Source organism: Streptomyces hebeiensis (genome assembly GCF_052983195.1).
Genome location: NZ_CM129812.1, coordinates 6432368 through 6547710 on the forward strand (window position 1 = coordinate 6432368; position 115343 = coordinate 6547710).

Sequence of the window (115343 nt, forward strand, 5' to 3'; positions counted from 1 at the left end):
AGGCGGCGTGCGCGGGGCCGTCGCCGAGCCTGCCGAGCGCCAGGTCCCGCACCACGTCCACGGCCCGCGCCTCCCGCTCCACCGTGAACGCGGTCTTCGCCTGCCGGGCGGCGTCCTCCGGGACCGCCGCCTCCGCCGCCTTCGGGCAGGGCCCGCCCGCCGTCGTGTACGGACGGTAGACGGGCACCCGGACCAGCAGCTCCTGGATCGCCGTGCGCAGTGCCCAGGGCGCGTGGTCGCGCAGCGCCGGGTCGGCGGCGCAGATCCGCCGGGCCGTACGGACCAGGAAGTCGGTCTCGGCGGCGAGTTCGTGGATGACCACCTTGTACGCGGCCCTGCGGACCGTGCCCTCCCAGTAGCCGCCCCGGTCGCCGGGCGGCCCGGCCGTCTCCCGGTAGCGCCGCTCCAGCTCCGACGCGCCCGCCGGGTCGGTGAACACCCCGTCGATGTGGCGCAGCGCGTCGTAACCGGTCGTACCGGCGACGGGCCAGCCGGCGGGCAGGGGTTCGTCGTCGGCCAGGATCTTCTCCACGACGATCCAGCAGCCCCCGTCCGCCGGCGGGCGCGCCACGCTCGCGTCCGCCGCCGCGCCCTTCACCGCCCCGTCCGCCGCCGAACTCGCCGCCTCGTGCAGCCGCCGCAGGTACGCCTCCGGATCGGCGAGCCCGTCCGGATGGTCGACGCGCAGGCCCTGGACGACACCGTCCCCCACCAGTTCGAGGATCTTGGCATGGGTGGCGGCGAAGACGTCCGGCTCCTCCACCCGGACCGCGATCAGGTCGGAGATGGTGAAGAAGCGGCGGTAGTTGAGTTCCGTACGGGCGAGCCGCCACCAGGCCAGCCGGTAGTGCTGCGCGTCGAGCAGCGCGGGCAACGGCAGGTCCTCGGTGCCGGGGGCGAGCGGATAGGACTGGTCGCCGTGGTGGAGCAGGCCGTTCCCGACGCGCAACGCGCCCAGCTCGTCCCCGATGGGCGAGGGCAGGACCGGCAGCAGCAGCTTGCCGTCGCCGCCCGCCCAGTCGATGTCGAACCAGTGGGCGTACGGCGAGCCCGGGCCCTCGCGCAGCACCTCCCACAAGGCGTTGTTGTACCGGGGGGCGGCCGCCATGTGGTTGGGCACGATGTCGAGGACGAGCCCGAGCCCGTGCTCCCGGGCGGTCGCGGCCAGCCTGCGCAGTCCCTCCTCGCCGCCCAGCTCGGCCCGCACCCGGGAGTGGTCCGTGACGTCGTAGCCGTGCGTCGATCCGGGTACCGCCTCCAGGACCGGCGACAGGTGCAGGTGCGAGATCCCGAGGGCGGCGAGATACGGCACCACTTTCCCGGCGGCAGAGAACGGGAAGTCCGGCTGGAGCTGGAGCCTGTAGGTCGCGGTGGGCGTCATACGATCGTACGTACCCAGCCGGGCGCCGAGTGTGTCACCGGGTCCCGCGGCGGCCAGGGCGGCCGGACGGTGCCTGGTGCCGGCCGTCCCCGCCAGGGGCTACGCCGGGCGCATCAGTACCGTCATGCTGCGGCCGGTCATCTTCAGTCGCTCGCCCCCGTCCGCCTTCTCGCCCTGCCCCGGGGGGACCCCCTCCGGCCGGGCCGTGTCCACCACCACCTGCCACTCGTGGCCGATGTCCGCCGGGACCACGAACTCCAGCTCCTCCGCGCTCGCGTTGAACATCAGCAGGAAGGAGTCGTCCGAGATCCGCTCCCCGCGCGGCCCCGGCTCCGAGATCGCCTGGCCGTTCAGGAAGACCGTCATGGCGTTGGCGTGCGCGGCCTGCCAGTCCTGCTGTCTCATCACCTCGCCCTGCGGGGTGAACCACGAGATGTCCGACAGGTCGTCGTGCGTCCCCTCCACCGGACGCCCGTGGAAGAAGCGCCGCCGCCGGAAGACCGGATGGTCGCGCCGCAGCCAGACCATCGCCTGGGTGAAGGCCAGCATGCCGTGGTCGCTCCCCGAGCCCGGTTCGGGCCAGCGGACCCAGGAGACCTCGTTGTCCTGGCAGTACGCGTTGTTGTTGCCGCTCTGCGAGCGGGCGAACTCGTCCCCGTGGCTGATCATCGGCACGCCCTGGGAGAGCATCAGCGTCGCCATGAAGTTGCGCATCTGGCGATCGCGCAGCTCCAGGATCCCCGGATCCTCGGTCGGGCCCTCCACCCCGCAGTTCCAGGACCGGTTGTGGCTCTCACCGTCCCGGTTGCCCTCGCTGTTGGCGTCGTTGTGCTTGTCGTTGTACGAGACGAGGTCGTGCAGGGTGAAGCCGTCGTGGCAGGTGGTGAAGTTGATGGAGGCGAGCGGACGCCGCCCGTCGTCCTGGTACAGATCGGACGAGCCGGTCAGCCGGGACGCGAACTCCGCCAGGGTCCTGGGCTCGCCGCGCCACAGATCGCGCACGGTGTCGCGGTACTTGCCGTTCCACTCGGTCCACAGCGGCGGGAAGTTCCCCACCTGGTAGCCGCCCTCGCCCACGTCCCAGGGCTCCGCGATCAGCTTCACCTGGCTGACGACGGGGTCCTGCTGCACGAGGTCGAAGAACGACGACAGCCGGTCCACCTCGTGGAACTGGCGGGCCAGCGTCGCGGCGAGGTCGAAGCGGAAGCCGTCGACGTGCATCTCGGTCACCCAGTACCGCAGCGAGTCCATGATCAGCTGGAGGACGTGCGGGCTGCGCATCAGCAGCGAGTTGCCGGTCCCCGTCGTGTCCATGTAGTAGCGCGGATTCTCCGCCAGCCGGTAGTACTGCACGTTGTCCAGGCCCCGGAAGGAGAGCGTCGGACCGAGGTGATTGCCCTCGGCCGTGTGGTTGTAGACGACGTCGAGGATGACCTCGATGCCCGCCCGGTGCAGCGCCCGGACGGCTTGTTTGAACTCCAGGACCTGCTCGCCCCGGTCGCCCCAGGACGCGTACGCGTTGTGCGGGGCGAAGAACCCGATCGTGTTGTAGCCCCAGTAGTTGCCGAGTCCGGCGTCCACCAGCCGGTGGTCGTTGACGAACTGGTGTACGGGCATCAGCTCCAGGGCGGTGACGCCCAGCTCCGTCAGGTGTTCGATGACCGCCGGGTGGGCGAGCCCCGCGTACGTGCCGCGCAGCTCGTCGGGCAGGGCCGGATGGAGCATCGTCAGGCCCTTCACGTGCGCTTCGTAGAGCACCGTGCGGTGGTAGTCCGTACGCGGCAGCCGGTCGTCCCCCCAGTCGAAGTACGGATTGACGACGACCGACGTCATCGTATGAGGGGCCGAGTCGAGGTCGTTGCGGGAATCCGGCTTGCCGAAGTGATAGCCGTAGACCGACTCGCCCCACTCGATGGAGCCACTGATCGCACGGGCGTACGGATCGAGGAGCAGCTTGGCGGAGTTGCAGCGGTGGCCGCGCTCCGGCTCGTAGGGGCCGTGCACCCGGAAGCCGTACCGCTGGCCCGGCATGATGCCCGGCAGGTAGGCGTGGCGTACGAAGGCGTCCGTCTCGCGCAGCTCCACCGCCGTTTCTGAACCGTCGTCGTGCAGCAGGCACAACTCGATTCGGTGCGCGACCTCTGAATAGACCGCGAAGTTGGTGCCGGCGCCGTCGTAGGTGGCGCCGAGGGGATATCTCTGTCCCGGCCAGACCTGCATAGATACGACTCTTCCACTTCTGATCCGGGTGCTGCGGGGGTCTTGGCCCAGATCTTCCCCGAAAGTGGGGCGCGCACCTAGGAACCCGGTGGGGTTCTTGGCCGCTTCTCGGCCGTCCCGGGTGGATGGCGGGGGCCCGTCCGGCGTATAGGGTCAACCGTGGGGGTCAACGTCGCGCATCAGCGCGTCGCTCGGTCCAGGGAGCCGGGATGAGCGGTTCTGTACGGGTGTGAGGCTCGGGGCGTATCGGGCGCAACCTGTGCGAATCACCTCACTTCGGTGGAACTGGGCGCCAGGAACAAGCCTCTTGATCAAGGGAGTTGAGGAGGAAGCCGGTGCATGAGGCTGCACCTCCTCCGGTCGGCGGAGTACCCTTCCTTGATCGTTGAAGGGGTGGGAAGGCGGTGCGCGGGTGAGCTCGGGAGGGCTGGAGCTGCCCCCTGGTGACGCAGGTCATGCGGGGGAGGCCGGCGACATCCCGCCCGGAACGGTCTCCCTCGCGCGACCGATGGAGATCGGGGCGGAACTGGACTGGGGCGCGGACGCCTGGGCGGAGGTCCGTACGCGCGCGCAGCGGGCCGGACGGGCCTACATCTGGCTGAATCTGGTGGAACAGCGGCTGCGCGCGGTCGTCGCCGCCGTGCTGCGGCCGATCTACGAGCCGGTCAACGGCGAGGAGTGGGTGGTCGCCGCCGCCGGGCCCGCCGGGCAGGAGTGGGTCCAGCGCGCCGTCGCCGTCCGGGAGGTGTCGCGCCGCAAGGGCTATCTGCTCGACCCGGCGGACGACAACGTCCTCAGCTTCCTGACCCTCCCGCAGCTGCGGGAGCTGATGGTCCAGCACTGGCCCTGCTTCGAACCCTATTTCGACGACCGGCGGGACGTGGAGCTGGCGCTGGACGAACTCGAGGTCGCGCGCAACGTCGTCTCCCGCAACCGCGCGCTCTCCGAGACGGTCCTCGCCCAGGCGGAGCGGGCCGCCGCGCGGCTGCTGGAGATCCTCGGCGGCGGCAGCGGCGTACCGGCGGGCGCGCGGCTGAGCGTGGACGCGGTGGAGGACCTGGTCGGCGACCGGTACGCGGACGTCGTCTCCGTCCATCCCGACCGGGTCAGGCTGCAACGGCAGATCCCGGCGGAGGACCTCTTCGGCGGGGCGCGTCGGGTGGACGCCATCGGCATCGGGCTGAACCTGCTGGTGCAGAACTTCTCCGGGCGGCGGCTGATCCGGCTCGCGGAGTCCGGCTGCCGGATACGGCTGCTGTTCCTCAACCCGGCGAGCAGCGCGGTCCGCCGCCGGGAGCGGGAACTGGGGCTCAAGAAGGGCGAGCTGAGCCGAACGGTGGAGATGAACATCCTCCACATGCGGCGGGTTCGCTCCAGGCTGCGTGATCCGGGTGCCTTCGAGATCCATGTCTTCGACGAGACCCCGCGCTTCACCGCCTATCTCGTGGACGGCGACGGCGCGGACGGCCTCGCCGTCGTCCAGTCGTATCTGCGCCGGGCGCGCGGGATGGAGGCGCCCGTGCTGGTCCTGCGGGGCGGCGGGCGTGGTGTGGTGCGGTCGGGGCAGGAGCCGGAGAACGGACTCTTCCAGACGTACCGCGAGGAGTTCGACTCCGTCTGGACGGACTCCCGGCCGGTGTCCTGACACGGGAGCAGGGGCTCCTGACGACGATTCGGCGGACGGCGGCCCGTGCGGCGGCCGGGCGGCGTTGTCAGTGACGCGTGGCAGGGTTGTGTCCGTCGGGGGAAGCACCACCGCCGGGCCGTCGAGGCACCGGCGCACGAGGGGAGGGGTCATCATGACGTGGCACGGTGAACCGCTGGCCGGGTTCGACCTGGAGACGACCGGCACGGATCCGCTCGAGGCGCGGATCGTCTCGGCCGCGGTGATCGAGGTCCGGGGCGACGAGGTGATCCGGCGGCGGAGCTGGCTCGCCGATCCCGGGGTCCGCATCCCCGAGCAGGCGTCCGCGGTGCACGGCATCAGCAGCGAACGGGCGGCGGCTGAGGGGCGCCCGGCGCGGGAGGTGGCCGGCGAGATCGCCGGTGTCCTGGCCGGGTGCTGGGCGCGCGGGGTGCCGGTCGTGGCGTACAACGCGCCGTTCGACCTGACGCTGCTCGCCGCCGAGCTGCGGCGGCACGGCCTGCCGCCGCTCGACCGGGTCGGCCCGGTGATCGATCCGTACACGATCGACCGCGCCGTCGACCGCTACCGACGGGGCAAGCGCACCCTGGAAGCGGTCTGCGGCGAGTACGGCGTGGTGCTGGACGCGGCCCACGACGCCGCCGCGGACGCCCTGGCGGCGGTCCGGGTGGCCATGGCGATAGCCGGGCGCCATGCCTCGGTGGCCGCGCTGGCGCCGCCGGAGCTGCATGAGCGTCAGATCCGCTGGTACGCGGACTGGGCGGCGGACTTCCAGAGCTTCCTGCGCCGCAAGGGGAACGCGGACGCGGTGGTCGACGCGGTGTGGCCGCTCAGGGCGGTGGCGCCGGCGAACGCGTCGTGAGGCGAGGACCGGCGCGGTGACCGTCGCCGCGACCGCGTGGCCGATGGTGCCGGGGGCGGGTCAGAACGGGTGCCAGCGGACTTCCGGGTCCTCGGCACGCAGGGAGGCGACGCGGCGGCGGAACTCGGCGAGCGCCTTCGGGTTGACCGGTGCGTGCTGGGCGACCCAGGCGCAGCTGGCCGTCTCCCGCGCACCGCGCAGGACCGGGCAGCCCGGCCAGTCGCGCACGTCCCAGCCGTAGACCTCGGTGAAGGTGTCGTACGCCTCGGCGGGCAGCCCGTAGCGGTCGCGGGAGAGGGCCATGACGACCAGGTCGTGCTCGCGGAAGTCCACGGAGAAGGTCTCCAGGTCTACCAGGACGGGTCCGTCCGGTCCGACCTGGACGTTGCGCGGCAGCGCGTCGCCGTGGATCGGGCCCGGTGGCAGGTGCGGGGCGAGCGCGGTGGCGGCCTTCGCGAAGCCGTCCCGGCGCCCGCGCAGGTACTCCGCGTCGGCCGGGTCGATCGCGTCGCCGGCGATCCGCAGCCAGCGTTCGACCCCGCCCAGCAGTTCGCGGCGGGGCAGGTCGAACGAGGGGGCGGGCAGCGCGTGGACCAGCCGCAGCAGCGATGCCAGGTCCCGCGGCCCGGCGGGGCGTACGGCGTCCGGCAGCCGGTGCCAGAGTGTGACCGGATGCCCGGCCGCGATCCGTGCCCCGGGCTCCGCCGCGCGTACGGCCGGGACGCCGCACTCCGCGAGCCACGAGGCGACCGCGACCTCGCGCCGGGCGCGGTCCAGCAGTTCGGGGTGGTCCGTGGCGTCCCGGCCGACCTTGACGACCAGGCCGTCCGCCTGGAAGACGGCGTTCTCGCCGAGGGCCAGCAGTTCCGCCCCCGCCGGCAGCCCCGCCTCCGCCATGACCTGCCGCGCCCGTGCCTCGTCCATCGCCCGCCCGCTCTTGTCCTCCGACCGCCGCGCGTGTCCTCGGACAGACGCGCGGGACCCCGTACGGATCCGCACAGAGTGTCGCATCCGCCGGGAGGCCGCGCCGTGGCCCGTCCCGCTGCCGCCGGGGACGGGCCACCAAATAGGTTGTACGAGACGTCTCGTCTCGTCTACGGTCGGGGCCATGACCGCAGCCACCAAGCCCGCGCACATCGCCATGTTCTCCATCGCCGCCCACGGCCATGTGAACCCCAGCCTCGAAGTGATCCGGGAGCTGGTCGACCGGGGGCACCGCGTGAGCTACGCGATTCCCGCCGTCTTCGCCGAGAAGATCGCGGCCACCGGCGCCCGGCCGGTGACCTACACCTCCGTCCTGCCGACCCCCGACGACGACCCCTCCGCCTGGGGCACGGAACTCATCGACAACGTGGAGCCGTTCCTGACCGACGCGATCCAGGCCCTGCCGCAGCTCGCCGAGGCCTTCGAGAACGACCGTCCGGACCTCGTCCTCGGCGACACCACCTCCTTCCCGGCGCGGATCCTCGCCCACCGCTGGAACGTGCCGTTCATCCAGTTCTCGACGCACATGGTCGCCTGGGCGGGATACGAGGAGGAGGTCGGCGAACCGATGACGGCCCAGCTCATGTCGACCGAACGCGGACGCGCCTACCGGGCCCGATTCGCGCGCTGGCTGACGGAGAACGGAATGGACCACATGGACCAGGACCGGTTCACCGGCCGGCCCGACCACTCCCTCGTACTGATCCCGAAGGTCCTGCAGCACAAGGCGGACCAGGTGGACGAATCCGTGTACACCTTCGTCGGCGCCTGCCTGCCCCGACGCGAACGGCGGGCGGAGTGGCAACGGCCCGCCGGGGCGGAGAAGGTGCTGCTGGTCTCGCTCGGTTCCGCGTTCACCAAGCAGCCCGCGTTCTACCGGACCTGCGCCGAGGCGTTCGGCGACCTGCCGGGCTGGCACGTGGTGCTCCAGATCGGCGCCCATGTGGACGAGGCCGAACTCGGGCCCGTACCCGCCAACGTGGAGGTGCGTCACTGGGTGCCGCAGGTCTCCGTCCTCGAACAGGCCGACGCCTTCATCACCCACGCGGGCGCGGGCGGCAGCAAGGAGGGCCTGGCGACGGCCACCCCGATGGTCGCCGTCCCGCAGGCCGCCGACCAGTTCGGAAACGCGGACACGCTGGTCGGGCTGGGAGTGGCGCGGCGCGTCGACATGGCGGACGCGACCCCTGAGACGCTGCGTGCCGCGGTCCTGGCCCTGGCCGAGGATCCCGACGTGGCCCGCAGGCTCGCGGAGATCAGCGCCGGCATGGAACGGGAGGGCGGCACCCCGCGCGCGGCGGACCTGATCGAGGCGGCCCTGCCGGTGGCCTGACCGTGCCTGCCCCGGACCCGGACACCGCCAACGGGTTTCGGGAGCGACCGGCCCGGGGGACGATCGTTCATGAGGCGGCGGCCGCCGTGCTCGCCCCCACGGAGCGCGGCGGCCGTCGCCCCGTGCCTATCGTGGGCCCATGACCACGACGTATGCGGCGCTGCTGCGCGGAATCAATGTCGGCGGCCACAAACGCGTCCCGATGGCCGACCTCCGCACGCTGCTCACCGGACTCGGGCACGGCGATGTGCGTACGTACCTCCAGAGCGGCAACGCCGTCTTCACCAGTTCCGCGGACGACGAGGAGGAGCTGGCCGCGGGCCTGGAACGCGCCGTCGAGGAGCGGTTCGGCTTCTCAGTGGACTGCCTCGTGCGCGGCGGCCCCTACCTGCGGGCCGTGGCCGGCGCCTGTCCCTTTCCCGCGGTCGGGCTGGAGGGCCGACAGCTCCACCTCACGTTCCTGTCCGAACAGGTGACGCCCGAACGGCTGGCGGCACTCGCCCCGGAGACGTACCGCCCGGACGAGGTCCGGATCGGCGACCGCGTGCTCTACCTGTACACCCCCGGCGGAGTCGGCCGCTCCAAGCTCGCCGAGGCGCTGAACAGGCCCGCCCTGGTCAAGGGCGCCACGGCCACCAGCCGCAACTGGAACACCGTCGTCAAGCTGGTGGAGCTGACCCGTGGCCGACCGTAGGTCCGTGGTCTCCGCCGCCATCGAGGCCGAGCTGCGGCTGCTCGACCCCGCGGTCCGCTCGTCCCCGGAACTCCTGGCGGAACTGCTGCACCCGGACTTCCGGGAGTACGGAGTGTCCGGCCGGGAGTGGGACCGGGACGCGATCATCGCCCGGCTCACCGGCGAACCCCGCCCCGACGGTCGGCCGGTGACCACGTCCAGGATGAAGGGCGTCCAGCTCGCCCCGGACACCGTGCACCTGACCTTCGACACCGACGACCGCGGAAGCCGCGCCCACCGCAGCTCGCTGTGGCGACTGACACCGACGGGCTGGCGGCTCTACTTCCACCAGGGCACGCCGTTCGCCTGAGGCGGCCACGTCAGGCCGGGCGGGCCAGTTCCAGGGGGCTCGGGGCGGTGATCGCCTCGTCGTAGCGGTGGAGGAGGAGGCGCGCCAGTTCCGGGGCCGCGCCCAGGACCCCGGCCAGGACGTCCGCGTCGGCGCGCCGCGCGCCGCGGGCGATGCGGTCCGGGAGCAAGCCGGGGGCGATGACGTACGGGGCGACCGCCACGCGCGCCGCGCCCGCCGCGCGCAGCTCGCGCACGGCGTCCTCGGTGCGCGGAAGGGATGCGGAGGCGAACGCGGGCCGCACGGCGCACCAACCGGTGTGCCGCCACTCCCGCGCGATTTCAGCGATCACCGCGATCGCCTCCGGGTCGGAGGAGCCCGCCGAGGCCAGCACGACCCCGGTCGAGGCCCGGTCGCCGGGTGCCACCCCGGCCTCGTACAGCCGCCGCTCCAGAGCGGCCGTCAGCAGGGGCGCCGGGCCGAGGACCGCCGCCTGCCGGACCACCAGGCGCGGATGGCGGGCAGACGCCTCACGCAGGACCGCCGGGATGTCCGTCTTGGCGTGGAACGCCCGCGTCAGCAGCAGCGGCAGCGCGATCACCTCCCGTACGCCGGTCCGCGCCAGCCGGTCGAGCAGCCGCTCCACCGACGGGGCGTCGAAGTCCAGGAACCCCGTCTCCACGCGCACCCCGGGCCGCGACGACCGCAGCCGCCCGGCCAGGGCGTGCACGGTCGCCGCGTGGCGCGGGTCCCGGCTGCCGTGCGCGACGACCAGCAGGACCGGCGGCGGGGCGAGGGGGCCCGGGAGACGGACCGGACGGGGCAGCAGCACGCGGATCAGCTCTTCACCAGCAGACCGCGGCCGCGCAGGACCCGCCGCTCCAGCGGGCTGAAGATCAGCAGGTCGATGGCGATACCGACGACGAGGATCAGGAAGATGGCGAGGAACACCATCGACATGCTGCCGGCGGTCCGGCCGTTCTCCAGCAACTGACCGAGGCCCACCCCCAGTTCCGGCGACGACGCGATGATCTCCGCGGCCATCAGCGAACGCCACGAGAACGCCCAGCCCTGCTTGAGCCCCGACAGATAGCCGGGCAGCGCGGCGGGCAGCACGATGTGCCAGGTGCCCCGCAGCCCGGTCGCGCCCAGCGTGCGCCCGGCGCGCAGGAACAGCGGCGGCACCTGGTCCACGCCGGAGACCAGGCCGTTGGCGATCGACGGGACCGCGCCGAGCAGGATCACCGCGTACATCATCGAGTCGTTCAGGCCCAGCCAGATCACGGCGGGCGGCACCCAGGCCACCGACGGCAGCGACTGGAGACCGGACAGGATCGGGCCGATGGCCGCGCGGACGACCTTGACCCGGGCCACCAGCAGCCCCAGCGGGGTGCCGATCGCCAGCGCCAGCAGGAAGCCCAGCAGGCCGCGCGAGACGCTGGTCCAGATGTAGTCGAGCAGAGTGCCCTGGAGCCAGGCATCGGACACCTCGCCCCACACCGCGCCCGGCGACGGCAGCTTGTAGTTGTCGGTGACCTTCGCCCAGACCAGCAGCTGCCACACCACCAGCACCAGCACGACCGCGACGGCCGGGGGCAGCACCTTGTCGACGAGGGTCTGGCGCAGCGGGGCGCGCCGGGGGGTGACGCTGTCGAGCGCGTCGAGACCGGCGCCGAGTCCGGCCAGTTCGCGCTCCCGCGCCCCGTCGTCCGTTCCGGAGGACGCCCCCGGAGCCGCCAGGGAGGACGCTCCGGGCGCCGTCCCGGCGGCCGTCGCGGAGGTCGTGCCGGGATCCGCTCCGGGGCCCGTCCCGGCGGGCCCCGCCGGCTCCTTCTCCTTCTGCGACGTCGTGTCAGTGCTGGCCATGGCGGCGGATCTCCCCACGAAGTTCCTCGGTGATCTCGACGGACAGCTCCGCCACGGCGGCGTCCTCGATACGGCGCGGCTGCGGGATGTCCACCCGCCACTCACGGGCCACCCGCCCGGGCCGCGACGACAGCAGGACGACGCGCTCGGCGAGCCGTACCGCCTCCCGCACGTTGTGCGTGACGAACAGCACCGACACCTCGGTCTCCCGCCAGATCCGGGTCAGTTCCTCGTGCAGCACGTCCCGGGTGATGGCGTCGAGCGCCGCGAACGGCTCGTCCATCAGCAGCAGCCGGCTGTCCTGCGCCAGCGCGCGCGCCAGCGCGACCCGCTGGCGCATGCCGCCGGACAGTTCGTGCACCCGCTTGCCGTACGCGCCCTCCAGTCGGACGAGTTCCAGCAGCCGTTCCGCCTCGGGGCGCCGGTCCTGCTTGGGCACTCCGCGCAGCCGCAGCGCCAGTTCGACGTTCCTGCCCGCGGTCAGCCACGGGAAGAGCGCGTGCTCCTGGAACATCAGCGCGGGCCGGCCGTCGGTCTCGATGGATCCGGCGGACGGCGCGTCGAGCCCGGCCACCAGGTTCAGCAGCGTGGACTTGCCGCACCCGGACGCGCCCAGGAGCGTCACGAACTCGCCCGGCGCCACGTCGAGCGTGATGTCGTCCAGCACGAGCTGCTGTCCGGCGGGCGTGGGAAAGGACTTCGAGACATGGGCGATCCGGGCGGCGTGGTCCACCGCCGGAGCGCTCGCGGCGGCCTTGGCGAGGGTGGAAGCCATGGTCGTCACCTCCTGTTACTTCGCGCCGAGACCGGCGTCGGAGACCGCGGGCCTGCCCTCGTCCTCGAGGACCTTGTTCAGCGGCTTCAGGTCGTAGATCCCGTTCAGGTTCGGCTTCTCGAGCAGTCCCGCCTGCACCGCGTGGTCGGCCTCGGCCTGGAGTGTGGCGGCCAGCGGGTCGTCGGTGAACTGGATCGACTTCCAGGCCGGGTCGAGCACCTCCGGCGGCAGCGCCTTTCCGCTGAGCGTCTTCAGCGCCTTGTTGGCGGACTCCTTGGCCCGGTCCGGGTTGTCGTGGATGTAGGCGTTGGCCTTCAGCGAGCCGCGCAGCACGGCCTCGACCACGTCCGGGTGCTCCTTCAGGAACGTCTGCGACACGATGATGTTCGTGATCACGAACTTCTTGTCCGGCCACAGCGAGGACTCGTCCAGGATCTCCTTGGCGCCCTCCGCGACCAGCTTGGAGGCGGTCGGCTCCGGCACCCACGCGCCGTCGATGGACCCGGACTTGTAGGCATCCGGAGTGATCTTGTTGTCCGTGCGGACGACCGAGACATCGCCCTTGCCGGACTGCGCGTCGACCTTCCAGCCCTTCTCGGCGATCCAGTTGAGGAACGCCACGTCCTGCGTGTTGCCCAGCTGCGGGGTGGCGATCCTCTTGCCCTTGACGTCGTCCAGCGTCTTGATCTTCTTGGGGTTGACGACGAGTTTCACCCCGCCCGAGGCGGCCCCGCCGATGATGCGCAGGCTGTTGCCGTCCGTCTGCGTGTAGCCGTTGATGGCGGGGGAGGGGCCGATGAAACCGATGTCGATGCTGCGCCCGTTGAGGGCCTCGATCTCGGAGGGGCCGGCGTTGAAGGTCGTGGTGGACAGCTTCGTACCGCCCAGTTCCTTCTGGAAGATGCCCTGCTGCACACCGACCAGGGCGGTGGCGTGGGTGAGGTTCGGGAAGTAGCCGATCCTCACCGTGTCGGCCGAGAGCGCCTTGCCGGCCGCGGCGGGTGCTGGCCGGTCCTCGCTCTTGTCCGCCTGGGAGCCGTAGCCGCAGGAGGTCAGGACGACGGCGAGCAGGGGCAGCGCGGCGAGCGTGGCGCGGCGGCGGCGCGCGGTGGTGCGGATCGCAGACACGGGAGGGGGTCCTCTCGGTGACCCGGTGCTCACGCCCCGCGGGTACGGGGCGTGGCCGGGAGTTCGGCAGGTCTTCGCCGGTACGGGGCGTACCGGTCGTACGGATCGAACGGGTGGGGCCGGTGGGGCGCACGGGCGCGCATGCGGTGCGCGTACGTCAACGCGCACATCGCGCCACCCCGCCCGTCCCCGCGCCGAGGGCGCCGCTGCCCACCCGGCCGCCCTCCTTGGCGAAGGTCGCGTACACGTCGTCGTAGGCGTCGTACGCGTCGGCGCGCACGTCCGCGTTCGGCGCGGCGCACGGTTCGGCGGCCATCAGAAGTCCCAGCCCTCGTCGTCGGGCAGCCGCCGGGCGGCCTTGGTCGCGTCGGCCGCCGCCGCGAAGGCGTCGCCCGCCATGCCCGCGGCCAGTGTCGTCCCGTCCACGGGGTCGATGAGCAGGAAGGATCCGGTGCGGCGCGAGTCCGCGTACGGGTCCAGGGCGAGCGGCTCGGCCGTCCTGACCACCACCCGGCCGATGTCGTTGGCGACGAGTTCGCCGGGGGAGGGGTGCTGGGACAGGTCCGCCAGGGTCAGCCGGGACGGGATCTCCTTGACGATCGCCTTGACCGTGCGGGTGGTGTGCTTGAGCAGCACCCGCTGGCCCACGGTGAGCGGCTGGTCCGCGACATGGCAGACGGTCGCCTCGACGTCCCGCGTGGTGGCGGGCGCGTGCGCCGTGGGCGCGATCAGGTCGCCGCGCGAGACGTCGAGGTCGTCGGCGAGCCGTACGGTCACGGACTGCGGTGCCCAGGCGGCGTCCACGGAGGTGTCCGCGCCCAGCCCGGCGCCGAGCGCGTCGATGGCCTCGATCGTGCTCGTGCGGCCGGAGGGCAGGACGGTCACGGGATCGCCCACGCGCAGCACACCGGAGGCGATCTGTCCCGCGTAGCCCCGGTAGTCGGGGTGCTCGGCGGTCTGCGGGCGGATGACGTACTGGACGGGGAAGCGCGCCGGGCAGTCGGTCAGGTCGTGGCTGACCGGCACGGTCTCCAGGTGCTCCAGCACGGTCGGGCCGCCGTACCAGTCCATGTGCGCGGACGGCTCCACCACATTGTCACCGGCCAGCGCGGAGATCGGGACGGCCGTGATCTCCGGGACACCGAGAGAGGCCGCGTACGCGGTGAACTCCTCGGCGATGGAAGCGAACACGGGCTCGGCGTAGTCGACCAGGTCCATCTTGTTGACGGCGAGCACCACGTGCGGGACGCGCAGCAGGGCGGCGACCGCCGCGTGCCGACGGGTCTGCTCGACCACGCCGTTGCGGGCGTCCACCAGGACGACGGCCAGCTCGGCGGTGGAGGCGCCGGTGACCATGTTCCGGGTGTACTGCACATGGCCCGGGGTGTCGGCCAGGATGAACCGCCGCCGGGGCGTGGCGAAGTAGCGGTAGGCGACATCGATGGTGATGCCCTGCTCCCGCTCGGCACGCAGCCCGTCGGTGAGCAGTGCCAGGTCCGGCGCCTCCTGGCCCCGGCTGCGGGAGGCGTGCTCGACGGCCTCCAGCTGGTCGGCCAGCACGGACTTCGAGTCGTGCAGCAGCCGGCCCACCAGGGTCGACTTGCCGTCGTCGACGCTGCCGGCGGTCGCGAACCGGAGCAGGGTCGTTTCGGACAGCCGACCGGCGAACTCGGCGGCCCGGTCGGTGACCTGCTCGGTGGTCCGGCCGGCGGCCCGGGTCCGGTCCTGGTCCTGTCCCCGGACCCGGCCCGCCGCCGTTGCCGGTCCGGGTGCCGGGACGTGGGCCGTGGCCGCGTCGGCCGCGGCGTCCGCACCCGTGCGGGACGCGTGGGCCCCGTGCGCCCCGGAACTCGTACCTGTGCTCGTCATGGCTAGAAGTACCCCTCGCGCTTGCGGTCTTCCATCGCGGCCTCGGACAGCTTGTCGTCCGCGCGGGTCGCGCCCCGCTCCGTCAGCCGGGAGGCGGCGATCTCGGTGATCACCGCGTCGAGTGTGGTGGCGTCGGAGTCCACGGCGCCCGTGCAGGACATGTCGCCGACCGTGCGGTAGCGGACCAGGCGCTGCTCCACGGGCTCGGAATCCTTCGGCCCGCCCCAGTCGCCGGCCGTCAGCCACATCCCGTTCCGGCGGAACACCGCGCGCTCGTGCGCGAAGTAGATCTCCGGCAGGGTGATCCCCTCGCGGGCGATGTACTGCCACACGTCCAGCTCGGTCCAGTTGGAGAGCGGGAAGACCCGGACGTGCTCGCCGGGGGCGTGCCGGCCGTTGTAGAGCTGCCACAGCTCGGGCCGCTGCCGGCGCGGGTCCCACTGCGAGAACTCGTCCCGCAGCGAAAACACCCGCTCCTTGGCGCGCGCCTTCTCCTCGTCGCGCCGGCCGCCGCCGAAGACCGCGTCGAACCGCTCGGCCTGGATCTTCTCGGTCAGCGGAACCGTCTGCAGCGGGTTACGGGTGCCGTCGGGCCGCTCGCGCAGCTTCCCCGCGTCGATGTACTCCTGGACGGACGCGACGTGCAGCCGCAGGCCGTGCTCGGCCACGGTGCGGTCGCGGTACTCGATCACCTCGGGGAAGTTGTGCCCGGTGTCCACGTGCAGCAGCGAGAACGGCACCGGCGCGGGCGCGAACGCCTTCAGCGCCAGGTGCAGCATGACGATGGAGTCCTTGCCGCCGGAGAAGAGGATCACCGGCCGCTCGAACTCGCCCGCCACCTCGCGGAAGATGTGCACGGCCTCGGACTCCAGCGCGTCCAGGTGGCTCAGCGCCCAGGGCGCGTACGTGTCCCCGGCGCTCCCGGCGTTCCTGGTGTCGTCGGCGCCGCCGGTGACGGTGGTGACGGTCGTGGTCACGCGAGACCCCTTTCGATGAGCAGTGCGTGGAGTGCGGCGGCGGACTCCTGGACGGTCTGGGTGTGCGACTCGATCCGCAGGTCGGGGGAGTCCGGCTCCTCGTACGGGTCGTCCACCCCGGTGAGCCCGGTCAGCTCGCCCGCGGCCTGCTTCGCGTACAGCCCCTTCACGTCCCGTGCGGAGCACACCTCGACGGGCGTGGCCACGTGCACCTCCAGATAGCCGGTGCCCTTCTCCTGGTGGCGCTTGCGCACGGCTTCCCTGCTGTCCGCGTACGGCGCGATCACCGGCACCAGCGCCTTGACGCCGTTGGCCGCGAGCAGCTCGGCGACGAAGCCGACGCGCTGCACGTTGGTGTCCCGGTCGGCGCGGCCGAAGCCGAGGCCGGCGGAGAGGAACTCGCGGATCTCGTCGCCGTCGAGCACCTCCACCCGGTGCCCGTCGGCGCGGAGCCGGCCGGCCAGCTCCCCCGCGATGGTCGTCTTGCCCGCGCTGGGCAGCCCGGTGAGCCAGACCGTGGCGCCCAGCTCCGTCACGTCAGTCGTGCTCAACCGTTCCTCCTGGTCCCGTTCCTGATCGCCCGGCGGTCGCCCGTCGGCCGGCCGACGGGCGACCGCCGGGCGGCCGACAGCCGGTCCGCCGTCATCCGTGCAACCCGCACTCGGTTTTGGCCCGGCCCGCCCAGCGGCCGGCGCGGGCGTCCTCGCCCGCCAGGACCCTGCGGGTGCAGGGCGCGCAGCCGACCGAGGCGTAGCCGTCGTCGAGCAACGGATTGGTCAGCACGCCGTGCTCGGCCACGTAGGCGTCCACGTCGTCCTGAGTCCACCGGGCGATGGGGGAGACCTTGACCTTGCCGCGCCGCTCGTCCCAGCCCACGACGGGGGTGTTCGCCCGGGTCGGGGACTCGTCCCGGCGCAGGCCCGTGGCGTACGCCGTGTACCGGGTCAGGCCCTCTTCCAGGGGCTTGACCTTGCGCAGGGCGCAGCACAGGTCGGGGTCGCGGTCGTGCAGCTCGGGGCCGTACGCGGCGTCCTGTTCGGCGACGCTCTGCCGCGGGGTGAGCGTGATGACACGGACGTCCATCACGGCGTCCACGGCGTCGCGGGTGCCGATGGTCTCCGGGAAGTGGTAGCCGGTGTCGAGGAAGACCACGTCGACCCCGGGCATGGCCCGGGAGGCGAGGTGGGCGACCACCGCGTCCTCCATGGAGGAGGTGACGCAGAATCGTTTCCCGAAGGTCTCCGCGGCCCAGGCGAGGATCTCCAGGGCCGTGGCCTCCTCGAGCTCCCGGCCCATCCGCTCGGCGAGCGCCCGGGGATCGTCGGTTTCCGGCAGTGCCGTCATGTCTCTTCCCCTCCGTCAGGTCGCTGAAGTCCGCGGGTGAGGAGCCCGAGGAACGTCAACGTGAAGGCACGGTTGCACCCCGCGCATTCCCACGCGCCACGGCCCTGTTCGCCCGGCCGGAGGTCCTCGTCGCCGCAGTAGGGGCAGTAGAAGGGAGCCGCGCGCTCACTCACGACAGGGCCTCCTCGGACGCGCGGGCCGCCCAGGCGGCGAACCGCTCGCCCTCCTCGCGCTCCTTGCCGAAGCGGCCCAGCACCCGCTCGATGTAGTCGGGCAGCTCGTCGGCGGTGACCTTCAGGCCGCGGACCTTGCGTCCGAAACCGGCCTCGAGACCCAGCGCGCCGCCCAGGTGCACCTGGTAGCCCTCCACCTGCTCGCCGGCGGAGTTCATCATCAGCTGGCCCTTGAGACCGATGTCCGCCACCTGGATACGGGCGCAGGCGTTGGGGCAGCCGTTGATGTTGATGGTGATCGGCTCGTCGAAGTCGGGGATCCGGCGCTCCAGTTCGTCGATCAGCGTCGCGCCGCGCTGCTTGGTCTCCACGATCGCCAGCTTGCAGAACTCGATCCCGGTGCAGGCCATCGTGCCCCGCCGGAACGGCGACGGCGTGACCCGCAGGTCCAGCGCCTCCAGCCCCGCCACGAGCGAGTCGACCCGGTCCTCCGCCACATCGAGGACGATCATCTTCTGCTCGGCCGTGGTACGCAGCCGACCCGAGCCGTGCTCCTCGGCCAGCTCGGCGATCTTCGCCAGGGTCGCGCCGTCCACCCGGCCGACGCGCGGGGCGAAGCCCACGTAGAAACGGCCGTCCCGCTGCCGGTGCACGCCGACGTGGTCGCGCCAGCGCTCCACCGGCTGCTCCGGGGCGGGGCCGTCGATCAGCGGGCGCTTCAGGTACTCGTCCTCGAGGACCCGCCGGAACTTCTCCGGGCCCCAGTCGGCGAGCAGGAACTTCAGCCGGGCGCGGTTGCGCAGCCGGCGGTAGCCGTAGTCACGGAAGATCGAGATGACACCGGTGAAGACATCGGGCACCTCGTCCAGCGGCACCCAGGCTCCCAGACGCTGCCCGATCTTGGGGTTGGTGGACAGTCCGCCACCGACCCAGAGGTCGAAGCCGGGGCCGTGCTCGGGGTGGCGCACCCCCACGAACGCGACGTCGTTGATCTCGTGCGCCACGTCCAGCAGCGGCGATCCGGAGATCGCACTCTTGAACTTGCGCGGCAGGTTCGAGAACTCGGGACTGCCGATGATCCGGCGGTGGATCTCCTCGATCGCCGGTGTGCCGTCGATGATCTCGTCCTCGGCGACCCCGGCCACCGGGGAACCGAGGATCACGCGCGGGGTGTCACCGCACGCCTCGGTGGTGGACAGGCCCACGGCCTCCAGTCGCCGCCAGATCTCCGGCACGTCCTCGATCCGGATCCAGTGGTACTGGACGTTCTGCCGGTCGGTGATGTCGGCGGTGCCCCGCGCGAACTCCTGCGAGATCTCGCCGATGACGCGCAGCTGCTCCGTGGTCAGCCGGCCGCCGTCGACGCGTACCCGCAGCATGAAGAACTCGTCGTCCAGCTCCTCCGGCTCCAGGACCGCGGTCCTGCCACCGTCGATCCCGGGCTTGCGCTGCGTGTACAGGCCCCACCAGCGCATCCGTCCGCGCAGGTCGTTGGGGTCGATGGAGTCGAAGCCCGCCTTGGAGTAGATCGTCTCGATGCGTGTCCGCACATTGAGACCGTCGTCGTCCTTCTTGAACTGTTCATTGCCGTTGAGCGGAGTGAAGTGCCCCACGGCCCACTGGCCCTCGCCGCGGTGACGGCTCACTTTGCGGCGGGGCGTGGGGGTGGACGGCTTTTCCGGGGTGGCGGCCATGACGGTTACGTCCTTCGAGACATGCAGGAGGGCACTCTGAAACGCACACGCGCGCGGATGCGCGGCGGTGCGCGGAATCATGAGCGGAAAGAGGGGAAGAGCGGGGAAAAGAGCACGGGAGCGCGGCGGTGCTGGGACTCTCAGCCCGCCGGACAGATGGCGCTGGACATACGGCCGAGGTCGACGTGGCGTCGACTCACCAAGGCAATCCCAGCTCTGGACATGACGAAAGCGTGTCACGCGGATCTCGGGGCAGTCCACTGCTATCCAGAATATGGACTACATCGTCTTGCATTGCGGGATTTGTGGTCCTCGTCACGGGCTGTCGAGGTTTTATGCGCCAGCGGGCCGGTCGACCGCCCGGTTTCGTCATTTCGCGACGTCGGGACGTCAGGAATATAGGAGCTTTCCAGAGCGCCCCCCTATCTTCTTCCCCATGGCTGAACGCGACGACTTCACCACGGAAAGTGACGGGATGTCCCGGCGGGGCGTCATCAAGGCGGGTGTGACCGGCGCGGGCGCCGCCGCGCTCGTGCTGCCCGGCGGCCCGAGCGCCGCCTTGCCCCGGCCGGCCCGCGCCGCCGCGTCCCTCCTCGACGCGCCGGCGGGAACCCGCACCCTCACCTTCACCGCCGGCACCAACGCCTCCGTGTCCGCGTCCCCGGCCGGGGACAGGCTGGTCCTGGAGGTCCAGGGAGTGCTCTGGGCGCTGCCGCGCGAGGGCGGCACCGCGACCGCGCTGACCCGGCCCGGTCTGGAACCCGCCCGGGTGGCCTGGTCACCGGACAGGAGGCTGATCGCCGTCTGCGCCTACCAGGGCGGCGGATTCCACCTGTGGACGATGGCGCCCGACGGCTCCGGACTGCGCCAACTCACCTCGGGTCCGTGGGACGACCGAGGTGTGACCTGGTCCCCGGACGGCACCCGGCTCGCCTTCGCCTCCGAGCGGGGCGGGGATGCCGTGGCGGGGAGCGCGTACGGCATCTGGACGGTCGACGTGCGGTCCGGCGCGCTGACCCGGCTCACCGGGGCGCGGGGGACCGAGGACTACGACCCGGCCTGGCACCCCGACGGCCGGACCGTCTGGTTCGTACGGTCCACCGGCCAGGGCGGCCGCACCCTCGCCTCCGTACCCGCGCGCGGCGGCGCGGTCACCGTGCGGCGCACCCTGACCGAGGGCGCGCTGCTCTGCCCCGCGATCGCCGCCGACGGCCGCGTGGCGTACGTCCAGCTCCCCGACGTCGCCCCGCGCACCACCGCGGCGAGCTGCGTCCTCATGGTGGACGGCGAGCCGGTGACCGACGAGGGCGAGGAGGTCTCGCCGACGCCGCCGTCCTGGGCGGCCGACGGCGAGCTGTTCTACATCGCCGACGGGCGGCTACGGGCCCGGCGCCCCGGCCGGGCGTCCCACACCGCCGCGCCCACGGCCGGGAAGGAGACCACGACCCCGACGGGGCGTGCGGCGACCGGCCCGGTGGCCGCGCCGGTGACCGCGAGCGGCTCCGCCGCGCGGGAGATCCCCTTCACCGCCTCGCTGGACGTGCCCCGGCCCGCCTACCGGCGCAAGCGCCACGACTTCGACTCGACCGGGGCCCGCCCGGTCCGCGGCATCCATCTGCCCGCACTCTCGCCCGACGGCACGTCGGTCGCCTTCGCCGCGCTCAACGCGCTGTGGGTGATGCCGCTCGGCGGGCGCCCCCGCAAGCTGCGCCAGGCGGCCCCCGCCGGCTATGTCCAGATGCCGTCCTGGGCGCCGGACGGGCGCAGCGTGCTCTACGCCTACGAGGACCTCGGCCACGGCCACAGCCTGATCGGCGTGCGCCGGCACCGGCTCGACGACGGCACCGAGGAGGTCCTGTCGGCGGGCGGACGCGCCAACCCCGTGCTCTCGCCGGACGGCCGCCGGCTCGCCTGCCAGGACACCAACGGCGATCTCCTCGTCCGCGACCTCGCCACCGGCGCGGAGAAGGTACTGGTCACCCCGCTCGGCGCCAACGGCCTGCCGGGCGCGCCCAGCTGGTCGCCCGACGGGCGGTACCTCGCCTTCTGCGACCGCAACCGGCTCAACCAGCGCTTCCGTGAGGGTTACAACCTCATCCGGGTGGTCGACACCCGTACCGGCCGGTCGCGCGCGTACCAGCCCCAGCCGCACGCCTCGCTGTCCGACCGCCGCAACAGCGGCCCGGTCTGGTCCCCGGACGGAACGTCGATGGCCTTCGTCATGGAGTCCGCCCTGTGGGTGCTGCCGGTCCGGCCCGACGGCGCGCCCGCCGGGGAGCCGCGCCGCGTCACCGACGAGATGGCCGACCACCCCTCCTGGTCCGGCGACTCGCGCACCCTGCTGTACCTGTCCGGCGGCGAGCTCCGGCTGATCCGCGCGGACGGCACCGGGCGGCGCACCGTGCCCGTACCGCTGGAGTACGGCCGCCGGCCGGCGCCCCGGTCCCGGGTCCGGGTGCACGCGGGCCGGCTCTGGGACGGCACCGGCGAAACCGTCCACGAGGACGTCGACCTCGTCCTGGAAGGCAACCGGATCGCGGCCGTGGAGAACCACCGGCCGGGACCGGCGCGGCGGGGCGAGCGGCTGATCGACGCGTCCCGGTCCACCGTCCTGCCCGGCCTGTGGGACTCCCACATCCATCCCTACCAGGACATCTACGGCGGCCGTCAGACGAGCCTGATGCTCGCCTACGGCATCACCACCAATGTCTCCCTCGGCGGCTTCGCGTACGAGGCGGTCCGGATCAGGGAGTCCGTGACGGCCGGCCGGATGACCGGGCCCCGGCTCCTGATGACCGGCGAGCTGACCGACGGCGCCCGCGTCGCCTACAGCATGGGCCGGGCACACCGCACCCGCGACGGGGTACGGCGCACCCTGCGCCGGGCGGTCGCCCTCGACTACGACTTCGTCAAGACGTACGTGCGCGCGCCCGGCTGGACCATGCGGGAGGCGGCCCGTACCGCGCACGAGGAACTCGGCGTCGCGTGCGGGAGCCACCTGCTGTCACCGGGCGTCAACACCGGCCAGGACCTGACCACACACCTCCAGGCCACCCAGCGCTCGGAGTACGGACGCGCCCTCTCACCCACCGGACAGTCCTACCAGGACGTGCACGAGACCTACCGCGACGGTGACTTCCGGCTCATCATGACGCCGTTCGCCGCGCTCTCCCTGCTGGGCGCCGATCCCGCGCTCGCCGACGACGCCAGGGTGACCACGCTGATGCCGCCCTGGGACACGGCCGCCGTGCGCGACGCGGCCTCGGCCCCACCGCCCCCGGCTGTCGCGGCGGCCCTCGCGGAGGAGACCGCCCGGTACCGCGGCCTGCTCGCGGCGGGCGGCACGCTCGTCCTGGGCACCGACGCGCCGCTGGTCCCCGTCGGGCTCCACCTGCACCTGGCACTGCGCGCGCTGCACGACATCGGCAAGCTGTCGGTGGCCCGCACCCTGCGCACGGTGACGGCGGTCCCGGCCCAGGTGTTCGGTGTCGGCGACGACCTGGGGACGCTGGAGCCGGGCAAGCTCGCCGACCTGACCGTGGTCGACGGCAACCCGTTCGAGGACTTCGGCGATCTCGTCCGTACGGCCTGGGTGATGCGGGACGGGGTCGTCCACCGCCAGGAGGACCTGGTGGCGGCCTTCACCGACCGCGCGGCGGGTCGCGGCCGGGCGGCCGACCGGGAACACGACCAGGAACGTCAGGAGCGTCAGGAGCGTGACGACTGGCTCGACGTGGGCCGTCGGCTGCGTGCCGAGGGCTGCTGCGCGGAACCGCTCCTCACCTGAGTGGGGGGGAGCCGCGGCTCGGGGCCGTGCCGGCCCGAGGGGCTCCGGACACGGTTCCGTCGGCCCGGGGAGTCCTGGCGGCCGGGTGGGCTACGCCTTCCCCTCCTCCTCTTCGGTCTTCGTGTCGTAGAGCGTGAAGCCCCGGCTCAGGTAGTTGTCCATGGCGTGCGGCCCGTCCTTGGAGCAGGTGTGCAGCCAGACCCGCCTCGTAGGGATCCTGCCCGGCCACCGCCCGGCCAGGTCCCAGGCGCGGGCCGCGCCGTACGACAGCAGATGGCCGCCGATGCGGCGGCCGCGGAAGGAGGGGAGCAGGCCGAAGTACACGATCTCCACCGTGCCGTCGTCCTCGCCCGCCAGCTCGAGGTAACCGGCCGGAGTTCCCTTCTCGTACGCCACCCACGTCTCGGTGCCCGGCCGGGAGACGATGTCCCGCCACCGCTCGGCCGACAGCGGCAGCCGGTCGGTCCAGCCGACGTCGGCGCCGACGGCCGTGTACAGGAACCGGCTGAACTCGGGCGAGGGCACCTCGGCCCGTACGATCCGCACCTCGCCGTCGGGCCGCGCGGCGGGGCGCAGACCGTCTGGCGAGGTCTGTTCCAGGTACCAGGTGGTGACAGTGTTGCTCATGGGGCACAGCGAACCACAGCGGTCCCCGGCCCCCGAACGAGGGCCGGGCACCTCACCGGGGGCGCGAGTGCGGGGTGTGCCCGGAGCCGAGCCCCGCCAGGTCACCGGCCGTGCCCGGCGCCCCGCCAGGCCCCCGCTCCGTCAGGCCACCGGCCGTGCCCGGTCCACCACCGAGGCCAGGTCCAGGCTGTGCGGCAGCGTGCCGAAGGCCGCGCCCCAGTCCTTGCCGAGCCGCGACGCGCAGAACGCGTCCGCCACCTCCGCGGGGGCCCACCGCACCAGCAGCGAGCCCTGGAGCACCAGCGCCATCCGCTCCACCAGCCGGCGCGCCCGGGCCTCGATACCGTCCAGGTCGGCCAGTTCGGTCAGCAGGTCCTTGATCGCCGCGTCCAGCCGGTGATCGGCGCCGCGCGCGGCACCCACCTCCTGGAGGAACGCGTTCAGCGCCGCGGGTTCCCGCTGGAGCGCGCGCAGCACGTCCAGCGCCTGCACATTGCCCGCCCCCTCCCAGATCGAGTTCAGCGGCGACTCGCGCAGCAGCCTCGGCATGCCGGACTCCTCCACGTAGCCGTTGCCGCCCAGGCACTCCAGCGCCTCGACGGCCACCGGAGTGCACCGCTTCGTCACCCAGTACTTGGCGGCGGGCACCGCCAGTCGCAGGAACGCCCGCTCCTCCGCCGCGCCCTCGTCCCCGTTCTGGACGTGGTCGTACGCGGCGGCCAGTCGCAGGGCCAGCGTCGTCGCCGCCTCGGACTCCAGCGCCAGGTCCGCCAGAACGTTGCGCATCAGCGGCTTGTCGATCAGCTCGCCGCCGAACGCGCCGCGGTACGTGGCGTGGTGCACCGCCTGCGCCACCGACTGGCGCATCAGCGCGGCCGAGCCCGCCACGCAGTCCAGCCGGGTCGCCGCCACCATCTCGATGATCGTGCGCACCCCGCGGCCCTCCTCGCCGACCCGGCGTGCCCACGTGTCGTCGAACTCGATCTCGCCGGAGGCGTTGGACCGGTTGCCCAGCTTGTCCTTGAGTCGCTGGATCCGGAACACGTTGCGCGTTCCGTCCGCCAGCACGCGCGGCACGAGGAAGCACGTCAGCCCGCCCGGCGCCTGCGCCAGCACCAGGAAGCCGTCGCACATCGGCGCGGAGCAGAACCACTTGTGACCGGTCAGCAGGTACTCGCCCGCCGCGTCCAGCGGCCGGGCGCCGGTGGAGTTGGCGCGCACGTCGCTGCCGCCCTGCTTCTCCGTCATGCCCATCCCGAAGAGCACGCCGGTCTTCTCCGCGGCGGGCCGCAGCCCCGGCTCGTACCGGTGGGAGGTCAGCAGCGGTTCCCACTCGGCCGCCAGCCCCGGATCCGCGCGCAGCGCGGGCACCGCCGCGTGCGTCATCGAGACCGGACAGCCGTTCCCGGCCTCCGCCTGCGTCCAGATCATGAAGCCGGCCGCGCGGCGGAGGTGCCCCCCCGGGCGCCCCCAGGCGTCGGTCAGCCCCGCCGAGACCGCGCCGTCCAGCAGCCGGTGCCAGGCGGGATGGAAGGAGACCTCGTCGATCCGGTTGCCGTACCGGTCGTGCGTGCGCAGCTCGGGCGGATGCTCATTGGCCAGTGCGCCCCACTCCTGGACCTCGGCCGACCCGGCGGCCCGGCCGAGCGCCGTCAGCTCCGCCCGGGTCTCGTCGAGGAGGGCGGGCGCGCTGTGCCGCGCGACGCCTTCGGAGAGGGCCCGGTCGGTGGCGAAGATGTCGTACCCCACCAGGGGCGGAACCTGATTGGTCACTGTGTGGGTGCTCGCTGCCATGCCGATACGGTAAAGAGGTGCAGGCAGCAAAAGAAACACCCGAGCGGCCGTCCGGCCGCCTCCACCGGGCCCGAGTCCTCTACCGCAACGTCTCGAAGCGCGGGCTGGCCTGGCTGCTGCTCAAAGACACCGTCAACTCGTGCATCGAATACCGCATTCTGGGACTCGCCGCGGAGGCGGCGTTCTTCACCCTTTTGTCCCTGCCGCCTCTGCTGCTCGGTCTGATCGGGCTGCTCGGCTACGTGGACGAGTGGACGAGCACCACCACGGTCGCCTCCATCGAGAAGAACATCCTCGCGGCGTCCGGCACGGTCCTCTCCGCGCGCGGCGTCGACGAGATCGCCAAACCTCTGCTGACGTCCATCACCCAGGGCGGCCGGCCCGATGTGATCTCCCTCGGCTTCGCCATCGCGCTCTGGTCGGGCTCCCGGGCGGTCAACGTCTTCGTGGACACCATCACCGTCATGTACGGGCTCGACGGCCGGCGCGGCATCGTCGCGACCCGGCTGCTGGCCTTCTTCCTGTTCATCGTGGCGTTGCTGATCGGGGCCGTGGTGCTGCCGCTGGCGGTGGTGGGACCGGACCGGCTCGTGGCGGTGCTGCCCTGGGGCACCGAGGTCGCCTCCGTCCTGTACTGGCCGGTGGTGATCCTGCTGTCGGTGGCCTTCCTGACCACGCTCTACCACGTCTCCGTCCCCGTCAGGTCCCGCTGGATCGAGGACATGCCGGGCGCGCTGATCGCGCTGGCGATGTGGGTGCTGGGCAGCTTCCTGCTCCGCATCTACCTCACGAGCACCGTCGAGGGCCCCACCATCTACGGCTCCCTGGCCGCACCGATCGCCGTGTTGCTCTGGATCGGGGTCTCCGCGTTCGCCGTGCTGGTGGGCGCGGCGGTGAACGCGGCGATCGACCGGGTCTGGCCGTCGGTCGCCACGGCCGCCGCCCGCGCGGCCAACGAACGGCTGCGCGCGGCCCACGCGGCGGAACTGGTGGCGCGTGCCGTCGCCACGGCCGAGAACCAGGACGACGACGTGACGGACCCGGACATGCCGTCGGAGTTCCCGGAGCGGTGGTCCAACTTCCTGCCGCCGGACGACGTGGTGTCGAGAGTGCGCTCGCGGCTGCCGGGGATATGGGACAGCGGGGCGCACAAGGCGCTGAAGGAGCCGAAGGACCTGAAGAAACCGAAGGACGTGAAGGAACCGAAGGAGCCGGGGACGGGCAAGGGGGACGACGAGGGACGCGGGGGAACGGGCGAGGGGACGAACGCGTAGGCCCGCGGTCGGCCGGGCGGGAGTCAACTGGGCTCGGCCCGGCCGTTCGGACGGCCGCCCCATCCGAACAGGCGCCGCAGCCATGACGGGCCGGCACGGACGGTGGGCGGCGGCGCGTAGTCGACGGCCCGGTACCAGACGGTCCCGAAGGTCCCGGCCGACAGCTCCTTCTCATAGGGGTGGTAGCCCTCAGGTCGTCCGGCACGCCGGTACAGGTCGTCCGGCAGCCCCAGCACCATGTAGATCCGCCCGGACCAGAGGCCGCCCAGCTCGCTGAGCGCCGGAGCGGAGGTCTGCGCCGCGTGGAACTCCTCGTCGTCACCCGAGTGGAGGAAGACGTAGAGGGCCGAGGGCAACGGGAACAGAAACGCCGGCCACTCCTGCGCCACACGCTCGGCGAACGGCCCGGTCAGCAACTCCAGCACCTCGGCGAGATGCTGTTCCGGCCGGGGCGTGACCCTGAGGATCTCGAGGGCGTGGGGGGAGGTGGCCGGATCGCGGGTCCCGCCGTCGCCGAAGAACTCCTGGCACGCGGCCCGCAGCCGGGGGGCGAAGTACAGCGCGGCCTGAGCCCGGTTCGCCGGGCGGTCGACGCCGTGGAGCTCCGTGCCGCCGATGACGAGACGGAGATCGTCGCCACGGCCCGCCGGGGGCGTGATCGGCTCGCTCGCCGGCTCCCGCGCGCCTTCCGCCTCCTTCGCCTCCGCTGTTTCCCCTCCCTCCGCCTCTGTCTCCGCCGCTTCTCCGGCCTCTTTGGTTTCCGCCGCTTCCGCCGGCCTCGTGACGTCCGCCGGAGCGGGTGCGCTGGCCGCTCGCAGCCACGCACGGTCGCGGGCCACTTTCAGGTCGCGGCGCCAGTCCGTGAGTTCCCCGCGCCGCAGCTCGACCCAGGCACCGCCGTCGAGACCGTCCAGGGGCGCGCCGTACCAGAGGGCCAGAGCCTCGTCGTAGAGTTCCGCGGCGCGCGAGTGGTCCGCGATCTCGGCCGCTGCCGCGGCCTCCGAGGCCAGGCGTTCCGCGGTCAGCAGATCCACCTCCGTCTCGTCCGTCCGCAGCCGGTAGCGATCCGACGTCCCCTCGACGGGATGGCCCAGCTCTTGAAGGCGGCGTACGCCCTCGGGCACGAGGAACGTGTCCATCTCCCAAGGGTGGAGGCCGAGGGCCTCGGCCAGTTCCTCGAAGGACACGGCCCAGCCGCGCGCCATCAGCAACCTCGCCAGCAGCAGCCGCTCGTACGGGGCTCCCGGGGTGCGGTCCAGGGACCCGCGCCGTGCCCTGAGAGGCCCCAGGACGCCGTACTGCCAACGACCGTCCGGTGGCGCACCGGAGCGCAGCCGGTCGGCACCGAGCCAGCGTTCCTCCGGGTTCTTGGCGAGCAGGGCCACGAGGGCCGTCGCCAGCCACGCCGGCAATTCGGGCCGTAGTTCGCGCGGAGAGAGAGGAGGGACTTCGCGGTGAGCCCGCAGGGTCTCCCAGGTGTTCGGCAGCGCGAACGGGGGTGCCCCCGTGGCCAGTTCGTAGAGTACACAGCCGAGGGAGTAGAGGTCGCTGCGGTGGTCGACGCCGTCGCCGCCGATCTGCTCCGGGGACATGTACGCCGGGACCACGATGCTGCCGGCCCCGCGTGCGACCTGCGAGGTGCGCGAGCTGTCGAGGCCGACGCGCGCGACACCGAACCCGAGCACCTTCACCGTGCCGTCGGCAAGCCGGACGATGTCCTTGGGCGTCAGGTGCTGGTGCCAGATTCCCTGCTGATGGGCGTAGGAGAGCGCGTCGAGGACCTGCACCCCGATGTCGGCGATGTCGACGACCGGCAGTCCCCGACCTCCCGCACGGGTCAGCAGCGTCGCGAGGTCCTGGCCTTCCAGCAGTTCCATGACCACGTAGAAGGTGTCGCCGTCCACACCGAAGTCATGGACGCCGGTGATGCCGCGGTGGTGGAGCCGGGCGGTGGCCCTGGTGTCGCGGTACAGCCGCGCCTGGTGGCGCGTCGCCACCGCGTCGATCCGCCCTTCCGACACGTCGAGGCACCGGACCGCGACCAGCCGGTCCTCCGCAAGGTCCTGGGCCCGCCACACCGACCCCTGGGAGCCCTGCCCGATCATCTCCCGCAGCCGGTAGCGGCCTGCGAGAACCTGCTCGCCGGCCGCCGGCCCTGCTGCCGGGGCCGTCCTGCCGGGCCCCGGTGCGTACCCCGGCGCGGGCCCCGCCGTCGAGTCCGGCGAGGGCTCCACCTCCGGCCCCCGCAACAGCCGTACGCTCTCCCGGCTCACCAGTGCGAACGGCTCGCTGCCCGGCGCTCCCGCCGCACCGCCCGCGCCACCGCGCAGCAGCGCCCTGAACTCGCCCGGGGCCGCGCCCGCGCGGGACTCGATGACCGCGCCCACCTCGGTCAGGAGGCCGACCGTACGGACCAGTTCCGTGCGGGTCAGGGTGCCCAGCAGCAGCTCCCGCACTCCGGGCCGGAAATCGTACGAGCCCGGGGGGCCCGGCACCGTCGTCAGCATGCCGCTGAGCACCACCTCCGCCAGGTGCTGCGGCTCCGGGTGTTCCTCGACGGTCGCCTGGATCAGGCGCATCACGGGCACGTGCGGCGGACCGACGGCCAGATGCGCCGCTAGTCGGGCCGCTCGCGGGGAGGCGACCGCCCGGAATCTCAGGACCAGTTCCTCGGGCGGGACGTCCCGCGCGCGGACGCCGTCACCCGCGCCGCCCGGCCGGACCGCCGGGGCGGACCCGGCGGGCGGCCGGTCCCCCAGCAGCGCTGCCGCGCCCGGGAACTCCGTACCGCCGGACGAGGCCACCAGCGCCGCCCAGTTGCCGAGCCAGTCCGCCGTCGGTTCCAGGAACGGTACAGGGACGCCCGCCGCCGGCCGGTCGTACGGCGTGAAGCGCAGCGACGCGTTGGGCACACCGGGGCCCGGCGTGGAGAAGACTCCCGGGACGGGGGCCGGGGGCGTGTGCCGCCACATGCGCTCGGGCAGGGGCTGGAGCACCGCCACAGGCATCCTGCGGGCCCACCCGGACAGCGTCCGGTACCACGTGCGTCCCGCCGCTCCCGCGTACCACTGCGGCCCCATCGCATCGCTGATGACCAGCGTGACCGTGCGCCCGGCCGTCCACTGGCGCAGCGGTACGTTCCCGTCCGCGCCGAGCCGTACGACGTCCACCGTGCGGAACGCGCCGGTCTGCCCGAAGGCCGTGTGTAGATCGCGGGCGAGCGGTTCCCACATCGCCATCGTCGGCCCGCCGTCCACCACGAGATGCAGGTGCAGCCAGCGTTCGGGTACGGGCCTCAGCTCCGGAAACCAGTGGATCGGTCCGGCGCCCAGGGAAGCGATGCGGTGAGCCGTACCGGCCTCATCGAGCTGCCGTTCGCGTGGGGACGGCACGGTCGTGCGCAACGGGCGCAGCGCCCGCTGGACCGCCAGGGGGTGCGCGACCATCGGCGGGGCGGGGACGAGCACCCCGGAGGCGCCCGCCCCCGGCGGGTTCGCGTCCGGGTCCGGGGGCGGGGGTGCGGCCTCGGCGGGCACGGGCAGGTGCAGCGCGACCGGATCATCGGGGCCGGGGGAGACGCTCCTCGTGCGGTGCCGTTCCCGCTCGGTCCAGGCCCCGTGGGCCTCTCCATCGGCCTCCGGAGGGCCCGGCTCGGGCAGGACATGGGAGGCCAGCCACAGTACCTCAGCCAGCTCCCGCCCCGTCGGCTGCTCGCCGCCGGCCGCTGCCAGCACCGCGCGGAGCGCGGCCAGTTCATTGGCCAGGCCCGCGCGGCCCCGGTCAGAACTCATCGGTTTCCGGCGCTCGGCCCAGGTGGCGCATCAGGCGGTCCGCCAGCTCGTCCCGTGTCGCGGCGTCGAGCCCGGAGGCACGGGTCAGGTGGATCGCGTTGAGCAACTGGTCGGTCGCCAGCTCGCCGTCGCTGCCCCGGTCCAGGAATCTCCGGATCAACACCCTGGCCTGATCGTCCAGTTCACCCAGGTGCGCGCGCACGATGGCCTCCAGGTGCTCCGCCGTCGGCTGCTTCAGCTCCAGCGTCACACAGCGGCGCAGGAACGCGGGTGGGAATTCGCGTTCGCCGTTGCTGGTCAGCACGGTGAACGGGAACGCCCGGCAGCGCACGCGGCCCCGCTCCACCTCCGCCAGCCGGTCCGAGTCCGCCACCAGTACCTTCGCGCGCGCCCGCGTGCGCGCCGCGCGCACCAGCTCGGGGATCTCGTACTGCCCCTCCTCCAGAGCGTTCAGCAGGTCGTTGGGGAGATCGAGGTCGCTCTTGTCGATCTCGTCGATCAGCAGCACGCGGGGCCGCTCGTGGGGGAGCAGCGCCGTGCCCAGCGGCCCCAGCCGCAAATGGTCCTCGATATCGCTGCCCTCGGTGCGATTCCCCCGGACGTCATCCGGGCCCTCGACCGCGTCGCCGCGTGCCTCCTGGCGCGGACCCGCGGCGTACAGCCGGGAGAGCGGGTCGTACTGGTAGATCCCGTCGGCCAGGGTGGACCGGCTGGTGATGTTCCAGCGCAGGACGGGACCGAGCCGCAGCTCCCGGGCCACCGCGTAGGCGAGGCTCGACTTCCCACTGCCCGGCGGGCCCGTCACGAGCAGGGGCCGGCGCAGGTACAGTGCGGCGTTGACCAGCTGGACGCTCTCCTCGGTGGCCCGGTACGCGCGGGCGCGGTGCGCCCGGTCCGGCGAGGCGCCCCCGTCGTCCTCCGGCGGGTCCACCACGGGCCCGCCGTCGAAGGCGCGCCAAGGCGGCGGCGCGGGCAACTGGTCGATTCCGTCGTGCGGTTCGTCGGCTCCGGTGTAGACCGGCCACAGGGGCATAGCGGTGACTCCTGGGTCTTGGCGGCGCGGGTGGGGTACCCGGGGCCGCGGGGAGGGCGGGGCGTCGCCGGACGGGCGGTTCGACGGCCGTGACGGACGGGGCCGGGCCGGACCTAACCGACGGGTGACCCGCTCATGCGGGGCATCTCGGGGAACCATCGCGGGTCCTCCCAGACGAAGGACAGCTCAGCGGCCCAGTGCGGCTCGGGCCCGTTGTGCAGGAAGGCGCGTTTACGGAGGTCGAAGACCTGCTCGGGCAAATCGCCAGGCGGCAGGTGCGACAACTGCTCGGCCAGCGCGGTCAGGAACGCGTTGCCCTGGCAGGAGCCGGGACAACCGGTACCGCCCGAACAGCCAGTGCGCGGCCAGAGCACGATCGGCGCGGGCGCCGACAGCACGGCCTTGTGCAGTGCCCGGTCGCGGGTGGTCCGTGGCGGTCGCGCGAGCCCCACCGGACCCCGCACCCCCTGGAGCTCCACGGACAACAGTTCGGGCCTGACCGTCGGCCCGCAGGCGATTGGGCGTACGGCGGAACGCGGTTCGTGGTCCAACAGGTCCCACAGCCGCGTCAGCTCGTGCTGGAGCCGTGGGTTGCTCCGCCGGTCGTGGTCCATGACGACCAAGGGCGTCTTGCAGCCGAGCGGGACCGGATCCCCCTTGCGCACCCACTGGTCGACCGGCTGGTTGAGCGCGGAGCGCGGCAGGGCGAACCCGATCAGGGCCCTGCCGTCTTGGTCGATGTCGCCGAACGCCAGGTCGATCTGGTGCAGCACCCAGGCACGGACCTCCCGCTGGGCCAGCCGCCGCTCGGCTAGGAGCCGTCCGTGGCCGCCCCGGAACGTGGAGACGGACACCAGCCGCGCCGTGCCGTTCCCCGCCCCGCTGCGCCGGATCTCGACCAGGATCGGCGACCAGCGTGGGGCGGACGGGGCCGCAGCGGGACCGGGCCGGGTGGCGGCTGTGGTACGGGCGGACGCCACGGGTCCCACGGACCTCCCGCGGTCGGTCGCGGGGTGCGCCCCGGCCCCGGGGTGGGGTGTGAGGTGGCCATCGGCCGCGAGGCCGCGTTCCGGTGCGGGTGGCGAGGAAACGGCCGGGCGAGAGGTGGTCCATGTCTCCGGCGCGGTCCGAGTCTCCTGGGCGGCCGGTGCGGCCGAGGTGGCCGGGGCGGACTGCCCGCACGGAGGCGCGACGGCGGTGAAACCACCGTGACCGGTGCGGTCAGCCGGGGCCGGCCGCCATCGCCACTGTGCCGTTCCCCGGGCGTCGTGCCTTGCCCGGTGGGCCCGTGACCACGCGCGCAGTTCCTCGCCCAGCGCCTCGTCGTCGACTAGGCCCGCCACCCGCACCGCCAGCTCCGCGAGCGGCAGCGCGGCCGGCCTCGGTGGTGACTCCGACAGCAGGTACCAGACCGCCTCCCACAGACTGCCGGGCTCCACCGTCGGCGGATCGACCCCCAGCCTCCCCACCACCGTGCGCAGTAGCTGCCCCGGCGGCGGCCCGGGCAGCGCGGCGGAGCGGGCCACCAGCTCCCGCAGCCGCCGTTTCTCCTCCGTCGGATAGCCGGGTGTGGGGACGAGATCGGCCAGCGGGGCCCAGTGCCGGGCGAGGACCTGGGCGGGGATCATCCGGCCGTTCCGGTTCACCGGGTCGTACGAGACGACCATGCCGGTGACCGTGCCGGCGTCCGCCAGCACCACGGCGGCCCCGCTGAAGCCGTGGTCCGTCTTCTGCCCGTACTCCCGCCAGAACTCCAGTTGCGCCCACTCGTCGCGGATCAACTGCATTGAGGTGGCGCGCAGTTCGCTCTGGACGCCCTCCTCGCCGTACCCGAGAGGGAAGCCGTGGGCGACCAGCTTCGGGGACGGCGAGGCGTACGGGCCGTCCAGCGGCGCGAACGCGGCGGGCGCGATGCCGACGGGCCGGTCCAGCCGCAGCACGGCCAGGTCGCCGGGGTCGCGGTCGCCACCGGCCCACGCGCCGCGGGCGACGACTCCGGCCCCGAGCGGGCCGAGTCCCGGCGCACCGGGAAAGATGATCTCGGCCCGGTCGTGGTGACGCAGGACATGGGCGCAGGTGAGGACCGTGCGGTCGGCGACGAGGAAACCGGAGCCCTCCGCCGCACCGTCGATGTCGATACGGGCGTGCCAGGCGGGGGACCGCGTCACTGTCCGCACGCCCCGTCCTCGCCGGGATCCCCGCCGACTCCGGTGGCCGGGCTTGATCCGGCGCCACCGGTCGTCCCGCTGGCCGCGGTCCCTCCGGAGCGCGCGGCTCCGGTCCCGGCCGCTCCCGCCGAGGCACCCGGCTCCGAGCCGGCCCCGGCCCCCGTTCCCCCGGCCCGTGTCCCCGCGTCGTCGTCCGGCGTCCGTCCCCAGGAGAGCTTGACCGTCAGATGGCCCTCCGCCGAGGTCTTCGCGATCACCGCACCCGTCTCTGCGACGAGCTTGACACCGAACTCCAACTCCACGCCATCCGGCCGGAGGGAGCCGTCACGGAACACAGCGACGGCCGATTCCGCGGCCGCACGGATGCCCTGGAGCGCTTCGTCCAGCGTCCGGCCCGCCTGCGCGAGCGCGTTGCCGCCGCGCCCAACCGGTCTGGCACCGGGCATGTCGCGGTCGACCTCGACCATGACCTTCGCGCCGCTGTCGGTGGTGAACTCCATTAGTGCTGTCATCGTCGCCCCCGCGAAGTGAGGGGCCGGCCACGTGCCCGGCCCGAACGACCATTGTGGATCAACGGCCGGTCGGCGGGGAGGCGTTAGTCTCACTTCTGTGTACGAGGAACGGATCTCGCGGGTCGACGGCGCGGTCGTGTGGACGCGGACCGTGGAGCCGCGAACCCCGGGGGCGGCCCCGGCCGGTGGCGCGGGCGGCGGGGCCCCGGTCCATCCGGTGCTGCCCGACGGATGCATGGACCTGCTCTGGATCGGTGGCGGGCTCCTGGTCGCGGGCCCGGACACCCGGGCGTACGTGCCGCCGCGCGAACTGGCGGGCGCGCACTGCGCCGGCGTGCGGTTCGCGCCGGGGACCGCGCCCGCGTTCCTCGGCGTACCGGCCCACGAACTGCGCGACCGGCGGGTGGCACTCGCCGATCTGTGGTCCCCGGCCGAGGTGCGGCCGCTCGTCGCGCGGCTGGAGTCCGCGGCGGACCCGGCGACCGCGCTGGAGTCCGTGGCGCTGGCGGCGGCGAAGCGCCGGCGGCCGGCCGGGACCACCCCGCCCGACCGCGTGGTGCGGGCGGTGGTCGACTCGCTCGACGGGGGCCGTACGGTCGCGGCGACCGCCGACGCGGTCGGCCTGGGCGCCAGGCAGTTGCACCGCCGCTGCCTGGACGCGTTCGGCTACGGCCCCAAGACGCTGGCGCGGGTGCTGCGGCTGCAACGCGCGCTGGCGTTCGTACGCGCCGGTGAGCCCTTCGCGGTGGCCGCGCTCGCGGCGGGCTGCGCCGACCAGGCGCATCTGGCGCGCGAGACGCGCGACCTGGCCGGGCTCACGCTGACGGCCTACGCGGCGCTGGCGAAGAGCGAGACGGCGCAGCCGTCGGGGTCGAGCACCACCGCGTAGCGCTGGCCCCAGACGGCGTCCCACGGCTCCAGGTGCCCCCGGTACCCGGCGGCGGTCAGCCGCTCGTACGTGGCGTCCACGGCGGCGGGGCCGTCGCAGACGAAGGCGAGCCCGAGGCGTTCGCCGCCCGTGGGGCGGCTCCAGGAGGGATCGTAGGAGCGGACGGTCTCCTTCGTGTCCCACAGCACGCGCAGACCGCTGGGCAGGGTCGCCTCCGCGTGCGGCGCGGTGTCGGCGTCGGCCGGTACGTCCAGGCCGAGCAGCCGGTAGAAGGCGAGGGAGGCGGCCATGTCGGAGACGACGAGGCCGACGGCGTCGAGCCGGGGCGCGGCCGAGGCGGCCGAGGGGGCCGTGGGACGAGCGGAGTGGCTGGTCGTGTTCATGGGCCCACCGTACGAGCGGCGCGGCGGACGGGTCTTGAACGAATCGGACAACGGGCCGCCCCGTCCCCCGTTCCCCGTCCGGCGACGCACGCGACGGGCCACGCGCACTCGGTGCGTGGCCCGTCGGTGGTGTCCGGGCAGCGCTGCTGCCGGTCTTGCGGGTGCGGCCGTGTCGAGTGCGGCCGTGCGGAGTCGCTTAGAAGACGCTCACGCCGTACGCGTTGAGGGCCTCCACCACCGGCTGGAAGAACGTGGTGCCGCCGGAGGAGCAGTTGCCGCTGCCGCCCGAGGTCAGACCCAGCGCGGTGCTGCCCGAGAACAGGGGGCCGCCGCTGTCGCCCGGCTCGGCGCAGACGTTGGTCTGGATCAGGCCGGAGACGATGTCGCCGCCGCCGTAGTTGACCGTCGCGTTGAGGCCGGTGACCGTACCGCTGTGCAGGCCGGTGGTCGAGCCGCTGCGCCGCACGCTCTGGCCCACGGACGGGTTGGCGGCGGAGGTGATGTCCTGGTACGAGCCGTTGTAGAGGGAGACCCGGCCGTCCGCGGCGGCGGAGCTGGAGTGGCGGATCAGCCCGTAGTCGTTGCCCGGGAAGCTGGAACCGGCGCGGGAGCCGAGCACCGTGCTGTTCGAGGAGTTGGTGTACCAGGTGGCGCCGATCTCCGTGCAGTGCCCGGCGGTCAGCGCGTAGTACGTGCTGCCGCTGCGGACGTTGAAGCCGAGGGAGCACCGGCCGCCACCCGCGTAGATGGCCTGGCCGCCGGCGATGAGCTTGTTGAACGTGCCCTCGGTGTGCTTGATCGTGACGCCCGCCGTGCTGTTGTCCGCGACGGACTCCTTGATCTCGGCTATCTCGGCGTCGGAGACCGAGCTGTCGACGGTGACGACGACCTTGCCGGACGCCTTGTCCGTGTACCACGCCGTACCGGCGATGTCGGCACCGCGGATCGCGGAGTCGGCCTGGGCCAGCTGGACGGCGGTGACGGCCGGGGCCACGGGCGCCGGCTGGGCGACGGCGGACGGGGCGGCAAGCGCGACGGCGGTCACCAGACCGGACGTGACGGCGAGGAGCCGTGCGCGTCTGGACACCGCGCCGAGGGGGGAGAAGCGCTTGATGGTCACAAGTCCTCCATAGGTGGGGGAGACGGACGGCCCGTTGGGTGAGCGGGCCACCGGGCGCGACGGTCCACGGCCAGCGATTTTGAACGTGGACTGTCAATCGCGCTTGACCGAATCTTTGAATCCCGTTGGCGCTCGCGCAAGGTTGACTTCCGGACCTGTGAGGCGGGTGGTCGGTGTGTGGCCCGCGTGGCTGCCGGACCGGTGGCCGAACGCGACCGCGGGACGGGGATGGGGTGATCCCCGGGGTGGTCGACGCGGGTTCGGCCGTATGCTGTTGCAAATCTTTGCGCGTAGAGTGCGATGGCCGGTGAGTGCCCGTCAGCAGCTGGACATAGCGGGGAATGTGCCATCAGATGTGCCCGGTGACGTCATTCGGTCAGGCGGGAAGGCGTCACGAACACACATGGTTTCACCGTGGGTGCGGGGAGGGTGACGCTGGGGATTCGCTGCCGTGGTGGGCGGAGTTCGGCCGTGCGGGGATTCCGGGGGCGCCGCTGCCCGATTGGGTGACGTACCACCGAAATGCGTACGGCGTGATCTTGGCCTGAAGTGATCGGTGCGGTGGACTCGAAGGGGCGGAAACGCGCCTGACGGCAGATGAATTCGGCCGGGTACGCGGTCTTGTGGGCAGGCAGAGGCGCGTTGATCGCTTGAGGGCGCCATCGTTTGCCGACACTCAGGCGAGTGACAGAGGGAAACACCTGTGGCCGCTAGTGCCGCGACCGGCAAGGTTTGCCCGTCAAGGAGCGGCGTCCGGTGCGTGTGATCGCAAGGCGGTCAGAAGTCCATGTAGCGGAGCTACCTGGGCTTGTGGCCAACGCGGCGAGCGCGCGTGCCGGGCGTCGCGACGGGGCAAACGTTGCCGGGAGGGGCACTAGAAGTGGTCGGGCAGCCAGGGCTCGAACTGTGTCGTGCTGCGGACGAGGGGCGCGAGCATCTTCTCCGATACGGCGTGGACACCGGCCATGCGGGCCGAGGTGGTGGACCGGTATCCGCCGGCGTACCAGACGGCGAGCTGGCGCCGTGTGAAGGTCACCTGTCCCTGGACGCGGGTGGGGACGATCTCGGCCGTTCCGGCCTTGATCTGAAGCATCCACCGGCTCCAGTCGCCGGTCTCGCTCTCGATCTCGATCGGTACGGCGGTGGTGAGGTCGCCCGGCCAGCCGCGGAGCCGGATGGCCTCGGGGATGTCGAGGATGCGGAGCATCCAGGGGTGCCAGGCTTCGGCGGTGATGCGGTGGTGGCGGAGTCCGTGGAGGAGGGCCGGGTAGGGCGGGAGGGCGCCGCGCCGGAAGGTGATGGTGCGGGCGCGGGTGTTGTGGCGGCCGAGGAAGGCGAGCATGGCGGCGGCGGTGGGCCGGCTGACGGCCCAGAAGTCGTGGACGACCAGGGTCATGCCGTGGCGCTCGTGCCGTTTGGTGGTGAGGCTGAGCAGGCCGGCGACGGAGTGGCCGGGCCGGGCGAAGCGATAGGTGGTGAGGTTGCTCTTGTCCTGCTTCCACCGGGTCCACCAAGTGGGCCGAAGGACGGGACCGTTCCACTGGCGGGCGAGGTCGCGTTGGAGGGTTTCGGCTTTGTCGGTCAGCCCGTGCTCGGCCTCGAAGTCCTCACCGGCGAAGGAGTTCTTGAGGTCATCGGTGGCCACCGCCCAGGCGAGAACGTCGGTGGGGGCTTCCCAACCGAGGCGGTGGGCGTAGCCGGTGGAGGAAGTGCTGATCGTGGAGATCACGGCTCCGCGCTCGATCAGGGGGCGCAGTCGTTCGGCTGTCATATCGGTGGCCAGGTGGTCACCACGCTCTTCGGGGGCCACGCAGCCGTCGCCGAGGCAGGCGCTGGGGACGGGAGCGCCGCCGAAGAACTGGTCGAGGAGGAGACCGAGGCCTCCGGCGACGAGCCGGCCGTCACGGACGGCGACCTGGAGGTCGGCGTGTTCGCGTAGGTGGGTGATGTCGGCGATCGGGTGGCCGTAGGCGCGGGTGGCGAGCTGGTCGTACTGCCCCCACAGGCTGTCATCGGCTGAAGCGAAGGTCGGTTGCTTGTTCATGGTCCGCCTTCAGTAGTGGGTGGCGTCGCGGGCGGCGTCCTCGTCCAGGGGGACGAGGAAGGTGCGCGTGAAGACCAGGACGTTGGTGTTGTTCTGGTTGCGGGCGGTGGTGTGGCAGGTGATGATCCCGGTGTCGGGACGGCTCTCGGAGGCCCGGCGGGTGAGGATCTTCGATTCGGCGTACAGAGTGTCGCCGATGTGGACGGGCCCGGTGAAGCGCACCCGGTCGACAGCGAGGTTGGCGGTGGTCAGGCCGCTGATGCTGCGGACGGTCATGCCGGCCACGAGGTTGAGGGTGACGCCGGAGCAGACCAGGATGCGACCCCACTGGGTCTGGCTGCTGTAGTGGGCATCGGTATGGATGGGGGCGACGTTGCCGCTCAGGGCGGCGCCAAGGAGGCTGTCGAGTTCGGTGACAGTCCGGCCGGGCCGGTGCTCGATGACCAGGCCGGGGGCGAGTGCGAGGTAGGAGAGGCCGACGCTCTCTCGAATCCGGTCCCGGCCGATCTGGCGGTAGCCGTGGGGCAGGCCAGTGCTCATGACGCATGGTCCGCTTCGGCGACGAGCGCGCGGGCCCGGTTGAAGAAGGGGGTGCCGCGCATCTGCCCGTCTACGGTGGTCACCGTTCCGCCGCCGGCGTCGGCGGCCGCGACGATGGCGCGGGCCTGGGCAATCTCCTCGGCGGTGGGCGTGAAGACATCCTTGATCACCGGCACGTGGCGGGGGTGGACGCAGCCCTTGCCGTAGAAGCCGATTTCCTTGGCTCGCTCGGCGTCGCGGCGCAAGATGCCGGGGTCATCGAGTGCCCAGGTGGGGGCGTCGATCGCGGGGATGTTCGCGGCGGTGGCCGCGTTGACGAGGGCCGAGCGGGCGTAGCTGAGGGCGTCCCGGCCCAGGCCGCAGTGGACGGAGGCGGCGTAGTCGGCGGAGCCGAAGATGACGCCGCTGAGCCGGGACGCGCGCATGATCGCTGGGAGGACGTCGAAGGCACGGGGGCTTTCGATCAGCGCCCAGATGTCGGGGGCGTGGGCGTCGGTGTCGAGCGCGGCGGCGACGAGTTCGATGTCGCGGGGGGATTCCACCTTGGGGACCACGATGAGGTCGGGCCTGGCCGTGTAGGCGGTGAGGGCGACGAGGTCCTTGATGCCGTCGATCGTCGTGAGGCTGTTCATCCGGATACCGAGGACGCACGGCGGGTCGAGGAGGGCGAAGAACGCCTCCGAGGCGGTACGGGCGGTTTGCTTGTCGGGGAGGGCGACGGAGTCCTCGATGTCGACGACGGCGACCGCAGCGCCGGACTCCTGCGCGCTGAGACCAGGGGAGGGGGGTGCATGCGGGGTGCGGAGCCGGCGGGCGCCGGGCTCCGCGGGTCAGCGCACGTGCAGCTCGACCGGCGGCAGATGCGGCGAGCGGGCGCGTACCGTGCTCCGGGCTTCCAGAGGGAGGCTGGCGTGCACGGCCCCGGCCAGGACCAACTGCCCGGCGCGCAGGCCGCCGCCGCAGAGGTGGAGCCGCCCGGCGAGCCAGACCAGGGCACGGAACGGGTCCCCCAGGACGGCACGGCCCGCTCCGGTGACCATCGCGGTGCCGTCGACGCTGACGACCAGCGACTCGGCGACCAGGTCCATCTCCGCACTCAGCGGCACCATGGACCCGGTGACGACCCGGGCGCACGAGGAGTTGTCGGCGATGCTGTCCGCGACCGTGATCTGCCAGCTGGTGAACCGGGTGTCGATCACTTCCAGGGCGAGGAACACTTCTTTCACCGCTGCCCGTGCCTCGTCCTCGCTCACCTTCAGTCCTACGCACTGGCCACCGAGTCCGGCCTGCGCGGGCACGATGGATTCGTGATGCGCACGATGGCCATGCAGGGCCTCAAGCTCCACCGTCCCGAGCACTGCCTGGGCCTGGCCGAGACCGGTCTGAACCGCGCCAAGGGACGGGTGGATGCCCAGACCGAAGCCCTCTTCCGTGTCGTCCACGCCCACACCCTGGCCAAGAGCGGCAAGCGCCGCGCGGCCCTCGCCGAGGCCGAACATGCCCATGCCCTGCTGACCGCCGCTCCCGGCGACGAGGTGCCGTTCTGGGCGCTGGCCTGGGGCCCACCGGCCGCGTCGGTCTACTCCCGAACCGCCAAGGTCCACGAGACCCTGGGAGACCACCGGACCGCCGCCGAGCAGTACGCGCTGGCCACCACGGCCCGCCCGGCAGACACCTACGCGCGCATCGTCGCCCTGGACCTGGTCGCGGGCGCGGAGGCGCACCTCAAGCGCGGCAGCATCGAGCAGGCATGCGCCACCTGGCACCGGGCCATCGACCACATGGACGGTGTCCGCTCGGTCCGCACCCGCAAGGCGGTCTCCCGCATGCGCGGCGACCTTGCACGCTTCCGGGCCCGTGGCCTGCGGTGTGTGACTGAACTCGATGAACGGGGACGCGTCTTCCTCGCCGACACCTGACTCAGCGGCACCCTGAGAAGCGGCGGACGGTCGGCTCCAGGTAGTCCGCGTGCGGACCGGCCAGAGCGGTCAGTTCGTCCGGTGAGCGCACCAGGGCGATGCGGTCGAGTTCAGGTTCGCGGCCCTGGACGCGCTCGGCTGCCGCGGCAGCGGTGAAGTGCGCACGCAATGTTGCCTCGGGAAGGGCCGGCGCCAGGTAGGTCAGGCCGACACTGCCGTTCTCGCCGCGGGTGACCACCCACAGATTCAGGTCCTCGGAGGCCGCGCCGATCCCCAACTCCTCGGTGAGCTCTCGCGCGGCCTGGCCGGCCAGTGCCGACTCATCCAGTACCGTCCCGGCGGGGGGAGGCTCCACAGACCCCCCTGGCAGCTGCCAGCGGCCCGGGGCAGCCGTAGCGGGCGACATCCGCGCCGCCAGCACACGGCCGTCGTCAGTCGGCTGGACGACGTTCACGAACAACGAGGGCAGTGCGGTGGCGCCGGGAACGCGACGCAGGGCGTAGTGCCGGTAGGTCACGTGCACCCACGACAGACGCAGGACGCGCGGGCCAGTCCACTCCATTCCCCCACATGCCACCACAGGCCCGTCGAAGAGGGTGGGGTTGGCCCGGACCGCGGTGTCCCACACCCGGTCCCGGGCCTCAGCGTCCCGCGGCGGCAGGGGCGGCGCCGTGGCTTCGGCCAGTAGGAGTCGTTCAACCTCGAAGAGGTCAATGCCCACGGGGGGGCAGTGTCTCGGTCACCGGCCGATCGTAGACCCACTCCAGGCATGGCCGTCGGCTGGGCGCCGGCGTCCATGAACTCGCGTTCACCGCCGCCGACGCGAGTTCATGGACGCCTGGCCGGCCGCTGGTCGTCGGTGTCCGCCGGTGTTCGGCGGGCCGACATGGTGGCCGCAGGTTCAGGCGGGCGTCCACGCCGAGGTTCACCTCCCCGAACGGGCGGACGTGGGACCGGAACAACGGCGTCAGGCCGCGCCGGCCGACTGTCGACGGGAGCGGCCGTCGTCGGCCCTCCTCGGCCCCGGGCCGCTCGGAGCCTTACCGCGCCTCGACCGCCTCGTAGACCGCCTCGATGAGCGCCAGCTTCCGCGGGTCGTCGGCGATGTGCGGGCCCATGCGGTTCATCACGTATCCGATGGCGATGCCCGCCTCCGGGTCCGCGAGGCCGAAGGAGCCGCCGAAGCCGTCGTGTCCGAACGCTCGGGGGTTGGGGCCGTACGAGCCGTTCGGGCCGCTCAGCCAGAGGCCCAGCGCGATCTCCGTGTCATGGCCGAGGCCCGCGCCCAGCACCAGGTCCTGGCCGGCGCCCTGGCCTTCCCGGATCCGCTCGACGGTCTCGGCGGACAGGACCCGGTGCGCGCCCAGGCGGCCGTGTCCGGCGTAGATCCCGTACAGCGCGGCGACCGCGCGCGCCGTGCCGTGGCCGTTGACGGCGGGCAGTTCGGCCGCGCGCCAGGCCGGGGTGACGGCATCGGCGGCGATGGTCGGCGGATTGGCCAGGGCCGCCACGGCCACCGGGGGGAACCGCGCGATCATCGCGGCCTGTTCGCTGTCCGGGACGGCCGGCGGGGGCACCAGCTCGGCGGCGCGTGCCGCCTCCTCCTCCGGCAGGCCGATCGTGAAGTCGAGCCCCAGGGGGCCGGTCACCTCCCGGCGCAGGAACTCCCCGGGCAGCAGGCCCGTCACGCGCCTGACCACCTCGCCGACCAGGAAGCCGTACGTCAGTACGTGGTACCCGGACCGGGTGCCCGGCTCCCACCAGGGTTCCGTGGCCGCGAGCCGGGACGTCGTCAGCTCCCAGTCGTACAGCTGGTCCAGGCTGTGCGGCTCGCGCAGTCCGGCCAGGCCCGCACGGTGCGAGAGCAGCTCCCTGACCCGTATGGACTCCTTCCCGGCGGCGGCGAACTCCGGCCAGTACGCGGCCACCGGCGCGTCCGGGTCGAGCAGCCCCCGGTCGATCAGCAGATGGGCGCAGAGGGCGGTCGGTCCCTTGGTCGTGGACCACACGTTGACCACGGTGTTCCGCTGCCAGGGCCGGGTACGCGCGCCGTCGGCCCAGCCGCCCCACAGGTCCACGACACGCTCCCCGCCCACAGTCACGGTGAGGGCGGCGCCCAGTTCGTCCCGTTCCAGGAAGTTCCGCTCGAAGGCGGTGCGTACGGCCGCGAACCGCTCGTCGCAATGACCCGTGGCGTCCACCGCGCGTCCGGTCGCCGTGTCGTCCGTCATGGCTGCCATCCTCCCGTCGCTCCTGGCAGGCGCCGGCTCCCTCCAGGTGCCCCCGTGCCTGCCATGTCCCCCCGCATACGGCGTAGTTCGGCCGTTCCCGGACCTTCGCCGGTGCGGTCAGGAGATGATCGCATCGAACGACATACATGTCTTTCCGAATGACGGCACGAGAGGTACCAGTGACAGAGCACGACGTGCGGGACGGCACCGACGAGTTCGGCGGGCAGCGACGGGCCTGGTGGCGGGAGTCCGTGGTGTACCAGATCTACGTCCCCAGCTTCGCCGACGCCGACGGCGACGGCATGGGCGATCTGCGCGGCATCACCGGCCGCCTCGGCCATGTCGCGGAGCTCGGCGCGGACGCGGTCTGGCTCACGCCGTTCTACCCCTCCCCGCTGGCCGACGGCGGTTACGACGTCGCCGACCACCGCGACGTCGACCCGCGCCACGGCACCCTCGACGACTTCCGGGCACTGCTGGCGCGGGCCCGCGCGCTGGGGCTCCGTACGATCGTCGACATCGTCCCCAACCACTGTTCCGAGCGGCACCCGTGGTTCCAGGAGGCGCTGGCCGCCCCTCCCGGCTCGGAGGCGAGGGAGCGGTTCGTCTTCCGCGACGGCAAGGGACCGGACGGCGCCGAGCCGCCCGCCGACTGGCAGTCCAAGTTCGGCGGTCCGGCCTGGACCCGGGTGCCCGACGGCCAGTGGTACATGCACATCTTCGCCGCCGAACAGCCCGACCTGAACTGGGAACACCCCGACGTCCTCGCCGACTTCGAGCGGACCCTGCGGTTCTGGCTGGACCTGGGCGTGGACGGGTTCCGGATCGATGTGGCCCACGGGCTGCGCAAGGACCTCGTACCGCCGCTGCGCGACACCCGGGGCGGCGACAGCGCGTCCCTCAACGCCCCGCCCAGCGGCGAGAACCACCCCTTCTGGGACCGGGACGAGACCCACGAGATATACCGGGCCTGGCGCAAGATCACCGATTCCTACGCCCCCGACCGGATCATGGTCGCGGAGGCCGGTGTCAGCGCGGCGCGGCTACCGCTCTACACCCGGCCCGACGAACTGCACCAGGCGTTCAACTTCTTCCATCTGCGCTGCCCGTGGGACGCCGCCGCCTTCCGGGACGTCATCGACACCTCGCTCGCCGGGGCCGCCGCCTACGGCTCCCTGCCGACCTGGGTGCTCTCCAACCACGACGTGGTACGCCACCGTACGCGCCACGCCCTGCCGCTCGGCACGGACCTGCCGGCCTGGCTGATGGCCGACGGCCGGGAACCGGCGCCGGACGAGGAACGGGGCGGCCGCCGCGCGCGGGCCGCCGCGCTGCTGACGCTCGCGCTGCCCGGCACGACCTACCTCTACCAGGGCGAGGAGCTGGGTCTTCCCGAGGTCGCCGATCTGCCGGCCGAGGCGCTGCGCGATCCGATGTGGGAACGCACCGGGCAGCGGCGCAAGGGGCGCGACGGCTGCCGGGTGCCGCTGCCGTGGACGAGGACCGGGCCGAGCCACGGCTTCGGTCCGGGCGGCAGCTGGCTGCCCCAGCCGGCCGGCTGGGGCGCGTACTCGGTCGAGGCGCAGACCGGCCGGCCGGGCTCCTTCCTGGAGCTGTACCGCACGGCGCTGCGCCTGCGACGGGGCTTCGTCGGGGACGAGAGCTTCGCCTGGCTGCCGTCGGCCGAGGGCGAGCTGGCCTTCCGCAAGGGCGCGGGTCTGGAGTGCCGGGTCAACATCTCCGGGCGGCCGCTGCCCTTGTCGCTTCCGGCGGGCGCCCGGCTGCTCCTGGCGAGCGAGGACCTGGCGGACGGGAGCGTGCCGGGCGGCCCCGTCGTCCTGCCGGCGGACGCCGCCGTCTGGCTGGACACGCGCGGGTGAGCGGCGCCTGACGGGCCGGCGCCGCGGCCGCGTCGTACCGCGGTGAGCCGTGAGCGGCCACCTGGGGCCCACCGGGCCGCCGGGCGGGAGGCGGCGAAAGCGGTGAAAGCGGTGAAAGCGGTGGGCCCCGTCGGACATCGGCCGACGGGGCCCACGGGCCGGTGGCAGCGGTGCGCCCCCGCGACGGCGGCGCACCGGTACCGGCGTCACGCGTACTGCTGCGGCGCGTGCTTGGGGTTCGGGCCGTGCGCGTTCGGGTGCTGCTCGCCGTCGGTGGCCATGAAGACGATCAGGATGATCGAGCCGACGAGGGGGATCAGACCGATCAGCAGCCACCAGCCGGACCGGCCGGTGTCGTGCAGGCGCCGCACCGCCACCGCGAGGCTCGGGATGATGATGCCGATGGAGTAGATGGTGGCGATGACGCCGTTCGTCCCCGCCACGCCCTCGATGACACTCAGGGCGATGGTGATGACGAAGTTCGCCAGGACGTACATCCAGTACTCCTTGCGGCGCGCCCGGCCGCTGAAGACGGCGTACTTCTTGAGTACTTCGAGATACCAGTTCACTGTGTTCCCCCGAGGGTTTTACCGATAGATGACCTGTCCATGGCGAGCAGGTCGGACGCTGAAGATAGGTGGCTTGAACGGCGCAGGTCAAATCGACGCATCGTCACAGAAAATTGCCCGTTCCCCTGGTCGCCGGGACGCGAAGCGGGGGCTGTTACGGGGAGCCGGCGAGGCGCCCGCGCGGACGCCCGACGCCCGATGCCCGTCAGTCCGTGAGCGGGCCCGTCTCGGAGGCCACCGGGCGGATCAGCCGGGAGAGTTCGGCCCGTCGCCGTACGGAGAGTTTGCGGTAGACGCGGGTGAGGTGCTGCTCGACCGTGCTCACGGTGATGTAGAGGTGGCGGGCGATCTGCCGGTTGGACTTGCCCTCCGAGGCGAGCGCCGCCACCCGCCATTCCGCCTCGGACAGCAGGCGTTCGTCGAGCGCGGCGGCAGCGGGCGCGGGCGGGCGGACCGGGGCGGGAGGCCGGGCCGCCTCCGCCGCCGACGGGGTACGGGCGGTCCAGTGCGGGGTTCTGGCCCCGGCCTGACGGGCGAGGCCCTGGGCTTCCCGCCACAGCGCGCGGGCCCGCTCGGTGTGGCCCGCGTCGAGGTGGACCTCGCTGAGGTCGGAGAGCACACGGGCGAGACTGAGACGGCTGTCGCAGGCACGCAGGACATGGACGGCTTCGTCGAGCAGGAGCCGGCGCGCCGCCACGGGACCGGTGGCGGCCAGCGTCCGCAGGGCGTCGCCCCGGGCGGCGCAGACAACGGTGCCGATCTCGTCGAGTTGGCGTTCCGCGAGGTCACGGGCGCGGTCCCGCTCGCCGAGGGCGAGAAAGGCCTCGGCGGCACCGGTGCGCCAGTCGAAGAGGTGGCGGGACGGCGGGCGCCATCGTTCCGCGAGGGGGGCACAGGCCGTGAAATCCGAGAGGGCCGCGTACGGCCGTCCGGCGGCCAGGGCGTGGTAGCCGCGCCCGACGAGGTGGAACAGGCCGAAGACGGAACGGGACATCGCCTCCGGAACGGGGAGTTCGAGGTAGCGGGCGGCCTCGTCCAGCTGCCCCATGGCGGTGTGCGCGATCACCAGGCTGGACAGCGGGGAGCCGATGGCGACGCCCCAGCTGTGCGGGGAGAGTTCGTCCAGGGCCCCGCTCGCGTGCGCGACGGCGGTTCTCATGTCCCCGCGCTGCACCGCCGTCCAGGCGTGGATCCCCCGGAGGAGCGCGTGCCGGGCGGGCGACCCGGCGGGGAACCGGGCCAGCAGCCCCCTGCCCAGCTGGTCCGCCATCGTCAGATGACCGTGCTGGGCCAGCCCCAGCAGCGCGGTGATCTCGCGCTCCCACAGCAACTGCCACTCCGGGAACGGCGCCGGCAGTTGGAGCGTGGTCCCGGCCCGGGAGAGTTCCAGGCCGAACTGGACGAGTTCGGCCTGGCCGCCGGGGGCGCCGGCGTGATCGACGGACGGCGGCGCGGGCCGCTCCGGGCCGGTGCCCGTGGTGTCGGCAGTGACTGTAGTGATCGGTGAGGCTGTGGTGACCGAAGTGGTGACCGGAGAGGCCGTGGTGCCCTGGGACATCCCGGCGACTTCGGCGTCGTCCGCCCGCCGTTCGGGTACCGGCAGGTCGGCGAGTGCGTCGGGGCGCAACCGCGCGACCATCGCCCGGGTGGCCGTCAGCCGGTACCCGCCGTGCGGGGCGTCGGGGTCGTACACCTTCCGCAGCAGGGCGATCGCCTCGGTGGCCTCATCGGACCGGCCGAACCACAACAGCCAGTCGATGAGCCCGTGGAGCGTCCGTTCCTCCGCCGTGCCGGCCCGCACGGCCGCCATCAGCCGGGCGATCTCCGGTTCCGCCGCCGCGGGGTTGACGCACCACAGCGCGCTCACCAGCCCGAGCGTGACGTGCTCGCGTCGATCCGGGTCCAGCCCGGCCCGGTCGGCCAGCCGCAGACAGCGCGAGGCCGCGTCGGCGCGGCCCTCAGCCAGCCACTGCCACGCCGCGCGCAGCAGCACGGCCACTCCCGTCTCGTCGGGCACCTCGCCCGCGGCCACCAGATGTTCCGCCACCGTCGTCGGTGGCGCGCCGTCCGCACGTAACAGCTGTGCCGCGCGCAGCCGCAGCCGCGCGCGCTCCGTGCCGCCCGGCCCCTCGAGCACCGCCGCCCGCGCGGCCGGATGCCGGAACCGGCCGCCCGCCAGCAGCAGCCCCGCCCCCACCAGTTCGGCCAGCTCGCCGGCCACGGCTTCGGTGTCACGTGCCAGCAGCCGTGCCACTCGTTCCACGGAGGCGTCCCGGTCCAGCAGGGCCGCCGCGCGCACACACGACAGCAGCGTGGGGTGGTTCGACAGACGGGTCAGGTACGCTCCCCGGAACCCGTTGCCCACCGTCATCTCCGTGGCGCCGGTACGTGCGGCCTCCGTCGGCCGGTGGTCCTGGATCAGGGCGAGAGCGAGCGCCGGGCTTCCCCCGCTCACTCGATGGCAGGACTCGTGCAGGCGCTCCGCGGCCTCCGCGCCCCACTCGGCCTCCAGCAGGAGCCGCACCTCTCCCAGGGACAACGGGCTCGCCTCGACCAGCCGGCACCCCGGTACGGTCTCGAACTCGGACCGTTCCACACTCCCCTCGTGCAGCGCCCGCCCGTACGTCAACACCATGACGATTCCGCTGGCACACGCCCGCCGGGCCAGATGCAGCAGGCAGTCCCTGGACGCGTTGTCCGTGTAGTGCAGGTCGTCGACCAGGAGCACCAGCCGCCGTCTGTGCGCGGTCTCGCCCAGCGCGGCGGTCAACTCCCGCAGCCGGGCGACATGGCCCTGGTCCCGCGGGTCCCGGGGCGCGCCGTGCGCCATCAGCCGCTCCAGGGCCGAGACCACGGGGCGGGGCGCTCCGGGGCAGTAGCCCAATTGTTCGACGACCGTGAAAGGAAGGCAGCTCTCGTTACGGAAACCCACGGCCGTCAGGCACAGCGCGTCCGCCGCGAGGGCCCGTTCCCTGAATTCCCTCAGCAATGTGGTCTTCCCGGTTCCCGGGCCGCCGTGCAGGACCAGCACCCCGCCATGGAGCCAGGCGTCCGCCAGGAGTTCGTCGAATTCCTTCAGATAAGCATTGCGACTCGCCGAAATCATCGTCCCGCCTCTGCGCTCGGGGGAAAACCTTCCCGGTTCTCGGGCAGCTCGGAATCGCTGAAAAACATCCTCCGGAGCGGCAGTGTAGTAGTCGTGCCGCGACTCTCCGGAGTCGACGGGTCCATATCTGGCCATGTGCTGTGCGATTGCAACATCCTCGGTCATTCGCTAAGGTCCGCGCCGCGCCCTGCGGGGTGGGTGGCGCGCGGGCGGCCCTTTGGCCGCTGACGTTCGAGCGGGGCGTCCAAGGGATTCGTCCGGGCGGCGAGGGCGGCCGCGGTTTTGAACAGTCCATGAACATTGCGCAAGCAATGCCGCGTCAAGTGTCCGGCCCCAGGGGGGAGTCGCCGGAAAGTGAACCTATTTGCCTCCCGGGCAATTCCCGAAGATTCCTGTCTGTTTTCGTGAAGTTCGATTCCGTTTCGCGCCCGTTCCGTCCGAGGATTCATTGTGACTGTCGCCCGTCGCGTGATCCGCGACGGGCGACTGTTCCGCACCCCGCCGTGACCGGGAGGCGGGACCGATGGGGGCTGGTGGCCGGGCGTTCAGGGAGCGGGCGCGGCCGTCACCACGATGCCGGGAGGGAGGTCGGGCCGCGCACGATGGCCTCGGGCGGTCGCCAGCGCAGCGCACCGGGGTCCGCGTCCAGCGCCAGGTCCGGACACGAGTCAGCCAACTCCTCCAGCGCGACACGGAGTTGGAGCCGGGCCAGTTGGGCGCCGAGACACACGTGCGGTCCGTGCCCGAATGTGAGATTCCGCGCGGAGCGGCGGTCGATACGGAGATCTTCGGGGCTCGGGTGCTCCTCCGGGTCGAAGTTGGCGTGCAGCAGGGAGACCAGGACGCTCTCGCCCGCCCTGATCCGCTGCCCGCCGAGCACGACGTCCTGCCGCGCCACCCGCGTGAAACTGATCGGGACGACGGGCGCGTACCGCAGCAGCTCCTCCACCGCGCCGGGGATCAGCTCCGGGCGGTGTGCCATCTCCCGCCACTGGTCCGGGCGTTCCAGCAGGGCGAGCACCGCGAGGCCGATCTGGCCGATCGTCGTCTCGTACCCCGCGTTGAGCAGCAGCTCGACCAGGGCCAGCAGTTCCTTCTCGTCCAGGGCGCCCTCCTGCTCATGGGCGAGGACCAGTGCACCGAGGAGGTGTTGCCCCGGCTCGCGCCGGGCGAGCTCCACCAGCGAGCCGACGTACGCGCGCAGCTCGTGCCGCGCGGACTCCGACTCCTCCGGTGAACAGGGGGTGATGCCATGAGCCCGGTTCGCCAGCCGGACGAAGCGGTCCTGTTCCGCCTCGGGCACCCCCAGCATCTGGCAGATCGTCGACGCCGACAGCGGCTCCGCGTAGCCGGAGACCAGGTCGGCCGTGTGCCGGTCCGCCAGCAGCCCGCGGGCGGTCCGTCGGATCACGCCCTCCAGCGAGGCAACGGCGTCGGGCGCGAAGGCGCGGTTGACGAGCCTGCGCAGCCGGCCGTGCGCGGGCGGATCGAGACTGGTGAGGGCGGCCGGATCGGGCCGCATCGGATGGATGGCCGCCGCGGACTCGGCGACGGCCATGGCACGGCTGAACCGGGTGCTGGTCAGCACCTCCCGGCCGAGGCCGAACCGGGTGACCAGCCAGAGCCGGTCACCGGTCGGCGCGAGGACGCGCACCACGTCCGGCGTCGGCCGCCGCGGCAGGTAGGACGGCAGCGGCCCCCGCTGTGCCGCGGTGGCGGGGTGGCCGGGTGCGGCGGGGCCGGGTGCGGGGTGGTCGGGTGCGGCGACGGGCGCACCGGGCGGTGTGCTCACGGCGGCCGGCCAGGGGCAGCCCCCAGGAGGGGGCGGGGAGGACGTCTCCGCTTCGTGTGTCGTCATCTGTATCTGTCCGGAACCCTCTATTTGACGCCGACGATCATGTACTCCGGGCCGTCGAGCGGGCTGACCGAGATGTCCCGGAAACCGGCCGCGGCCAGCCAGCTCCGGCACTCGGCGCCCGTGTAACCGAGCCCGCCGGCGGAGACCAGTGAGACATTGAGGCTGGTCAGCATGGACAGGGTGTGGGTCCGCCGGTCGTCGTCGATGAGCGACTCGTAGATGAGCAGCGATCCGCCGGACGGCAGGGCCTCGTACGCCTTGCGGATGAGGGTCTGCTTGATGTCCAGGTTCCAGTCGTGCAGCACGTGGCCCAGCACGATCACGTCCCCGCTCGGCAGGGGGTCGGTGAAGAAGTCACCGCCGGCGAACTCGGCGCGACCGGTGATCCCGGCGTCGCGCAGGTGGGCGGCGAAGCGGTCGCCGACGGCGGGCAGGTCGAAGCCGATGCCCCGCAGGTGCCCGTGCGCCCCCAGCACCTGGGCCAGGAGCGCGCCTTCGGAGCACCCCACGTCCACCACCGTGCGCACCGGCCGCCAGTCGAACGCCCGGGCAATGGCCAGATTCGCGCCCATGCTGTAGCCGGTCATGGCCCGGACGAAGCCCGTGACCTGCTCGGGGGTGGCGAACGCCTCGCCGAAGGTGTCGCTGCCGGCATCGGCCTCCACCAGGGTGCCGTCGCCCGCGGTGCGGCCGTCACCACCGCCGGACTCCGCCAGGGCGTCGGAGAAGTCGAGCCGGTCGCCGCTGCGCAGCCCTTCCGTGAGCCGGGACCACCAGCCGAAACCCGAATTCAGAAAGGCCAGATACCCGGAGATGTCCGTGCCGGGCTTGGCGGGGTCGAGATATTCCTCGGCCGCCGGGGAGTTCCGGTAGCGGCCGTCCGTACGCGCCAGCATTCCCAGCGAGACCAGGGCGTCCAGGAAATCGGGGGCGCCCCGGCCTTTGATCCCGAGCCGTGCGCACAATTCCTCACCGGTCAGGGAGCGTCCGGCCAACTCGGCGAAGACGCCGAGTTCCACGGCGCTCAGGAGCACCTTCGAACTCCAGAAGGCGGTGGCGACGGAGATGATGGCGTGCGGGGATCCGGCGGCAACGGAGGATCCGGCTCCGGCCGCCGGCGATCCGGCTTTGTCATGGGGCAGGGTCATGGGTGATTCCTCCCTGAACAAGCGGTTCATCTCTGACCAAGCGGTGCATCTCTGAACAACGGGTCCGTCCATGGACAAGGGTCCGTCCATGGCGACCGGGTCTTTCTTCGGCCAACGGTCTTTTCGGCAGAACGGCCTTTTTCGGTGGAACGCTCTTTTCCTGGCGAGTGAACAGGGGGCAGGCCCTCACGCCAGGCCGAGGTCGCGGTACACGGCGTCACCGATGGCGAGCATGCGTTCCTGGTGCTCGTTCTGCGACACCTTGCCGTTGAGGTGCAGGGCGACAGCCAGCCCGGCGTCCGGATCGGCGAAGGCCGCGGAGGTCCACAGCCCGTAGTGACCGAAGGTGCGGTGCGAGGCGTACCTGCTGAACGCGGTGTACGGCTCGCCCAGATAACGGGACTCCACCCGGAACCCCAGCCCCCAGTCGGCGTTGCCGAAGGCGTCCGTGAGCCCGACACGATGGCGTGCCGTCATCGCCATGACCGTCGCCGGCCGCAGCACCCGCCCGCCGTGGCCCCGGCCGTCGGCCAGCAGGGTCTCGAAGAAACGGCCGAGGTCCCGGACCGGCCCGCGCATGTTGAGCCCGTGGATGGGCCGGGTGCACGATTCCTCGGTGGCGTACCACCGGGTCGGTTCCGTGGGGAAGCCGCCCCCGGCGATGTGGATGAGCGGCAGCCGGTCCGCCCGCTCCCGGTACTCGTCCGGGGAGAGCACCATCCGGGTGTCGGTCATCCGGCAGGGGGCGAGGACCTCTTCGGTCAGATAGCGCTCGTAGTCGCGGCCGTCGACGGCCCGGACCACCTCCGCCAGCAGGAACCAGGCCCACCACGGCGCGTAGTTGATACGGGTCCCCGGTTCGGCACCCGGGGGGAGCCGCATGGCCCTGACCTGCTCGCGGCGGACCTCGACGGGCGCGGCGAACGTGCCGTGCAGCGGGTCCAGCGCCATGGGCACGGGCGTGGTGTGGGTCAGCAGCTGGAAGAGGGTGATCTTCTCCCGGCCCTCACCGTCGAACCACGGCAGGTACGCGGCGACCGGCCGGTGCGGGTCCACCAGTCCCCGCTCCCAGAGCTGTCCGATGCCGACCGCGCCGACCGCCTTGGAGCAGCAGTACCAGATAGGCCAGGACTCGCGGGTGAAGGGGACCGAGGGGCGGCACTCCCCGAGGGCCGCGGACACTGTCGTGCCGGAGGGCGCGTGTGACACGTACAGCTGGGCCCCGGGGGTGGTCCGGCCGAGTTCACGGGTCAGGGCGGCCATGGTCCGGGGCAGCGCGTCACGAGCCGCCGCCACGGCCGACTCCTCCGTACCCTCCCCGTCAGCGGCCGTGCCGGGGACGGCGGCCGGCCGGGCGTGCGCCGGAAGCGCGTGCGCGGGCGGGCGGGTCGTCCGCCGGGCGGGCGCGGTGTCCGCGCCCTCGGGCAGGCCGGAGGTACCCGCGCGCAGTTCGGCGAGCGCCCCCGACACGTCCTGGCTGAGGATCCGGTCGAGGAAGAACACGAACAGGAACGCGCCTTCCAGCCGCAGGCCGCCGTGCTCGAACAGCCGCGTCCGGTGCGCCTGGTCGCCGAACAGCAGGGTGCCCGCGTCCGCGTACGTGAGGGTGAACGCGAGAGTGGGCCGATCCGTGCCGTGGCCCGCCGTGAACCGGAGCGCGCCCGAGCCGAGGTCCACCAGGACGTCCAGCGCGGCGACCGTACGCTCCGGCGGGTCGACGACGTCCAGTCCGATCCGGATCGCGTCCGCCTCGTCGGCGGGGAGCGCGGCGAACGCGGACTCGGCGGCGCTCAGCCACTCCGCCGAGAACAGCGGGCGCCGGGGCGTGACGGCCGCCCGTTCGGTGTCCGGGGCGTCCGCGCCCGCCCTCGGTGCCGCGGCCTCCGCGGCAGCCGTGCCGGCGTGGACGTCCGTCCTGACGGATGCCCGCCCCATCATTTGCTCCTGGCCACGGTGAACCGGACCTTGGAGACGCTGGTGAGGCTGGAGTCGGCTGCCTTGAGTGTGTCCAGTTCGGCGTTCACGGCCGCCACGGCGTCCTCGCGCGCGTCGTCGGGGACGCTCTCCCAGAACTGCCGGCCGGCGGTCGACCACACCCACGTCCACCACTGTTCGGCGTCGGCGAAGCGGGTGACGCAGTCCTCCTCGACCGTCTCCGCGTCGGCGAAGCCGGCGTCGGAGAGCATCGTGTGGAAGGCGTCGACCGAGCGGAACGGGCTGTTCGCGGGCAGGGCGTGCGAGGACGGGCCGCGGCCGTACGGGGCACTGGCGGCGAAGACCGGGTCCCACCGCGGGTCCGGCCGCCCCCACCAGGACACCGCGAACCGTCCGCCCGGCTTGAGCAGTTCGTGGTAGCGGGCCGCGGCCGTCCGCGGACGGGGGAAGAAGAACAGGCTGATCCCGGCGAGGACGGTGTCGAACGAACCCGGTGCCACGGACACCCCGACCGCGCCGTTCGCGCCACCGGTGCCGTTCGTGCCGTCCGCCCCGTCCCCGCCGGCCGGTGTGACGCTCTCCGCGTCGCCGACGAAGGCCCGCGCCCGGCGCAGCCCGTGCCGGGTGATCTCCTCCCGGGCCCGCGCCACCATCCCGGGGGACAGATCGACGCCGATGACCTCGCCCTCGGGTCCGGCCGCCCGCGCTGCGGGGACCAGTACGGCGCCCGTGCCGCAGCCGACGTCCAGCACCCGCTCCCCGGCCGTGACCCCGGCATGGGCCACCAGCCGGCGGCCGAGGTCGTCGAAGTGCTCCACCCCGACGCGCTCGTACGTCGGCGCGCTGCGGTCGAAGAGCAGGGCGAGCGCCGCCTTCCGGTCGGCCTCCCCGTCGCGTACGACGCCGCTCATGATGTGTCCTCCTCGTGATGCGTGCCGGTGCAGGGCCCGTTGCCGGCGCCGGTGCCCGTGTCGGTACCGGTGTCGGCGCCGGTACGTGGCGGACCGGAGTCGACCCGTACGGGCCGTCCCGTGGCCGCCGAGGTGTAGACGGCGGTGACCACCGCCACCGCCCGCCGGCCGGCCTCCGCGTCCACCAGCGGGGCCCGGCCCTCCCGTACGGCGTCGACGAAGTCCAGCACCTGGTCGCGATGCGGCTGGTACAACAGGCCGATCCGGTCCCGGCTGACGTCGCGCTTCTGGGAGGGCGCGTGCTCGGCGGCCTGGTTCGCCGCGCCGAACGCCCCGTAGGCGGGCGCCCGTTCGCCCTCGCGCGCGGCATGGAAGTAGGCCAGTTCGTCGTTGTCGACGACCACCGAACCCCGGTCGCCGTGCACCGAGATCCGGGCGGTACGGCCCGGATAGGCGGCTGTGGTCGCCAGCAGCGCGCCGAGCGCACCGTCGCGGAACCGCAGACTCGCGGTGGCCACGTCCTCCACCGCCAGCCCGTCGTGGGCCAGCACGGCGGTGTGCGCGGCCACCTCCACCACCGGCCCGGCCAGCCACTGCGCCAGGTCCACGGCGTGCACGGCCTGGTTCATCAGGGCGCCGCCGCCGTCCAGGGCGCGGGTGCCGCGCCAGCCGCCCGAGTCGTAGTAGGACTGCTCGCGCCACCAGGGCAGCTCGACCAGGACGGAGGTGACGCGCCCCAGCTCCCCCGCCCCGATCGCGGTGCGGGCCAGCAGCACCGCCGGGTCGAAGCGGCGCTGCGACACCACCCCGAGCGTCCTGCCCTCCCGTCGCGCCACGGAGATCAGCCGGGCCGCGGCGGCGGGCGTCACCTCCAGCGGCTTCTCGACGAGGAGGTGCTTGCCCGCGCGCAGCACGGCCGTCCCGAGGTCGGCGTGCGTACCGCTCGGCGTGCACAGCAGGACGGCGTCCACGTCCCGGCGGGCGAGCAGTTCGGGCACGCCGACCGCGTCGCGGTTCAGTTCGGCCGCCAGCTCGCGGGTCCGCGCCGGGTCCCGGCCGGCGACCGCGGTCAGCCGTGCCCGGCCGCGCAGCTCCGGGTCGTCCCGGGTCAGCAGCCGCCCCAGGAATCCGCCGATGGATCCGCAGCCGACGATCCCGAACCTCAGCTCCCCGCGCGGCTGCTCCACGGGTTTCCCCGGCGGCTTTCCGTACGTACCGGGCCGTGCCGGGGGGCGCTCGACCGGATCCACGGGCTCAGGCGACCGGGACAATGGCGTTGCCCAGGTAGTTCGACAGCGAGGTGAGGCGCCGCTCCTGACCGTCCAGGTCGGCCGGGTACGCCTCGCGGTAGCGCCGGGTCACCGCCTGGATCTCCTGCCAACTGCCGGGCGCGGCACCGTTGTTGTACTGAGGTGCCAGCTGGTCGTAGAGGCTCGTCCCGGGCCGCAGGAACAACTGGTTGATGCCGAACCACGCGGGGATTCCCGACGCCCAGTCGACCAGCCAGTCGGCCATGCAGGCGTCGTCGTCGGGCAGACCGAGCAGGATGAAGGCGAACGGGACGATCCCTGCGTCCTTGAGCTTGAGCACGGCATCGCGGATCTGCTGCTCGGTGACCCGCTTGTGCACGCCCGTGGTCGCCACGGCGGGCGACTCGGCGCCCAGCCACATGCCCTGGCAGCCTGCTTTGGCCCACTCGGTCACATCGCTCTTGAGCACGATCTCGGCCCGGGTCTGGCCGACCCAGCCCACGTCCTGGCCGCGCAGCCGCCGGCAGATGTCGTTGTAGAAGGTCTTGTTGATCCCGAAGACGTAGTCGAGGAAGAACTGGAACTCCAGGCCCGCCGCCTGCTGCGCCTCCACCTCGGCGATCACCCGGTCCACCGGCTGGGTCCGCATCCGGTTGCCGAACGGGAGGTGGCAGAACGTGCAGCCGTACGTGCAGCCGCGGGCGGCCAGCACCATGCCGCAGGGGCCGGGCTGGGGCAGGCCGTCGACGATGACCTCGGCCGTGTAGTCGGCCATGGGGGCCAGGTCGTAGGCCGGCAGCGCGAACTCCTCCAGGGGGATGTTCGGATACGGTTTCGGCCGGGCCCCGATGATCGAGAGCGGGGAGGCGGGCGTGACGTCGCCGGACAGTACTCTGGCCGTGGCGCCCGCGGTCAGGCTGCGGACCGCCCCCACGGCCGCGGAGTCCGCCTCGCCGATCGCGACGTGCTCCACCCCGAGGTCCAGCCGGGTGGCCTCCGGCAGATGGGTGCCGTGCGGCCCGATGGCCACGGTACGGGCGCCCGGGAAGCGCGCCTTCGCCCGGTCCACGGCCGCCTTGACCGGCCCCAGGTCGAGCGGATAGCACTGGGCCCGGTCGGCGATGGCGGAGGAGACGATCAGGATGTCGGCCTCGGCGCCGCCGGGGGGCGCGTCCTGGAGACGCTGGTCCCAGAGGGCGACCTCATGCCCCTCGGCCCGCAGCTGACCGGCGGCCGTGAGGACGTCCAGGGGCACCTGGATGAAGTACTGGTCGAATTTGTTGCTGGGTATCACCAGGCAGATTCGGCTCATGAGCGCATGACCTCACAGGGACGCGGTGGGAGTGGCGTGTCGGTGTGCGCCGGACGGCGGTCGTTCGGGGGACCGGGCCGTCCGTGCCAGCCGGCCGATGCGGTCGATGGGCCGCAGGTCGACGGCGGGCCGGGCGGGTTCGGTGAGCAGGGCGCTCATCGACCAGCGCAGCGCGTTGTCCATCGGGGAGTCGTGGAACAGCCAGTCGTGCCGTACACCGGGCCCCTCGACGAGCAGCCGGTGCGTGTTGCGCGGCAGCGGGGTGCCGTTCTTCAGGATCACGGGGTCCAGTTCCAGGGTGAAGCGCACCGGCCCGGCGGCGACCTCGACCAGCCGCTGCCGGCTCTCGCCGCCCTCGTGGGCCGGTCCGAGCCATTTGGGCGCGGGCACCAGCGCGTGGGACCCGGCGCCCACGACAGTGGAGTACAGCTCGACGGCGATGCCGTCGACCAGGGTGGTCTCATGGGCTGCGGTGCTGGTCAGCGCCGGGTCGAGAGCCACCCGCACATCGTGGTCGGCCGGGTCGGTGGCCAGGTACCGGTCGTACACCCCGGTCGGCAGGACACCGCTCACCAGCGCCAGCATGTGCAGCCACTCGTAGCCGAAGACCCCGTAGTCGTGGTCCACGAACCGGCCCGCCGCGATGTCCTCCCTGCGGTCCTTGCCGAATCCCACCCGCACCCCGCTCACCGGCTGCCCGGGGGCGAACTCCTGTCGCACCGAGCGCAGGACGGCGACCGCCTGGGCGTGCCGGTACTGGTTCATCACCACCAGCCGGGCGTGTTCGTGGCGGGCCAGCAGCGCGGTGAGGGCGGGACCCTCGTCGGACCGGCAGACCGGCTTCTCCACCAGCAGCCGCGCGGCGGGGTCGCGGTCGAGCACCTCCGCCACCGCCGTCAGATGGTGCGCGGTCGGCGAGCACACCGACCACACGTCGACCGCCGGCCGGCGCGGCACGTCCGCCGTCCGGCGGTACCCGGGCACTCCCGGGGGCAGCGCGTCGACGGCCGGGTCCACCACACTGACGTGGAACCCCAGGGCCCTCAGCAACCGCTCGTGCAGCCGGCCCGCGACGCCGTAGCCGATCACGCACACATGTGTCCTCGACATGCGCGCCGTCACCGGGCGGTGGCCGGTACGGGTCCGGACGTGTCGCCCGCGCGCCGCCGCGCGCCCGCCAGGTACTCCTCGTAGTAGGCGTCGAAGAGTCCCGCCTCGTCGACGGCCCGGTCCACCGGCTCCAGGTGGAGACCCGGCCCGAGCGCGTCGAGGTCGCGGCAGACGGTTCTGGCGGCGATCAGTGTGCCGGCCCGGTAGGCGTCGTAGCCGCGGTTGGCGATGCCCTCGTACTCGAAGAGGTTGAGCGAGCGCCCGTCGCCCAGGAGGGTGGCAGCGGCGCCGGAGGGCAGGAGGTAGCGCACTCCCACGTACGGCACCACCGTCGACTCGACGCCCGGGTATCCCTCGCTCAGGAGGCTGAAGTCCTTGGTGGCGAAACCGGCGAGATACACGCCGTCGGGCAGCAGCGGCAGGTTCTCCTCGGTGACGGCGAGTTCCCCGGTGCCGCCGATGATCAGGAAGGGGGAGTGGTCGCGCAGCGCCTCGGTGGCGGTCCGGTACGTCTCGAAGCCGTGCTCCGCGGCCGTGATCAGCGCCAGGACATCGGTGTCGACGACGCTCACCCGGCAGCCGAGCGACCGGAGCGCGTGCGCGACCCGGCCGCCCAGCGTGCCGTAGCCGAGGACGAGGACGTGCCGGCCGATGAACTTCTCGCCGGGCAGGACGGCCCGCAGCCGCCGGACGCAGGAATCGGCTATCTCGTTGTAGCCGAGCATCGTCTTCAGCCGCGACCTGGCCATGTTCAGCACCGGGATGGACAGTTCGCCCGGCGCGCCCGCGATCCGCTTCAGGCCGCTCACCGTCAGCTCGACGGCCGCGTCGATGTGCTCGGTGAGGGCGCCGCGCGACCCGTAGCCCTGGGCCAGCAGCCCGCCGTCGTCGATCACCAGCACCTTCCGGCCGGCGGCGTGCGCGCGCCAGATGAAGGCGTTGACGCGCTCGTTGACACCGAGCGCGTACGCCTGGGCCGTCGCATCGGCGGATCCGTTGATGACGGAGTTGTCCAGCACGTCGCTGAGGTAGCCGTGCTGGAGGAACCACGAGTGGACCCGGCTGCGGTGCAGGGTCCGGTCCCCCTTGGACAGGGCGAACACCCAGTCCGGGTCGAGCCCGGCGCGCTCCATGCCGAGCAGGAAGCCCACGCTGTTCTCGACGTAGTGGTCCCGGAAGATCAGCGCCCAGTCGGCCAGCGCGGGCTCCTTGGTGGCGTACCGGTCGACCAGGGGCATGGCCCGGACGATGGACTCGATCTCCGCTTCGGTGTAGCACTGGCCGCGCAGGGTCAGCTTCTCCACCAGGCGCCGGAAGACGGCGCGGGCCCCGTCCGACACCGGCCCCGACGTGGTGAGCAGCACCTGGCGGCTGCCCGCGGCCGGGAGGATGTGGTCAAGGGTGTCGGGGGCGACGTCGGGCAGGGGCCTGCTGCGGATCTCCAGGCACGTGCCGTCCACATAGGTCCGGTAGGTGCCGGGTTTGAGGACCTCGAGCTCCGGCTCGCCCGGCGGCACGCCCTCGCCGCGGAGCACGGACCGTACGACGTCCTGGAGCTGGTCGGGGGTCATCCGGCCGTCGAGCACCTCGTACAGGCCGTCGGTGGCCTCGGCGGACTCAGCGGACCCGGCGGGTCGGCCGTTCAACGCGTCACGCACCGACTCGGTTTCGGAGACTGACACTTTCAACCTCTTCTCAGGCATGGTCAATCGCGTGGGGGCAGGGATGCCAAGGGCAAGGGCAAGGGCAAGGGCAAGGGCAAGGGCCAAAGGCGGCAAGGGGAGCCAAGGGCGGGGCCGCAGGGGCAGCGGCGGCGGCAGGGGCAGCGGGGAGAAGCGGAACGCGGATGCCGGCCCGAACGGAGGTCAATACCACGTCAGCACCGTTCCCGCGGCCGTCATACCACCCCCCACGGCCGCGAGAAGGATTCGCTCACCGCGCCGGAAAGGGCGGCGCAGCTGCGCGTCCCGCATGGTGATGGGAATGGAGGCCGCTCCGGTGTTCCCATAAGCGGGAGCCGTCATCGGAACCCGGTCCGGGTCCAGCTTCATTTCGGCCGTCATTCTTTCCAGCAGCCGCACATTGGCCTGGTGGAAAATGAACCGGTCGATGTCCTCGACCGAGAGCCCGCAGTCCGCCAGGGTTTCCCCGACGACTTCCGGAAGGACCTTCAGCGCGTATGCGGCGACGGCCCGGCCGTCCATCTTGAACAAATGTTCCCCCGCGGCCCACGCCTCCGGGGTCAGCGGCTTCCTGGTGCCGCCGGCCGGTACCTCGACCAGGCGGCGCAGGCCGCCGTGCGCCACCATCCGTGACGCGCCGATGCCGTAACCCTCCGGCACGGGGCCGAGCAGCGCGGCACCGGCGCCGTCCCCGAAGAGGCTGACGGTCCGCCGGTCGCCGCGGTCCATGACGGTGGAGAACATGTCGGCGCCCACGACCAGCGCGTACGTGCCGTGGGTGGGTCCGGAGGCGAGCAGCGCCGCGGCGGTCGTCACGCCGTAGAGGAACCCGGAGCAGACGGCGTTGATGTCGAACGCCGCCGCTGCCTCCAGGCCCAGTCCGCTCTGGAGCGCCACGGCCGTCGCCGGCTGCGGCTGGTCGGGAGTGGCGGTGGCGACGATCACCAGGCCGATGTCCCGTTCGATCCCTGGATTCCTCGCGAGGAGATCGAGGACCGCCTCATGGGCCAGATCGGAGGTCGCCATTCCGGCGGGTGCGTAACGCCGCTCGATTATCCCGGTGCGCCGCTCGACCCACTCTTCCGGGATATCGGCCCACTCGCTGATACGCGCATTGTCGACGACGGTTTCCGGAACATGGAATCCGACCCCCAAGATACCGATTGGCACGCCACACTCCCTCGTCCCGCCGAGCCCGGGCGAATTCACCTTACGAAAACCGGAGGCGGGACTTCATACCCTTACCACCCCTATCGGCCCCTACCCGGGTCCGCCCGGGCCGGGCGGCGGAACAGGGGGAGAGCGGGGAGGGGGACCGGGCCGGGGAGCCGAGAAGGAGGACGGCCGGGACGACGGGGATACTCCGCCGAGGGCCGTCCTCGTGCCGGGGCTGCCCGGCTGTGTGGTGCCGGCGTTCTCCCTCCCCGCCGTCCCGGTGGTCTCCCGCGCCGGGGCACTGGCACTGGGCGCGGCCCGGTACGGGCTGCGGCGAACCGTCACCGGCCGGTAGCCGCCAGGCCCGCTCCGGCCCGCGACGCGCGCAGCGGGCCGGCGTGTGGTGCCCTGGGTAGGGAGCACACCAGCCTTCGGGTGACCCGCCCGACCCTTTCCGGGAGGACCCTATGGCCCGCCGAAAAGCGCCCCGGCTCCCCGCTGCCGCCGCGGCCCTTGCCACCGCGCTCACGCTCACCCCGGGCACCGCCTCCGGCCAGGCCCGTGACATCGACTGGAACGCCGTGGGCCGCGCCATCGGCCGCCCACTGACCACCGAGAGTCAGGGCGTGCACACCGCGGAATGGCTGCGCACCGACCTGCGCGTGGTCAACGCGGGGGTGACCGAGAACCCGGCCATGGAACTGAGTGCCGAAACGTCCTTCCACCCCACCAGTGGCGGTCGGGCGCTGATGATCGGGGAGATCACCCTCACCGGCGACGAGGTCGATACGGTCGTCGACCGTCTCCAGCGCGGCGGCGTGGAGGTCACCGCGCTGCACAAGCACCTCCAGGAGGAGACCCCGCGCCTGTGGTGGCTGCACTACCGGGCCGACGGCGATCCCGTGGCCATCGCCCGCACCGTGCACTCCGCTCTCGTCGCCACCGGTATCCCGTTGGACCAGGAAGCACCCGGTGAGCGGCCCATCGATCTCGACACCGGCGCGCTCGACCGGATCATCGGTACGAAGGGCGAGAACGAGAACGGCGTGCTCCAGTACCATGTCCCGGTCGCCCAGCAGGTCACCGACACCCGCGCTCACCTCACGCTGCCCGCCAAGATGGAAGCCTCGACCCTGCTGATGTTCCAGCCGCTGGGCGGCGGCCGGGCGGCGGTCAACGGCGACTTCGCCATGACCGCCGACCAGGTCAACCGTGTGATCAAGGCCCTGCGCTCGCACGGTCTGACGGTCATCGAACTGCACAACCACCTGCTGTACGAGCAGCCCCGCCTGTACTACCTGCACTTCTGGAAGACCGGCGACGCCACCGAACTCGCCCACGACCTGCGCGCGGGCCTCGACCAGGTCCACGCGCCCCGCGGCTGACCGGATCAGCCCGGGCGACCACACGGCCGGTGTCCCGTCAGCGGAGCTTTCCGGCTCCCGCCCCGGCGTCGACGACCCGGGGCACCACGCGCGGGGCGTCGACCGCCGTGCGCAGGACGGGCGTCCAGCCGGCGTCGGGCCGCAGAGTCTCCTCGGGGATCTCCGCGTTGTGCACGGCGAGCAGGTCGACGTACCGGCCGTTCACGTGGTTGTCCGCCGTGGTGACCGGCGCGTCCTTCCACTTCTTGAGGACCCTGGCCGGGCTCACCCCGGACGGAAGTGTGAACGCGTTCTTCTCCGCGACCAGCTGGGACTCGATGCCGATGCCGAACGAGTACACGTAGCCCGAGGCGGGGACCACGTAGTGGTTGTTGTACGTGTCGACCTTGCCGAAGCGCACGCGGGGCGCCCGCTCGACGATGTTCCTGAACTGGTTGTGGTGCAGGGTCACCCGGAGCCTGCCGCGGTCGTCCGCCCCGGCGCTGTCGCTGTTGCCGATCATCAGTGTCTTGTCGTGGTCGGCGAACACGTTCCAGGAGACGGTGACCAGGTCCGCGCCCCGGACGATGTCCAGCTCGCCGTCGTGCTGCTGGTACAACTGGCCGTAGTAGTAAGGCTGTTCACTGTCCGGTCGGCGTCCGTCGGTGAAGGTGTTGTGGTCCACCCACACATGCGTGGAGCCGTACACCACCAGGTTGTCGTACTCGCTGTTCCAAGCGCCCAGGTCGCCGTCCGTCGGGTCCCACTGCGGGAAGCAGTCGAAGGCGTCCTCGAAGGTGAGATTGCGGACCACGACGTTGTCGACGTCCTTGACCTGGAGACTGCCGCCGAGGATGCGGGCGTTCCGGCCCACGCCCACGATCGTCGTGTTCGCCGGGACGTACGCCTTGACCTGTTCGGCCTGGCGCGCGGCGGACGCGGCCCGCAGGTCCTCCTGTTCGCCGCTCACCGGGTTCTCGTACCCCCAGACCGCCGGGTCGTACGTGGCGAGGTACGTGGCGAACGAATAACCGTCGGCGGCGAAGTCGTCGCAGGCCAGCGGGGCTCCCTGGGCATCGGAGAGCGCGTCCAGCGTGCCCTTGACCCGGATGACCGACGGGGCGCCCGCGGCGGCGGCGAGCGCGGCCTTGAGCTCCGCCCAGGTGGTCACCGTGTAGACGTGCCGGGCATCGGCCGCCCGGCCGCCCGTGGTGCCGCCGTCGGCGGACGCCCAGCCGTCGTTCGCGGGCAGCGCGGCCCGCTCGAACCCGCCGGCCCGCCCCGTCCCGCCGGAGCGGGCCTGGGCGGGGGCGGCGAGTCCCGCCAGGCCCAGGGCCGCGGCGATCGCGCCCGCAGCCACGGCACGCGCCGCGGCGCCGCCGCGCGCCCGGCGCCCCGCGGTGCTCGCGGCAGCCGCCGGGGCGCCGGTCGTGGTCGTGCCGGTCGTGGTGGTGCTACCGGTCGTGACTAATTGATCTCTTCGCATGGGACAGCGACTCCTCAGTCGTCGAGCCAGGTCGGCCGGTGTGCGCGGGACAAGGGAAGCGGGAGCGGTGGGGCGGCGCCGGCGGGCGCCCCGTCAGCTCTTGGTCTGCTCCTTCCACTCCGCCTGTGCCTCGTTCAGCTCCTTGGCGAGCTTGTCCGCGAACTCCTTCGCGGTCATGTCACCCAGCAGCACCTTCTGGAAGTTGGGCTCGTTGCCGCTCTTGCTGATGGTGTTCCAGTCGGGCAGGTAGTACGGCAGGTTGACGATCTTCGTCGTGCCGTCGCTGAGCGCCTTCATCGCGGTGGCCGTCGGCACCGCCTTCCGCACCCAGCCGTCCGTCGCCGCGTCCGTGTTCGCGGGGATGGAGCCCGCCGACTCGTTCCACGCGCTGTTGGACTTGTGCGAGGCCGCGAACTCGATGAGCTTCCAGGCCGCCGCCTTGTTCTTGCTGCCCTTGAACAGCCCCAGGCCGTCCACCGGGTTGGACACCTGCACCCGGGTGCCGTTCTCCTGCGCCGGGTAGGGCAGGCCCTTGAACTTCTCCGGGCCGAGCGCCTTCACATGGTCCTGGTAGGAGGCCAGATTGTGGGTCAGCATGCCGATCGACCCGTTGTCGAACTGCGCGACCATCTTGATGAAGTCGTTGTTGACGTCGGCGGACGGCGTCACCTTCTTGTACAGGGCGACGTACTTCTCCAGGGCCGCCACGTTCCTGGGGTCGTTGACGGTCGTCTTGTCGCCGTCCCAGAACGACGTGATGCCGGACTGCCCGTACATCGCGTCCATGGCCGGCGCGATGGAGCCCGCGCCGCCCCGGATGGTGTAACCGAACTGATTGCTGCCCGGCTTGGTCAGCTTCTCGGCCGCCTCGTAGAACGTCGACCACGTCGCGGGCGGTTCGAGCCCCGCGTCGGCGAACATGTCGCTGCGGTACCAGAGGGTGCCGTTGTTGGTGGAGGTCGGTACGGAGTACATCTCGTCGCCGCGTCCGCCGGCCGCCTTGACGCTGTCGACCAGCGCGGGCACGAGCTTGCCCTTGAGCGCGCCGTCCTGGACGCGGTCGCCGACCGGGTCCAGGACGTCCCGTACGACCAGGTTGGACAGGTACGCGGTGCCCACGCCGCCGACGTCCGGCAGCCCGCCGCCGTCGATGGCCGTGTCGTACTTCGCCTGGACCTGGTCGATGGGGATGCCGACGTACTTGACCTTGATGTCCGGGTTCTCCTTCTCGAAGTCCTTGATGATCTGAGCCCAGATCTCCCGGCGCTCACCCGTGTTGTTGTCCCACAGCGTGATCTCGCCCTTGCCGGACCCCTCGCTGCCGCTCCCGCCGCTCCCGTCGTCACCGCAGGCGGTCGCCGTCAGGGCGAGCACTGCCGACAGGGAGACGGCGGTGACCGTCCGTGCTCTGTACGTCCTGGAGATCTTCATGGTCGGCTCTCTTCTCTCGTGTCACTGTTGCTGTTGCTGTTGCTGTTGCCGTAGCTGTCGTTGCCGCTGCCGGAGCCGACGGAGAGGCGCGCGTGGGGCGCTGCCGCCCTCATGACGACACCGCTTTCCGTGCCAGCGCGCCCGCCGCCGCCCGGTCCAGCCGGCCGTCCGCGACCACGGTGACGATCCGCCGGGCCACGGTCCCGTCCGCCGGCAGCGGCAGCCGTTCCCGCCAGGCGAGCGACGAACCCACGCCCGGGTAGTCCGCCGTCCGTACGAACCACGGGTCCCGGCGCGTCTCCTCGTTGGCCCCGGCGAAGATCAGCGTCCACTCGCGTCCGGCGAGCGCCAGCCAGCGCGCCCTGCGCCCGTGCACCGTGCCCTCGCCCGAGGCGCCCTCGGTGAAGACCTCCACCGCCGGCGCACCGGGCTCGGCCGACGCGGGCGCGCGCCAGAAGAAACCGCCGTACCCCGCCCCCTCGCGGCCGTGGGTGGCGGGGCTGCCGAAGGACAGCTCCCCGCCCGACACATTGGTCAGCGCCGAGGTGACGTCGAGGGCCCAGGCGTCCCGGGAGAGCGCGAGCGCACTGACGGTGCGCCGCTCCCGGAGGAGTTCGCGGCCGGCCCGCCGCCACGACAGCTCCTCCACACAGCCGTCCGGGTCCCGCAGCAGCCAGCCCGTGTGCTCCTGCGTGCCGTGATTGTCCAGTTCGACGGGTCCCCGGCCGCGGACGTAGGTGCGCCCGCCCCAGAAGTTGGCGCCCGAGACGTCCGGCACCGCCACCGACACGCCCAGGTGGTGAGCGTGGTCGGCGGGACGCAGCTCCGTGACCGTGACCCCGCCGAGTGTCCGTACGGGGTGCAGGTACGGACGCGGGGACAGCGCGGCCGGTACCCGGGGCCGGTGGACGTACGTGGCCACCACCCGGCCCGCGCACCGGAGGTCCGTGGCTCCGTCACCGCGTCTCCCGTCCCGGACCCGGGCCCGGGGCGCGGGCGGCCGGGCCGCGCCGGGGCCGATCGGCCCGTTCGCCCCGCCCGCCCCGTTCACTCCCCTCAGTCGTGAGTCGCTCATCGCCGCCGCGTCTCCCCGGGCGGCACGGCCCAGTCCGCGCCCAGTTCGGAGAACGTGGCCAGCGTGCGCGCGCTCGCCTCGACCAGGGCGTCGACGCCCTTGACGACCCGGCGCGGCGCTCGTTCGCCCGGCTCGGCGTACCAGGCGTCGGCGGGCAGCCGGGCGGGCACCGGGGCGGTCCTGACGGCCTCGACGACCCGCATGAAGGCGCCGGTACGCTCCGGCGGTACGAGCAGTGGCTCACCCGCGCGCACATGCCCGACCAGGTTCTCCAGCAGATCCGTCCGGCCGTGGACCACCTCCTGGTCCTGGCCCCGTCCCTGGTACCGGTCCCGTTCCTGGTCCCGCCCCGGGGCCGGGCCTTCCTCCCGCGCCCGGTCCGGCTCCCGCTCCGGCGCCCGGTCGGTGCGCCGTACCACCACCCGGTCCTGCTTGTACCAGAAGGTGATCCGGCCACGCTCGCCGTGCACCACGACGTACGGCTCGCCCGCCCGCTCCGCGCACAGCGTCACCGCGACCGTGACGGACGTGCCCCGGCGGGTCGTCAGCTTCAGGCACGTGGTGTCGTCCGCCTCGATGTCGTTGGCCCGGAACTGCTCCAGCACGATGCCGCCGACATCGCCCGCCAGGTCGCTGCCGTCGATGCGCAGGGCGGTGGCGAGCGCGTGGGCCAGCGGGTTGGTGAGCACGCCGTCCACGACGTCCCGCCCGTCCAGGGTGCGCCGTCCCGCCCAGGAGGTCCGCGCGTAGTACGCCTCGTCCCGTGCCCAGGCCCCGGCGGCGCCGATGCCGCGCACGGCCCCGATCGCGTCGCTCGCCACCAGCTCCCGTATCGCCTCCACCGCGTGGGAGCCGAGCGACTGGAAGCCGACCTGGCAGGCCGTACCGTGTTCGGCGAGCCCGGCCAGCAGCCGCTCGTACTCCGCGTACGAGGGCGTCGTCGGCTTCTCCAGCAGTGTGTGCACACCGCGTTCGGCGGCGGTGAGGGCCAGTTCGGTGTGCGTGTGGATCGGTGTGCAGATCACGGCGATCCGCGCACCCGTGCGCTCCAGGAGGCCGCCGAGGCCGGTGGACTGCTCGGGCTCCCCGAAGCCGGCCAGCTCGGCCGGGCTCAGCGGGGACAGCTCGCAGACACCGGCGAGCCGTACCAGCCCGGCCTCCTGGAGCCGGCGGATGTTCACCAGGTGCGACCGGCCGTGGCCGCGCGCCCCGGCCAGCACGACCGGCAGCGGCGCGGACTCCCGCTCGCCCGTGCCCTCGGTGCGGCCGGTCATCCCTTCACCGCCCCCGCGCTGAAGCCCGTGATCAGCCACTTCTGGATGAAGGCGAAGACGATGACGACCGGCACGGCCGAGATCACACCGCCCGCCGCCAGCGCGCCGAAGTCCACACTGTCCGCCCCGATCAGCGTGGACAGCCCGACCGGGATCGTCTGCTTGTCCTGCTCCATCAGGAACATCAGGGCGAACAGGAAGTGGTTCCAGCTGTTGACGAACGCGAAGGAAGCCACCGCGATCAGCCCGGGCCGCAGCATCGGCAGTACGACGATGCGGAACGCCTGGAAGCGCGAGCAGCCGTCCACCCAGGCCGCCTCCTCCAGGGAGTACGGCACGTTCCGGATGAAGCCGCTGATCAGGATGACCGACAGCGGCAGCTGAAAGACGGTCTCCGCGACGACCACGCTCCCCAGGGAGTTGATCATCTGGAGGTTCTTGAAGATCTGGAACAGCGGCACCAGCATCAGCGCGCCCGGGATGAACTGCGAGCACAGCAACGCCAGCATGAAGGTCTGCTTGAGGCGGAAGTCGAACCGGGCCAGCGCGTACCCGCCGGCCAGCGCCACCAGCGTCGTGCAGATCAGGGTGCAGACCCCGACCAGGGCGCTGTTCTGGAAGAAGACGGAGAAGCTCCGCGCGTTCCAGACCTTGTCGAAGTGGTCGAAGGTCATCGGCCAGGGCACCAGTGAGGTCGAGCCCGCGGGCCGCAGCGCGAACAGCAGCATCCAGTAGAAGGGCACGAGGGTGAAGAGCAGGTACAGACCGAGCGGCAGGTAGATCTGCCAGCGCGGCACCTCGTCGAAGGCGCGCTCGCGGCGCCGGCGCCACGCGGGCGGTGTCGCCGGGCCGTCCGGGGCGGGCGGTGCGGCGGTGCCCTTCTCGGCGATGGCAGCGGTCATTTGTCGTCGCCTCCGAACTTGCTCAGGCGCAGATAGAGGATCGAGCAGAAGAGGAGGATCACGAAGGCGACCGTGGTCAGCGCGGTGGCGTAGCCGAAGTCGTGCGCCTCGAACCCGGTGACCGCGACATACAGCGGCAGTGTGGTCGTGACGCCCGCCGGCCCGCCCTCGGTGAGGGTGAGCAGCAGATCCACGTTGTTGAACTCCCAGACCGCGCGCAGCAGCGTGGACAGGATGATCGCGTCCTTGAGGTGGGGCAGTGTGATGTGGACGAACTGCCGGAACCTGTTCGCCCCGTCCACGGACGCGGCCTCGTACAGGTCCCCGGGGATGGACTGGAGGTCGGCGAGGATCAGGATGGCGAAGAACGGTACGCCACGCCAGAGTTCGGCCAGCACCGCCGCCCAGAACACGGTGCCGGTGTCGGACAGCACGGACGAGCCGTACGTCCCGATGCCCGCGTCGGCGAGGTAGCGGCCGACGCCCGTCGACGGGTTGTAGAGAAGCAGCCAGATGGTGGTCGTCAGCACGCCGGAGACGGCCCAGGGCGAGAAGACGAGGGCCCGGGCGATCGCGCGGCCCACGAAGGTCTGGTTGACGATCAGCGCCAGCCCCAGCCCGAGGGCCAGTTGCAGCGAGACCTCGGTGACGACCCACTTGCCGCTGAAGACGAGGCTGTCCCAGAACAGCGGGTCATCGGTGAAGATCTTGGTGAAGTTGTCCAGGCCCGCGAAGCCGTTCCGCCAGGGCTTGGTGGCGTTGTAGTTCTGCAAGCTGTAGTAGAAGACGCTGAGCATCGGATAGGCGATGAAGCCCAGCATCAGCAGCCCGGCGGGGGCGATCAGCAGATACGGGAGTCGGTGTGGCGTCGCCCCCGTGCGCCGCCTCGGCTTCCCGGGGGCCCGGGGCGGGGCTCCGGATGATTTCTGCGCCACAGCTGAAGCCATGACTGCTTCTCCGTTCCTTGGGTGAAGCGCGCGATGCGTGGTGCAGCGGTGTGTGTGATGCGGTGTGTTGTCTGTGCGCTGCGCGTGCGGTGTGCGTGCGGTGTGCGTGCGCTGCGTCGTGCGGTGTGCCTGCGGTGTGGTGCGCCGTGCGGTGTGCGTTGTGTCCGGTGGGCCCGGGAGCGCGGTCGGAACCGGCGGTCCGGACGGAGCCGGTGGCCCCGGCCCGGCTCAGCCCACGTACGGGTCCGGAACCTCGCCCGGCCGCGCCAGGAAGGCGAAGTCGCAGCCGGTGTCGGCCTGGGTGATCTGCTCGTTGTAGAGGGCGCCGTACCCCCGTCCGTACCGCTCCGGCGGGACGGACCACTCGCCCCGCCGCCGTGCCAACTCCTCGTCGTCCACGTGCAGATGGAGACTGCGGGCCTCGACGTCCAGGGTGATGAGATCGCCGGTGCGGACCAGGGCGAGCGGCCCGCCGACGTACGACTCGGGCGCGACGTGCAGCACGCACGCCCCGTAACTCGTCCCGCTCATCCGGGCGTCGGAGATCCGGACCATGTCCCGCACCCCCTGCTTGAGGAGGTGGTCGGGGATCGGCAGCATCCCGTACTCCGGCATGCCGGGACCGCCCTTGGGGCCCGCGTTGCGCAGCACCAGCACATGGTCGGCCGTGATCCCGAGCGCCGGATCGTTGATGGTCCGCTGCATGGTCCGGTAGTCGTCGAAGACCACGGCCGGGCCGGTGTGCTTCAGCAGGTGCCGCTCCGCCGCGATGTGCTTGATGACCGCGCCGTCCGGGCAGAGGTTGCCGCGCAGCACGGCCACCCCGCCCTCCGTGGCGAGCGGCCGGTCGCGCGGCCGGATCACCTCCGGGTTGTGCACGAGCGCGTCGGCGAGCTGGTCCCGCAGGGAGGAGTGCGCGACGGTCGGCCGGTCCAGGTGCAGGACATCGGTGAGCCGGGTCAGGAAGCCCGGCAGGCCGCCGGCCCGGTGGAAGTCCTCCATCAGGTACTGCCCGCCCGGACGCAGATTCGCCAGCACCGGCACGGTCCGGGCGATCCGGTCGAAGTCGTCGAGCGTGAGCCGTACGCCCGACCGGCCCGCCATCGCGATCAGATGGATCACCGCGTTGGTCGAACCGCCCAGCGCGAGCACGGTGGCGACGGCGTCCTCGTACGCGTCCGCCGTCAGCACCGTCGACAGCCGCAGCCCCTCCCGTACCAGGCCGACGATCCGCCGCCCGGCGGCGGCCGCCATCCGGTCGTGCCCGGAGTCGACCGCCGGGATCGAGGAGGCACCCGGCATGGTGACACCGAGCGCCTCGGCGGCGGCGGTGAGCGTGGAGGCGGTACCCATGGTCATGCAGTGACCGGGGGAGCGGGCCAGGCCGTTCTCCAGCCCGGCCAGCTCGGCGTCCCCGATCAGACCGGCCCGCTTGTCGTCCCAGTACTTCCACATGTCGGTCCCCGAGCCGAGGACCTCGGTGCGCCAGTGTCCCGGCAGCATGGGCCCGGCGGGTACGAACACGGCCGGCAGGTCCACGCTGGCCGCGCCCATCAGCAGGGCGGGGGTGGTCTTGTCGCAGCCGCCCATCAGGACCGCGCCGTCGACGGGGTAGGAGCGCAGCAACTCCTCCGTCTCCATCGCCAGCATGTTGCGGTACAGCATGGGGGTCGGCTTCTGGAACGTCTCGGAGAGCGTGGAGACGGGGAACTCCAGCGGGAAGCCGCCGGCCTGCCAGACGCCCCGCTTCACCGCCTGCGCGCGCTCGCGCAGGTGGACGTGGCAGGGGTTGATGTCGGACCAGGTGTTGAGGATCGCGATGACCGGCTTGCCCAGGTGCTCCTCGGGCAGGTAGCCGAGCTGACGGGTGCGGGCGCGGTGGCTGAAGGACCGCAGTCCGTCCGTGCCGTACCACTGGTGACTGCGCAGTTCCTCGGGCCGTACCGGGCCCGGCGTCGTGTCCTCGGGCCGTACGGCTGTCATATCGCCCACCCCGTCACCAGCGCCGCCACCGCGGACCGCTGCTCCTCGGGCAGTTCACGGCTCGGCGGACGGATGGCGCGGCGGCACAGCCCGAGCGCGGCCAACGCCTCCTTGACCACCGTCACGTTGTCGGCCGACTGCCGTGCGGCCCGCAGCTCCTCGAAGGGGCGGATCTGCTCCCACACCTTCATGGCCGCCGCGTAGTCGCCGGCCCGCAGCGCCTCCAGCATGCCGAGCGAGACGCCCGGCGCGACATTGACCAGCCCCGAGGTGAATCCGGTGGCACCGCCGGCGAAGTACGACGGCGCGTACAGCTCCGCCAGTCCCGCGACCCAGACGAAGCGTTCCAGCCCCGCGTCCCGTGCGAAGGCCGCGAAGCGCGCCGCGTCCGCTACGGCGTACTTCGCGCCGATGACATTGGGGCACAGCTCCCCGAGCGCGGCCAGCGTCTCGCCGCCGAGCAGCGGATTGCGGATGTACGGGACGACCCCCAGCTCCGGTACCGCCTCGGCGATCGAGCGGTGGTAGTCGATCCAGCCGCCCTGCGAGACATACGGATGCACCGGCTGGTGGACCATCACCATGCCGGCCCCGGCGTCCCGGGCGTGCCGCGCCGCCGCCACCGCCGTCGGCACCTCCAGGCCGACCCCGGCCAGGACCACCGCCCGGCCGCCGGCCTCCTCGACGGTCAGCTCCGTGACCGTGCGGCGCTCCTCGGGGCTCAGGGCGTAGAACTCGCCGGTGTTGCCGTTCGGCGTGAGGGTGCGCACCCCGCCGTCCAGCAGTCTGCGCAGCAGCGCGCGGTGGGCATCGGTGTCGACGGTGTCCTCGGCGGTGAACGGTGTCACGGGAATCGCCACGACATCGGCGAGCGCGTCGCGCATCGACGTCAGATCGGTGCTGTTCACGCGTGGTCTCCCTCGGGGAATGCGCGCTGTACGAACGAGGCGATGTGATCGTGCAGTGCGGTGGCGGCGCCGTCGGCGTCGCCGGCGAGCGCACGGCGCAGGATCTCCCGGTGCTCACCGGCCTCCCGTTCCCAGGACGGTTCGGCGGCCCACGCGACGGTGGAGACCAGGGCCGCCTGGTCGCGTACGTCGTCGAGCATCCGCGCCAGCAGCGGATTGCCGCACGGCAGGTACAGGGCCCGGTGGAACTCCCGGTTGGCCAGCGACCGTTCCGCCCGGTCCTCGGCCGCGTCCGCCCTGATGAGGGCGGCTCGCGCGGGCTCCAGGGAGGCGCGGCGGGCGAGCGTGCGCCGCAGCGCCGCCGGCTCCAGCAGCAGCCGCACGTCGTAGACCTCGTGCGCCATGGCGGCGTCGACCGTGCGCACGGTGGCGCCCTTGTACTGGCTCATCACGACGAGCCCGGTGCCGGCCAGGGTCTTCAGCGCCTCCCGTACCGGGGTCTTCGACACCCCGAACCGGGTGGCGAGTTCGGTCTCCACCAGGGCCTGGCCGGGACTCAGCCCTCCGGTGAGGATGCCGTGCTTGACCGCTTCCAGCACATACTGGGTACGGGAAGGGATGGGACTCGGAGCGAAAGCCATGCGCTCTCATCTCTCACGATGGGCGTCATGCGGTACGCGCCGCGTCGTGCCGCGCGTCTCGCGTATGACGTCTCATATATGACGTACGACCGACGACGCGATGAAGCTAGGTCCGCGGCCACGTTTCGTCAATGCTTCGCGCAGAAGTCGTGGGGCGGCCGCGCGTGGCGCGAGTGAAGCGTTTCGATCGATGTCGTCCGAACCGTTGACGTACTCCGCCGGGGTCCTTAACTTCTAGCGGCAAGCGCTTACCTAAAACGATTCAACGAGATCGCGGAGGTGTGCTGAGATTCGATGAACCTTTCGAAGGATGACTCTGAGGGGTGAACTGTGCCTGAAACCGACCGGCAGGTGAAGGCCGGCGGCGGACGTCTACCGCGCGAACCTGACGTCCATGGTCGAGCGCGTACGTGAGCGAGGCGGCCGGCCCGTCCTGGTGACCCCGGTCGTCCGGCGCCGGTTCAACACCGACGGCACTCTCGCCAACGGCACCGCGCTCCACGTCAACGGCCTAGGCGTGGACCTTCCCGCCGAGACGCGCGCCCTGGCGACGCGCCTGGGCGTACCACTCGTGGACCTCACCGGTGACGCGCGGCGTGCGGCCGCTGTCTGTCGCCCCCGCCCGCCGGCTCGCCCGACGCCCCCGTAGGGAGGCCCCCTCCGGCCGCGGAGGGCACCCGGGCCGCCTCGTGATCCGCGACGGGCGCGACGGGCGCGAAGGGCGGCCTTCAGCTGTGGTGGGTGGGGGCACGGTTGTGGTCTTGCGTCCTGCTTTGCGTTGTCAGCATCCCAGCACCCGTCGGATGCCGCGCCGATGCACGGTTCCCTCTCCAGTCACAGCGACCCCAGCCGGTGAAGGAGGAGGCAGCGAGTGCGACACCACAACCGGGCCCCCACCCACCACGCCGAGCACTCCCGCTACGGCGCCGGCGCCCGCGTCTCGCCCGTGGGCCGGGGGAGGTTCTGAGGTCTGGTTCCATGAGGGGTGTCAGGGCGGCGTCGGGCTCAGGAAGGGAGAAGGGCGAATGCCCACCTTGGGTGGTATGTGTGGTGAGCCTGATTTCTGCCTGCGGTTGGCTTTCGGGCCGCGGGCCGCAGTCGACCGGGGGGTGGATTCCGTACGGGTGCTCACCGGAACGGCGTGGAGCGCCGACCGGCTCGGAGACCTGCGGGACGTGCTCGTGGTGATCGGCGTACCGGGGGAGCGACGTGGGCGGCAGCCCGTCTCCTCCGCGATCGAGGGGCTGCTGCGTGAGATGTCCCGGCAGCGGGCCGCCGGCCTCGCCGTGGCGGTCGAGAGGCAGGGCGCACGGTCCGTACCGGCGGTGATCCGCAGTTCGGCGGCGAGGCTGAACGTACCGCTGCTGACCACGACGAAGAGCTTGGGGGCGTGGAAGGAACTGGCTCCCCGCCTGCGCGAGTACCGCTACCAGCACGCCGAATGGCATGCCGAGCAGCTCACCGCGCTGCTGAACCGGCTCCCGTCCCGGCTCACCGACGCGGACGGTGACGCGATGCAGCGCGTCACCGACTGGCTGGCCGCCGCGCTGGACGGTGAGGTACTGGTCAGCGACCCCTTGCGGGGCGTTCTCGCCGCGTCGCCGGAGAGCGCACCCGGCACGCTGGCTCCCTTGCTGGCCGGGCATCTCGTGCGTGCGGAACTCCCCGCGTCCGTAGCATCCGTCATGCCCCTTCCTTCTGCCACGTCGGGCACGTCGGGACCGGCGGGAACGGCGTCCAGGTTCCCGGCCCCCTCCGTACCGCCCGCCCCGACCAGCACGCTGTCGACGCCGTCCATGCCGTCGACGGCCGAATCCGCGTCCATCCCGGACACCACGCCGCACACGCGATTCCAGACGCTCGCGGCGATGGGCTCGCCTTCGATGCTGTCGGTCGCCTCGCGTCGCCCGTTCGACGACGTGGGCGCCGATCTCCTGCGGCACGCGGGCAAGGTGCTGGGCCTCATCGACCAGATCGACCGGCGCCACAGCCAGGTGGCCGAGGCCGAGCACGCCGTGCGCCTGGGTGCGTTCCAGTTCCTCATGGTCGGTGAGGAGATCGCCGCCCAGCGGGCGATGGCCGCGCTGACGCCCTGGCTGTTGGCGACGGAGAAGGTCCGCGTCTACGTGATCGACTGCGGGGAGGCGGACCGGGAGATCGCCGCCCGGCGCAGCGACCGTGCCATCGCCGACCGTGCGATGCTGGTGCGCTGCCCGGCGTTCAATCACCTCATTGTGCTCGACCCCGTGCGCGATCAGGACAACGACCCGGCCGGCGTGCGCGATTCGATGCGCCAGGTCGTCGTCTCGCTGCCCGAGCACCGGATGGGCGGCAGCCGTGCGTACGCGCTGAGCGATGTCGCCGACGCCTACGCGGAGGCGGCCGACGCCCTGTCGGTGGCGCGGCAGCTCCCCGACCGCGTCGCTCTGTCCAACGAACGGGCCGATCTGCTGAGCGCCCTGCCTCCGGTAGCGGCCCGGCGCTGGGCCGCGACAGTCCTGCGCCCCTTGTTGGCGCTCCCCATGGGACAGCGCGATCAGCTCCTGCGAACCCTGGACCTGGGCCTCGAACTCCACCACGCGTCCGCCGCGCGCCTGGTCGGCATCCACCGCAACACCGTGACCCAGCGGATCAGCCGGGCGTTCGGCCTGCTCGGCCTCGACCGGAGCCGGGTCCTGAGCCAGGTGGTCGTCTCGACGGCCGTCAAGGTCGTCATCGCGCACGGGCATGACGCGCCGTCGCCCGACGCCACCGCCGACTTCGTGACGATGCTGGCCGCGCCCGAGGTCCACGCCTGGGCGGAGTCCTTCCTCGAGCCGGTGCGGTCCGACCGGCGCGATCTGATACGCACCCTCGCCGCCTGGCTGGGGAACGACACCCACACCCAACGGACGGCCACGGCACTCGGCCTGTCACCGGTCACCGTCCGGAGCCATCTCCGGGCCTGCGCACCGCTGATCGGGCGTGGGCCCGCCGTCGGTCCGAACTCGCACGTCGGTCCGAACTCGCACGTCGGCCCGGACCCGCAGGTCGGCCGGACCCCGCACGCCGGGCCGAAGGAGGACGAGCAGCCTCCCGGAAGGGACGGTCCGGACGGGGGCGGGCACGCGTGGGGCGGCGTTCGCCCGCTCGCGTTCGCTCTCTACGTGACCACGGGCCGCCCTCCGCTGCCCGCCGCGTGGCGCCCGCAGCCGTAGGGGCGGGCAGCGGTGAGGGGTCGGTACCTCCCGGCTGTGCGCCGTGACGGTCCGGCGTGCGGTGCGGACGCCCGGGGCCGGTACACCGTGCACGCGTGACCTGGTTCCCCTGGGCAGGGCTGCCTAGAGTGTTGTTCGAACACAGGGGCGGATAAGCATCCGCAGGCTGTGTGAGCAGGGCGTCCGTAGCCGAGGGGGAGGGCGGCGGGCGCCCTGCCGCGTTTCGTGCCGCGCGCCCGCCGCCGTGCTTCGCGGCCCCCGCCCCCGGCCCGCTTCGCCGTTACCGGAGGCGGCCCCGCTTGGCCTCCATCGCCGCGCGGCCCTCGGCGCCCTTGCGCTTCCAGTCCCGTCGGATCTCGCCGCGCAACCGCGCGTCGGTCTTGGCGACGATGCGCCGGTTCTCGCGCAGCAGTTTGCGGTAGCTCTCCAGCCGCCGGACCGGCAGCACGCCGTCCTCCACCGCGCGCAGCACGGCGCAGCCCGGTTCCGTCTCGTGCGCGCAGTCCTGGAAGCGGCAGTTCCCGGACAGTTCCTCGATCTCCGTGAAGACCTGGCCGACGCCGGACTCGGCATCCCACAGGCCGACGCCGCGCAGTCCCGGAGTGTCGATCAGTACGCCACCACCGGGCATCGCGAACAGGTTCCGGGTCGTGGTGGTGTGGCGGCCCTTTCCGTCCATGTCCCGGACGGCCCGGACCTCCATCGCCTCCTCCCCGAGGAGCGCGTTGACGAGGGTCGACTTGCCGGCGCCGGAGACGCCCAGCAGCACACTGGTGCCACCGGACAGCACGGCGGAGAGCACTTCGATCCCATCGCCCGTCGCCGCGCTGACGGCCAGCACCTGCACACCGGGCGCGGCCGCCGTCACGTCCTCGACGAGATGGCCGAGCACGCCGGGGTCGGTCACCAGGTCGGTCTTGGTGAGCACGATGAGCGGCAGGGCCCCGCTCTCCCAGGCCAGAGTGAGGAACCGTTCGACACGGCCCAGGTCGAGTTCGGCGGCGAGCGAGACCGCGACGACCGCGTGGTCGACGTTGGCCGCGAGGATCTGTCCCTCCGACCGCTTGGAGGAGGTGGACCGTACGAAGGCGGTGCGCCGGGGCAGGTACGCCCGAACGTACCGGGGGTCTCCGGCCGGCTCGACGGCCGCCCAGTCCCCGGTGCAGATCACCCGCAACGGGTCGTGCGGCGTGACGAAGGAGGTGTCGGCGCGGACGGTGCCGTCGCCGGTGAGGACATCGCACTGGCCACGGTCGACCCGTACGACCCGGCCGGCCACCAGACCCCGCGTGGCGTACGGTGCGAACTCGGCGTCCCAGCCCGCGTCCCAGCCGTACGGAGCGAGCGGGTGCGGAGTGAGTGGGTGCGGAGCGGAGGGGTGAGAAACGAACTGATCCGAGGCGGAGGAAGCCTGCGGAGAAGAGGAAGACAAGGGGGAACCCTTCACAAGGGTGGCCCCGGCACACGCACAGGGGCGCGGAGAAGGGAAAGGTCAGCCGGAGGCCACAGGGGCGGGAACGATGAGCTTCTGAACCTGGGCGACACCCAGCGCAATGACAGTCATCAATGTCCTCACCCCCTGCTCTCTCAACAGACCGACAACGCCCCGGCGGTGAGGTGTCACGCCCACCGCTCCGGCACGCGGACAACCATAGCCACACCCGGTGCGGCGCCGCCACGCGTTTTCCTCGTCCTCGTGGTCCCCCTCGTCCTTCTCGTCGTGGCACGCCGGTGGTGACGGCGGTGCGCGCACCCGGGCGGGTCCGGTCCGGACCGGTCCGGAAGCGGACCGACATGTCGTACGGTGAATCTCGTACTACGGGGGGCGAGGTGGACGACGTGGACGAGGAGGTCTCCATGGGTACCAGCGAAGGCACCGGCGCACCCGCCGGCCGCAGCCTGGCCCACCCAGGGCTGGAAGAGATCAGGCTGGAGGCCGTGCTGCACGCCTTGGCGGACCCCGTCCGGCTGCGCATCGTGCGGGACCTGGCAGAGGGGCACACCGACATGTCCTGCATCGCCTTCCAGCTGCCGGTGAGCAAGTCCACCAGTACCCATCACTTCCGGGTGCTGCGCGAGGCCGGCGTCATCCGTCAGCGGTACGAGGGCACCTCCCGCATCAACCGACTGCGGACCGAGGACCTGGAGGCCCGCTTTCCCGGTCTGTTGACCGCCGTCGTCACGGCCGCCCGCCGGACCGCGCCCCGCGCGTGAAGCACGACTTCCCACGCGTGAACACGATTCCCCAGGCTCGAACACGATTCCCTCGTGTGAACGCGGCTCCTCGAGCCTGACCTGGGACGCCCTCAGCCCGCGACCACCACGCCCAGCCACGCACCCACCACCAGCAGGCAGGCGGACAGCTCGACCAGCAGTGAGTACCCCGCCGTGCGCATGACCGTACGGGTGGCGGCCAGGCCCGCCCGGTGGCTGCCGAGCCGTACCCGCTCCGCGCCGTAGACGCCCCCGACGAAGCCCAGGATCCCGCCCAGCACCGGCACCACGAAGAAGCCCACGATCGCGGCGATACCGCCGGTCAGCACCGTGCTGCGCGGGGCACCGGTGCCGCGGGCGCGGCGGGCCGGGAGGAGCGGCCGCAGCGCCTGGTTCAGCAGCAACAGAGCCGTCGCTCCGATCAGTACGCCCCAGGCCGGACGGGTGGTGTCGGTCAGCGCCCACCACAGCACGCCGGCCCAGACGATCGCCTGGCCCGGTACGCCGGGCACCAGCACCCCGAGCAGGCCGAGCAGCAGCACCAGACCCACCAGTACCAGCTGCCACACGTCCATCTGCCAACTGTGCAGGACCCCGCTCGGTCACGCAGATCGCGTGCGGCGTGCGCGTGCCATGTCAGCGCGTGCCAGGTCAGGGACGCGCACGGGCGGGCGCCTCCCGTGCCACCCAGCCCTTCTCGTACGCGTACCAACCCAGCTGGAACCGGGTGCTCACGCCACTCAGCTCCATCATCCGCTTCACCCGGCGCTGTACGGTCCGCAGACCCAGGTCCAGTTGTTTGGCGACGCTCGCGTCCGTCAGCCCGGCGAGCAGCAGCGACAGCACCTGGAGGTCGGTGGCGTCCGGGCCGGGCCGGCCGTCCTCCGAGACGGTGCCGTCCCCTGCGAACCGCAGTGGTGAGCCTTCCCGCCACACCGCCTCGAACAGCCCCAGCAGGGGTTCCAGCAGCCCGCCGCCGTGCACCACGAGCGCCGCGGGCTCCGTGCCGCGGCCCGTCAGCGGCACCATCGCCGCCGCACGGTCCGCGATCACCAGCTCGGTGGCGACGCGTGCCGTCACCCTCGCCCGGTCCTCCCGGCCGAGCGCGGCGCCGAGACCGGTGACCGCGGCGGGCGACGCGAGGATCTCGCGCCCGATCACGACCCGGAGGCGGACCCCGCGCGCCGCGCGCTCCTCGGCCTCGCCGTCCGCCCTGCCGAGGGTCAGGCTCTCGCCCGCGATCAGTGCGCGGACCTCCTCGGCGGCGCCCCGCCGGAGCCGGCGCAGCCGGTCGGCCACCGCGTCCGCACCCGACACGACCTCGACCAGATCGTGTACGGCGGGCTCGACGGCCTCCGCGCGGTACTCCCGGGCCAGGGTGACGGCGGCGAGTTCGGCCCGTTCCAGCTCATGGCGGCGGTGGGCCAGCAGCGCGCCGAGCGCGGCGCCGGGCGGTGCCGCGATCCAGTGGCCCGACCGGGACGCGGGCGACGTGACCAGGCCCTGCCCTGCCAGCACACGCAGGGCCCGTTCGGTGTCCGGCTCGGTCAGGGACAGCCGGCGGGCCAGCTCCGTGACGTCCGCGCCACCGGCCGCGACCAGCGCCCGGTACGCGGACTCCTGTCTCTCGTCGAGACCTATCGCTGCCAGCACCCCTGCCACACCCCTCCCTGAACGCCGCGCGGCCATCGGACGCACGCCTCCCGGCCCGCGCCGTGGCGGATAGCGGCCACGGCGCAAACCCGCCGCCCACATCATCCCCGTATGAGTCGTCACTCTGCCAAAGTGGGCGCCACCACAGCGGAAACAGTCCTGGGGCATATGCCCCAGGACTGTCCTGGGCCTGGGATGCCCCAGGAGAGCGACATGTCCGGCCGGGCGCCGGCGTTACGCCTCCGCATCCGCCTGTGAGGGCCCGCCGGGCGTCCTTCCCGTGGGGGGTGGGGTCGCCCGGCGGACCGGGCCCTGTCGGGGAAGACGACGCGGGGACGGCACTGCCGGCCGTGGCCGGTGGCCGTGCCCGGGCGCTTCGTGATGGCCGAATTTCGCGAGCGCGGTGTTCTGGCCGCCCCCTGTGCCGACAATGGGGCCATGAGCCAGCAGCGGGACGAGCCGCCCACCGAGGACTGGTGGAACCGGCTGTACGACGAGTCCGCCCCCGACACCGGGCCCGCCCGGGGGACGGGGGACACGCTCGACGACCGCTTCGACTCGGCGGCGGACGCGATGGCGGAGGGAAGAGCGGAGGGAAGAACGGAAGGAACGGTGGAAGCGAGAGCGGAAGGTCCCGCTGAGGCACCGCGGGCGGACGGGACCGGCCGTCCAGCGCTCGCCTGGTGGGAGCAGGCGCCGCCCTCCACCGTCACGGAGTCGGTCTTTCCGGTACCGGCGACCTCGCCCCCGAACACCCCGGAACCAGCCATTCCGGAGGCAATCGCCCCGGAGACCACCGCTTCGCGGCCCACCGTTTCGGACCCGCCCGTACCGGAACCGGCCGCTCCGGAACCGGCCGGGCACCCGTCGGCCCGGGCGCCCGCGCCCCGCCGACCGTACGAACCCACCGACGCGCGCCCCTCGCCGGGCACCGTGCCACAGAAGGAAGAATCCCGCTTGGAACGCCAGACACCCGGCTCGACCCTCCCCCAGCGCACGGAGCACACCCAGCGCACCGAGAACACGGAGCGCACGGAAAGCACGCAGCGCGCGCAGCGCGCCGAGCGCGCAGACGCGCGAGGGCCGCGGCCGAAGCGGCAGCAGAAGTCCCCGACGTCCGCCGACGCGTCCCCGGCCACCTCCCCCGAGCCCTCGCCCGCACCGTCCCCCACGCTCTCGCCCCCGGCAACGACGCTCCGCGGGCCCGTCGTCCCCGTCGCCCGCGCCGGAGACGAGCCGCCCGGTTCCGACCCGGAGCCGGAGCCCACCACCCTGCCCCTCGCCGACGCCGAGCACCTGGACGAACTCGTCCCCGACACCGTCCTGGACGGCGCGCGCTACGGTTCGTACACGCTGCGCGCCGCTTCCGTACGGGGCGACTCGGCCAGGCACCGGGGCGAGCCGCGCGCGGACGTCCTCCTGACCGCCCGTTTCGGGGAGGGGACGGACGCGCTCCTGCTCGTCGCCATCGCCACCGGAACCCCCGGCAGCGGGAGCGCGCAGCGCGCCGCCGCCGACGCCTGCCGCTGGATCGGCGGGGCCGTCGGACACAACCACCGCCGCCTGTCGGAGGACATTCGGGCGGGTCGCAGGGGCGATCTGAAGTCCGGGCTGCACCGCCTCACCTACCGGAGTCTCGGCAGGCTGCGCGCCCGTGCCGCCGAACTCGGCCGGGAACCGGGGGAGTACACGGCCGGCCTGCGCTGCCTGCTGCTCCCCGCCGATCCCACCTGCCGGACGCGAGTGTTCTTCGGGGTCGGCGACGGCGGCCTGTTCCGGCTCAGGGACGGTGTCTGGCAGGACCTGGAACCGGCCGTGCCGGGGCCGGCCGCGCTCACCGGCGCGCCCGTCGTCGGCTTCGGCTCGCCACCGGCCGGCACGGCGGCGCCGGACCGTCCCGTACCGGATCGCTCCGCGGCGCCGGACCGTCCCGTGCCCGACGGCCCCGCCGCACCGGGCGTGCCGCGCCATCCCGGTGACGGGATCACGCACCCGGGGAAGCCGGCGGACGGCCCGGCCCGTACGGCGGGTGACCCCGCCGGTTCGGCCGCCCGGCCGGCCGAACCGGCCACGGGGTCCGAGGTCCCGTCCCCGCCGCCGTCCGAGCCGTTCCGTTTCCGGGCCTCGGTCGCCCGCCCGGGGGACACGCTCCTGCTGTGCAGCGCCGGGCTCGCGGACCCGGTGCGCGGCGAGCCCGTCCTGGCGGGTGAACTGGCCGAGCGCTGGAAAGCCGTGGAGCCGCCGGGCCTGGCCGAATTCCTCTCGGACGTCCAGCTCCGGGTGAAGGGGCACGCCGCCGATCGCACGGCCGTCGGAGTCTGGGAGGCGTAACCGCGCCCGGCATGGGTTGATGGACACCGGGTACCCGTGGCACTCCGGTTCCGTCCGTCGGGTCCGTTCCGCGGGTCCGCCCTGCGGGTCCGCCCCAACGGTCCGGCCCGCGGTTCCCCAAGTGGACCCGTCCGGGCGGGCCTGTCCGGGGGACCCGTTCATACGGGCTCGTCCGCGCGGTCCCGCAGCCGGGACCCGCACGGGCCCGCGTCGGATCCGCGCCGGACCCGCCGGGCGGACCCGGCGCTCCCCGAGACTCCGGAAAGGGTGCGCTCCCATGGCCAAACAGAACGTCGCGGAACAGTTCGTCGACATCCTCGCCAGGGCCGGTGTGCGGCGGTTGTACGGTGTCGTCGGCGACAGCCTCAACCCCGTCGTCGACGCCGTTCGCCGTAACGCCGCCATCGACTGGGTGCAGGTCAGGCACGAGGAGGCCGCGGCCTTCGCGGCCGGCGCCGAGGCCCAGATCACCGGCAAGCTCGCCGCCTGCGCGGGCTCCTGCGGACCGGGCAACCTGCATCTGATCAACGGCCTGTACGACGCCCACCGCTCCATGGCGCCCGTCCTCGCCCTCGCCTCCCACATCCCGTCGAGCGAGATCGGGCTCAACTACTTCCAGGAGACCCATCCCGACCGGCTGTTCGCCGAGTGCAGCCACTACAGCGAGATGATCTCCAGCCCGCGGCAGATGCCCCGGCTGCTCCAGACGGCGATCCAGCACGCGGTCGGACAGGGCGGCGTCAGCGTGGTCACCCTCCCCGGCGACATCGCCGCGGCCCCCGCCCCGGAACGGGCGGCGGAGCACGCGATGGTCACCTCCCGGCCGTCGGTGCGCCCCGGGGACGGCGAGATCGACCGGCTCGCCCGGATGATCGACGAGGCGGACCGGGTCACTCTCTTCTGCGGGAGCGGCACGGCGGGCGCGCACGCCGAGGTGATGGAGTTCGCCGAGCGGGTCAAGTCCCCGGTCGGGCACGCGCTGCGGGGCAAGGAATGGATTCAGTACGACAATCCGTTCGATGTTGGAATGAGCGGACTGCTCGGCTACGGTGCCGCGTACGAGGCCACCCACGAGTGCGACCTGCTGATCCTGCTCGGCACGGACTTCCCGTACAACGCCTTCCTGCCCGACGACGTGAAGATCGCGCAGGTCGACGTGCGACCCGAGCACCTCGGCCGCCGCACCAAGCTGGACCTCGCCGTGTGGGGCGATGTCCGCGAGACGCTCACCTGCTTGATTCCCAAGGTGCGCGCCAAGACGGACCGCCGCTTCCTCGACAGGATGCTCAAGAAGCACGCCGACGCCCTGGAGGGTGTGGTCAAGGCGTACACCCGCAAGGTGGACAGGCACATCCCGATCCACCCCGAGTACGTCGCCGCCGTGCTGGACGACGTCGCCGACGACGACGCCGTGTTCACGGTGGACACCGGCATGTGCAACGTCTGGGCCGCGCGCTACCTCTCGCCGAACGGCCGCCGCCGCGTCATCGGCTCGTTCAGCCACGGATCGATGGCCAACGCGCTGCCGCAGGCGATCGGCGCGCAGTTCACCGACCGGCGCCGGCAGATCGTCTCGATGTCGGGGGACGGCGGATTCGCCATGCTCATGGGCGACTTCCTCACGCTCGTCCAGTACGACCTGCCGGTGAAGATCGTCCTGTTCAACAACTCCTCGCTCGGCATGGTGGAGCTGGAGATGATGGTGGCGGGACTGCCCGCGTACGGCACCGGCAACCGCAATCCCGACTTCGCAGCCATCGCCCGCGCCGCCGGAGCGCACGGCGTACGGGTGGAGAAGCCCAAGCAGCTCGCGGCCGCGCTCAAGGACGCCTTCAGGCACCCGGGCCCGGCCCTCGTGGACGTGGTCACGGACCCGAACGCCCTGTCCATTCCGCCGAAGATCAGCGCCGAGATGGTGACGGGCTTCGCCCTCTCCGCGAGCAAGATCGTGCTGGACGGCGGGGTGGGCCGCATGGTCCAGATGGCCCGTTCCAACCTGCGCAACGTGCCGCGGCCGTAGTCTCCGAGGCTCGGTTCGCCTCCGGGGGCGCGCGGTGGCGGCCACGTCGGCGAACGTGTCCGCCGCGGGCGTCACGGACGCCCGGGACGCCCGGGACGCAGGACGTACCGGGCGCCCGGCCCCGTCGGCTACGCCGGGGTGAGCCGGAGGGTGAGGATCTGGAACGGCCGCAGCCGCAGCCGCAGCCCCTCCTCGTCCGTCTCCGCGTCGTGCAGCGGCCGTTCCAGCAGGTCCGTCACGCGCGCGCCGGTGATCGGGAAGCCCACGCGCAGCGTGGTCTCCGCCCGGCCGCCGGCCGACTCGTAGAGCCGTACGATCACGTCCCCGCCGCGGTCCTCCGCGAGCTTCACCGCCTCGACGGTCACCGCCGGATGGTCCACCCGGACCACTGGCGGCTGCTCGGGCGCGGGCGACACGCGCAGCGGGAGATTGAGCGCCAGCCCCTCCCGCACGGCGTCCTCGACCCCGGCCCCGGGCAGCAGCGCGTAGGTGAACCGGTGCGTGCCCAGATCCGTCTCCGGGTCCGGGCTGTGCGGGGCGCGCAGCAGAGTCAGCCGCACGGTCGTGCCGAGCCCGTCGGGGTGCGGGGTGCGCGCCACGTCGTGGCCGTACGTCGAATCGTTCAGCACCGCGACGCCGTAGCCGGGCTCCGTCACCCGCAGCCAGCGGTGCGCGCAGATCTCGAAGCGGGCCGCGTCCCAGCCGGTGTTCTCGTGCGTCGGCCGGTGGACATGGCCGAACTGGATCTCCGCCGTGGACCGTTCGGCGTGGACGTCCAGCGGGAACGCCGCCTTGAGGACCTTCTCCGACTCCTGCCAGTCGACCTCCGTGACGATGTCGACCCGGCGGCTGTCGGCGGTCAGCCGGATCTCCTGGGTGACGCGGGACTCCCGCCGCGCCCCGAAGGTCCGCACCACACGCACCGCCGCCCTGAGCGGACCCTCCTCGACCAGCTCGACGGAGTCGGCCTCGGTGAGATCGGTGTGCCGGCGCCGGTAGTGCCGGTCGATGTCCCAGGCGTCCCAGTTGTTGGGGTGGTCGGGATGCAGTTGCAGCAGATTCCCCCGGCCGCCCGGCGTCAGCACCTCACGGCCCGCCTTCCGGTCCCGTACGGACACCAGCAGCCCGTCCGCCGCGCCGACGACCACGTCCAGGTACGCGTTGCTCAGGATGTGGGTGCCGGATCCGGACACGGCCGAGACGGGGTCGGGCGCGAGCGGGGTGAAGGTGCCCGGCGCGAGCGCCCGTACGAGCGCCGGGACGAGCACCCCGCCGTCGGCCGTCGGCTGCGTCATGACCCCTTCCGCCACGTCCTGGGGCCGGGCGGTGACCACGTCGCGGCGCGCGTACGGCGCCGCGTTCCACACACCGACGGCGCTGTCCCCGGGCGTCAGCGCCGCCACCGCGTCCGCGACGATGCCCGTCAGCTCGTCCCGTACCGCCTCGTACGTCGCACGGGCCTCACGGTGCACCCAGGCGATCGACGACCCCGGCAGGATGTCGTGGAACTGGTGCAGCAGGACGGTCTTCCACAGCCGGTCGAGAGCGTCGTAGGGGTACGCGTACGAGCCGGGGCCGGAGCCGGAGCCCGGAACGGCGCCGGAGTCAGGGCCGGATCCAGGGCCGGGCGTGGTGCCGGGCGCGGCCGGCGGGTCCCCCTCCGTCGCGCCCGACCGCAGCGCGGCCGCGGTCGCCCACAACTCGGCCTCCCGCAACAGGTGTTCACTGCGCCGGTTGCCCTGCTTGGTCTTGGCCTGGGTGGTGTACGTCGCCCGGTGCAGCTCCAGATACAGCTCACCCGACCAGACGGGCGCCTGCGCCCCGTACTCCTCCTCGGCCGCCGCGAAGAACGCCGACGGCCGTTCGATCTCCACCCGGGGCGAGCCCTCCAGGGACCGCAGCCGCCGCGCCTTCTCCAGCATCTCCCGCGTCGGACCGCCGCCCCCGTCGCCCCAGCCGAACGGCACCAGCGACCGGGAGGCCCGGCCCTTCTCCGTGAAATTCCGCTCGGCGTGGGCCAGTTCGGACGCGTGGAACTGGGCGTTGTAGGTGTCGACCGGAGGGAAGTGCGTGAAGACGCGGGTGCCGTCGATGCCCTCCCACCAGAAGGTGTGATGGGGCATCTTGTTGAACTGGTTCCAGGAGAGCTTCTGGGTGAGGAACCACCTGACCCCCGCCAGCCGCGCGAGCTGGGGGAAGGCGGCCGTGTAGCCGAACGAGTCGGGCAGCCAGATCTCCTCCGTCTCCACCCCCAGCTCCTCCTGGAAGAAGCGCTTCCCGTGCACGATCTGCCGGGCCAGCGCCTCCCCGCCGGGCATGTTGGCGTCCGACTCCACCCACATGGAGCCCACCGGTGCCCAGTTCCCCTCCGCCACGGCCCGTTTGATCCGCTCCCAGATGTGCGGCTGGTGGTCGCGCACCCAGGCGTACTGCTGCGCCTGTGAGCAGGCGAAGACCAGCTCCGGGTAGTCCGCGGCGAGCGCCGTGACGTTGGCGAAGGTCCGGGACGCCTTCCGGACGGTCTCGCGCAGGGGCCACAGCCACGCCGAGTCGATGTGGGCGTGGCCGGTCGCCGAGACCCGGTGGGCGCTCGCGGCGGCCGGGCGGTCGAGGACGCCGGCCAGCCGGGCCCGTGCCGCCGTGGCCGTACCGGACACGTCGTGCAGGTCCAGCGCGTCCAGCATGTCCTCCAGGGCGCGCAGGATCTCGTGTCGCCTGGCCCGGTCGGCGGGCAGCTCGCGCATCAGCTCCGAGAGCACCTCGATGTCCAGCACCAGGTGCCAGACCTCCTCGTCCAGGACCGCCAGGTCGGCGGAGCGGAAGCGGTAGAGCGGCCGGTCACCGGCGGTCAGGACGTCGCCCAGCGGGGTCGGCTCGCCGCCCTGCGGCACGGCGGGGTTGGCGGCGGCCTCCAGCAGGAGGTGGACCGCCTCGCCGCCAGCCGCGGGCGCGGCGACGGGGACGTGCCGGTTGCGCGGGTGGATGCCCTTGAGCGGTACGCCGGCGGCGTCGTGGACCAGTCCCTCGGCCTGGAAGCCCGGCCCTTCGCCGCTGAACCCGGGGTCGATGACGGCCTCCACCCGGCGGCCGGCCCACTCCTCGGGAACGACGCCCTCCAGCCGGAACCAGCTCGTGGACCACGGCGCGCCCCATTCCGTACCGGCCGCGAAGGGCTCGTAACCGCCCTGGAGGGCCTGCTCCACCGGCACCGGCTCGCCCGGCACGTGCCAGACCGAGAGGGCGAGCGGTTCGCGCGCCGTGTACTGCGCCGGGCGGATGAACTGGCGCAGCGCGCGCTCCAAGCGCCCCTCCACCAGTGAGCGGTCGTCATGCATCGGTGACTCCTCGCGTCGGCACTTCGCGTCGGCACTTCGCGTCGGCTCTTCGCCGGAACCCGGCTCTGACGGAAGCTTCCCCGGACGGCCCCGGCGCATCCTCCGGGATACGGGAGGTACGGCGGTACGGATGAGGCACGGCGACGTGACGTACCCCATGCGTGGCGCTTCCGGGCCGGGGGCATGCATTCCGTGTACGCGTTCGATGGCAGGGGAAACCGTCGGCACGAACTGGGGGGACGGACGTGAAGACCGGGTTACGGCGCAGAGTGGGCGGCGCCGATCTCGCGGCGGTTCCGGAGGTGCGGCACGCGTTACGCGAGATGCTGCGGCACTGGCCGGAGCCGGATTCCGCGGCGGTGGCGGAGCTGTTGATGAGCGAGCTCGTCACCAACGCGCTGGTGCACACGGAGAGCGGAGCGGTGGTGACGGCCACCGTCGCGGACTGGCGGCTGCGGGTGGAGGTGCGGGACTTCAAGGCGGGGCTGCCGAAGCCACCTGAGCCGGCCCGGCCGGCACCCGATGAGGCCACGCACGGCAGGGGACTGGCGTTGGTGCGGAGCCTGGCGGACGACTGGGGGATACGCGCGCGGCCGCCGGGGAAGCTGGTGTGGTTCGAGCTGAACGGCGAGAGACCGAAGGCGGCGTAGCGGGCGACCCGGACAGGGTCCGGTGTGGCCCGGTGTGGCCTGGTGTCTCCTTCGGCACCGGCGGTCGGGCGCGAGGCGTGGTGGGAGCGCGTCGGCACGGCGGGAGCGCGTCGGCACGACGGCTGCTCGGCGGCGCCCGGAGGGCGGGGTACAACGGCGGACCGGCGTGACGGTCTTCCGTCACGCCGGTCCGAGTGCCCGGCCTGAAAGCGCCGGGGACGTGCCATGAGCGGCTGTCAGTACGGTCCCGAGTCGGTGCGGTGCTGTGCCGCTCTCCGCCCGGGCTCCGGGATCCGGGGCCGTCCCGCTCGCGCGGCCCGGCCGAGGCGGCGTCAGCCGTACTGCCGCTCCAGGTCCTTCAGCTTGCGCTCCAGGGAGTCCAGCCGGGGCAGCGCCTGCGTGTCGTCCTCGGCCGTGAGGTCCACGGTGCGGGTCTCAGGACCGGACGCGGGCTGGAGGGAGAGGCGGGAGCGCCGGGGGAGCTGTGCCTTCTCCGGTATGGCGGGCTCCGCGGCGGCTTCCACGGCCGCGGGGCTTCCTCCGGCGGTCGCGCCGACGGCGGGCAGCGGCACCTGACGGCCGCCGCGCCTGCCCCAGTTCCGGTGCTGCCGGTTGAGCGCCTTGAGCTGCGCGCGCTCCAGCTTCGCCTGCTCGCGGCGGCGCCGCTGGGTCTCCTCCTTCTGCCGGCGGTCGTCGCGCACCTCGTCCACGGCCTCGTCCAGCGTCCGTACGCCTTCGAGGAGCATCAGCGACCAGGCGGCGAAGGTCTCGCGGGGGGCCCGCAGCCACCGTACGATCCGGATCTGCGGCAGCGGGCGCGGGACGAGGCCCTGCTCGCGCAGCGCCGCCCGGCGGGTCTGCTTGAGCGCGCGGTCGAACAGCACGGCCGCCGAGAGCGACATGCCCGCGAAGAACTGCGGGGCGCCCTCGTGGCCGAGACCCCGGGGCGCGTGCACCCAGTTGAACCAGGCCGCGGCACCGGCGAAGGTCCACACCAGCAGGCGGGAACCGAGCGCCGCGTCACCGTGGCTGGCCTCGCGCACGGCGAGCACGGAGCAGAACATGGCAGCTCCGTCGAGCCCGAACGGGACCAGGTACTCCCAGCCGCCGCTCAGGTTCAGGTTCTCCTGGCCGAAGCCGACGAGACCCCGGAAGGAGAGGGCGGCGGCGACGGCCGCGCAGCAGAAGAGGAGCGCGTAGGAGGCCATCCCGTAGATCGCTTCCTTGCGCCGGCGGCGCTCCTCGCTGCGCTCCCAGGAGTCCTCGGTCTTGGCCTTGTCACCCGCGCGCTTGCCGCGGGTGATCACTGCCACTGCCACCAGGACACCGACGATCAACACGCCGATGGGTAGCAGCCAGTTCAGCGATATGTCGGTCAGTCGCATGCGGTGTTCCTTGCATCGCAGTAGGGCGTTTCGGGCGCCATAGTGGCGGAAGCACGCTGCCCCTCAGTGGGTTTTGGGACAAGAGAACACCAACGGGGCGGTGAGGCCCACACATTAGCGTGTTTCGCCGGCGCAGCCGTACGGCCGGCCCCTGTCATGTTCGATTAATATCACCCTCGGAGGCGGCACGCGGGCCCCAGGGTGACAGTGGGTCAGACGGGACGGAAGCAGCGTCAGTCGCTTCCGCTCAGCTTCCGTTTCCGCTCAACTTCCGGATCCGCTCAGCGTCGCACGTACGCGGACAGGTGACACACGTGTCCTCGGGGCGCACCGTGTAGAAGAGGCAGCAGCCGGCCCGGTCCCGGGTGGGCAGGGACGTGCCGTCCGGCCCGGTCAGCTCGCGGAAACCCGCCGTGCCGACGTACGGGGCGGTGGTCCCCGGCAGCAGCCGTCCCAGCTCGGCCATCGCGCGCCGTTCCTCGTCCATCAGGTGCGCGACGTACCAGAGCCCCTCGACGACCTCGTCGGTGGCCATGCCCCACAGGGCCCGGCGCCCGCGCCGCATCCGCGGGGCGAACCCGTCGAGGACGGGGCCGAGGTGCTCGGCGACGGCCGCCCGCGCGGCGGCGTCGAGGGCGGCCACGTCCGGTACGACACGGGCGCCGGGCAGCGCCGCCGCCGGGTCGTCCGGCAGACACGCGAACTCCCGTACCCGCACGGTCATCCGGCCGAGCGCCCGGTGGAAGGAGACGTCGGGGACGGGGATCCGGGGCACCCGGCGGTGCAGGAACCAGGGCATGGTGATCAGCAGACAGGCGGGCCAGGCGTACCGGTGCAGTCCGAAGCCCGCGATCACGTCGGGACGGGCCCGCCGGTCGTAGTCCCGCGCCACCTGCTCCACGTCCCAGGCCAGGAACGTGTCCAGGGCGTCACCGCCGGCGGCGAGCTCGGCCGCGGTCACCCAGCCCGCACCGTGCGGTGGGCGCTCGTCATCGGCGAGCTGGTCGACGCGCAGCGCGGGGAACACCTCGGTCAGCCGGGCGTACGCGTCCGCCAGAACGGTCTCCGGAACGGAGAAGTCCGTCCTGGCGGAGTCCGTCACGGGGAGGTCCGTCACGGGGGAAGCGGGAAGGCCGGGCAGCAAGGCGGGCACGGTCATGCGGGGCCACCGAATCACGATCGTTTGCAGGTAAGCCTTACCTTATCCGATTCGGGGTGTGTGGGAACCGGTCGCCGGTCGGCCTATGGTGCAGGGGTGAAAGGGCTCTCGCGAGCCGGCGGACCGGACCTGATGGGTGGGGTGGACCCGAGTGGAGCAGCGCGGAGCGCCGGGGGCCGCCGGAGGGGGCCCGTACGCGACGGGGCCGTCCGGAACGCCGGCGCCCGGGGCCGGCCGCGTACCCGGTCAGCCCGGGCCGGCGGGCAGCGCGGAGGCGGCGGCGCGGTGGCCCACGGGCGGCGCGGCACGGCCTGCGGAGCGGACCCGCGAGGCGCCGGACGGGCCGGCCCGCCCGGTGCGGCGGCACACCGTACGCGGACAGATCCTCGACGCCCTGCGCGCGGCGCTCGTCAGCGGTGAACTGGCCCCGGGGGAGGTCTACTCGGCGCCCGCGCTGGGCGAACGGTTCGGGGTCTCCGCCACACCCGTGCGCGAGGCCATGCACCAGCTGACACTGGAGGGCGCAGTCGAGGTGGTGCCCAACCGCGGCTTCCGGGTCACCGAGCGCGGTGCGCGGGACCGCGCCGAACTGGCGGAGATCCGGGCGTTGATCGAGGTGCCGGTCCTGCTCCGGCTGACCCGTACCGTGCCTCCCGAGCGGTTCGCGGAGCTGCGCCCGCTGGCGGACGCGGCCGGCGCGGCGGCGGCGTGCGGCGACCGGACCGGCTACGCCGAGCGTGACCGGGCCTTCCACCGCGCGTTGCTCACCCTGGCGGGAAACCGGCAACTGGTCCTGGTCGCCGACGAGATGCACCGCCGATCCCAGTGGCCGCCACCCGGATCCACCGCCGCCCGCCGGGCGGCTCTCCGCGCGGACGCGGCCGAACACACCGCGCTGCTCGACGCGTTGACGGCGGGGGACCGGGCGACGGCCGAGGCGCTGATACGGCGGCACTTCGCGGACACGGACGGCGGCTGAAACACATTTATGTAGTCGACCCCGACCCCAATTCCGCCCGTGTTGAACCGCGGCTATAGCCGGGTCGAGGCGATGGAGGCTCTGCGCGCAGCGCCGGGCCGGATGTCGGTCCGAAGTACGGCCCGCGTTCCTGGTAAGCCTGCCCGCACGAGGTGACCGTCGAGCCACCGTTACCCATTCCGGGACGGCGGACCTCATCCGAGACCCCACGGATGAAAGGAACACATTTATTCCCATGGGTGGACTCATCTAATCCTCGGCATGTTGACGAGTGTATGTGATGTTCGGCTCAAAAAAATGCCCCGGAAGTCCCTGGCTAAAAGTCGCCCCTTGGCATTCAATCGTGTGAGACCTTCCTTGCCAGTGCTAGGTTTCGTATGGAGTTACTTACCGCCATGCTGACATTTCGGGACAAGGTTCCCTTCTGGAGGGCTGCGAGGACGCAGAACCTCGCGGATAAGGGTCATGAGGCAGCCGATCCTTTTGTGCTGGACCTCGCTCACTCACTCTTCGACGGGGCCGATCAGGGACGGATTCACGGGCCCTGGAGAGAACTTCTGGGCACGGAGGAGTTCAGATATCGTCCGGGACTGTCCAGTGAGGAACGAGCGGCACTCTCTTATTCGCGGCTGCGTTCCGTGAATAAAACCATGGACTCTCCGGAAGAGCTGCCCCTGGACATACAGAGGCTGGCGGCCCTGCATGAGTGGGCCGGGGTGGCGGACGGCGGACTGGGTACCCTCGCGAGCATCCACTACAACCTTTTCATGGGAAGTTTGCTGGACCACAGGGCCGGCAGCCCGAAAGGGCATGACCTGTCCGACTACGCTTCGATGCGCAGGACGGGCACCTTCCTCTGCACCGAGCTGGATCACGGCAACGACGCGGCCGCGCTGCGGACGACGGCGGAATTCGACAGGGAAACGGGCGGATTCGTCCTGCACACCCCCGCCCCGGGCGCCCAGAAATTCATGCCGAACACCTCGCTCACAGGCGGACCGAAGACCGCAGTCGTGATGGCGCGGCTGGTCGTCGACGGTGAGGATCACGGGTGCTTCCTGTTCCTGACGCCGCTGAGCGATGAAACCGGACATCTGCCCGGAATCCACGTCAGGCAACTCCCGGATCGCACCGGTACCCCGATGGACCACTGTCTCACCTCTTTCGACCGGGTGCGGCTTCCTCATGAGGCGCTGCTGGGAGGAGAGCACGGGCGGCTCGGACGGGACGGCAGCTTCCACAGCGCCCTGGGCAGCGCGCGGCAGAGGTTCCTGAACTCCATCAGCAGGGTGACCAGCGGAAAACTATGCATGAGCGCGGGCGCTGTCGGAATGGCCCGAGCAGCCCTGGCCATCGCCGTGAAGCATGCGCACGCACGGCACATAAGCGGACCGAAGGCCGGTGAGAGGGTCCCGCTGGTGGCCCACCGCAGCCACGCCGGCAGCCTCCTGGACGGGATCGCGACCGTCTATGCGGCAACGTTTCTGCAGCGTGACATCGTTGCCCAATGGGCAGGACACACACCGGAGAACCAGGTCGAGGTCGAGCGTCTTGTCGCAGTGGCCAAAGGCTGGATCACGTGGCGGGCCCGCGAGATCACCGTGGACGCACGAGAGCGGTGCGGCGCACAGGGCCTTTTCCCGGTCAACGGAATATCCGACCTGACGTCGACCATTGAGGGCACGATTACCGCAGAGGGCGACAACCTGGTCATCTGGGTAAAGGCTGCCTCGGAAATGCTCTTCGAGTCCCGCCCCGACCGCCTCCGGCCGGATCCGCCGGCCGGCGAACAACTGCTGACCAACGTGACCTATCTGCGTGATCTGCTCGTCGAGGTCGAGCGCGACGCGCAGCGCAGGGCGAGCAAAGCCCTGCGCCGAGGTCCCATGGGCGACCCCCTGGGCCGCTGGAACGAGGCGTCCCCCGCGGCCCTGGAGATGGTGTCGGCGCACGCCGGCCGGAAGGCCGCCGATGCGTTCATCGCCGCGGCGGCCCGTGCGGTCGACCCGACGGCACGGATGCTCCTGGAGCACTTGTGCCGGCTCTTCCTGCTCCGTCAGCTCGAGCCCCACACCGGGGTGCTGCTCGCGGACGGCCATCTGACCCCCGACCATGTCCGCGGCGTCTCCGCTGCCGTCAATGAGGTCATCGCGGTCCTCGTACCGCACATGAGCGGCCTGGTTGATGCCTTCTGCCTGCCCGGTGAGTACCTTTCCTCGCTTCCGATCGCCGGCGGTGGCCTGATCGGAGACCAAGAGAGCGGCTGGTCGGCCTGGGGCCCGTAGACCCCTGGGCCCGACGCCTTCTCACGGCGGGGGAACGTCGGCGCGAACCCGGCTCGAGTGCCCCCTTCTTATCCCTTCCACCAGGAAAGGAACCCGCTCCAGAATCCCTTCTGCTGGGGAGCGGCAGACGTCTGCTCCCGCTGCGGACCTGAGGAGCCCGGCGCTGCCGCCGCGCGGGGTGTGGGACGGGCTTCCTCGCGAACGGGGCGAGTGAATCGGGCGGGCAGTTCCGTGACCGCCACGTGGAAGGGCCCGGGGGTGAACACCAGCTTGTCCTGGTCCACCGCCAGCTCCAGGTCCGGCAGTTGGTTGAGGAGGATTTCAATGGCCCGCGCGGTGATCAGCCGTGCGGGGTCCTTGGCCGGGCAGGCGTGCGGGCCCGCGCCCCAGGCGAGGTGGGCGCGCCTGCTGAGCGTCTGACGGCTCGTGGACAGGCTGGGATCGCTGTTGGCCGCGGCGAAGCTGATGAGCACGGGGTCTCCGGCGTCCAGCTTGCTTCCTCCCAGGTCGACATCCTGGACGGGGTAGTGCGCCGCGTAGTTGGCGATGGGAGGGTTGTTCCACAGCACGCTGTCGATGGCGTCTTCGACCAGAAGTTCACCGCCGTTCTGGTCATCAGGGCGCAGGATGACCAACAACGCGCTTGCGATGAGATCCGCGAGTGGCTGCATTCCCGCACCCATGAGCTGGATGAGCTGCGGGATCATTTCCTCGTCGGTGAGCGCGGCCGGGTGCTCCAACAGCCAGGAAGTGATGTCGTCCCCCGGCTTGCTGTGCTTCAATTGCACAAGCTCGGCCAATGCCCCGATCAGGATGTGCTTCGCTTCGTCGGCGTTGGCCCCGTCGAACATTCCTGAGATGCCGTACACCACTCGGTCGCCGATTTCGCCCGGGCAGCCGAAGAGTTCGTTGAAAACCAGGAGCGGCACGAGTTGAGCGTAATTGCCGACCAGGTCGACCCTGCCCTGTGCTTCGAATTGGCTGATCAGGAATTTGGTGGACCTGTCCACCAGGCGAGTCAGCCGGTGGGTGTCGACTCGGGCCAGGCTGTCCGTCATCGCCTGGCGCAGCCTGAGGTGCTCCGCCCCGTCGGCCATCAGCGGGCCGGGCAGGTATTCCATCATGGGCCGCACCGGGCTGTCGGCCGGCACGCGGCCTTCATTGAGGGCGCGCCAGCGTCGTGCGTCACGCGGAAACATGTCGGGGTTCTGCAGCACATGGAGCGCTGCCGCGTAGTCCGTGACCAGCGACGCCTCCACTCCGGGGGCGAGTTCGACCGGCGCGGCCGGGCCGAACTTCCTCAAACGGTCGTAGACGCCTGCCGAATCGGCTGAAAGGGCTCCCGTGTACAGCGGGGTGCGATGGTTCTGTCCGTTTTCGTGAGCGGGGCATCCCGGGGGCGGAGTGGGGCGATCGGCTGGGGACTGCATGAGTCAGGCTCCTATGTCAGGGCGTGCCAAAGAGAGAATCGGAGGATTTGCGAATGTCGGAGCTGTGCCCGAGCCGCCACGACTCCCACGTGGCCGGCCGCTCCGCGACCGTCGGCCGGGATGACGAGCTCGGGACGCGCCCCGGGGCGGGTACGCGGAAAGTGCCTTCCCGCTGTGGTGACAGAAGCCCTGGACAAGCCTCATCGCCCCAGTTCAGAAGGCACTTTCGCGTCACAGCTCAAGATCCGGACACGGCCGTGGGTGAAACGCTAGTTGAGGCGAGACTGGAGATAACGGACCAGGGTGATCAGCGAGTTCGCCGACGAGCGCTGATCGCGAGCGTCACAGTTGACGAGCGGCGTCTCGGGCAGCAGGTCGAGCGCTTCCCGGATCTCCTCGTCGGAGTGGTGTGACGTGTCGTCGAACCTGTTGACGGCGATGGCGTAGGGGATGCCGTAGTGCTCGACCAGGTCCATCACCGGGAACGACTCCTCCAGTCGGTCCGGGTCGACCAGTACCAGTGCGCCGAGCGCGCCCCGGGACATGTCCTCCCACACCTGGACGAAGCGCTGCTGTCCGGGTGTTCCGAACAGGTACAGGACAAGCTTCTCGCTCAGGGTGAGCCGGCCGAAGTCCATGGCGACCGTGGTCGTGGTCTTCCCCGGCGTGCCCTTGAGGTCGTCGACGCCGGCGCTCGCCTGGGTCATCACCTCTTCGGTACGCAGCGGCGGGATCTCCGACATGGTGCCGATGAAGGTCGTCTTGCCCACCGCGAAATGCCCCACCACCAGGATCTTGGCAGCGGTCTGCACCGAGTCGCGCAAATAGACGCCGTTATCCGAAACGGGCTTGAAGGCCATGCAGCACCTCCTCGAGTATGCGTCTGTCGACCAGCTTCGCAGGGGGTACGGGAGCCCGGGTGTAGAGGTATCCCGCCTGTGTGAGGTCCGACAGCAGAAGTTTGACGACGCCGACCGGCAGCTCGGTGTGCCCGGCGATCTCGGCAACCGCGAGATAGCCTCCGGAACACAGGTCCAGAAGGCGTCTTTTCTCGGGGTCGAGTTGACCGGTCGGGGGCATGTCCTGAGCCGCCGTCACCAGAGTGATCAGCGAGAACTCGTCGTCCGCCGGAAGGCTTCTGCCATTGGTGATGACATACGCGCGTACTAATGGAGCGGCTTCGAGTTCCAGGTCCGGATCATCTGGTGTTGTCATGCCTTGGTGTCAGCAATCTCTCGAGGGGGGCTGGTCAGGGACTTGCCGAGCTGGCCGACGAGCTGCTGCATACGGAAGGTGATCTCGGCCATGTCGACCTCGGGCGATGCCGAGACGCCGAGATAGGCGCCTTCACCCGCCGATATGAGGAAGACGTAGCCGTGGTCGAATTCCACCAGCGTCTGCCGCCACTGCGGCCGGTTGTGCGGGACCTTGCCGACGAACTCCGAGACGGTACGGCTGAGTGACTGCATTCCGCTCATCGCGGCAGCGACGGTGTCCGCGTGGTCCTTGCCGACGTCCCGCGAACGCGCCATGAGCAGACCGTCGGCCGAAACGAGGATCGCGTGCCGGGCCTCGGGCACTTCAAGAGCGCTGTCAAGCATCCATGACAGGTCGTAATTCACTGAGTCTCATGCCCTTCGGTGAATGCGTTGGGGGAACGTCGGCCCGACCGCGTTCCGCGCTGGAAAGCCCCCATGACGGACGCGGCCTGCTCGCTGGAGCGCTGGGGCACGTCCTCTGTGTCGCCGCCCGTGCCCTGCGCGGGCTCCTCCGCCGACGGCACGATGGAGATCGCGCCGCGCCGGCGCCGCTTCGGCAGACCGCCCATCGTGGTCGGGGCCGGCGCCGCGTGGCCCTGGCCGCCGAACGAGATCGGCTCGGGATCCGGACTCTGGCCGCCGAACGCGGTCGATGTCGCCGGGGCGGGCGCCGCCGGGCCCTGATCGGGCGGCATCGGGGAGGACGCGGCCACGGCAGGGGTCTCCTTCGGCTGAGGGTCCGGCCTGAGTTCCGGTTCCGGCATGGCGGTGAGGAGTTCGTCGGGCAGCAGGACGACCGCGCGTACACCGCCGTAGGGGGAGGTGGAGTCCACGGAGACGGTGAAGCCGTAGCGGGCGGCGAGCACGCCGATGACGGTGAAGCCGAACTGCGGCGGGTTGCCGAGTCCGGAGACACCGGGCGACCGCTCGCTAGAGAGCAGTTTCGCGGCCCTGTTCTTCTCTTCCTCGTTCATGCCGACGCCGGCGTCGTCGACGATGATGCAGACGCCCTTCGGCACCGGCCGGATGTTGATCTCGATCATCGTCTCGGGCGCCGAATAACTGGTGGCATTGTCCAGTAGTTCGGCGAGCGTGAGCGCGACGGGCTCGACCGCGCGGCTGACGATGGCGAAATTGCTCTGGGCGCGGATCTCGACCCGGGTGAAGTGGCGGATGCGGCCCTTCGCGCTGCGGACCACATCGTAGAGGGACGCGGCGGAACGCTGTCGGCCCAGCCAGCCGTCGCAGAGCACGGCGATGGACTGGGCACGCCGGGCGAACTGCGAATTCATGTGGTCGATGTCGAGGAGATCCTGGAGGATCTGCTGGTCCCCGTATTTCTCCTGAAGCTTGGTGATCACCAACTGCTGTTCGCCGGCGAGGCCCTGGAGCGTGCGCATGGCGGACTTCAGGGCCGTCTTCGTGGCCTCTTCCGCCCGGTCCTTGGCCTCTTCCACGGACTCCGTGTAGTGCTCTTCCAGGCTGGTGTAATGAGCCTTGAGTTCCTGTTTTTCCTTCCGTAGTTCGGCGATCGTCTTTCTCCCGCGAATGATCGCGGTCGCGGCCACAGGAGTTCCAGCGGCTATCAGGCCCCAAAGCGCTGGATCCTGGAAGTATTGCGTCATAAGTCTCTCTTAGGCGACTGGGCCACCACGGACTGAAGGTCTGCGAAGGGCGGGGCGTTCGAGTCAGCTCGCCGTAATTGACATCTCGCGGTCACAGACATATGGATCGGTCGCGCATACTCGCCTGCCGTGCTGCCTGGAAAGGCCCGGCTAATGGCATAGTTCTCCCCGGGGTGGCGGAATTCTGGGCCGATGCGCTGACTTTTCGTATGCCATAGCGGGTTTGGTGCCGCTTGGCAAGCTCCGCGATCTTATCACCACACGATCGAGTGATGGACGTATGGTTTGTTCCGATTTTCTCGTATCTGACTGGTACTCAGCGGCCTTCCTAATTTGCGCGCTTTGATGGCTGTTTCTCGTCTGCCGTGAGGCGCTTTCCGCGTACCCCATTGTCTGCCCACGGGTGCTGTGCCCCTCTTTGTTCCTGTCGATGGATCATGCCAAGGGCAAGGTCGTGACGAGTGCGTAACGGGGTTGTGGGGAGCCCGTGGTGAGGGGTGGGGTGGGTGGTATTCGGCCAGAGTGACGCGTGGGGCTTCACCTTGGCGAACGCGGGCCGCAGCAGTGAGGGGATCTTGGATGTGGTCGCCGGGCCTGGACGGCCGCGCAGCTCGCGCCGGTCCGGGATGTGGTTGCAGAGGGTGCCCGGGGAGACGCCGAGGAGTTCGGCGATCGAGGTGATGCAGCGGCCGGGGGTGTCGGCACCGGTCGGCCCCGTCGACCTCCCCGGCGGAGTCGCGCGGGCGCTCCGGGCCGCGGGGCGAGTGGTCAGGCCGCGGGGTCAGGCCGCGGGTGCGGGCGGTGGCGCGAGCTGGTCCGCCAGCCAGGTCGGTACGCCGCCCAGCAGCCGGAACAGTCGCCCGGCCTCCGCGCGTAACCGTCCCGCCTCCGGTTCCGGCTCGACGTCCGCGAGCGCGGCGAGCGCGGGTGCCGTCCCCACGAGGTAGCCCAGCTCCTCCCGGATCCTCAAGGACTCCCCGAAACCGTGCCGGGCCTCGGCCAATTCGCCTTCCCGCAGGGCCAGTCCGGCCAGATGGCGCCAGGTGAAGGAGAGCAGCAGCGTCTCCCCGCCCGCCGTGGCGGCCGCGTGGGCGCGGCGGTACGCGGCGCGTGCCGACTGCGGGGAGTCCGAGAGGTGCTCGGCGATCAGCCCCCGGCGGAAGTCGAGAAGGGCGCGGCCGGGGGCGTCCGGGCCGAGCAGGGCCGCCGCCCGGCCGAGCGCGGCGCGGGCCTCGTCGGCCCGGTCGCGGACGCCGAGGACCGTCGAGGCGTACGCGAGGTGGCCGCGCTCGCAGGCGGCGGCGCCGCGCTCGTGGTCCTCGCGCGCCGTGGCCTCCGCCGTACGGAGGGCCTCCTCCGCCTCGGACCAGCCGGCGCCGGTGAACAGACAGCGTTCGGTGAGGAGGGCGGCCCGCTGCAGCGCGGCCGCCGGTGCGGTGGCGTGCGGGGTCAGCAGGGCCGCCGCGTCGCTCCAGCAGCCGCGTGAGCGCAGCCGCCACACCGCTGTCTGGAGAGGGTCGTCACCTGTGGTGGTTTCGGTGCCAGACATGGCGGAATACGCCACATTGCCCTCCCCGAGCGCGCCATTGTGCTGTTGGGTGTGGGACGCATCTCAGCATGGATGGGCATGCCGGGCCAATAGGTCAGGTGAAAGATTTCACAAACCCATGACCGACGCCGGTGGTACAGGGGCGTGAGGCGGGGGCGCGTACGGGGTCCGCGTGGGGCGCACGGTTTCGGGGGCGGACCCGGCCGGGGCCGGGGTGCCCGCGCTGACGTGGGGGTGAGGCGATGGTGGCGGATGATCCGGTCCGCCCGGTGCGCTCGGTGGGCCGTTGATCGTTCCCTCGTGACCGGTTTGGGTGACGGTGGTCAACTGCCGGTCTAGCGCCCCCTTTTCGAGGGTCGGGCGCCTCCTTCGCGGTCCGGGGTGACGGCTCGAACGCGTCGCCGCATTGAGCCGCGATTGTCAACGACGGGTTGACGCCCGGTGGGTGTCAACCTAGGGTTGCCTCCATGACGCAACCCACTCGCGTGAATCATCCCGTGCGCCTCGACGACCTGATCGAGGCCATCAAGAAGGCCCGTCCCGACGCTCTCGACCAGCTCTCCGACGCGGTGATCGCCGCCGATCACCTCGGGGAGCTGGCGGACCACCTGATCGGCCACTTCGTGGACCAGGCCCGGCGCTCCGGTGCCTCCTGGACGGAGATCGGCCACAGCATGGGGGTCACCCGGCAGGCGGCACAGAAGCGCTTCGTGCCGAAGGACCCCGGCACGACCTCGGACCTCGACCCCAACCAGGGCTTCGGCCGCTACACCCCGCGGGCCAGGAACGTCGTGATCGCCTCGCAGAACGAGGCGCGCGCCGCGGGCAACGACACGATCACCCCCGCCCACCTGGTGCTGGGGCTGCTGAGCGAGCCGGAGGGGATCGCCGTGAAGGTGATCGCCGAGCAGGGGGTGACGGCGGAGGACGTGCGGACGGCGGCCACGGCCGCGCTGCCGGCGGCGGCCGAGCAGGTCCCCGAGCTCGTCCCGTACGACGCGGGCGGCAAGAAGGTCCTGGAACTGACTTTCCGGGAGGCCCTGCGGCTCGGCCACAACTACGTCGGCACCGAGCACATCCTGCTCGCGCTCCTGGAATTCGAGGACGGCGGCGGCGTGCTCACCGGCCTCGGCATCGGCAAGGCGGCCGTCGAGGCCCGGATCGTCGAGGCTCTCGAGGTGGTGACGGCGGCGCTCGGCGCGGAGGCCGCCGGGGCGGCGGAGGAGAAGTGACCCCGGCCGGGCGGTGACGGGGCGGCCCGGCCCGGAACGGGGGTGCGACCCGGAACGGGGGTGCGGCCGGGGCGCGTCGCGTCCCGGCCGCACCGCGCCCACCATCGTGCGCTCAGCGCATGCGCAACGCCAGGAAGAAGTCCAGCTTGTCCTCCAGGCGGGACAGCTCGCGGCCCGTCAGCTGTTCGATCCTGCCGACGCGGTACCGCAACGTGTTCACGTGCAGATGCAACCTGGCCGCACACCGCGTCCACGAGCCGTCGCAGTCGAGGAACGCCTCCAGGGTCGGGATCAACTCCGCGCGGTGGCGCCGGTCGTAGTCGCGCAGGGGGTCCAGCAGCCGGGCCGTGAAGGCGAGCCGTACGTCGTCGGGGACGAAGGGCAGCAGCAGGACGTGCGACGCCAGTTCGTGGTGGCCCGCCGCGCAGACCGGGCCCGGGCGGGCGGCGGCCACCCGGCGGGCGTGCCGGGCCTCCTCCAGCGCGCCGCGCAGGCCCTCCGCCGAGTGCACGGCCGCGCTGACGCCCAGCGTCAGGCGTCCGTCGTCCCCGAGTCCGGAGGACAGCGGTCCCGCCACGGCCGCGAGCAACGTGTCCGCGTGCAGCGCCGCATCCGGGTCGGCACCGAGCCCGGTGCCGGACACCGTACCGGCGGCTCCCGTCTCCGGCGCGGTCCGAGCCCGTACGGCATCCGGACGGTCGGCGGCCGGCCGGTCCGTTCCCGGACCGTCCGTGCCCGATTCGCCGGGAAGCCGCCGGTCGCTTCCCGGCGGAGGCAGGGGGACCAGCGCGATCGCCTCCTCCCCCGACCGTGCCACCGCGATCCGGTCGGCGCCGTCCGTCCCCACGGCCGCCGGGTCGACCAGGATCTCCTCGAGGAGCGCCTGCGCCACCTCGCCGTGGGCGCTCGACGGGCCGCCGCCGGATGCCGACGTGCTGCCGGTCGCGGTCGCCGGGGAGTCGCCCGGGCCGGTGCCGCTCGTGCCGGCCGCCGGCTCCGCCTCGTCGCCGGGCGGGGCCCACTCCACCCGGGCCACCACGACCTGCCAGCGCGGTGCCGTCGGGAGCCCGGGCAGCAGGACCGGCGCCGCGACCCGGAGGCGGGCGGCGATCTCAGCGGCCGGCGCGCCCGCCTGGACCAGTTCCAGGACCTCCTGGGCGAGCCGGCGCCGTACGGTACGGGCCGCGTCCCGCCGGTCGCGCTCCACCGCGATCAACTGGGTCACCCCCTGGAGCAGGTCGAGCCGCGCCGCCGGCCAGTCGCTCGTGTCCGCCTCGACGGCGAGCAGCCAGTCGGACAGCGCCGTGCGCCGCGTGCCGCGCGCGTCGTGCGGGCCGTGCCGTTCGTGGGGGCGGTGCGCGTCGTGCGGAGGAGGCGCGGTGGCGGCGCCCGGCGCGGGGGCGGCGGCGTGCCGGGCGTCCGTCACGCGGAACAGGGCGTACGCCGTTCCCTCCACCACCGTCCGGTACGGTCCGGGGCGGCCCGTGCGCACGGCGGCCAGATGTTCCCCCGCGAGCGCCGCCGCCCGTGCCGGGGACAGCGCCACGGGGGTGCCCGCGATCCGCCGGCCGGTCGGGGAGAGCACCCACGCCCGCAGGTCGAGGTCGGATCCGAGGAGGTCGAGCACGGCGTCGGGGCCGCCGCCGGCCGGGCCGGAGGCCATCAGCCTGCGGTGCCGGTCCACGACCGCCGCCAGGTCCCCGGCCCGTTCACCGGAGACCTGCCGCACCACGTGCTCGGTGATCGTCGCGAAGGCGACCTCCTCGCTGACCGCGAAGAGCGGCAGCCGGTGCCGGGCGCAGGCCGCGACGAGGTCGTCGGGGACCGGGCCCAGTTCGGCCTCGCCCGCCGCCAGCCCGGCGACCCCGGCGGACGTGAGGACGCGGACGAAGGGTTCGGAGTCCTCGGCGCGGTGCCGCCAGGCGAGACCGGTGAGGACCAGCTCGCCCCCGGAGAGGTAGCGGCTCGGGTCACGCAGGTCGGTGGTCATCACCCCGCGTACGGAACGGTCCAGCTCCTCCTCCCCGCCGAGCAGCCGCAGGCCCAGCGCGTCGGTCCCCAGCAGTGCGCGCAGCCGCATCTCGTCGCCGCCGATCTCTCTCGTTCGATGGTGTGGGTGCCGGAACCGTCCGGTCCCGCAGCACCCCGATCGTTCTCGATCAAGGTTGCCCAGAGCCGATCGTTCCTGACCTTGTTGTCGCCCCATATGGGCGCGTCTTGTTTCAGCGCGCCTTGTTTCAAGAGGGAATCCGCACGGTTACCAGACCCCGTCATTCGTTCGAATCTACAAGACCGGTCGGCCGACCAGTCAATTCCTTCATGGTTTCGGTGACTGCACCGGGTGGAGCGCGGGCTTGTGTACTAGTGCCGTACGTCTCGCATGTCGAGGACCGGCCGTTGCGGCGGGTGGGTGTCGCGGGCGATCCGAACACGGGAGACCCGGTCGCGGAAGATCACAAATGATCAAGAAGAGGGCCGCTCATGGACTTCCTTCGCCCCGTCGGCTGGGAGGACGCGCTCGCAGCCAAGGCCGAACATCCCGAGGCCGTACCCATAGCGGGTGGCACCGACATCATGGTCGAGATCAACTTCGATCGGCGACGGCCGCGGTACCTGCTCGACCTCAACCGCGTTTCCGAGCTGTACGAGTGGAGCATCGGCCGGGAGAGCGTGGCGCTGGGCGCGTCCGTGCCGTACGCCCACGTCATGGCGCATCTGAGGACCGAGCTGCCCGGTCTCGCGCTCGCCTCCCACACCGTCGCCTCCCCGCAGATCCGCAACCGCGGCGGGGTCGGCGGCAACCTCGGGACCGCCTCCCCGGCCGGTGACGCGCACCCGGCGCTGCTGGCCGCGGGCGCCGAGGTCGAGGTCGAGTCGGTACGCGGCTCCCGCCGCATTCCGATCGACGCGTTCTACACGGGAGTGAAACGTAACGCTCTTGAGGCCGACGAACTGATCAAAACCGTGCACATCCAAAAGGCGGACGGTCCTCAGCAGTTCTCGAAGGTGGGCACCCGCAACGCGATGGTCATCGCCGTGTGCGCCTTCGGCCTGGCCCTGCACCCCACGACGCGTACGGTACGGACCGGAATCGGCTCCGCGGCCCCCACCCCGGTACGGGCGAAGGAAGCGGAGACGTTCCTGACCGCGGTACTGGACGAGGGGGGCTTCTGGGAGAGCCGGCAGCCCCTCCCGGCGTCGGCCGCCCGGCAGTTCGCGGCCCTGGCCGCGGGCGCCTGCAACCCGATCGACGACGTACGCGGTACCGCCGGATACCGGCGGCACGCCGTCGGCGTCATGGCACGCCGGCAACTCGCCTGGACCTGGGAACGCTACCGGGCCGACGACGGCCGTGGCGCCCGGGGGACCGCGGAAGGGGCGGCGTGACCATGCGCGTGAACTTCACCGTCAACGGCCGGGAGCAGAGCGCCGACGACGTCTGGGAGGGCGAGAGCCTGCTGTACGTGCTGCGCGAACGGCTGGGCCTGCCCGGCTCCAAGAACGCCTGCGAACAAGGTGAATGCGGTTCGTGCACAGTTCGTCTGGACGGCGTGCCGGTCTGCGCCTGCCTGGTCGCGGCGGGCCAGGTGGAGGGACGCGAGGTCCTGACCGTCGAGGGGCTCGCCGACCACGCGAGGCGCCGGGAGTCCGGCGCGAGGGTCCCGGCACGGACCGCGGCCGGACCCGGCGACCCGGCGACCGGTGACCCGCCGGCCGGCGATCCGTGGGCCGGCGACTCGCCGGCCGGTGACGGCGGCGCGCTGTCGCCCCTCCAGCGGGCCTTCCTCGACGCGGGCGCCGTGCAGTGCGGCTTCTGCACCCCCGGCCTGCTCGTCGCGGCCGACGAGATGCTGGAGCGCCACCCGTCCCCGACGGACGCGGACATCCGCGAAGCGCTCTCGGGCAACCTGTGCCGCTGCACGGGCTACGAGAAGATCCTCGACGCCGTCCGCCTCGCCGCCGCCCGCCAGGAGCGCGGCCGTGCCGCCCCGCACCCCACCCGTACGACGCGGGAGAGCCCCGACGGTCCCGACGGTCCCGGCGGCCCCGACGATCCGGGCGGCCCTGACGCCACCGGCGGTCCCGACGGCCCTGACCGTCCCAACGGTTTCGACGGTCCCCGGGAAGGCGGTCGCTGACCATGGTCCCCGACCGGCTCCCGACCCGTCTCACCCAGGACTCCCGCACCGCCGCCGGCACCGGCCCGACCTCCGGCGCCGGCGGCATCGGCGAGTCCACCCCGCGACCCGACGGCACCCTCAAGGTCACCGGCGAGTTCGCGTACTCCTCCGACCTGTGGCACGAGGACATGCTGTGGGGCCACACGGTGCGCTCCACCGTCGCCCACGCCACCCTCGTCTCCATCGACACGGCCGAGGCCCTCGCCACCCCCGGCGTGCACGCCGTCCTCACCCACGACGACCTCCCCGCCCCGGTGACCCACTACGGGCTGGAGATCCGGGACACCCCGGCTCTGGCCACCGGCAAGGTCCGGCACCACGGCGAGCCGGTCGCCCTCGTCGCCGCGGACCACCCCGAGACCGCGCGCCGCGCCGCCGCCAGGATCCGCGTCGAGTACGCAGAACTGCCCCTGGTCACCGACGAGGACTCGGCCACCGCCCCCGGCGCGCCCCTGGTCCACGAGCACCGCACGGACCACCACAGCGGCCACGTCCCGCATCCCAACGTCGTCCACCGCCAGCCGATCGTGCGCGGCGACGTGGCCGCCGCGGCGGCCCGTGCCGAGGTGACCGTCACCGGCGAGTACGTCTTCGGCATGCAGGACCAGGCGTTCCTCGGCCCGGAGTCCGGTCTCGCCGTACCCGCCGAGGACGGCGGCGTCGACCTCTACGTGGCCACCCAGTGGCTCCACTCCGACCTGCGCCAGATCGCCCCCGTCCTCGGGCTGCCCGAGGAGAAGGTCCGTATGACGCTGTCCGGCGTCGGCGGCGCCTTCGGCGGCCGCGAGGACCTGTCGATGCAGATCCACGCCTGCCTGCTGGCGCTGCGCACCGGCCGGCCGGTCAAGATGGTCTACAACCGCTTCGAGTCCTTCTTCGGCCACGTGCACCGCCACCCGGCGCGGCTGTGGTACGAGCACGGCGCGACCCGCGACGGCAGGCTCACGCACATGAGGTGCCGCATCGTGCTGGACGGCGGCGCCTACGCCTCCTCGTCCCCGGCCGTCGTCGGCAACGCCGCCTCCCTCTCCGTCGGCCCGTACGTCGTCGACCACGTCGACATCGAGGCACTGGCGCTCTACACCAACAACCCGCCCTGCGGTGCGATGCGCGGCTTCGGCGCGGTGCAGGCGTGCTTCGCCTACGAGGCGCAGATGGACCGGCTGGCGGCCAGGCTGGGGCTGGACCCGGTGGAATTCCGGCGGCTCAACGCCATGGAGCAGGGCTCGGTCATGCCCACGGGGCAGCGGGTCGACTCCCCGGCGCCGGTCGCCGAACTGCTGCGCCGGGTCAAGGCCAGGCCGCTGCCGCCGGAGCGGCAGTGGCTCACGGCGGACGAGGAGCCGGACGTCCGGGCGCTGCCCGGCGGCCTGTCCAACACCACGCACGGCGAGGGAGTCGTCCGGGGCGTGGGCTACGCGGTCGGCATCAAGAACGTCGGCTTCTCCGAGGGCTTCGACGACTACTCCACCGCGCGCGTACGACTCGACGTACTGGGCGGCGAACCGGTGGCCGTCGTCCACACCGCGATGGCCGAGGTCGGCCAGGGCGGCGTGACGGTGCACGCGCAGATCGCGCGGACCGAACTGGGCGTCACCCAGGTCACGATCGTCCCGGCGGACACGCGCGTCGGCTCGGCCGGTTCGACCTCGGCCTCCCGTCAGACGTACGTCACCGGCGGCGCGGTGAAACACGCCTGCGAGGCCGTACGGGAGCGGGTACTGGAGCTGGGCAGGCGCCGGTTCGGCACGTACCACCCGGCCTGGGCCACCGCCGGACTGCTGCTGGAGGACGGCAAGGTCGTCACCGACGCCGGCGAGGTGCTGGCGCCCCTGGCGGACGTCCTGGCGGGCGAGGCGGTGGAGGTGGAACGGGTCTGGCGGCACCGCCCGACGCGGCCGTTCGACCGGCGGACGGGGCAGGGCGACGGCCATGTCCAGTACTCCTTCGCCGCACACCGCGCCGTCGTGGAGGTGGACACCGAGCTCGGCCTGGTCAAGGTGGTGGAACTGGCCGTCGCCCAGGACGTCGGCAAGGCGCTCAACCCGCTCTCCGTGCTCGGCCAGATCCACGGCGGCAGCACCCAGGGGCTGGGCGTGGCGGTGATGGAGGAGATCCTCGTCGACCCGGCGACGGCGAAGGTCCGCAACCCCTCCTTCACGGACTACCTGATCCCCACCATCCTGGACACCCCGACCATGCCGGCCGATGTCCTCGAGCTGGCCGACACCCACGCGCCGTACGGGCTGCGCGGCGTCGGCGAGGCGCCGACCCTCTCCGCCACGCCGGCGATCCTCGCTGCGATCAGGGACGCGACGGGGCTGGAGCTGAACAGGACGCCCGTACGGCCGGAGCACCTCACCGCGCACCTCACGGGAGCGGCGGGGACGGCGGGGAACGGTGGGCGCGGAAGAACTCGGTGATGTCCTGGGCCAGCGGGCCGGGTTCCTCATGGGCGGCGAAGTGGCCGCCGCGGGGCAGGTGCGTGTAGCGCGTGACGGCGTAGGTTCGCTCGGCCCAGCTCCGTGGCGGCCGGCTCAGGTCGGCGGGGAACAGGGCGACGGCCGTGGGAACACTCCCCCGCTCCACGCCCCGGGTCAGGCCCGTCGTGCGCGCTGCAAACGGGAGCGGAGGTCGGCCAGTTCGGCGTCACTGACCGTGATCACGGGCGGGTTGCTCGGCATGGGGTTGTTCTCCTCGCGGTGCTGAGGCTCCCGGCGTGGCCGGGGACGGGCGGCGCCGGTGCGGGCGGCGACCACGTTCACGTGTCCCGTCCGGGGACCGGGGTGAGCGCCCGCACGATCGCCTCCCGCGTCGCCTCGCGCGGCTCGGGTTCCGTCGTCAGGAGCGCGCGCAGGATGAGCCCTTCGAGCAGGGCGTCCAGCCGGTCGGCGACCTCCGGCCCGGTGAAGCGGGCCAGAACGGCCCGGCTGTCCCCGGTCCACTTCTGGGTGAGCGCGCGCAGAGCGGGATCGCGCAGGGCCGCCAGGTGCAGTTCGAAGCCGAGGACCGCGCTGCGGCGCCGGGACGGTCCCCCCTGGACGAGTTCCACCAGGACCTCGACCAGGTCCTCGTGCGTCCGCACTGCCGTGAAGAGGCCCTCGAACTCCGCGGTCCGTTGTTCGACGTACCAGGAGAAGGCCTGTGCCTGAAGGGCGGCCAGGCTCGCGAAGTGATAGGTGACCGACCCCAGCGGAACGTCCGCGCGTGCGGCGACCTTCCGATGCGTGATGCCGGCCGCCCCGTCCGTGACGAGTACGTCGAGGGCGGCGTCCAGGATGCGTGTCCTGCGCTCCGGATCGTGTCGGCGGACCCGTCTGCCCCCGTCCGCCGCGGCCCACTGGTGTTTCACCTTCTCCATAAGAACAAACGTACACGACTAAAGAACAGATGTACTTATCGGTGGGAGTGTGGACCCGCCTGCGCCGTTCCGTGCCGTGTCCCCCACGGATCCGGCACGGAACGGCGCTCTCGCCTGCCGCGCGGCAGGGGGTGCGCTCCCGCTCCGGGATGGGCAGCCCATGGCGGGGCGGCGAGAGAGGGGGCCGCCTCCTCCGGTGTGGGAGCGCTCCCATGAGCCTTGTCGAGGCACGGGCACTTGTCAAGGCCGGGTGTGCCGGGGGTGTCAGGGCGTCAACCGGACGTCCGCGACGCGAGACCCGGGCGGAAGGGGAGAGGGGGAGCGGCCCGAACGGGTGTCGCGGGCGCCCGACGGCCGGAGGTGCGGGGCCGGCGGTGACGCCCGTCAGTCGCCCCCCTCGGCGGGGTGGACGGCCGGCGCCAGGGCGGCCACGATCAGGGCGAACGAGACGGCTCCCGCGTCGGGTGTGCCGAGGCTGCGGTCGCCGTGGGTACGGGCCCGGCCCAGGCGCGCCGCGATGGCGGCCGTGGCCTCGGCGGCCTCGCCCGCGATCAGGGCGGCCTCCGTCCACGCGGCGGCGAACCCGGCCACCGGCAACGCAGCCTCCAGCCGCTCCACGAACGGCACGGCCGAGTCCACGAGCGTCTTGTCCCCGGGCCTGGCACCACCGATCCGCACCACCGCGTCGACGGCGGCGCGCACGGCACGGACCACTCGGGCGGCATGGGCGGCTTCCGCGCCGGTTCCGGGACGCGTCGTTCCGGCGACGTGCTCCCGTCCGCCGGCCACGAACTCCCGCCCGCCGGCTCCGAGGTCCTGCCCCGCGACTCCGGGGCCCTCCCCGTCAGCCGCCGAGTCCGCCGCACCGGCCGCGGGATCCTCCTCGCCGTCTCCCAGCTCCACGCCGAACGCCGCCAGCGCCGCGCCCCACAGGGCCCCCGACGTGCCGCCGGCGTGGTCGGCCCAGGCGGCCCCCGCCCGCGACAGCAGCGTCCGGGCGCCCGCGCCCAGCGCCACCGCCTCGTCGGCCGCCCGCACGGCGGCCTCCGCGCCGCGTCGCATGCCGATGCCGTGGTCGCCGTCACCCGCCACGGCGTCGATGTCCCCGAGGCGCCGTTCGTGCGTGACGATCGTGTCCCGCACCGTACGCAGTGCCCGCGCGATCCGTGCCGCCAGCTCCCGCGAGGCCGCCGTGCCCGGGACGACGGGCGGGACCTGGTGGGCCGCGGTGAGGTCGTCCGTACGGGGCGGCCTCGGCGCGACGCTGCCGCGCCGGAAGGCGGGGGCGGCGGCCGGGGCCCTCCACAGCCCCTCCAACTCGTCGTCCAGGAAGGTCAGGGTGAGGGAGAGCCCCGCCATGCCGAGGCTCGTGACCTGTTCGCCGACGACGGGGGCGACGACGGTGATGCCCTCGGCGGCGAGCCGTTCGCCGACGCGGCGGTGCACGACGTACAGCTCCTCGTAGGTGATCGCGCCCAGCCCGTTGAGCAGGACCGCCGCGCGCTCCGGGCGGCCGGCGGACGATCCGTCGTGCGGTCCGGCCGCCGCCGCGCGATCCGCCAGCACCCGGTCCACCATCAGGTCGGCCGTCGCGTCGGCGCTGGGCAGCGGCCCTTCCTCGGTGCCGGTCTCCCCGTGGATGCCGAGGCCCACACCCATCCGCCCGGCCGCCACGGTGAACAGCGGCTTCTCGGCGCCCGGCAGCGCACAGCCGCCGAAGGCGACACCGAGGGACCGGGTGGCCGCGTTCGCCGCGCGGCCCACCCGTACGGTCTCGTCCATGCCGTAGCCCGCCTCCGCCGCCGCGCACAGGATCTTCAGCACGGCCAGGCCGCCCGCGATGCCCCGCCGCACGGCGGTCGCGTCCGGCGGCCCTGACACGATGTCGTCGCTGACGGCCAGGGTCCGGGCGTCGAAGCCCTCCGCGCGCAGCCGCTCGGCGGCGTGTCCGAAGTGCAGGACGTCACCCGCGTAGTTGCCGAAGCCGAGGAGCACACCGCCCCCGTTCTCGGCGGCCCGCGCCACCGAGCAGATCCGGTCCGCCGAGGGGGAGGCGAAGACATTGCCGCAGGCCGCCCCGTGCGCGAACCCGGGGCCCACCCAGCCCGCGAAGGCGGGATAGTGGCCGGTGCCGCCGCCGAGGACGACGGCGACCTGGCCGGGCGGCGTGGCCGAGGCGCGGACGACTCCACCGGGGACCGCACGGACCTCGTCGGCATGGGCGGCGGCGAAACCCGCCAGGGCCTCGTCGGCGAACGCGCGCGGATCGTTGACCAGGAACGTCATGGCCGGGCCTGCGGGGTGGGACACATCGTCGTCTCCACGTCTGTCGTGGGAGGGGAGAGGAGTGGGTGTGCGCGGGGGAGGGAGAAGGACGTACGCCGGACGTCGGACGCTACAGCGGCAGGGCACAGGCCGCGACCGGGGAGGCGAACGGGTCGCCCATCGGGCGCAGTTCACCGGTGGTCCGGTCGACACGGAAGACCGTCACCGAGTTCGACCGCTGGTTGGCCGCGAACAGCAGATCGCCGGCCGGCGAGAGCGACAGCTGACGCGGCCAGTCGCCGCCCACCGGGACCGTGTCCAGCAGCCGGAGCGCCGCGCCGGACGACTCGATCGCGTAGCGCGTCAGGCTGTTGTGCCCCCGGTTGGCGAGGTAGGCGAAGGCGCCGTCGTCCGTGACCACGAACTGGGCCGGGAAGCTGCGGGCCGTTCCGGTGGTCCCCGTGGGGCGCGGTTCGCCGGGGGTGAGACGACCGGTCCCGGGGTCGTACGCGCAGACCACGACCGTGTTGTCCAACTCGTTGGCCAGATAAGCGAACGTGCCCGACGGGTGGAACGTGAGGTGGCGCGGACCCGCGCCGGGACGCGTCGTCGTGCGCGCGACCTCGGTCAGGGTGCCGGCCGAGGTGTCGAGCCGGTAGCTGTACACCGTGTCGTTGCCCAGGTCCACGGCGAGCACGTGGCCGCGGTCCGGCGAGGTGACGACCTGGTGGGCGTGCGGTCCGCTCCGGCCCGGGCCCGGGGGCGGGGCCGCGTGCGTGACCAGATCCGTACGCCGGCCGAGCGCTCCCGACGGCTCGATAGGGTGGACGGCCACGCTGCCGGACGTGTAGTTGGCGCTCAGCAGCCACCGGCCGCCCGGGTGCACCGACAGGTGCGTGGGGGCCGCGCCGCCCGTGCCGCGGGAGCCCAGGACGGTGGGGCCGCCGGTCCCGGCGCCGCCGGTCGCGACCGCCGTGACCCGGCCGTCCTCCCGCTCGTCGACCGCGTAGAGCGTACGGCCGTTCGGATGGAGGGCGAGGTACGACGGGTTCTCGACGCCCGTGAGCGTGCCGGCGGACGAGATCGCGCCCGTGTCCGGGTCGTACGCCGCCAGGCCGATCCCGGTCCCGGCGCCCGGACCGGAGGTGTACGTGCCGAGGTAGAGCGGCCGGAGCCCGTCCGGCGGGTACGCTCCAGGGATGCTCCCGTCCGACCCACGGCCCTCGTACCGCGCGCCGACGGTCCCGTAGCCGCTCGCCCCGCTGCCCGTGCCGTCGCCCATCCTGGCCACCTCTGCTCGTCTCGTATGCCCAATTGACGGCCGGTCAGTGTGTTTTGGCCTCGTCAGCCGATTCTCACTATCATCCGTCGATGATCATACGTAGACGGTCCGCACTCGCCCTGTGCGGCGTGCTGACCACCCTGGCCGTGGGGCTCCTGCCACCCGCCGCGTCCGCCGCCCCCACCGCGGACGAGCCCGCCGGAGCAGCCGCTCCGAAGGTCGATCTCGTCCTCGACGTCAGCGGTTCCATGCGGACCCGCGACATCGACGGGAAGAGCCGGATGGCCGCGGCGAAGCAGGCGTTCAACGAGGTGCTCGACGCCGTGCCGGAGGAGGTGGAGCTGGGCATCCGCACCCTCGGCGCCACCTACCCGGGCAAGGACACCAAGGTCGGGTGCAAGGACACCGAGCAGCTCTACCCCGTCGGGCCACTGGACCGTACGGAGGCCAAGACCGCCGTCGCCACCCTCGTCCCCACCGGCTGGACGCCCATCGGCCCCGCCCTCCTCGGTGCGGCCGACGACCTCGAGGGCGGGGACGCCACCCGCCGGATCGTCCTCATCACCGACGGCGAGGACACCTGCGCCCCGCTCGACCCCTGCGAGGTCGCGCGGGAGATCGCGGCCAAGGGAATCCACCTCACCATCGACACCCTCGGCCTGGTGCCGGACGACAAGACCCGACGCCAGCTGACCTGCATCGCCGAGGCGACCGGCGGCACCTACACCTCCGTGCGGCACACCGACGAACTCTCCGGCCGCGTCAAGCAGCTGGTCGACCGGGCGGCCGATCCCGTCGTCACCCCGGTGGCCACGGAGGGCGCCGCCCGCTGCGCCGACGCGCCGCGGATCAAGCCCGGGCTCTACAGCGACCGTGAGAAGTTCTCCGAGCACCGCTGGTACCGCGTGGACGTCCTGCCCGGTCAGGAGCTGCGTGCCTCGGTGAGCGTCGCCGCGGACCGCGCGGTCGACAAGGACTACGGCGTGCTGCTGCGGGCCGTGACCGTCCACGGCCGCGAGATCGTGCGCGGCTCCGAAGCGGGCGACGGACGCACCGACGTGATTTCGACGGGCCTGCGCTATCCGAAGCCCGAGAACGACGACGCCGACACCGACACCGGCGGTGAGGAGAAGCCGGCCGCCGAGACCGTCTGCCTCCAGGTCAGCAACGCGTTCTCCGCGCCCGACTCCGTCAAGACCACCCCGGGTCTGCCCGTCGAGCTCTCCGTCGACCTGGTCGACGCGCCCGACGAGGCGTCCGACGCCGCCGCGTTCGGGCTCGGCCGCGGCTGGTGGCTGCTCGCCACCCTGGTCCTCACCGGTCTGGTGGCCGGGCTGCTGTGGGGCTGGATCTCCCGCCTGCGTGTCGTCTGGGAGGCCAACTGATGCGTACCGTAACCGACTTCACCCGGTTCGCCGGACTCTTCGCCCGCTCCCTGCTGGCGGGACTGCTGCTGCTGCTCGGCACGGCGGGGGCGGCCCTGGCCGACGAGTCCCCGGCGGCCACGGCGTCCGAGGATTCCGACAGCGCCGAGGCGCCGACCGAGGCGGGCACGTCGTTCCGTACGGCGACGGCCTTCCGGCCCGGCCAGCGCGCGACGGCCGAGGCGTCCTCGGGCGACTACCTCTACTGGGTCTTCCCGGCGGACACGGGGCAGCGCGCCACCGTCTCCGCGAAGGTCGAGTTCCCCGAGTCCGCCGCCGCCCGGCAGGGCGCCCTCACCTGGCGGATCGACGTCTACGACGGCCTGCGCCGTCGGCAGCCGTGCGTCTACGGCGCGCAGACCCGCGCGCTGGCGGCCGACGCCCGGGCGGTGGAGCTGCGCTGCACGCTGCGGACGGTACGTGCCTGGGCCGAGCCATGGTCCGACGACCCACTGCCCGGCAGCTACTTCGTACGGCTCACCGTCGTCAGCGGGCAGCAGGTGGACCTGGGCCTGCCCGTCCGCGCGGAGGTCGAGGCGGCCATGAAGGACGTGGGCGGCTCGGCGGCCGTCGACGGCACGCTGTCCGTACCGCTGACGCCTGGCCGTACCACCGTCTCGCAGAGCGAGAACGGAGGCGCGTCGAGCGAGGGCGCCCGGCTGGCCGCCTCCGGGGTCGAGCCCGAGGACGGCTGGTCCTCCGGCTGGTGGACGGACCGCTGGCTGTGGACCGTGGCCGGTGGCGTGCTCGGCGCGCTCGCCGGCGTCGGCGGCTACACACTGGCACGGCCCGCGCGGCGATGAGCCGGGAGCCGTCATGACCGGGCGGGCGGTGTTCGGGGCTTTCCCCAAAACACCGCCCGCCCGGACATCCACCCGGTGTCCCGATGCCGGCCCGCCCCGCTCGACAGCCCACGGCCCTCGCGTGGCTCAGTCGGCCCGGCCCGTCGCCGCGACCGTGACTCCGAGACCGATCATCGCGAAGCCGCCCGCGCCGCCCACCAGCGACAGCCGCCGCTCGGACCGGGCGAACCAGCTCCGCGCCGCCGCCGCGCCCAGGCCCCACAGGGTGTCGGTGACCAGGCCGATCGCGATGGGCACCAGTCCGAGGACCAGCATCTGCGCGGCGAGACGGCCCGCCGAGTGGTCCACGAACTGCGGCAGCACGGCCGCGAAGAACACGATCCCCTTGGGATTGGTGATCCCCACGACGAAG

General features: G+C 72.3%; 89 protein-coding genes and 3 pseudogenes (2 of these 92 running past the window's edge). 26 read left to right on the forward strand and 66 right to left on the reverse strand.

The window, feature by feature from the left end; genetic code table 11:
• Together treY and glgX are read right to left on the reverse strand one after the other, a co-directional pair.
• Positions 1-1381 carry the 5' portion of a malto-oligosyltrehalose synthase gene (gene treY / locus ACU6P3_RS27600; protein ID WP_447194583.1) on the reverse strand. Its footprint begins 1040 nt before the window's first position, so the window shows 1381 of its 2421 coding nt (coding positions 1-1381); the start codon lies at positions 1379-1381; the stop codon falls past the left edge of the window.
• 99 nt (positions 1382-1480) lie between these two features.
• Positions 1481-3601 (reverse strand): glycogen debranching protein GlgX, encoded by a 2121-nt coding sequence (gene glgX / locus ACU6P3_RS27605; protein WP_447194584.1) that lies wholly within the window; start codon positions 3599-3601, stop codon positions 1481-1483.
• Positions 3602-4013: 412 nt separating this feature from the next.
• Between glgX and ACU6P3_RS27610 the strand changes: the two genes are divergently transcribed.
• Entirely contained in the window at positions 4014-5246 is a 1233-nt protein-coding gene (locus ACU6P3_RS27610; protein ID WP_037804142.1) for a DUF5919 domain-containing protein, read from the forward strand.
• 154 nt (positions 5247-5400) lie between these two features.
• Positions 5401-6108 (forward strand): 3'-5' exonuclease, encoded by a 708-nt coding sequence (locus tag ACU6P3_RS27615; protein WP_447194585.1) that lies wholly within the window; start codon positions 5401-5403, stop codon positions 6106-6108.
• 60 nt (positions 6109-6168) lie between these two features.
• On the opposite strand, the gene ACU6P3_RS27620 is transcribed toward ACU6P3_RS27615, so the two are convergent.
• Positions 6169-7032, reverse strand: a complete 864-nt coding sequence (locus ACU6P3_RS27620; RefSeq protein ID WP_352088716.1) for a phosphotransferase enzyme family protein — start codon at positions 7030-7032, stop codon at positions 6169-6171.
• Positions 7033-7179: 147 nt separating this feature from the next.
• Here ACU6P3_RS27620 and mgt point away from each other — a divergent pair.
• From mgt to ACU6P3_RS27635, 3 genes and pseudogenes are all read left to right on the forward strand, one after another.
• Positions 7180-8425, forward strand: a pseudogene (gene mgt, locus ACU6P3_RS27625) (macrolide-inactivating glycosyltransferase).
• 139 nt (positions 8426-8564) lie between these two features.
• A complete protein-coding gene (locus ACU6P3_RS27630) occupies positions 8565-9119 on the forward strand; it encodes a DUF1697 domain-containing protein (protein ID WP_447194586.1) in 555 nt (184 codons plus the stop codon).
• Complete coding sequence (locus ACU6P3_RS27635; protein WP_447194587.1) at positions 9106-9468, forward strand: nuclear transport factor 2 family protein; 363 nt, start codon at positions 9106-9108, stop codon at positions 9466-9468. Before ACU6P3_RS27630 ends, ACU6P3_RS27635 begins: the two co-directional genes overlap by 14 nt.
• A 10-nt stretch (positions 9469-9478) precedes the next feature.
• On the opposite strand, the gene ACU6P3_RS27640 is transcribed toward ACU6P3_RS27635, so the two are convergent.
• From ACU6P3_RS27640 to ACU6P3_RS27690, 11 genes are all read right to left on the reverse strand, one after another.
• On the reverse strand, positions 9479-10273 hold the full coding sequence (locus ACU6P3_RS27640) for a sirohydrochlorin chelatase (RefSeq protein ID WP_447198091.1): 795 nt from the start codon (positions 10271-10273) through the stop codon (positions 9479-9481).
• Between the two features lie 11 nt (positions 10274-10284).
• Entirely contained in the window at positions 10285-11313 is a 1029-nt protein-coding gene (locus ACU6P3_RS27645) for an ABC transporter permease (protein WP_447194588.1), read from the reverse strand.
• Positions 11300-12088, reverse strand: coding sequence for an ABC transporter ATP-binding protein (locus ACU6P3_RS27650; protein WP_344272682.1), 789 nt, complete (start codon positions 12086-12088; stop codon positions 11300-11302). Before ACU6P3_RS27650 ends, ACU6P3_RS27645 begins: the two co-directional genes overlap by 14 nt.
• A gap of 15 nt (positions 12089-12103) precedes the next feature.
• Positions 12104-13216, reverse strand: a complete 1113-nt coding sequence (locus ACU6P3_RS27655; RefSeq protein ID WP_447194589.1) for an aliphatic sulfonate ABC transporter substrate-binding protein — start codon at positions 13214-13216, stop codon at positions 12104-12106.
• 157 nt (positions 13217-13373) lie between these two features.
• Positions 13374-13532 carry a hypothetical protein gene (locus tag ACU6P3_RS27660; RefSeq protein ID WP_107055692.1) on the reverse strand — a complete coding sequence of 53 codons (159 nt, stop codon included), beginning with the start codon at positions 13530-13532 and terminating at the stop codon, positions 13374-13376.
• The gene (locus ACU6P3_RS27665; protein WP_447194590.1) at positions 13532-15085 is read right to left on the reverse strand and encodes a sulfate adenylyltransferase subunit 1; all 1554 of its coding nucleotides are present in this window, start codon (positions 15083-15085) and stop codon (positions 13532-13534) included. Before ACU6P3_RS27665 ends, ACU6P3_RS27660 begins: the two co-directional genes overlap by 1 nt.
• Positions 15086-15087: 2 nt before the next feature.
• Positions 15088-16062, reverse strand: a complete 975-nt coding sequence (gene cysD / locus ACU6P3_RS27670; protein WP_447194591.1) for a sulfate adenylyltransferase subunit CysD — start codon at positions 16060-16062, stop codon at positions 15088-15090.
• Positions 16059-16613, reverse strand: a complete 555-nt coding sequence (gene cysC / locus ACU6P3_RS27675; protein WP_447194592.1) for an adenylyl-sulfate kinase — start codon at positions 16611-16613, stop codon at positions 16059-16061. The genes cysD and cysC overlap by 4 nt, the downstream gene beginning before the upstream one ends.
• A 91-nt stretch (positions 16614-16704) precedes the next feature.
• A complete protein-coding gene (locus ACU6P3_RS27680; RefSeq protein WP_447194593.1) occupies positions 16705-17406 on the reverse strand; it encodes a phosphoadenylyl-sulfate reductase in 702 nt (233 codons plus the stop codon).
• A gap of 169 nt (positions 17407-17575) precedes the next feature.
• Positions 17576-19273, reverse strand: a complete 1698-nt coding sequence (locus tag ACU6P3_RS27685) for a nitrite/sulfite reductase (protein WP_447194594.1) — start codon at positions 19271-19273, stop codon at positions 17576-17578.
• A 140-nt stretch (positions 19274-19413) separates the two neighbouring features.
• Positions 19414-19497, reverse strand: a complete 84-nt coding sequence (locus ACU6P3_RS27690; RefSeq protein ID WP_309471194.1) for a putative leader peptide — start codon at positions 19495-19497, stop codon at positions 19414-19416.
• A 212-nt stretch (positions 19498-19709) separates the two neighbouring features.
• Between ACU6P3_RS27690 and ACU6P3_RS27695 the strand changes: the two genes are divergently transcribed.
• Positions 19710-23060, forward strand: a complete 3351-nt coding sequence (locus ACU6P3_RS27695; RefSeq protein WP_447194595.1) for an amidohydrolase family protein — start codon at positions 19710-19712, stop codon at positions 23058-23060.
• A gap of 90 nt (positions 23061-23150) precedes the next feature.
• On the opposite strand, the gene ACU6P3_RS27700 is transcribed toward ACU6P3_RS27695, so the two are convergent.
• Together ACU6P3_RS27700 and ACU6P3_RS27705 are read right to left on the reverse strand one after the other, a co-directional pair.
• Positions 23151-23687 carry a GNAT family N-acetyltransferase gene (locus ACU6P3_RS27700; protein WP_447194596.1) on the reverse strand — a complete coding sequence of 179 codons (537 nt, stop codon included), beginning with the start codon at positions 23685-23687 and terminating at the stop codon, positions 23151-23153.
• 141 nt (positions 23688-23828) lie between these two features.
• Positions 23829-25481 (reverse strand): acyl-CoA dehydrogenase family protein, encoded by a 1653-nt coding sequence (locus ACU6P3_RS27705; RefSeq protein WP_447194597.1) that lies wholly within the window; start codon positions 25479-25481, stop codon positions 23829-23831.
• 17 nt (positions 25482-25498) lie between these two features.
• On the opposite strand from ACU6P3_RS27705, the gene ACU6P3_RS27710 reads away from it, so the two are divergent.
• Positions 25499-26755, forward strand: a complete 1257-nt coding sequence (locus tag ACU6P3_RS27710; RefSeq protein ID WP_447194598.1) for a YihY/virulence factor BrkB family protein — start codon at positions 25499-25501, stop codon at positions 26753-26755.
• Between the two features lie 23 nt (positions 26756-26778).
• Here the strand turns inward: ACU6P3_RS27710 and ACU6P3_RS27715 are convergent, their stop codons facing one another.
• The 4 genes from ACU6P3_RS27715 to ACU6P3_RS27730 all read right to left on the reverse strand — a co-directional run bounded on the left by ACU6P3_RS27715 (position 26779) and on the right by ACU6P3_RS27730 (position 34259).
• Positions 26779-30546 (reverse strand): SAV_2336 N-terminal domain-related protein, encoded by a 3768-nt coding sequence (locus ACU6P3_RS27715; protein WP_447194599.1) that lies wholly within the window; start codon positions 30544-30546, stop codon positions 26779-26781.
• Positions 30536-31579 (reverse strand): AAA family ATPase, encoded by a 1044-nt coding sequence (locus tag ACU6P3_RS27720; protein WP_447194600.1) that lies wholly within the window; start codon positions 31577-31579, stop codon positions 30536-30538. Before ACU6P3_RS27720 ends, ACU6P3_RS27715 begins: the two co-directional genes overlap by 11 nt.
• 113 nt (positions 31580-31692) lie before the next feature.
• Positions 31693-33756, reverse strand: coding sequence for a VMAP-C domain-containing protein (locus tag ACU6P3_RS27725; RefSeq protein ID WP_447194601.1), 2064 nt, complete (start codon positions 33754-33756; stop codon positions 31693-31695).
• Positions 33744-34259, reverse strand: a complete 516-nt coding sequence (locus ACU6P3_RS27730) for a CU044_2847 family protein (RefSeq protein WP_447194602.1) — start codon at positions 34257-34259, stop codon at positions 33744-33746. The genes ACU6P3_RS27725 and ACU6P3_RS27730 overlap by 13 nt, the downstream gene beginning before the upstream one ends.
• Before the next feature lie 97 nt (positions 34260-34356).
• Between ACU6P3_RS27730 and ACU6P3_RS27735 the strand changes: the two genes are divergently transcribed.
• Positions 34357-35148, forward strand: a complete 792-nt coding sequence (locus ACU6P3_RS27735; RefSeq protein ID WP_447194603.1) for a helix-turn-helix domain-containing protein — start codon at positions 34357-34359, stop codon at positions 35146-35148.
• Here the strand turns inward: ACU6P3_RS27735 and ACU6P3_RS27740 are convergent.
• From ACU6P3_RS27740 to ACU6P3_RS27765, 6 genes and pseudogenes are all read right to left on the reverse strand, one after another.
• The gene (locus ACU6P3_RS27740) at positions 35088-35531 is read right to left on the reverse strand and encodes a VOC family protein (RefSeq protein ID WP_447194604.1); all 444 of its coding nucleotides are present in this window, start codon (positions 35529-35531) and stop codon (positions 35088-35090) included. The two genes, ACU6P3_RS27735 and ACU6P3_RS27740, sit on opposite strands and share 61 nt — an antisense overlap.
• 196 nt (positions 35532-35727) lie before the next feature.
• Positions 35728-36651 (reverse strand): S1 family peptidase, encoded by a 924-nt coding sequence (locus tag ACU6P3_RS27745; RefSeq protein ID WP_030752365.1) that lies wholly within the window; start codon positions 36649-36651, stop codon positions 35728-35730.
• 874 nt (positions 36652-37525) lie between these two features.
• Complete coding sequence (locus ACU6P3_RS27750; RefSeq protein WP_447194605.1) at positions 37526-38695, reverse strand: GNAT family N-acetyltransferase; 1170 nt, start codon at positions 38693-38695, stop codon at positions 37526-37528.
• A 9-nt stretch (positions 38696-38704) separates the two neighbouring features.
• A complete protein-coding gene (locus ACU6P3_RS27755) occupies positions 38705-39235 on the reverse strand; it encodes a MaoC family dehydratase (RefSeq protein ID WP_447194606.1) in 531 nt (176 codons plus the stop codon).
• Positions 39232-39984, reverse strand: a pseudogene (locus tag ACU6P3_RS27760) (HpcH/HpaI aldolase/citrate lyase family protein); the annotation flags it as partial. The gene ACU6P3_RS27755 and the pseudogene ACU6P3_RS27760, both read right to left, overlap by 4 nt.
• A gap of 81 nt (positions 39985-40065) precedes the next feature.
• A complete protein-coding gene (locus ACU6P3_RS27765) occupies positions 40066-40488 on the reverse strand; it encodes a 2-keto-4-pentenoate hydratase (protein WP_447194607.1) in 423 nt (140 codons plus the stop codon).
• On the opposite strand from ACU6P3_RS27765, the gene ACU6P3_RS27770 reads away from it, so the two are divergent.
• Positions 40405-41154 (forward strand): NsdA family TPR-like regulatory protein, encoded by a 750-nt coding sequence (locus ACU6P3_RS27770; RefSeq protein ID WP_514414750.1) that lies wholly within the window; start codon positions 40405-40407, stop codon positions 41152-41154. The genes ACU6P3_RS27765 and ACU6P3_RS27770 overlap by 84 nt on opposite strands.
• Before the next feature lies 1 nt (position 41155).
• Here the strand turns inward: ACU6P3_RS27770 and ACU6P3_RS27775 are convergent, their stop codons facing one another.
• Together ACU6P3_RS27775 and ACU6P3_RS27780 are read right to left on the reverse strand one after the other, a co-directional pair.
• Positions 41156-41875, reverse strand: coding sequence for an NUDIX hydrolase (locus tag ACU6P3_RS27775; RefSeq protein ID WP_447194609.1), 720 nt, complete (start codon positions 41873-41875; stop codon positions 41156-41158).
• Between the two features lie 319 nt (positions 41876-42194).
• Positions 42195-43385, reverse strand: a complete 1191-nt coding sequence (locus ACU6P3_RS27780) for a serine hydrolase domain-containing protein (protein WP_447194610.1) — start codon at positions 43383-43385, stop codon at positions 42195-42197.
• 158 nt (positions 43386-43543) lie between these two features.
• Between ACU6P3_RS27780 and ACU6P3_RS27785 the strand changes: the two genes are divergently transcribed.
• Positions 43544-45265 (forward strand): glycoside hydrolase family 13 protein, encoded by a 1722-nt coding sequence (locus tag ACU6P3_RS27785; protein WP_447194611.1) that lies wholly within the window; start codon positions 43544-43546, stop codon positions 45263-45265.
• 206 nt (positions 45266-45471) lie between these two features.
• Here the strand turns inward: ACU6P3_RS27785 and ACU6P3_RS27790 are convergent, their stop codons facing one another.
• The 11 genes from ACU6P3_RS27790 to ACU6P3_RS27840 all read right to left on the reverse strand — a co-directional run bounded on the left by ACU6P3_RS27790 (position 45472) and on the right by ACU6P3_RS27840 (position 61316).
• Positions 45472-45834, reverse strand: a complete 363-nt coding sequence (locus ACU6P3_RS27790; protein WP_030752359.1) for a DUF805 domain-containing protein — start codon at positions 45832-45834, stop codon at positions 45472-45474.
• A gap of 205 nt (positions 45835-46039) precedes the next feature.
• On the reverse strand, positions 46040-48940 hold the full coding sequence (locus ACU6P3_RS27795; RefSeq protein ID WP_447194612.1) for a helix-turn-helix transcriptional regulator: 2901 nt from the start codon (positions 48938-48940) through the stop codon (positions 46040-46042).
• A 565-nt stretch (positions 48941-49505) separates the two neighbouring features.
• Positions 49506-50732, reverse strand: coding sequence for a cytochrome P450 (locus ACU6P3_RS27800; RefSeq protein ID WP_447194613.1), 1227 nt, complete (start codon positions 50730-50732; stop codon positions 49506-49508).
• An 86-nt stretch (positions 50733-50818) separates the two neighbouring features.
• Positions 50819-51946 carry a methyltransferase gene (locus tag ACU6P3_RS27805; protein ID WP_447194614.1) on the reverse strand — a complete coding sequence of 376 codons (1128 nt, stop codon included), beginning with the start codon at positions 51944-51946 and terminating at the stop codon, positions 50819-50821.
• A gap of 186 nt (positions 51947-52132) precedes the next feature.
• Positions 52133-53881 (reverse strand): serine hydrolase domain-containing protein, encoded by a 1749-nt coding sequence (locus ACU6P3_RS27810; protein WP_447194615.1) that lies wholly within the window; start codon positions 53879-53881, stop codon positions 52133-52135.
• Positions 53881-54792 carry a class I SAM-dependent methyltransferase gene (locus ACU6P3_RS27815; protein WP_447194616.1) on the reverse strand — a complete coding sequence of 304 codons (912 nt, stop codon included), beginning with the start codon at positions 54790-54792 and terminating at the stop codon, positions 53881-53883. Before ACU6P3_RS27815 ends, ACU6P3_RS27810 begins: the two co-directional genes overlap by 1 nt.
• A complete protein-coding gene (locus ACU6P3_RS27820) occupies positions 54789-55979 on the reverse strand; it encodes a Gfo/Idh/MocA family protein (RefSeq protein WP_447194617.1) in 1191 nt (396 codons plus the stop codon). Before ACU6P3_RS27820 ends, ACU6P3_RS27815 begins: the two co-directional genes overlap by 4 nt.
• A gap of 67 nt (positions 55980-56046) precedes the next feature.
• Positions 56047-57354: a B12-binding domain-containing radical SAM protein gene (locus tag ACU6P3_RS27825; RefSeq protein ID WP_447194618.1), complete on the reverse strand. Its 1308-nt coding sequence runs from the start codon at positions 57352-57354 to the stop codon at positions 56047-56049.
• 12 nt (positions 57355-57366) lie between these two features.
• Entirely contained in the window at positions 57367-58464 is a 1098-nt protein-coding gene (locus ACU6P3_RS27830; protein ID WP_447194619.1) for a Gfo/Idh/MocA family oxidoreductase, read from the reverse strand.
• 8 nt (positions 58465-58472) lie between these two features.
• Positions 58473-60146, reverse strand: coding sequence for a hypothetical protein (locus ACU6P3_RS27835; RefSeq protein WP_447194620.1), 1674 nt, complete (start codon positions 60144-60146; stop codon positions 58473-58475).
• 183 nt (positions 60147-60329) lie between these two features.
• A complete protein-coding gene (locus ACU6P3_RS27840; RefSeq protein WP_447194621.1) occupies positions 60330-61316 on the reverse strand; it encodes a 3-oxoacyl-ACP synthase III family protein in 987 nt (328 codons plus the stop codon).
• Positions 61317-61527: 211 nt separating this feature from the next.
• On the opposite strand from ACU6P3_RS27840, the gene ACU6P3_RS27845 reads away from it, so the two are divergent.
• Both ACU6P3_RS27845 and ACU6P3_RS27850 read left to right on the forward strand, forming a co-directional pair.
• A complete protein-coding gene (locus ACU6P3_RS27845) occupies positions 61528-61656 on the forward strand; it encodes a hypothetical protein (RefSeq protein WP_447194622.1) in 129 nt (42 codons plus the stop codon).
• A 112-nt stretch (positions 61657-61768) separates the two neighbouring features.
• A complete protein-coding gene (locus ACU6P3_RS27850) occupies positions 61769-62686 on the forward strand; it encodes a DUF1259 domain-containing protein (protein WP_447194623.1) in 918 nt (305 codons plus the stop codon).
• Between the two features lie 37 nt (positions 62687-62723).
• On the opposite strand, the gene ACU6P3_RS27855 is transcribed toward ACU6P3_RS27850, so the two are convergent.
• The 9 genes from ACU6P3_RS27855 to ACU6P3_RS27895 all read right to left on the reverse strand — a co-directional run bounded on the left by ACU6P3_RS27855 (position 62724) and on the right by ACU6P3_RS27895 (position 73312).
• Complete coding sequence (locus ACU6P3_RS27855; RefSeq protein ID WP_447194624.1) at positions 62724-64151, reverse strand: pectate lyase family protein; 1428 nt, start codon at positions 64149-64151, stop codon at positions 62724-62726.
• Positions 64152-64244: 93 nt separating this feature from the next.
• Positions 64245-65582, reverse strand: a complete 1338-nt coding sequence (locus tag ACU6P3_RS27860) for an ABC transporter substrate-binding protein (RefSeq protein ID WP_447194625.1) — start codon at positions 65580-65582, stop codon at positions 64245-64247.
• Positions 65583-65691: 109 nt separating this feature from the next.
• Entirely contained in the window at positions 65692-66657 is a 966-nt protein-coding gene (locus ACU6P3_RS27865; RefSeq protein WP_447194626.1) for a DUF6807 domain-containing protein, read from the reverse strand.
• Positions 66654-67931, reverse strand: a complete 1278-nt coding sequence (locus ACU6P3_RS27870; RefSeq protein ID WP_447194627.1) for a Gfo/Idh/MocA family protein — start codon at positions 67929-67931, stop codon at positions 66654-66656. The genes ACU6P3_RS27865 and ACU6P3_RS27870 overlap by 4 nt, the downstream gene beginning before the upstream one ends.
• A complete protein-coding gene (locus ACU6P3_RS27875; protein ID WP_447194628.1) occupies positions 67928-68833 on the reverse strand; it encodes a carbohydrate ABC transporter permease in 906 nt (301 codons plus the stop codon). Before ACU6P3_RS27875 ends, ACU6P3_RS27870 begins: the two co-directional genes overlap by 4 nt.
• The gene (locus tag ACU6P3_RS27880; protein WP_447194629.1) at positions 68830-69780 is read right to left on the reverse strand and encodes a carbohydrate ABC transporter permease; all 951 of its coding nucleotides are present in this window, start codon (positions 69778-69780) and stop codon (positions 68830-68832) included. The genes ACU6P3_RS27875 and ACU6P3_RS27880 overlap by 4 nt, the downstream gene beginning before the upstream one ends.
• Before the next feature lie 228 nt (positions 69781-70008).
• Positions 70009-71763: an L-arabinonate dehydratase gene (gene araD, locus ACU6P3_RS27885; RefSeq protein WP_447194630.1), complete on the reverse strand. Its 1755-nt coding sequence runs from the start codon at positions 71761-71763 to the stop codon at positions 70009-70011.
• Positions 71760-72647 carry a dihydrodipicolinate synthase family protein gene (locus ACU6P3_RS27890; RefSeq protein WP_447198092.1) on the reverse strand — a complete coding sequence of 296 codons (888 nt, stop codon included), beginning with the start codon at positions 72645-72647 and terminating at the stop codon, positions 71760-71762. The genes araD and ACU6P3_RS27890 overlap by 4 nt, the downstream gene beginning before the upstream one ends.
• A 20-nt stretch (positions 72648-72667) precedes the next feature.
• Positions 72668-73312 carry a GntR family transcriptional regulator gene (locus ACU6P3_RS27895; protein ID WP_447194631.1) on the reverse strand — a complete coding sequence of 215 codons (645 nt, stop codon included), beginning with the start codon at positions 73310-73312 and terminating at the stop codon, positions 72668-72670.
• Between the two features lie 373 nt (positions 73313-73685).
• Between ACU6P3_RS27895 and ACU6P3_RS27900 the strand changes: the two are divergent.
• Together ACU6P3_RS27900 and ACU6P3_RS27905 are read left to right on the forward strand one after the other, a co-directional pair.
• Positions 73686-73907, forward strand: a pseudogene (locus ACU6P3_RS27900) (carbohydrate esterase); the annotation flags it as partial.
• Positions 73908-74337: 430 nt separating this feature from the next.
• On the forward strand, positions 74338-76509 hold the full coding sequence (locus ACU6P3_RS27905; RefSeq protein WP_447194632.1) for a hypothetical protein: 2172 nt from the start codon (positions 74338-74340) through the stop codon (positions 76507-76509).
• Between the two features lie 280 nt (positions 76510-76789).
• Here ACU6P3_RS27905 and rsgA read toward each other — a convergent pair whose 3' ends face one another.
• On the reverse strand, positions 76790-77941 hold the full coding sequence (gene rsgA, locus ACU6P3_RS27910; RefSeq protein WP_447194633.1) for a ribosome small subunit-dependent GTPase A: 1152 nt from the start codon (positions 77939-77941) through the stop codon (positions 76790-76792).
• A gap of 425 nt (positions 77942-78366) precedes the next feature.
• Here rsgA and ACU6P3_RS27915 point away from each other — a divergent pair, with 425 nt between their 5' ends.
• A complete protein-coding gene (locus ACU6P3_RS27915) occupies positions 78367-78723 on the forward strand; it encodes an ArsR/SmtB family transcription factor (protein WP_447194634.1) in 357 nt (118 codons plus the stop codon).
• A gap of 92 nt (positions 78724-78815) precedes the next feature.
• Here ACU6P3_RS27915 and ACU6P3_RS27920 read toward each other — a convergent pair whose 3' ends face one another.
• Entirely contained in the window at positions 78816-79298 is a 483-nt protein-coding gene (locus ACU6P3_RS27920; protein ID WP_447194635.1) for a DUF456 domain-containing protein, read from the reverse strand.
• A 76-nt stretch (positions 79299-79374) separates the two neighbouring features.
• Entirely contained in the window at positions 79375-80376 is a 1002-nt protein-coding gene (locus ACU6P3_RS27925) for a helix-turn-helix domain-containing protein (protein ID WP_447198093.1), read from the reverse strand.
• A 438-nt stretch (positions 80377-80814) separates the two neighbouring features.
• Between ACU6P3_RS27925 and ACU6P3_RS27930 the strand changes: the two genes are divergently transcribed.
• On the forward strand, positions 80815-82707 hold the full coding sequence (locus ACU6P3_RS27930; RefSeq protein ID WP_447194636.1) for a protein phosphatase 2C domain-containing protein: 1893 nt from the start codon (positions 80815-80817) through the stop codon (positions 82705-82707).
• Between the two features lie 277 nt (positions 82708-82984).
• The gene (locus ACU6P3_RS27935) at positions 82985-84727 is read left to right on the forward strand and encodes a pyruvate dehydrogenase (RefSeq protein WP_447194637.1); all 1743 of its coding nucleotides are present in this window, start codon (positions 82985-82987) and stop codon (positions 84725-84727) included.
• 128 nt (positions 84728-84855) lie between these two features.
• Here ACU6P3_RS27935 and ACU6P3_RS27940 read toward each other — a convergent pair whose 3' ends face one another.
• Positions 84856-88062 (reverse strand): alpha-mannosidase, encoded by a 3207-nt coding sequence (locus ACU6P3_RS27940; RefSeq protein WP_447194638.1) that lies wholly within the window; start codon positions 88060-88062, stop codon positions 84856-84858.
• Between the two features lie 245 nt (positions 88063-88307).
• Between ACU6P3_RS27940 and ACU6P3_RS27945 the strand changes: the two genes are divergently transcribed.
• Complete coding sequence (locus ACU6P3_RS27945; protein ID WP_447194639.1) at positions 88308-88712, forward strand: ATP-binding protein; 405 nt, start codon at positions 88308-88310, stop codon at positions 88710-88712.
• A gap of 332 nt (positions 88713-89044) precedes the next feature.
• Here the strand turns inward: ACU6P3_RS27945 and ACU6P3_RS27950 are convergent, their stop codons facing one another.
• A complete protein-coding gene (locus ACU6P3_RS27950; RefSeq protein ID WP_447194640.1) occupies positions 89045-90097 on the reverse strand; it encodes a DUF2637 domain-containing protein in 1053 nt (350 codons plus the stop codon).
• A gap of 247 nt (positions 90098-90344) precedes the next feature.
• On the reverse strand, positions 90345-91256 hold the full coding sequence (locus ACU6P3_RS27955) for a (2Fe-2S)-binding protein (RefSeq protein ID WP_447194641.1): 912 nt from the start codon (positions 91254-91256) through the stop codon (positions 90345-90347).
• 151 nt (positions 91257-91407) lie between these two features.
• Here ACU6P3_RS27955 and ACU6P3_RS27960 point away from each other — a divergent pair, with 151 nt between their 5' ends.
• Complete coding sequence (locus ACU6P3_RS27960; RefSeq protein WP_447194642.1) at positions 91408-92235, forward strand: GntR family transcriptional regulator; 828 nt, start codon at positions 91408-91410, stop codon at positions 92233-92235.
• Between the two features lie 377 nt (positions 92236-92612).
• Positions 92613-94520, forward strand: coding sequence for an acyl-CoA dehydrogenase family protein (locus ACU6P3_RS27965; RefSeq protein ID WP_447194643.1), 1908 nt, complete (start codon positions 92613-92615; stop codon positions 94518-94520).
• Positions 94521-94588: 68 nt separating this feature from the next.
• On the opposite strand, the gene ACU6P3_RS27970 is transcribed toward ACU6P3_RS27965, so the two are convergent.
• The 6 genes from ACU6P3_RS27970 to ACU6P3_RS27995 all read right to left on the reverse strand — a co-directional run bounded on the left by ACU6P3_RS27970 (position 94589) and on the right by ACU6P3_RS27995 (position 100383).
• A complete protein-coding gene (locus ACU6P3_RS27970) occupies positions 94589-95950 on the reverse strand; it encodes a cytochrome P450 (RefSeq protein WP_447194644.1) in 1362 nt (453 codons plus the stop codon).
• A gap of 269 nt (positions 95951-96219) precedes the next feature.
• Entirely contained in the window at positions 96220-96810 is a 591-nt protein-coding gene (locus ACU6P3_RS27975) for a GTP-binding protein (RefSeq protein ID WP_447194645.1), read from the reverse strand.
• Positions 96785-97165 (reverse strand): DUF742 domain-containing protein, encoded by a 381-nt coding sequence (locus ACU6P3_RS27980; RefSeq protein ID WP_344279716.1) that lies wholly within the window; start codon positions 97163-97165, stop codon positions 96785-96787. The genes ACU6P3_RS27975 and ACU6P3_RS27980 overlap by 26 nt, the downstream gene beginning before the upstream one ends.
• Positions 97162-97572 carry a roadblock/LC7 domain-containing protein gene (locus tag ACU6P3_RS27985; RefSeq protein ID WP_030752210.1) on the reverse strand — a complete coding sequence of 137 codons (411 nt, stop codon included), beginning with the start codon at positions 97570-97572 and terminating at the stop codon, positions 97162-97164. The genes ACU6P3_RS27980 and ACU6P3_RS27985 overlap by 4 nt, the downstream gene beginning before the upstream one ends.
• The gene (locus ACU6P3_RS27990) at positions 97569-98834 is read right to left on the reverse strand and encodes an ATP-binding protein (protein WP_447194646.1); all 1266 of its coding nucleotides are present in this window, start codon (positions 98832-98834) and stop codon (positions 97569-97571) included. Before ACU6P3_RS27990 ends, ACU6P3_RS27985 begins: the two co-directional genes overlap by 4 nt.
• 781 nt (positions 98835-99615) lie before the next feature.
• Positions 99616-100383, reverse strand: coding sequence for a hypothetical protein (locus ACU6P3_RS27995; RefSeq protein ID WP_447194647.1), 768 nt, complete (start codon positions 100381-100383; stop codon positions 99616-99618).
• 467 nt (positions 100384-100850) lie between these two features.
• Between ACU6P3_RS27995 and ACU6P3_RS28000 the strand changes: the two genes are divergently transcribed.
• Positions 100851-101615, forward strand: a complete 765-nt coding sequence (locus tag ACU6P3_RS28000; RefSeq protein WP_447194648.1) for a Clp protease N-terminal domain-containing protein — start codon at positions 100851-100853, stop codon at positions 101613-101615.
• Between the two features lie 112 nt (positions 101616-101727).
• Here ACU6P3_RS28000 and ACU6P3_RS28005 read toward each other — a convergent pair whose 3' ends face one another.
• The gene (locus tag ACU6P3_RS28005; RefSeq protein WP_447194649.1) at positions 101728-103695 is read right to left on the reverse strand and encodes a PucR family transcriptional regulator; all 1968 of its coding nucleotides are present in this window, start codon (positions 103693-103695) and stop codon (positions 101728-101730) included.
• A gap of 401 nt (positions 103696-104096) precedes the next feature.
• On the opposite strand from ACU6P3_RS28005, the gene ACU6P3_RS28010 reads away from it, so the two are divergent.
• From ACU6P3_RS28010 to pucD, 3 genes are read left to right on the forward strand one after another with little or no spacing between them, the layout of a single operon-like run.
• Complete coding sequence (locus ACU6P3_RS28010; RefSeq protein WP_447194650.1) at positions 104097-105002, forward strand: FAD binding domain-containing protein; 906 nt, start codon at positions 104097-104099, stop codon at positions 105000-105002.
• Positions 105003-105004: 2 nt separating this feature from the next.
• The gene (locus tag ACU6P3_RS28015) at positions 105005-105754 is read left to right on the forward strand and encodes a (2Fe-2S)-binding protein (protein WP_447198094.1); all 750 of its coding nucleotides are present in this window, start codon (positions 105005-105007) and stop codon (positions 105752-105754) included.
• A gap of 2 nt (positions 105755-105756) precedes the next feature.
• Entirely contained in the window at positions 105757-108219 is a 2463-nt protein-coding gene (gene pucD / locus ACU6P3_RS28020) for a xanthine dehydrogenase subunit D (RefSeq protein ID WP_447194651.1), read from the forward strand.
• Between the two features lie 174 nt (positions 108220-108393).
• Here the strand turns inward: pucD and ACU6P3_RS28025 are convergent, their stop codons facing one another.
• The 4 genes from ACU6P3_RS28025 to ACU6P3_RS28040 all read right to left on the reverse strand — a co-directional run bounded on the left by ACU6P3_RS28025 (position 108394) and on the right by ACU6P3_RS28040 (position 112704).
• Entirely contained in the window at positions 108394-108561 is a 168-nt protein-coding gene (locus ACU6P3_RS28025) for a hypothetical protein (protein WP_447194652.1), read from the reverse strand.
• On the reverse strand, positions 108558-109157 hold the full coding sequence (locus tag ACU6P3_RS28030; protein WP_447194653.1) for a TetR/AcrR family transcriptional regulator: 600 nt from the start codon (positions 109155-109157) through the stop codon (positions 108558-108560). Before ACU6P3_RS28030 ends, ACU6P3_RS28025 begins: the two co-directional genes overlap by 4 nt.
• A gap of 384 nt (positions 109158-109541) precedes the next feature.
• Positions 109542-111443 carry a dihydroxyacetone kinase family protein gene (locus tag ACU6P3_RS28035; protein ID WP_447198095.1) on the reverse strand — a complete coding sequence of 634 codons (1902 nt, stop codon included), beginning with the start codon at positions 111441-111443 and terminating at the stop codon, positions 109542-109544.
• A 109-nt stretch (positions 111444-111552) separates the two neighbouring features.
• Positions 111553-112704 (reverse strand): lactonase family protein, encoded by a 1152-nt coding sequence (locus ACU6P3_RS28040; RefSeq protein WP_447194654.1) that lies wholly within the window; start codon positions 112702-112704, stop codon positions 111553-111555.
• 89 nt (positions 112705-112793) lie between these two features.
• Between ACU6P3_RS28040 and ACU6P3_RS28045 the strand changes: the two genes are divergently transcribed.
• Complete coding sequence (locus ACU6P3_RS28045; RefSeq protein WP_447194655.1) at positions 112794-114089, forward strand: VWA domain-containing protein; 1296 nt, start codon at positions 112794-112796, stop codon at positions 114087-114089.
• Positions 114089-114931, forward strand: coding sequence for a hypothetical protein (locus tag ACU6P3_RS28050; protein WP_447194656.1), 843 nt, complete (start codon positions 114089-114091; stop codon positions 114929-114931). The genes ACU6P3_RS28045 and ACU6P3_RS28050 overlap by 1 nt, the downstream gene beginning before the upstream one ends.
• Positions 114932-115057: 126 nt before the next feature.
• Here the strand turns inward: ACU6P3_RS28050 and ACU6P3_RS28055 are convergent, their stop codons facing one another.
• Positions 115058-115343 carry the 3' end of a LysE family translocator gene (locus tag ACU6P3_RS28055; protein WP_447194657.1) on the reverse strand. Its footprint extends 359 nt past the window's final position, so only the last 286 of its 645 coding nucleotides appear in the window; its start codon lies off the right edge, out of view; the stop codon is at positions 115058-115060.

What these genes read in the sequence shown, in the direction of transcription:
- ACU6P3_RS27995 (WP_447194647.1), bottom strand. Translation starts at nt 100,383, where the DNA reads ATGTCTGGCACCGAAACCACCACAGGTGACGACCCTCTCCAGACAGCG.
- ACU6P3_RS28030 (WP_447194653.1), bottom strand. Translation starts at nt 109,157, where the DNA reads ATGGAGAAGGTGAAACACCAGTGGGCCGCGGCGGACGGGGGCAGACGG.
- ACU6P3_RS27685 (WP_447194594.1), bottom strand. Translation starts at nt 19,273, where the DNA reads ATGGCCGCCACCCCGGAAAAGCCGTCCACCCCCACGCCCCGCCGCAAA.
- ACU6P3_RS28005 (WP_447194649.1), bottom strand. Translation starts at nt 103,695, where the DNA reads ATGCGGCTGCGCGCACTGCTGGGGACCGACGCGCTGGGCCTGCGGCTG.
- ACU6P3_RS27905 (WP_447194632.1), top strand. Translation starts at nt 74,338, where the DNA reads ATGCCCACCTTGGGTGGTATGTGTGGTGAGCCTGATTTCTGCCTGCGG.
- ACU6P3_RS27975 (WP_447194645.1), bottom strand. Translation starts at nt 96,810, where the DNA reads ATGGCCTTCAAGCCCGTTTCGGATAACGGCGTCTATTTGCGCGACTCG.
- ACU6P3_RS27870 (WP_447194627.1), bottom strand. Translation starts at nt 67,931, where the DNA reads ATGACCGGCCGCACCGAGGGCACGGGCGAGCGGGAGTCCGCGCCGCTG.
- ACU6P3_RS27890 (WP_447198092.1), bottom strand. Translation starts at nt 72,647, where the DNA reads ATGCGCGACGCGCTCGCCGATGTCGTGGCGATTCCCGTGACACCGTTC.
- ACU6P3_RS28050 (WP_447194656.1), top strand. Translation starts at nt 114,089, where the DNA reads ATGCGTACCGTAACCGACTTCACCCGGTTCGCCGGACTCTTCGCCCGC.
- ACU6P3_RS27950 (WP_447194640.1), bottom strand. Translation starts at nt 90,097, where the DNA reads ATGCGACTGACCGACATATCGCTGAACTGGCTGCTACCCATCGGCGTG.
- ACU6P3_RS28045 (WP_447194655.1), top strand. Translation starts at nt 112,794, where the DNA reads ATGATCATACGTAGACGGTCCGCACTCGCCCTGTGCGGCGTGCTGACC.
- ACU6P3_RS27810 (WP_447194615.1), bottom strand. Translation starts at nt 53,881, where the DNA reads ATGGGGCGGGCATCCGTCAGGACGGACGTCCACGCCGGCACGGCTGCC.
- ACU6P3_RS27855 (WP_447194624.1), bottom strand. Translation starts at nt 64,151, where the DNA reads ATGCGAAGAGATCAATTAGTCACGACCGGTAGCACCACCACGACCGGC.
- ACU6P3_RS27815 (WP_447194616.1), bottom strand. Translation starts at nt 54,792, where the DNA reads ATGAGCGGCGTCGTACGCGACGGGGAGGCCGACCGGAAGGCGGCGCTC.
- ACU6P3_RS27780 (WP_447194610.1), bottom strand. Translation starts at nt 43,385, where the DNA reads ATGACGGACGACACGGCGACCGGACGCGCGGTGGACGCCACGGGTCAT.
- ACU6P3_RS27705 (WP_447194597.1), bottom strand. Translation starts at nt 25,481, where the DNA reads ATGGCAGCGAGCACCCACACAGTGACCAATCAGGTTCCGCCCCTGGTG.
- ACU6P3_RS27680 (WP_447194593.1), bottom strand. Translation starts at nt 17,406, where the DNA reads ATGACGGCACTGCCGGAAACCGACGATCCCCGGGCGCTCGCCGAGCGG.
- ACU6P3_RS27850 (WP_447194623.1), top strand. Translation starts at nt 61,769, where the DNA reads ATGGCCCGCCGAAAAGCGCCCCGGCTCCCCGCTGCCGCCGCGGCCCTT.
- ACU6P3_RS27980 (WP_344279716.1), bottom strand. Translation starts at nt 97,165, where the DNA reads ATGACAACACCAGATGATCCGGACCTGGAACTCGAAGCCGCTCCATTA.
- ACU6P3_RS27750 (WP_447194605.1), bottom strand. Translation starts at nt 38,695, where the DNA reads ATGAACAAGCAACCGACCTTCGCTTCAGCCGATGACAGCCTGTGGGGG.
- ACU6P3_RS27660 (WP_107055692.1), bottom strand. Translation starts at nt 13,532, where the DNA reads ATGGCCGCCGAACCGTGCGCCGCGCCGAACGCGGACGTGCGCGCCGAC.
- glgX (WP_447194584.1), bottom strand. Translation starts at nt 3,601, where the DNA reads ATGCAGGTCTGGCCGGGACAGAGATATCCCCTCGGCGCCACCTACGAC.
- ACU6P3_RS27830 (WP_447194619.1), bottom strand. Translation starts at nt 58,464, where the DNA reads ATGTCGAGGACACATGTGTGCGTGATCGGCTACGGCGTCGCGGGCCGG.
- ACU6P3_RS27620 (WP_352088716.1), bottom strand. Translation starts at nt 7,032, where the DNA reads ATGGACGAGGCACGGGCGCGGCAGGTCATGGCGGAGGCGGGGCTGCCG.
- ACU6P3_RS27795 (WP_447194612.1), bottom strand. Translation starts at nt 48,940, where the DNA reads ATGATTTCGGCGAGTCGCAATGCTTATCTGAAGGAATTCGACGAACTC.
- ACU6P3_RS27895 (WP_447194631.1), bottom strand. Translation starts at nt 73,312, where the DNA reads ATGGCTTTCGCTCCGAGTCCCATCCCTTCCCGTACCCAGTATGTGCTG.
- ACU6P3_RS27965 (WP_447194643.1), top strand. Translation starts at nt 92,613, where the DNA reads ATGGAGTTACTTACCGCCATGCTGACATTTCGGGACAAGGTTCCCTTC.
- ACU6P3_RS27875 (WP_447194628.1), bottom strand. Translation starts at nt 68,833, where the DNA reads ATGACCGCTGCCATCGCCGAGAAGGGCACCGCCGCACCGCCCGCCCCG.
- ACU6P3_RS27825 (WP_447194618.1), bottom strand. Translation starts at nt 57,354, where the DNA reads ATGAGCCGAATCTGCCTGGTGATACCCAGCAACAAATTCGACCAGTAC.
- ACU6P3_RS27690 (WP_309471194.1), bottom strand. Translation starts at nt 19,497, where the DNA reads ATGTCCAGAGCTGGGATTGCCTTGGTGAGTCGACGCCACGTCGACCTC.
- ACU6P3_RS27755 (WP_447194606.1), bottom strand. Translation starts at nt 39,235, where the DNA reads ATGAGCACTGGCCTGCCCCACGGCTACCGCCAGATCGGCCGGGACCGG.
- ACU6P3_RS27930 (WP_447194636.1), top strand. Translation starts at nt 80,815, where the DNA reads ATGAGCCAGCAGCGGGACGAGCCGCCCACCGAGGACTGGTGGAACCGG.
- ACU6P3_RS27940 (WP_447194638.1), bottom strand. Translation starts at nt 88,062, where the DNA reads ATGCATGACGACCGCTCACTGGTGGAGGGGCGCTTGGAGCGCGCGCTG.
- ACU6P3_RS27740 (WP_447194604.1), bottom strand. Translation starts at nt 35,531, where the DNA reads ATGAACACGACCAGCCACTCCGCTCGTCCCACGGCCCCCTCGGCCGCC.
- ACU6P3_RS27860 (WP_447194625.1), bottom strand. Translation starts at nt 65,582, where the DNA reads ATGAAGATCTCCAGGACGTACAGAGCACGGACGGTCACCGCCGTCTCC.
- ACU6P3_RS27720 (WP_447194600.1), bottom strand. Translation starts at nt 31,579, where the DNA reads ATGCCCCTGTGGCCGGTCTACACCGGAGCCGACGAACCGCACGACGGA.
- ACU6P3_RS27920 (WP_447194635.1), bottom strand. Translation starts at nt 79,298, where the DNA reads ATGGACGTGTGGCAGCTGGTACTGGTGGGTCTGGTGCTGCTGCTCGGC.
- ACU6P3_RS27630 (WP_447194586.1), top strand. Translation starts at nt 8,565, where the DNA reads ATGACCACGACGTATGCGGCGCTGCTGCGCGGAATCAATGTCGGCGGC.
- araD (WP_447194630.1), bottom strand. Translation starts at nt 71,763, where the DNA reads ATGACAGCCGTACGGCCCGAGGACACGACGCCGGGCCCGGTACGGCCC.
- ACU6P3_RS27730 (WP_447194602.1), bottom strand. Translation starts at nt 34,259, where the DNA reads ATGACAGCACTAATGGAGTTCACCACCGACAGCGGCGCGAAGGTCATG.
- ACU6P3_RS28000 (WP_447194648.1), top strand. Translation starts at nt 100,851, where the DNA reads ATGACGCAACCCACTCGCGTGAATCATCCCGTGCGCCTCGACGACCTG.
- ACU6P3_RS28010 (WP_447194650.1), top strand. Translation starts at nt 104,097, where the DNA reads ATGGACTTCCTTCGCCCCGTCGGCTGGGAGGACGCGCTCGCAGCCAAG.
- pucD (WP_447194651.1), top strand. Translation starts at nt 105,757, where the DNA reads ATGGTCCCCGACCGGCTCCCGACCCGTCTCACCCAGGACTCCCGCACC.
- ACU6P3_RS28035 (WP_447198095.1), bottom strand. Translation starts at nt 111,443, where the DNA reads ATGACGTTCCTGGTCAACGATCCGCGCGCGTTCGCCGACGAGGCCCTG.
- ACU6P3_RS27695 (WP_447194595.1), top strand. Translation starts at nt 19,710, where the DNA reads ATGGCTGAACGCGACGACTTCACCACGGAAAGTGACGGGATGTCCCGG.
- ACU6P3_RS27645 (WP_447194588.1), bottom strand. Translation starts at nt 11,313, where the DNA reads ATGGCCAGCACTGACACGACGTCGCAGAAGGAGAAGGAGCCGGCGGGG.
- ACU6P3_RS27990 (WP_447194646.1), bottom strand. Translation starts at nt 98,834, where the DNA reads ATGACGCAATACTTCCAGGATCCAGCGCTTTGGGGCCTGATAGCCGCT.
- ACU6P3_RS27615 (WP_447194585.1), top strand. Translation starts at nt 5,401, where the DNA reads ATGACGTGGCACGGTGAACCGCTGGCCGGGTTCGACCTGGAGACGACC.
- ACU6P3_RS27785 (WP_447194611.1), top strand. Translation starts at nt 43,544, where the DNA reads ATGACGGCACGAGAGGTACCAGTGACAGAGCACGACGTGCGGGACGGC.
- ACU6P3_RS27880 (WP_447194629.1), bottom strand. Translation starts at nt 69,780, where the DNA reads ATGGCTTCAGCTGTGGCGCAGAAATCATCCGGAGCCCCGCCCCGGGCC.
- ACU6P3_RS27865 (WP_447194626.1), bottom strand. Translation starts at nt 66,657, where the DNA reads ATGAGCGACTCACGACTGAGGGGAGTGAACGGGGCGGGCGGGGCGAAC.
- ACU6P3_RS27650 (WP_344272682.1), bottom strand. Translation starts at nt 12,088, where the DNA reads ATGGCTTCCACCCTCGCCAAGGCCGCCGCGAGCGCTCCGGCGGTGGAC.
- ACU6P3_RS28040 (WP_447194654.1), bottom strand. Translation starts at nt 112,704, where the DNA reads ATGGGCGACGGCACGGGCAGCGGGGCGAGCGGCTACGGGACCGTCGGC.
- ACU6P3_RS27715 (WP_447194599.1), bottom strand. Translation starts at nt 30,546, where the DNA reads ATGAGTTCTGACCGGGGCCGCGCGGGCCTGGCCAATGAACTGGCCGCG.
- ACU6P3_RS27805 (WP_447194614.1), bottom strand. Translation starts at nt 51,946, where the DNA reads ATGACCCTGCCCCATGACAAAGCCGGATCGCCGGCGGCCGGAGCCGGA.
- ACU6P3_RS27700 (WP_447194596.1), bottom strand. Translation starts at nt 23,687, where the DNA reads ATGAGCAACACTGTCACCACCTGGTACCTGGAACAGACCTCGCCAGAC.
- ACU6P3_RS27915 (WP_447194634.1), top strand. Translation starts at nt 78,367, where the DNA reads ATGGGTACCAGCGAAGGCACCGGCGCACCCGCCGGCCGCAGCCTGGCC.
- ACU6P3_RS27935 (WP_447194637.1), top strand. Translation starts at nt 82,985, where the DNA reads ATGGCCAAACAGAACGTCGCGGAACAGTTCGTCGACATCCTCGCCAGG.
- ACU6P3_RS27955 (WP_447194641.1), bottom strand. Translation starts at nt 91,256, where the DNA reads ATGACCGTGCCCGCCTTGCTGCCCGGCCTTCCCGCTTCCCCCGTGACG.
- ACU6P3_RS27665 (WP_447194590.1), bottom strand. Translation starts at nt 15,085, where the DNA reads ATGACGAGCACAGGTACGAGTTCCGGGGCGCACGGGGCCCACGCGTCC.
- ACU6P3_RS28015 (WP_447198094.1), top strand. Translation starts at nt 105,005, where the DNA reads ATGCGCGTGAACTTCACCGTCAACGGCCGGGAGCAGAGCGCCGACGAC.
- ACU6P3_RS27970 (WP_447194644.1), bottom strand. Translation starts at nt 95,950, where the DNA reads ATGCAGTCCCCAGCCGATCGCCCCACTCCGCCCCCGGGATGCCCCGCT.